The following is a 115,343-nucleotide window of genomic DNA, read 5'->3' as shown; positions in this document are numbered from 1 at the left end:
TTTTATTACCTCGCAAGAGTTTAAGAAAAAGATTTGCATGTCTGATATTGAAAAAAATAAAATAGGTAGCGGAAGCTATGGGACAGTTTATTTATTAAATGGTGAATATGTTATTAAGGTTCCAATTAACGAACAGGGGGTAAAAATCGACTTTACCTCTCCAGAGCATTGTAATTGTCATCCTGAGCGTGTTAGTAAGTATTTGAACATAGCCAATGACGATAAGAATTTTTCTCGGTCCGCCACCATGAATATTAATGGCAAAGATGTCATGGTTTTAGTTTCAAAATACATTCAGGGTCAGGAGTTCGATATTGAAGATGACGAGAACTATAATAGGGCTGAGGCGCTTCTTGAATCCAGAGGTGTTTATATGCATGATATGAACGTTTTTGGTAATATTCTGGTTAAAGAAGGGGGGCTTTTCTTTGTAGATGGTGATCAGATCGTGCCTTCAAAAGAATTCCGGCATCAGCGGAGAGTTTCTCTTGCAACAGCGCAACTGGAAGAACAAATTAAGGCCCGTCACATGGTAAAATTAAAGCAGGCCGAGACCGAAGGAAATGCTGAAGATATTGAATATTATAGTTCACTTATTACGGATATTAATGAATTAATCGGAGAGAAAACGCGCCAGGAAGACGTTTTAAACTAGCCTCGCCTGAGGAGGGACTCTTGTTGCTAACGTATAAAAAGATGAATTAAAGAATAGCATTTAGTTCAGTTCTTTTCTGCGAGTCGCCGTGAGCTCATTCACGACAATTTTACCGATCAACTATTGCGTATTGCTATTCATTGAAGGGCCGTCTGAGGAGCCCGGACAGAGTGAAGCAGACATGCTACACGTTGGTATGGCAACGCAACGCTGCCATACCTGGCGAAATGCCTCGCTATTGCGCAATAACATTGACTCGCCTTAATTTCCCCATCTGCCAGACAAGAAGAATTCGGCCTGCCGAATTTTCTCATGCTTTCACATAAGCGCTGCTTGCGTAGTGTGTGAATCTATTTATAGCAATACAAGAACATTCTCAAAACATAAAATTTACATGTTATCATCAAGTTAACATATATTGTTTTTTTCGATCATTTTTTATATATTGATCGTTTTTATTGATTGATTTGCGTTAAAAGCGCATTATCAGGGAGTTAAGAGCAAGTGGAGTGGTCATATGCGCTATTTTTTCATTGCAGAACCGATAAGGGGAATGGAAGGGGATTTACTGGGCGTTGAAATTATCACTCGTTTTGCATCGTCGCTCTCTCGTCCGCTGCACCCTGAGTTTGCTATTTCGTCATGGGACAATACGCAGAAGCGTTATTTTCTGCTCGATCTACTGCGGACTATCGCTGGCAAACGTCGCTGGTTTCTACGCCACGGCTTGTTTTGTACCATCAATATCGATCGGGATATGGCGAAGCTTGTCCTTCAGGACAAAGACATTCGCGCGTTACTACACGCCATGCTATTTATGGGGCTGCAGGTCGCAGAACATTTTTCATGTCAAGATAAGGCATCAGTCGATCCCTGGATTAACATGCTTCATAAGCAACCGAACCCATTATGGCTGGGCGACCTGGGCGCAGGGAACGCGACCGCGGCACCATTAGTTTGCGGGTGTTTTAGCGGCGTAAAACTTGATCGTAGTTTTTTCGCCTCACAAATCGAAAAAACGACGTTTCCACTGCTTGTCAAACATATCCGGAGTTATTGTGACAAAATTGTTGTGGACGGTCTGGAAAACTCACGCTATTTTCCGACGTTAAAAACGGCAGGCGTTTGGGCAATCCAGGGCACGTTGTTTCCTTCCGTTGCGTTAGAAGAGGTTGAAACACTACTGTTGGGCAGTCGCGTGAACACCCTCAGAGAGTCGATCTGAGGGTATTGGTTTGGGTTAGCGATCCTTTCGCCATGCGTCAGCAGTCAGCGCCTCGCCGAAATGGCCCGAAATTAAACGACGGGTAAGCTCATGTAGCGGAGAGGCGAGCACATCTGCGGTGCTGCCGCGTTCAACCACTTCGCCCTGATGCATCACTAATACCTGATCGCTAATATGTTTCATCATGCCGATATGCTGCGTGACATAGATATAGGAGATGCCCTGTTTTTCCTGCAATTCCAGCATCAGATTGATGAGCTGCGAACGCATGGACATATCAAGAGAAGCCAGCGCTTCGTCCGCAATAATGACCTTAGGACGTAAAATCAACGCGCGGGCCAGGCCCAGACGTTGTTTTTGCCCCGGCGCCAGCATATGCGGGTAATAGCTAACGTGATCGGGCAATAGCCCTACCATACGCATCGTCTCGACAATCTGTTTGCGCCGCTGTTCCGGCTCCAGATCGGTATTAAGGCGCAGTGGGAAGTCAAGAATTTGTGAGATGCGTTGACGTGGATTCAGTGAGGTTGAGGGGTCCTGAAAAATCATTCGAATACGTTGGCTTCGAAACGAATAGTCGCCGTAATGCAGGGGATGATCGTCAATAAAAAGCTCGCCATTGGTGGGTTCAACCATGCCGGCCAGCATTTTCGCCAGTGTGGATTTGCCGGAACCGTTTTCGCCGATAATGGCCAGTGTCTGGCGCTCGCGAAGCGTAAAACTCAGTGGTTTTACTGCTTCGACGGTCTGGCGACGAAACCATCCTGTCCGGTAGCGAAAGGTTTTACTCAGGTTGCGGACTTCAAGCAGAGTTTCCACCATCTCACTCTCTCTCCATATTCAGCGGAAAATGACAGGCATAGAGATGATTTTTCGCGCCGGTCAAGCGTGGCGTGATAATGCATTCTCGTTGCGCGTAAGGGCAGCGCGGCCCCAGACGACAACCTATCGGTAACTGCTCCAGTAGCGGGATCGCACCCGGCAGCGTATTCAGACGGCTTTTATGCGGCATCGCGCTGCCAAAATCCGGAATCGCGCGGATAAGCGCCTGCGTATAAGGATGGTGTGGCGTCGTCACCAAATCTTTACTTAGCGCCGTTTCTACTGTCTGGCCACAGTATAAGACGTTGATTTTGTCAGCCCACTGACTCAGCATTTGCAGGTCGTGGCTAATCAACAGAATGGTGGTATTACTGTTTTGATTCAGTCGGGTCAGCAGGCGAAAAATTTGCGCCTGTGTCGTCGGTTCCATTGAGTTGGTTGGTTCATCAGCGATCAGTAGTCGCGGCTGATTCGCCAGCGCGATAGCGATCATGACTTTCTGACACTCGCCATCGGTCAGTTCATAGGGAAAACTGCGCATCGCATCTTTATGATCTTTAATCCCCACCCGGTGCAGTAATTCAATTGCGCGCCGTTTACGCCAGCCTAAACGCTGCCACCAGCGGCCTTTATAGGTCCAGGCGGGAATATTTTGCATTAACTGGCGACCGACGCGTTCAGAAGGATCAAGGCACGACTGCGGCTCCTGGAAGATCATCGACACGTTATGCCCGACCAGCTTACGCCGTTCACGAGAGGAGAGGCGCAGCAGATCGATATCATCAAAACGCATACGGTCGGCAGTGACTCGCCAGTTGTCTTTCGCGACGCCGCAAATAGCTTTAGCAATCAAGCTCTTCCCGGAACCCGATTCACCTACCAGGCCGCGAATTTCGCCTTCGCTTAATGTCATACTGACGCGATCGACCGCTTTTACCCAACCTTCGCTGGTTTTAAATTCAATGGTGAGATTGCGAATATCCAGTAACGGCATTATTCCACCCCCGCAATAATCGCACGACGAATCCCATCTCCGAGCAGGTTCACCAGTAAAACACTGAGCGTTATCGCCGCACCGGGTAGCATAACGGTCCACGGCGCGACATAGATTAGCTCCAGCGCATCCCCCAACATGGCGCCCCATTCGGGAGAGGGAAGCTGCGCGCCGAGATCTAAAAATCCCAGCGCGGCGATGTCCAGAATCGCCATCGATAGTGCCCGGGTAATTTCGGTGACCAGACCGGCGGTAATATTCGGTAAAATGGCGAACCACAGAATATTCAGTGTTGTCGCGCCATCCAGACGGGCGGCAATGACGTACTCTTTTTCCAGTTCGTCATGCACCATGCTGTAGACGGAACGTACCATTCGCGGCAACAGGGCCAGCCAGACGGCAAACATCGCGTGTGACAGATGTGGGCCGGCAAATGCCACGACGATAATCGCCAGCAAGAGCGAAGGGATGGAAAGCAGCGTGTCCAGAATATGGTTCAGTACGGCAGAGCGTAAACCGTGCGTCGCGCCTGCTACTACGCCGAGGACTAATCCACATAGCGTAGCCGCCAGCGTTACGATAAACGCGCCGCCGACCGTGGGCGCCGCGCCGCTTAACAGGCGGCTCAGCACATCGCGCCCCAGATCGTCAGTCCCCAGAAAAAAGGAGACTTCGCCATAGCGTGACCAGGAGGGCGGCAGTAGCTGATAGCCCAGAAATTGCTGATCAATGCCATAGGGCGCGATCCAACCGCCAAAAATACACAGCAACGCCAGACCGGCACACCCATACAGGCCCACCATCGCAGGCGCGTCGCTATAAAATGTGCGCCAGGCAGTGCGCAGGGTGCCTGGCGGGCGCTTTTCGCTGTATACGCTATCGTAAGGCATATTTACTCGTTTTATTTTTGTTTACCATGCTTTATGTCTTTTTAAATTTTCAAGCAGTATCAATTTGTTATCGACCGTTGGTGTTTTAATTTTGTGTATGTTGCATTAATTTGAAGGTTATCAATTTACGCAAAATGTGTACGCTGATGTGTATATCCTCTCAGGGAGTGTACACATTGCTTACCGATACAAAATTAAGAAAGGCTCTTGGCAAAAAAAGAGACCAAATCAAGGTCATCTCAGACGCTCATGGTCTAAATGTCAGGCTCTCTACATCCGGCAGTATAACATTCTTTTACCGATACAGATGGAACGGGAAAGCGGCTTAACTGACGATTGGCGATTATCCAACCATATCACTATCTCATGGCAGGGAACGCCGGCAGCAGTTTAGATCATGGTTAACTGAGGGACTCGATCCTCGTCGCCAGGTGGTAATGGAGAAGAAGAAAACAGAAGCGTTAACCGTAAAAGAAGCATATGACGACTGGGAGTAGTATTACGGCATCCCTGAAAGCCTGGTAAAAATCAAGGTTAATCGCCGGGATTTTGACAATCATATCAACCCCGTACTCGGGAATATGATTGTAGATCAGACAACCAAGGCTCACTGGCTTAGTCTTTTTGATGGAATGGGGAGAAGGGGCGTTACCGGGCAAATGCCTGGATCAATGCAGCGTACATTCCGCTTCTGTTCTAATAGAGGAGTAATTAATGTAAACCCTATTGAGAACCTGAGGCACTCAGGCGTGGGGCTTACTGCAGCAGTTAAAGATCGCAAATTGAGCGATGAGGAAAGTAAGGCGGTTTGGAATGCGCTGTCAGAAATGAAAGACCGGCAGCAATTGATAATGAGGTTCCTTATCCTTACTGGTTGCAGGAGTACGGAAATCAGAACGGCGAAGTGGGAGTGGTTTGATTTTCAGGATAAAACATGGACCCATTCCGGCCAGTGATTATAAAACTGAAAAATCAGTCAGAAGGGCCTTACCTGACGCTGTAGTTAAGATGATGGAGTCTATAAAAGGAACAGCAGTGTCAAAGCATGTTGTTACGCTGTCACGCCATAAGGGGCCAGAGGATGATAGACCACCACTTCAACCAAATGTTGCTCTCTTTTCTGCCCAGATTATAGCCAAAGCTGGCATGAAAACATGGTCGCTCCATGACCTTCGAAGATTCGCAATAATAAATTCATCGAGAAAATTGAGGATGAACTTGATGGAGACCACTACACTATCTGTAAAAATGGATGCGTAGTGATTATAGCTGTAAAGGTATGTCAGCGCTGATTATGTTTGTCTACGAAGGTGAAAATATAAGGTTGACCATGATAAAGTTGGATCTGGTCTGGGTCTGCATCCATTGTATTATCATTGATAACTAACCCGGGAAAATCATGTGGTTTGTTCAGCTCTTTCACCATGTCAGACATAACAGGATACTCTGTGAAATCAGCGCTTGCCTCGTATCCATCGCTAATCACATCCAGCCTTTCGAAAAAAGCTACCTCATTATCTTCGTGCCGTGTTGCCGTTTGGCGAAGGGTATTAAGATCGCGCGTCCTAAGATGAGCTACACGATCCGGGGAAGCATACCCTGTGAACTCAGGGATTAACCATCCCAATTCTTGTGCTACACGACGTGCCAGAATTTCAGTGGGTCCTGGCTCAATATTACCATCTTCTAATGGATCGCCGGCTCCAGTAACATGATGAATGATCTCGTGAATCAGTCCTTCCTGCCATGACGGCATCTCGCACGAGTCACTGTCTGGCGCCACACTAAAACTGATATAGGCTTCCTCGTGTTCATCTTTTCTCGCCTCGCAAATAGGCAAAATTGGCTCTTGACCAACCTCGTATTCATACAATTCGCTATGCGTCAGTAAGTGAATAGAATCAACCCCGACGGGGGAATCTTCGTTGATCTCGTATTCGTTTCTGTATGTAATGCAGCCAAGTTGCACTTCCTTATTATGGATGCCATAGATGACGGCATCACGAAAGGTCTGTGATCGGCTTAAGGCATCAAGTACAGTGTTACCGATCATATCGGCCGTGTGCTGATCGATGAGCCTGCTACGACTGCTGTGGACAGCGTAAATGACACTTTGGTAGAGGTTGCTTAAATCTGCGGCGGAAAACGGTATTCGCTTACCTGTCTCCAAAACGTAATCCGCATAGGCATTCTTTGAAGGATGCGGAACAACGGCAGCAGAATATTCTTTCTGTGGAGCAAAGTTTAAACAAGGCGTAGGAGATGAAATTTTCATGCTAAGACTCTATATGGTTTTGTACATTTCAGGTTTGCCATCTTATTCGTAGTGTTGATATGGCGTAAAAAGAGCCATGGTTATTTCTACCATACCTTCGGTGTGAATATCACAACTCAGAAACTCGAGTCCGCTGCGACGGGTTTCCCAGCCTAAAATCTGATATGAAACAACATACTAGCTTTGGCAAAAAGTGCTATCCACTTCTTGAATATTCTTTCTAACAGAGATGCTGTATTTATATACAGTAATTAAATGTAGAGGGAATTATGAGAATTGAGCTTGTTATCAGCCGGACAAAACAGCTTGCGGAAGGTGCTGTTCCTGTACTTGAAAAAGAATTAATGACTTGTCTCCAGAATTTAACCATCCGTCGAGGCAGTCAGGATGGTCTGAGTATCGTCGGTGCTGCTGATGGCGATAAAAAACGTATACAGAGCATTCTGCAGGAAACGTGGGAAAGCGCTGACGACTGGTTTTATTAACATTGCGCTTAATACTGGCATGCATTTTTCAGAATACCGCAATTTGCGTATCCCTTTGATGCTGCTGCCGACAATTTTTAACCGCGTCCGTGTGTCGCTCAGGAGGGGGGATCGGCCCACACGGACACGTAGTTACCGTGGACGCAAACGGTAATGCGGAAACCACAGTGAAGAATATCGCGTTTAATTATATTGTGAGGCTGGCATGACTGAAAACATAAAGACATATTTTTCATCACAGACTGACTGTCCGTATTCCAGAACGGAATATATCGGTTGTGGGGAGTACAGGACATATTGCGTAAAATCAGCTAATGCAGACAGCAGTAACAAGTATTGGGATGGCTCACACACTAATACACTGCATGTCGGTTCGCATGATCATACTGTATACCTGAATACAGAATATTTATCCGGAATAAAAAATGACGCTTAAAATGAGTGATACCACACAGATAATTAAAATTTATAATCTGCGTTCAGATACAAACGAATTTATTGGCGCAGGTGATGCATATATCCCGCCGCGCACTGGATTACCGGCAAATTGTCCTTATAGCCCCTCCTGATATTCCCGCCAGTCATATTGCGGTATTTGACGCTGAAATCAAAACGTGGAGTCTACATGAGGACCACCGCGACGAAACGGTGGACACGCGAACCGGCAACCCGATTTATATTTCAGAACCCGGCCCGCCACCTGAAAACGTCACATCAGTTTCACCAGGCGGTGAATACCAGAAATGGGATGGTAAGGCGTGGGTAAAGGATGAAGCTGCGGAAACAGCGGCCAGACTTCGTGAAGTTGAAGGGACCAAAAGCCGTCTTTTGCAAATGGTATCTGAAAAAATCGCGCCATTGCAGGATGCAGTTGATCTTGGAATCGCAACAGATGATGAGAAAGCGCGGCTTGACGAATGGAAAAAATACAGGGTACTGGTAAACCGGGTGGATATCTCAAATCCTGACTGGCCGCAAAAGCCTAACAGTAATTTATAAATTGCACTTTTTTTGACAACTCAGACCACCTCGATATATTGTGGTGGTCTGAATAATCATTTTACTAGTTGATAAGGTTATCGCAACCATATACCATAAAGTATAGTTGCATCTAACATACTAATTCTCAGTTAACGTCCCCAGCATAGCTTATAAAAGTCAGGTGGTAACAATCCTCCACTTTCTAACAGTTTCTTACACCACTTAGGCATTTCGGGAAGATTAGGTTGCGGGAGATCATCCGATTTTGGAGGGGCTTTAGTCTCACTGGCAGCCATCGCAGATGTCGAAAAAGCCGTAGCCGACAATGCAAAGACCAGGATTAAAAATATATTCTTAACGTATTTCATAATATCACCTGTTAAGTAGCGAATCATTATCCTTATTGTTACCGCATCCTTTATTACAGATATTAAACGTTATTCATTACAATCTGGCGAGTAAATAAAAACCATTTAGAAAATATTTACTTTAAATAAAAATGATAAGCAATGCTATATTTTAATTTCTATATAAATTAATTCATATGAGAGTGAGTTCATGTGCTCTTCAAATCCTGACTGGCCGCAAAAACCTGACAATCATCTATGAATTGAATTATTTTGACAGCTCAGGCCGGTGCGATATGTTGGCGGTGGCCTGAATAATTACTTTGATAAGAAAAGGGTATACAGGGAACAGTTCAAAGTGGCAGTGATGTTTTATTACGGCAGGCTGAATGTGATTTTTCGCCAGTTATTTACAGTCCCCCTCACTGAAAAGGAAACTAAGGATGTAAAGGATAAATGCGTGTAGTACCGTCAGCAAAGAATGCCCCCCTGGTTCCTGTTGTAACAGTATAATCATCTGCAAAACTTACCGACAGAAGTTCATCGCCATTTTTGTCCATGATACAGAAACTCTTCCCTCCATACCGATGACACTGAATATTATCCGCATAGCCCGGGTGGGCTAATTCCTTAAGACGTTCAAACAGTTTCCTCACATCATCTGGCGTCGTTCCAGCAGATGGATGGCAGATCCGGTAAAGGCAATCCTGTACTTCAGCCTGATGAGTGGTAAAGAAAAACTCTTTAATCCTATCCCATAAGCTCATCTTAAGGGGAATATCCGAATTGAGTATATCAGTAATTTTTTGCTTGCTTATGCAAGCAGGAAAACAGCTTGAACCTACATAAAAAGGCATTATAACCTCACTCAACAAATGTGCCTGGACGACCACGATAGTCACTATAAACATGTTGTGAATGGGGTAAAAAGCTGAATCTTTAAAAGGTAGTAGAATAAGATGGCCACCATGATAGGGAAAACCTGCTGGGTGACTTCTTCAGCCAGGGCGTAGCGCAACTCAACCTTTTCGATGATAACGCGCCGCGCGCCGGTAGCGAGAAGCTGATGGAAGTGCTGGGCCATCCTGGAAGGGGACGCTGTACTTCGCCGGGCTGGGGATACCGCAACAGTGGGCTATGAAGCGAGAAATGCTTTCGCCTCGCACCCGCTATGAAGACCTACTTCAGGTTAAATGACAGGTTTAATTAAATCTGCTCCCTGATTTTTCACATTTTCTGCAGGCATCACGAAGTGTAACCCGGAGACGCTGATAGAGAAGGTAAATCTCCGGCAATCGTCATCGAAACATGGACTGCCGGAGAAAGTAGAAAACAATGTGTATATATTTGTGTGCTACAAAACAAATTTTCCACAAAAATGAAATCACAACATATTGATTTAATATTGTTTTTTATTATTTCTGTAGCTGCTATCGCAAGGCATACCATTCCTTATGTTTCAGAGGGTTAGCCATAGCACCCAAAATATCGGAAATCACATTGACCACAATAACCAGCGACCCAATGACCATCACGCCGGCGGAAATAGCGGCATAGTCCTGCTGACGAATGGCGTGAATTAACCATCTTCCCAGCCCAGGCCAGCTAAAGACCATTTCGGTAATCATCGCCAGCGTCAACATGGTTGAAAACTGCAGGCCAAGACGGGGAATGACCGGCGGCAGCGCATTATGCAACACGTGACGGCGTAAAATCGTAAAGCGCGACAAGCCGCGCGTGGCCGCCGCTTTAACGTAGTTCTGATCGTAGACCTCAATAGTGCTGATTCGCATCAGGCGGATCACTTCTGTGGTCGGCGCGACGGAAAGCGTGAGCACCGGTAAAATCATATGTCGTATGGCGCTCATTACCATTTCATCGCGCCACGGCGAATCTGAAATCCAGGCATCAATAATGGCGAAACCGGTAACCGGTTTAACTTCATAAAGCAGGTCAAATCGCCCGGATACCGGCAGCCACCCCAGCGTGAGCGAAAAGAACAGTGTGAGCAGAAGCGCCAGCCAGAAAACCGGAATTGAGAAGCCTAATAGCGCCAGCGCGCTGATAAAACGATCCGGCCATTTGCTACGCGTCACGCCAGCCAGCATCCCGACCGGAATGCCAACCATCAGCGCAAAGCCAAAGGCGAGAATGCACAGTTCCATCGTGGCGGGAAACACCTCTTTAAGCTGTTCGGAGATCAGTTGGCCGTTAATGCTGGACACGCCAAAGTCCCAGTGCAGCAGACCGTTGAACCAGAAAACCCAGGCATTCCATAATGATGCGCCCTGTAGCGGCGCGTGCGGCGTAAAATAGCTCAGGCTAAAGCCGATAAAGGTCAGGAAGAATAGCGTCACCAGCAAGAGCAATAACCGACGCAGGGTGAAGATAATCATGGTTTTTTCACCTCTTCGTGTTTTTCGCGGGAGACGCCGGCAAAAGACGCATTACCGAACGGGCTTAACACCAGTCCTTTAATATCGTAGCGGTAAGCCTGTAAGCGTAGTGATGACGCCAGCGGTAGTATCGGCAGCTCTTTCGCCAGGATATTCTGCGCTTCGTCATACGCTTCTATGCGCGAAGCCAACTGCTGCGACGACAGTGCCTTGCGCAGGACGCTGTCAAATTCAGGGTTACACCAGTGGGCGAAATTGGTTTGCGAATTGATGGCCGCACAGCTTAACAACGGTCTGAAAAAGCTATCCGGATCGTTGCTGTCCGTGGCCCAGCCGGATAAGGTCAGATCGTGATTCATATCCATCAGGCGCGCCTCCTGAAAACGACCTTCAACCGGCACGATGACCACTTTTACGCCAACCTGCGCCATATCCGCCTGAATAAGCTCCGCCGTTTTTAGCGGACTTGGGTTCCAGGCCTGAGAGCTGGTCGGCACCCAGAGATGCAGCGTAAGATTCTCAATGCCCAGCGCTTTTAGCTGTTCGCGCGATTTTTCCGGATTGTACTCCGTAATTTTGGCATCGTTATCGTAAGCCCATGAGGCTCGCGGTAAAATAGAGGCTGCTGTTTCTGCTGTGCCGTAATAAATCGACTGCATCAGGCGCTGGTTATTGATCGATAATGCCAGCGCATGGCGCACTGCAGGATTATTCAACGGCGGCTTATCGGTGTTAAAGGCCAGATAGGCGATATTCATCCCCGGGCGCAACGTCAGGCGCAAACGCGGATCGTCGCGTAAAATGGTCAGTTGGCTGGCGGCGGGCCAGGCCAGAACATCGCATTCGCCAGTCAGTAATTTCGATAAACGCCCGGTACCGCCGGAGCCTAAATCCACCACCACTTGCGGCATCAGCGGTTTGCCGCGCCAAAACCCGTCGTGGCGCTGTAGACGAATAAACTGCCCGGCACGGTATTCCGAAAGCTGGAAAGGCCCGGTGCCGACCGGTTGGCGATCAAGCAGTTCCTGACGATCTTTACGGCTAAGCTGCGCGGCGTACTCAGCGGACATGACGGAAGCGTAGTGCGTGGCCAGATGCCATAAAAAGGAAGCGTCTGGCTGCGCCAGGCGAAACTCAACGGTGTTATTGTCCAGCTTGCGCACGCTTTTTACATTGTCGGCGAACTGTAGGCTATCAAAGTAGGGGAAGCTACTGCCGTTGATGTTATGCCACGGATGCTGACGATCGAAAATCCGCTGAAAGGTAAAGACGACATCATCAGCATTGAGTTTTCGGGTCGGCGTAAACCAGGCGGTTTTTTGAAAGGAGACGTCGCGGCGCAGGTGAAAACGGTACGTTGCCCCGTTATCCAGCACTTCCCAGCTTTCTGCCAGCTCTGGTACTAAACGATACGTATAGGGATCGACATCCAACAGGCGGTCATATAACTGGGCGGCAAGGGTATCGACGATGAGGCCGCTGCTCGCTTTTTGCGGATTAAAGGTGTTGACCTGCCCGCTGACACAATACACAAAGCCGCTATCGCGAATATCTGCACTCGCAGTTTGTTCGGGCGCAGTCGCAGCCGTAGCCTGACTACTCAGTAGACCCGCGATCACGATCAGAGACGATAAAACCAGGCGCATAATAGTTAAGTTTTTGAAGTTCAATTTGCAAAGTGTATCGCACTTCGGCCCGCCACGTAAAAATGTCGGTGGATAACTGGCGTAAATGTCGTCAATTAGCAGGAGAAATAGCTAAAGCTGATGCTTTTTAAGCAAGGCGCGAAATTGGTGGTAGGTGAGTCCCAGTAAATCGGCGGCTCGTTTCTGGTTAAATTTCGCCTGCTGTAAGCTACGTTGCAGCAGCGCTTTTTCCTGTTGTAGTTGAAACTCACGCAACTTGAGCGGCAGGGCGGGCGTGGCGGATGCCGTTGGCTGGGCGGGCGCGGGCGGTTCGTCGGGATGGCGTTGAAAAGGATCGATAACAATTTCATCCAAAGGATGTTCACTGCTGCCGTGGCGATACACTGAACGTTCAACTACGTTTTTCAGCTCGCGGACATTACCCGGCCAGGCGTAATGCAACAACGTTTCTTTTGCCCGATCGGTAAAACCGGGAAATAAGGGCAGACGTAGCTCACGACACATCTGAATAGCAAAATGCTCGGCCATCAGCATGATATCGCTTTGGCGTTCGCGCAGCGGCGGCAGTTGTACAACATCAAAAGCCAGCCTGTCTAGCAGATCGGCACGAAATGTCCCTTCCTTCACCATGGCGGGTAAATCGGCATTGGTGGCGCATACTAATCGCACATTAACCTGTAACGGCTGGCTGCCGCCGACACGCTCTAGCTCGCCATATTCAATCACCCGCAGCAGCTTTTCCTGTACCAGCATCGGCGCTGTCGCCAGTTCATCCAGAAACAGCGTGCCGCCATCGGCGCGTTCAAAGCGACCGGGATGGCGTTTTTGCGCCCCGGTAAAAGCGCCCGCTTCATGGCCAAACAGTTCGGAGTCCAGCAGGTTTTCGTTAAGCGCCGCGCAATTAAGCGAGATAAGCGGTCCCTGCCAGCGTGAAGAGAGATAATGCAGGCGATTGGCGATAAGTTCCTTACCCGTACCGCGTTCGCCAATAATCAGAACTGGCTTATCCAGCGGCGCAAGCCGGGAAACTTGTTCCAGGACCTCAAGAAAACGGTTTGCCTCGCCGAGCAGGTTATCTTTAAATTCAACCATGATGAAAATCGCCACATGTTAGTGTTTCTCACCACTTTATCCTTTTTTGCTGACGAGGTAAAACAATACAATTTATTTATTATCAATAACATAAAAAGTTGGCACGCAAATTGTATTAATCACGTAGCAGGGCATCGCCCGTTATCAGAACATTATGTGAGGATTGAATTATGGGTATTTTTTCTCGTTTTGCCGACATCGTGAATGCCAATATCAACGCGTTGCTGGAAAAAGCGGAAGATCCGCAGAAGCTGGTGCGCCTGATGATTCAGGAGATGGAAGATACGCTGGTTGAGGTTCGCTCGAACTCCGCGCGTGCGTTAGCGGAAAAGAAACAGTTATCCCGTCGTATCGAACAGGCTACGGCTCAGCAGACCGAGTGGCAGGAAAAAGCGGAACTGGCTCTGCGCAAAGATAAAGACGATCTGGCGCGTGCCGCATTGATTGAAAAACAGAAGCTGACCGACTTAATTGCTACGCTTGAACAGGAAGTCACGCTGGTGGATGACACGCTGGCGCGCATGAAGAAAGAGATTGGCGAGCTGGAAAACAAACTCAGCGAAACACGCGCTCGCCAGCAGGCGCTGATGCTGCGTCATCAGGCGGCAAGTTCTTCCCGCGATGTCCGTCGTCAGCTTGACAGCGGCAAACTGGATGAAGCGATGGCGCGGTTTGAATCCTTTGAACGCCGTATCGATCAAATGGAAGCGGAAGCGGAAAGTCATCATTTTGGTAAGCAGCAATCGCTGGACCAACAGTTTGCCAACCTGAAAGCCGATGATGAAATCAGCGAGCAGTTGGCGCAGTTAAAAGCCAAAATGAAGCAAGATAATCAATAACGACAATGGCGGCGCCGGTACGCGCCGCCGCTCATCAGCTTTAGGTGTAAGGAGAACGCATGAGCGCGCTATTTCTGGCCATCCCGTTAACCATTTTTGTGTTGTTTGTGTTACCGATTTGGCTGTGGCTGCATTACAGCAACCGCGCCGGTCGGGGAGAACTGCCGCAAAGCGAGCAGCAACGCTTACTGCAACTGACAGACGACGCGCAATGTATGCGCGAGCGCATTCAGGCGCTGGAAGACATTCTTGATGCAGAGCATCCGAACTGGAGAGAGCGCTAATGGGTGGAATCAATCTGAATAAAAAACTATGGCGTATTCCGCAAAAGGGCATGGTGCGGGGCGTTTGCGCCGGGATCGCCGACTATCTTGATGTACCGGTAAAACTGGTGCGTATTCTGGTCGTGTTGTCGATTTTCTTTGGTCTGGCCTTTTTTACCGTAGTGGCCTATATCGTCCTTTCTTTTGTACTGGACCCTATGCCGGATAATCTGGCCGCAGGCGAATCGCCGCCGACCAGCGGCGAACTGCTGGATACCGTAGACAGAGAGCTTGCCGCAGGCGAAAAGCGCTTGCGAGAAATGGAACGCTACGTAACGTCAGATACGTTCACATTGCGTAGTCGTTTCCGTCAACTGTAAGGCATATATCGGGAGGGTGAAGATGAATACTCGCTGGCAACGCGCCGGGCAGAAGGTGAAGCCCGGCTTCAAAATAGCAGGTAAGCTGGTTCTGTTGACCGCGCTACGCTACGGGCCTGCCGGCGTGGCGGGATGGGCGGTAAAATCCGTTGCCCGTCGTCCGCTGAAAATGTTGCTGGCGTTTGCACTGGAGCCGTTATTGAATCGTGCGGCCGCTAAAATAGCAAAACGCTACAGGGGAAATCGTACCTGATTACCAGAATAGATATTAGCTGTAACAGTTAGATCACAAATCCCTCCTTAATTTGCGGCAGCTCACAAATATGATTTTTGGGCTGCCAAAAGTCTTTTATAGCGACTTTTCGTCGCATCATCCAGATTGACAGCTTATTTTTCGCGGAGTAGTCTTTTGTTTTGTGGGACCGCTACCATGAGAAATGAAAGTGAACCAAAAAATCGAGAAAAGCCTGTCAGAAGTCTATGGAAAAACATTTACGCCACGGCATTACGAGGTTCTGAATTCACGTATCGAAAAAGCACGGTTATTAATTTCAAAGCAGCGTAAAGCGCACTGGGATGAAAGGGACGTGGTGCTCATTACTTACGCCGATCAATTTCACAGCGACACATCCAAACCGTTGCCAACGCTTAATCAATTTCATCGACAATGGCTGGCGACCATTTTTTCTCATCTCCATTTATTACCTTTTTATCCGTGGTCTTCGGATGACGGTTTTTCAGTCGTAGATTATCATCAGGTCGCGCCTGAAACGGGCGAGTGGGAGGATATCAGGGCGCTTAGCCAGACCAGTCAACTTATGTTTGACTTTGTTTGCAATCATATGTCGGCCAAAAGTGAATGGTTTAACCATTATTTGCGACAAACACCAGGCTTTGAAAACTTTTTTATTGCCGTAGCACCATTAACCGATCTTAGCGCGGTAACCCGACCACGCGCCTTACCGCTGCTTACACCATTTACCCTGCAAGACAATTCTGTTCATCATCTATGGACTACCTTTAGCGATGACCAGATTGATCTCAATTATCGTTGCCCGGAAGTATTGCTGGCGATGGTCGACGTACTGCTGACTTATTTAGAGAAGGGCGCAGATTATATTCGTCTGGACGCGGTAGGGTTTATGTGGAAATCGCCCGGAACCTCCTGTATTCATCTTCCGCAAACGCATCTGCTGATTAAGCTATTTCGCGCCATTACTGAGGCCGTCGCGCCGGGCACGGTCATTATCACCGAGACCAATGTGCCGCATAAAGACAATATTGCGTACCTGGGGAACGGCGAGGATGAAGCGCATATGGTCTATCAATTTTCCCTGCCGCCGCTGGTGCTTCATGCTATCCACGGTCAGGATGTCCAGGCGCTGTGCTCATGGGCTCAATCCCTGACGCTACCTTCGGAAAATACCACCTGGTTCAATTTCCTGGCGTCTCATGACGGCATCGGGCTTAATCCATTGCGCGGTCTTCTGCCGGAAGATGAGATCCTGAAGCTGGTAGAGGACTTACAGCAAGAAGGCGCGCTAGTTAACTGGAAAAATAACCCGGATGGTAGCCGCAGCCCTTATGAAATAAACGTGACGTATATGGATGCGCTTAGCGATCGTGACAGTACTGACGATCAACGCCTCGCCAGGTTTATTCTGGCCCATGCTATTTTACTCTCTTTTCCAGGCGTGCCGGCAATATATATACAAAGTATTCTGGGTTCCCGTAATGATTATGACGGCGTGGAAAAACTGGGGTATAACCGGGCGATTAATAGAAAGAAATATCAGCGCGCGGAAATTGAAACCGAATTAAAGGATGAGACTACGTTAAGACACCGCGTCTATCATGCCTTATCCAGACTTATTGCCATTCGTCGTAACAATAAAGCGTTTCATCCGGAAAGCGAATTTTCCATTAAAAATTTATCACCTTGTGTTATGCAAATAGAGCGAGTGGCAAAAACAGGAGAGTCTGTTGTCGCTTTGTTTAATGTCAGCGATAACATAAATACTGTTAATAGTAAAAAGTTTTACGGTACTGATTTAATTAGCGAAACGAATCTCACTGGCGAGGTATTAACGCTACACCCCTGGCAGGTTCTGTGGATTAAAAAATAACAAGGAACATTTTATGCTCAAAACTAAAATTGTGCTGTTATCAGCACTGGTTTCCTGCGCCCTGATTTCAGGATGCAATGACGAGAAAAAATCGAATGTCTCTATTGAGTTTATGCACTCTTCGGTGGAGCAAGAGCGTCAGGCCGTTATTAGTGAACTTATTGCCCGCTTCGAAAAGGAAAACCCGGATATTACTGTAAAACAAGTTCCTGTTGAAGAAGATGCCTATAACACCAAAGTCATCACGCTGGCGCGAAGCGGCTCGCTGCCGGAGGTTATTGAGACCAGTCACGATTACGCCAAAGTGATGGATAAAGAGCAACTGATCGATCGTAACGCCGTGGCAAGTGTTATTCAGCATCTGGGGAAAAATACTTTCTATGACGGCGTGCTGCGCATTGTGCGCACTGAAGATGGTGCCGCATGGACCGGTGTTCCGGTCAGCGCCTGGATTGGCGGTATCTGGTATCGCAAAGATGTGCTGGCGAAAGCCGGGCTGGGAGAGCCGAAAAACTGGCAGCAGTTATTGAATGTTGCGCAGAAATTAAACGATCCCGCGCATAAGAAATACGGTATTGCGTTGCCGACGGCGGAAAGTGTATTGACAGAACAGTCCTTCTCGCAGTTCGCCTTATCCAACCAGGCCAACGTCTTTAACGCCGAAGGAAAGATTACTCTCGATACGCCGGAAATGTCCCAGGCGCTGGAGTATTACCGTTCCCTGGCGGACAACACTATGCCGGGCTCGAACGACATTATGGAAGTTAAAGATGCTTTTATGAATGGTACGGCGCCGATGGCGATTTACTCCACTTATATTCTCCCGGCGGTCATTAAAGAGGGCGATCCGCAGAATGTGGGCTTTGTTGTTCCCACTGAAAAAACGTCCGCGGTGTACGGCATGTTGACATCGCTAACGATTACCACGGGGCAGAAAAAAGAGGAGACGGAGGCAGCAGAAAAATTTGTCGCCTTTATGGAGCAGGCGGACAACATCGCCGATTGGGTGATGATGTCGCCGGGGGCGGCATTACCAGTGAATAAAGCCGTAGTAAATACGGCAACCTGGAAGGAAAACGCGGTGATCAAAGCGCTGGGCGACCTGCCTTACCAGTTGATTGCCGAGCTACCTAATATCCAGGTATTCGGCGCAGTAGGAGATAAGAACTTTACTCGTATGGGCGATGTCACCGGTTCGGGCGTGGTGAGCTCAATGGTGCATAACGTGACGGTGGGTAAGGCTAGTTTGTCTTCGACTATCAAGGAAAGCCAGCAAAAACTGGATGCCCTTGTTGAACAACGCTAACACGGACGTAGAAAGCTGTTATGAATAGGTTTTTTTCCGCTCGTTCCGATATGCCATTCGCGATGTTACTACTGGCGCCCAGTTTGTTGCTGCTGGGCGGGTTAGTCGCATGGCCGATGATATCGAATATCGAAATCAGTTTCTTGCGTTTGCCGCTAAATCCGCAGATTACGTCTACTTTTGTCGGGTTAAGCAACTATATCAGCATCCTTTCCGATCCTGGCTTCTGGCATTCGTTATGGATGACAGTCTGGTACACCGCGCTGGTGGTGGCAGGTAGTACGGCGCTGGGGCTGGGCGTGGCGATGTTCTTCAACCGAGAGTTCCGTCTGCGTAAAACGGCGCGCTCACTGGTGATTCTTTCCTACGTAACGCCGTCAATCTCGTTGGTTTTTGCCTGGAAATACATGTTCAACAACGGCTACGGCATCGTGAACTATCTTGGCGTAGATCTGCTGCACCTCTACGAGCGCGCGCCGCTGTGGTTTGACAATCCAGGCAGCAGCTTCGTATTAGTGGTGTTGTTCGCGATCTGGCGTTATTTCCCGTATGCCTTTATTTCATTTCTGGCGATTTTGCAGACCATTGATAAATCGCTCTATGAAGCCGCGGAAATGGATGGCGCGAATGCCTGGCAACGCTTTTGCATCGTCACGCTGCCCGCCATCATGCCGGTATTAGCGACCGTTGTAACCCTGCGCACCATCTGGATGTTCTATATGTTCGCCGATGTTTATCTGCTGACCACGAAGGTCGATATTCTCGGCGTATATCTTTACAAAACAGCATTTGCATTTAATGACTTAGGAAAAGCGGCTGCGATCTCCGTCGTACTCTTCATCATCATTTTTGCCGTCATCTTGCTGACCAGAAAACGGGTGAATCTCAATGGCAACAAATAAACGTAAAGCTGGGCAGATCGGTTTTTATTGCGGATTGATCGTTTTTCTTATCATCACGCTTTTTCCTTTTTTTGTGATGCTGATGACGTCGTTTAAGAACGCAAAAGAAGCCATTTCATTACATCCGACGCTTTTCCCGCAGCACTGGACGCTGGAACACTATGTCGACATTTTTAACCCGCTGATTTTTCCGTTCGTCGACTACTTCCGCAACAGTATGGTGGTCTCGGTCGTGTCGTCGGTTGTCGCGGTATTTTTAGGTACGCTCGGGGCGTATGCATTGTCCCGCTTACGCTTTAAAGGGCGGATGACCATCAACGCCAGCTTTTATACCGTGTATATGTTTTCCGGCATTTTGCTGGTGGTGCCGCTGTTCAAAATTATCACCGCGCTTGGCATCTACGATACCGAAATGGCGCTCATTATCACCATGGTCACTCAGACCTTACCCACAGCGGTGTTCATGTTGAAAAGCTACTTCGACACCATCCCGGATGAGATCGAAGAAGCGGCGATGATGGATGGGCTGAATCGCCTGCAAATTATCTTTCGCATCACCGTGCCGCTGGCAATGTCAGGGTTGGTATCGGTCTTTGTCTATTGCTTCATGGTGGCCTGGAACGACTATCTTTTTGCGTCAATTTTTCTCTCCAGCGCCAGCAACTTCACGTTGCCGGTGGGTCTGAACACGCTGTTCAGTACGCCTGACTATATCTGGGGCCGCATGATGGCGGCGTCGTTGGTGACAGCATTACCAGTGGTGGTGATGTACGCGCTTTCCGAACGTTTTATTAAGAGTGGTTTGACCGCTGGCGGCGTGAAGGGCTGAAGCGGCCATTTTAAACAAGGAGTTATAGATGAAAAAGTTAATCGCCACACAACCGCGCGTGGCGGCGTTGGTGGAGTATGAAGATCGTACCATTTTAGCGAATGAAGTAAAAATTCGCGTACTGTACGGAGCGCCGAAGCATGGAACCGAGGTGGTCGATTTCCGCGCCGCCAGCCCGTTTATTGATGAAGACTTCAACCCTGAGTGGCAGATGTTTATGCCGAGACCGGAAGGCGCGCCGCGCGGCATCGAATTCGGTAAGTTCCAGCTCGGTAACATGGTGGTAGGCGACATTATTGAATGCGGGAGCGATGTAACCGAGTACGCCGTTGGCGATCGGGTATGTGGTTATGGCCCGTTGTCTGAGACGGTCATTATTAACGCGGTGAATAACTACAAACTGCGCAAGATGCCGGAAGGCGGCTCGTGGAAAAACGCGGTCTGCTATGACCCGGCCCAGTTCGCCATGAGCGGAGTTAGGGATGCCAACGTACGCGTGGGCGATTTTGTCGTCATTGTCGGTTTAGGCGCTATTGGACAAATCGCGGTACAACTGGCGAAAAAAGCCGGCGCATCTGTGGTGATTGGTGTAGATCCTATTGCGCATCGCTGTGATATCGCACGCCGTCATGGCGCTGATTTCTGCCTCAACCCTGGCGGAACCGATGTCGGCATGGAGATCAAAAAACTGACCGCTAAGCAGGGCGCAGACGTGATCATCGAAACCAGCGGATATGCGGATGCGTTGCAATCAGCCCTTCGTGGTCTGGCCTACGGCGGCACCATCTCTTACGTGGCTTTCGCTAAACCGTTTGCGGCAGGGTTCAACCTGGGACGCGAAGCACATTTTAATAACGCCAAAATTGTTTTCGCTCGCGCCTGTAGCGAGCCGAATCCGGACTATCCGCGCTGGAATCGTAAGCGTATTGAAGAGACCTGCTGGGAACTGCTGATGAACGGTTATCTCGACTGCGAAGAAATCATTGACCCGGTCGTGACATTTGCCTCCAGCCCGGAAAGCTATATGGAGTATGTCGACAGGCATCCGGAAAAGAGCATCAAGATGGGCGTAACGTTTTAACTCAAGGGAATGTCGAAGATGAAAATTGGCACACAAAATCAGGCTTTCTTTCCGGAAAATATCCTGGAGAAATTTCGTTATATCAAACAGATGGGATTTGATGGTTTTGAGATAGACGGCAAATTGCTGGTCAATAATCTCGACGAAGTCAAAGCGGCCATTAAAGAAACAGGGCTGCCGGTGACAACGGCCTGTGGCGGCTACGATGGCTGGATTGGCGATTTCATTGAAGAGCGCCGCCTGAACGGCCTGAAGCAGATTGAGCGCATTCTGGAAGCGCTGGCGGATGTGGGCGGTCAGGGCATTATCGTTCCAGCCGCATGGGGAATGTTTACCTTCCGCCTGCCGCCAATGACCTCGCCACGCAGTCTGGAGGGCGACCGTAAAGCGGTAAGCGATTCGCTGCGTTACCTCGATAAAGTTGCTGAACGTACTGGCACTAACGTGTATCTGGAACCGCTCAACCGTTATCAGGATCATATGATTAACACCCTGGCCGACGCGCGCCGCTATATCGTCGAAAACGACCTGCAGCATGTGCAGATCATTGGCGATTTCTACCACATGAACATCGAAGAAGATGATATGGCGAAAGCGTTACATGATAACCGCGATCTGTTAGGGCATGTTCATATTGCGGATAACCATCGTTATCAGCCGGGCACCGGCACGTTGAATTTTAGCGTGCTGTTTGAACAACTGCGTCAGGACAATTATCAGGGTTATGTCGTGTATGAAGGGCGCGTCAGGGCGGAAAATCTGCCGGAAGCGTACCGTAAGTCATTGGCCTGGCTGCGCGCGTGCTAAGAGGATCTCCGTGAAAAGTGCAATGACAAGCTCTCCGCTGCGGGTCGCCATTATCGGCGCAGGCCAGGTAGCGGACAAAGTTCATGCTTCGTACTACTGCACCCGCGACGATCTGGAACTGGTGGCTGTCTGTGACAGCCGCCTGTCTCAGGCGCAAGCGCTGGCAGATAAATACGGTAGCGGTTCAGTCTGGGACGATCCGGAAAAAATGTTGCACGATGTTCAACCGGATATCGTCAGCATTTGTTCGCCAAATCGTTTTCATTATGAACACACCATGATGGCGTTAAAGGCGGGTTGTCATGTGATGTGTGAAAAGCCGCCGGCGATGACGCCGGAAGAAGCGCTGGAGATGTGCAATACGGCGCGGCGGGTGCAGAAAGTTTTGGCATATGATTTTCACCATCGCTTTGCGTTGGATACCCAACTGCTGCGTGAGCAGGTAATGTCCGGCACGCTCGGCGAGATTTATGTTACCAACGTCCGGGCATTGCGTCGCTGCGGCGTTCCAGGGTGGGGCGTATTTACTAACAAGGCATTGCAGGGCGGCGGGCCGTTGATCGACATCGGTATTCATATGCTGGATGCGGCGATGTATGTACTGGGGTTTCCGGCAGTAAAACGCGTTTGCGCGCACAGTTATCAGAAAATTGGTACGCGTAAACACTGCGGCCAATTTGGCGAGTGGGACCCCGCGACTTATACCGTTGAGGATTCACTGTTCGGCACGATTGAATTCCACAACGGGGGCATCTTACGTCTCGAAACCGCCTTTGCTCTGAATATTCCGGAGCAATCCGTGATGAATGTGAACTTTTGCGGCGATATAGCCGGGGCAACGCTCTTTCCGGCACAGATATATAACGACCTGAATGGCGAATTAAATGTCCTGTTCAGGCGAGATACTGCGGACGACAATCGCCATCTTCGCAGCATGGAAGCCTTCGTTAATCATGTGCAGGGCAGGCTCGTCATGATTGCGGATGCGGAACAGGGATTCGTCATTCAACAACTGGTGGCAGCGTTATATCACGCCGCTGAAACAGGAACGTGCGTGGAATTATGATAAAGCCTGCAATATTAACCGATCCGGGGTTTTGCCCGCATCGTCTGAATAAATATGCCACGCTCATGGCTTCAGGCAATGGGTATATAGGTGTTCGCGCCTGCCATGAAGAAGCGTATACGGTACAAACTCGCGGTATGTTTCTGGCGGGTCTCTATCATCGGGCTGGGAGCGGCGAGATAAATGAACTGGTCAATATCCCCGATGTGATTGGCGTCGACATCACATTGAATGGCGAAATTTTTTCGCTTTTGAGCGGAACGATCGAGCGCTGGCGTCGGGAAATCGACTTTGCCAGCGGTGAGTTGCGTCGATCCTTGATTTGGCGGGCGCCGAATGGGATGCGCTTTGCGATTGACAGCCGACGTTTCGTTTCCGCTGAGAAGTTATCGTTATTGGCGATGGAGATGACTATTACGCCATTGGACGCTGATGCCAGTATCGCCCTTTCCACCGGTATTGACGCCACGATGACTAATCATGGTCGTCAACATCTGGACGAGGCGCAGATCAGGGTTTTTGGCCAGCATTATCTGCAGGGGATCTACACCACTCAGGATGGACGCAACGATATTGCCATTTCCTCATACTGCTGCGTAAAAGGTGGCGTGCAGCGTTGTTTCACGGCAAAAGATCGCCGTCTGATGCAGCATAACAACGCGCAGGTAAAAGCCGGCGAGCGGCTTGTGCTGGAAAAACTGACGTGGGTTAACTGGAGCTCCGAAAGGCGAAATTCGCTCGAAAGCTGGGGGCGTCAGTCTCTACGGCTGCTGGAAAACTGTGTCGGGCAGGGCTATGACGCGTTGTTGGCAGAGACAACGGCGAACTGGCATTCATGGTGGCGATGTCACCGTGTGAAGGTTGTCAGTACAGCATGTGACGATCAACAGATGCTTGATCTCGCGCTTTATCATTTACGCATCATGACGCCGGAGCACGATGAGCGGAGCAGTATTGCTGCGAAGGGGCTTACCGGGGAAGGTTATAAAGGTCACGTTTTCTGGGATACCGAGGTGTTCCTGCTGCCATTCCATCTGCTTACCTCACCAGAAACCGCCAGGCGGCTGCTGCGCTACCGCTGGCATAATTTGCCTGGCGCACGCGAGAAGGCGAGGCGCAATGGCTGGCAGGGCGCTTTGTTCCCGTGGGAAAGCGCGCGCAGCGGAGAGGAAGAAACGCCGGAATTCGCGGCAATCAATATCCGTACCGGGTTACGGCAAAAAGTCGCCTCTGCGTTGGCGGAACATCACCTCGTCGCCGATATCGCCTGGGCGGTCATTCATTACTGGCACGCCACCCGCGATATCAACTTTATGTCCCGTGAGGGAATGGCGCTGTTAATGGAAACGGCTAAATTCTGGATGAGTCGCGCGATAGAGGTGAATGGTCGTCTGGAAATTCATAACGTTATTGGCCCCGATGAATATACCGAGCACGTCAATAACAATGCCTTTACCAATTATATGGCGCGCTACAATGTGGAACAGTCACTGGAGTTCGCCCGTTCACAGAAGTGCGCGGACGAGGCTTTTATTTACCGCGCCGAACATTTTTTACAACGTCTCTGGCTACCAGAGATTCAACCAGATGGCGTATTGCCACAGGATGATACGTTCCTCAGTAAGCCGGTTATCGATTTAGCGCAATATAAAGCGAAGGCGGGTAAACAAACCATTTTGCTGGATTACTCCCGCGCAGAAGTCAATGAGATGCAAATTCTTAAACAGGCGGATGTGGTGATGCTGGCTTATATGCTGCCGACGCTGTTTACGTCGCAGACATGTCTGGCAAATCTTCGTTTTTATGAGCCGCGTACTATCCATGACTCCTCTTTAAGTAAAGCGATTCATGGCATCGTGGCGGCCCGCTGTGGCGACCCCGTAATGGCGTATCAATTCTGGCGTGATGGGGCGCGTATCGATCTCGGCGATGACCCGCATAGCTGTGACGATGGCATTCATGCCGCCGCAACGGGGGCCATTTGGTTGGGGGCGATACAAGGGTTTGCTGGTCTTAGCGTCCGCCAGGGAGAATTGCATCTGGAGCCGACGTTGCCTGAAGTGTGGTCCGAATTATCCTTTCCGCTACAGTGGCAAGGCGTTGAACTCTTTATCACGATAAGCGCGGAAAGCATTCAGGTTAGCAGCACGCGCGCTGTCGAGATGTGGATCTGCGGCCAGCCGACGACGATTGACGGTGAGCAATGTTTCTCCCGACGCAACGTTATTTTACCTGTAATTGGGACCGCTACCATGGAGGGTGAATGAAACCTCAGGCCATCATTTTTGATTTAGACGGTGTCATTACTGATACCGCGCATCTTCATTTTATGGCGTGGAAACAGATTGCCGATGAAATGGGCATAGCTATTGATGAAGTCTTCAATGACAGTTTAAAGGGCATTAGCCGGATGGCGTCATTGCGGCGTATTTTACGGCATGGCGGAAGAGAGGGGACATTGAGTGAGAGTGAATGCCTGTACTGGGCATCGCGTAAAAACGCAATTTATGTCAATTCGTTACGCCAGTTGACGCCCCATTCCGTTTTGCCAGGGATTCGGGAATTACTCAATACTCTGGCCGGGTTGCAGATCCCGACAGCGCTCGCCTCGATATCGCTTAATGCGCCCGCTATTTTACAGGCGCTTGATATTGAAGACCTTTTTGATTTTTGCGCCGATGCGTCGCAAATTACACGTTCAAAACCAGATCCGGAGATTTTTATTACCGCCTGTAAAGGGTTAGGCGTCGTACCGGAAAAATGTATCGGTATTGAAGACGCACAAGCGGGGATAACGGCGATTAACGCGTGTGGAATGCGATCCGTAGGTATTGGCGAATCACTCACGGGAGCGGGATTGCTTCTCCCTTCGACGGAATATCTGACGTGGTCGTGTTTATCGGCTTTCTGGCTAAATGCATAAAGGAATCAACATGGCACAACTTTCACTGCAACATATTCAAAAAATATATGATAACCAGGTTCAAGTGGTTAAAGATTTTAACCTGGAAATTGCTGATAAAGAATTCATTGTCTTTGTCGGTCCGTCCGGCTGCGGTAAATCCACCACGCTGCGGATGATTGCCGGTCTGGAGGAAATTAGCGCAGGTGATTTACTGATTGACGGCCAGCGGATGAATGACGTCCCGGCGAAGGCGCGCAATATTGCGATGGTTTTTCAGAACTATGCGCTATATCCGCATATGAACGTCTACGACAACATGGCTTTTGGGTTGAAAATGCAGAAGATCGCGCCATCGATTATTGCTGAACGCGTCAATTGGGCGGCGCAGATTCTGGGGCTGCGGGATTATCTGAAACGTAAACCTGGCGCCTTATCCGGCGGTCAGCGCCAGCGGGTGGCGCTGGGCCGGGCGATAGTTCGGGAAGCAGGCGTATTTCTGATGGACGAACCGCTCTCTAACCTGGATGCTAAATTGCGCGTTCAGATGCGTGCGGAAATTAGCAAGCTGCACCAAAAACTAAATACTACCATGATTTATGTCACGCATGATCAAACCGAAGCCATGACGATGGCGACGCGTATTGTCATTATGAAAGACGGTATTGTTCAGCAAGTTGGCGCTCCAAAAGTCGTCTATAACCATCCGGCGAATATGTTTGTGGCCGGATTCATTGGTTCCCCAGCGATGAATTTTATTCGTGGCGCGATTGACGGTAATAAGTTTGTTACCGAAACGCTTAAATTAACCATTGCTGAAGAACAATTACAGATATTAAAAGCGAAGGAATATGAACATAAAGCCGTGGTGATGGGAATTCGTCCGGAAGATATTCATCCGCAAACCAGTAGCGATAATAACGCCACTGCGAAAATTAGCGTTGCGGAACTTACCGGAGCGGAATTTATGTTGTACACCATAGTTGGGGGGCACGAGTTGGTGGTCCGTGCCGGAGCAATGAATGACTATTATGCAGGAGATAATATCACCATCCATTTTGATATGGCGAAATGCCATTTCTTTGATGCAGAAACTGAAGTCGCCATTTAACGATAAAACATCTCTGGGGGAGTTCGCTTCTCCAACTTTAGTGTCATTTTATTTATATTTTAACAAGGGATAAAAATGAAAACCTTACTGTCCTCTACTGCGCTAGTTATGTGCGCAGGAATGGCTTGCGCACAAGCTGCCGAAAAAAATGACTGGCATTTTAATATTGGTGCCATGTACGAAATAGAAAACGTCGAAGGTCAGGCGGAAGATATGGATGGACTGGGTGAACCTTCCATCTATTTTAATGCAGCAAATGGACCATGGAAAATTTCGCTGGCGTATTACCAGGAAGGTCCGGTCGATTATAGTGCAGGTAAACGTGGTACCTGGTTTGATCGTCCGGAGCTGGAAATTCGCTATCAATTACTGGAAAGCGACGACGTTAATTTTGGCTTGACCGGTGGTTTTCGTAATTATGGCTATCACTATGTAGATGAGCCCGGGAAAGATACCGCGAATATGCAGCGCTGGAAAGTACAACCAGACTGGGATATTAAACTCAGCGACGACTTACGTTTTGGTGGTTGGCTCGCTATGTATCAGTTTGTCAATGAGTTATCGATAACGGGTTATTCCGACAGCCGTGTAGAGAGCGAAACAGGTTTTACGTACAAGATCAATGATATGTTCTCGATGGTAACTAACTATTATCTTGAGCGTGGTTTTAATATAGATAAGTCGCGTAATAACGGCGAATTCTCTACTCAGGAAATCCGCGCTTACTTGCCGATCTCCTTAGGCAATACGACATTGACGCCCTATACTCGTATTGGGCTTGATCGCTGGACTAACTGGGACTGGCAGGATGATCCTGAGCGTGAAGGCCATGACTTCAACCGACTGGGATTATTATATGCATATGACTTCCAGAACGGCCTGTCAATGACGCTGGAATATGCCTTTGAATGGGAGGACCATGACGAAGGTGAGAGCGATAAATTCCACTATGCCGGGATAGGTATTAACTACGCCTTTTAATTGAACTGGGGCAGATTGATGCCCCAGTCTTTAAGCCAACGATCCTGTTAACGAAATGCGTGTCTTGACGGTAATATTTGTGACTGTTTTTTTTCCGGCAATCAGATTAAATAGTAAGCGGCAGCTTTCTTCACCTAATGCCTGCGTTGGCACGTCAATCCCGCCCGGCGGTGGCGTCAACATGAAGGAAAGCATCTCATTACTGTAACCAACAATGGCCAGTTGCTGAGGAATAGCGATATTTTTTTCGGCGGCCACGCGATATAAGCTCATGAGTTTCAGACTGTCGGTAGCAAATACGGCATCCGGCAACGGTTGTTGACTTAATAATTCTCTGGCGGCTAACAGCGCGCTTTCATGCGTATAACCACCGTCAATAATCCATTTTTCATGCAGAACGAGGTTATGTGCGGTAATACTGGTTTTATAACCATTAACCCGATCGATAGAAACGTGGAAATCGAGCGGCGCATGGAGGCAGGCAATACGGTGATGACCGTTATTAATTAAGGCGTTTGTTAACGCAATGCTGTCGCGAAAATTATCCGTATCAACCGAATAAACATGATTATATTGACCCTCAACCTTACCAATAACAACAACCGGGACATCATACTTATCCAGTTGTGCAAAAAAGGTTTCGTCTGCGGGCGAGCTAAGCATAATGATGCCTTTAATCAATTTTTGTTTGATTTTACTTTCACACTTTTGCAGATCATCCTCAGTACTACGTGAAGTTTGTAATATCACGTCAAACCCTTCCTCTTCTGCTTTGGCGGTAATCGCATGTAACACTTCTGAGAAGAAAGGGTTCCCCGCCGTGGTTTTTGCTGAACGGGTGGAAATAACCATAATGGCGTCAAAACCGGACGTTGTCAGTGCCCGGGCAAGCTTATTTGGCTGATATTGTAATTCATCAATGGCGCGCAGGACTTTTTCGCGCGCTTCCGGTGAGATATTCGTCTGCTTATTGAGAACGCGCGACACCGTCGACTTTGAAACTCCCGCAACACGCGCGATATCATAAATAGTGGGGGACATATTCCTGAAAACTCCATCCAAGAGCGAATAGTGAACATCTTATGGAGTTCACTCGCGGATGACAACACAGGCGGTTGATAATCAACAACCTGCCCCCATTTCTATAAGCATACATTATAATTTTCTTCTCTTCAGGCTCAACAGGATGGCAATGAAGCGACTTAAAACTGAACTCAACGCGCTGGTCAACCGTGGGGTAGACAGGCATTTGCGTCTTGCCGTAACCGGGTTGAGCCGCAGCGGTAAAACGGCGTTTATCACGGCGATGGTTAACCAGTTGCTTAATGTTCACGCGGGGGCTCGCTTGCCATTGTTCAGCGCGGTACGCGAAGAACGTCTGCTTGGCGTAAAGCGCGTGCCTCAACGTGATTTTGGTATTCCCCGTTTTACCTACGACGAGGGGGTACTCCAGCTTTATGGCAATCCTCCCGCCTGGCCCACACCGACGCGCGGCGTCAGTGAGATTCGGCTGGCGTTGCGCTATCGCTCAAACGACTCTCTGCTGCGCCATTTTAAAGATACCTCAACATTGTATCTGGAGATCGTGGATTATCCTGGTGAATGGTTACTCGATCTGCCCATGCTGGCTCAGGATTATTTAAGCTGGTCCCGTCAGATGAACGGTTTGTTGCAAGGGCAACGGGCTGAGTGGGCCGCGAAATGGCGGCTGCTTTGCGAAGGACTCGATCCGCTGGCGCCCGCCGATGAAAACCGGCTGGCGGAGATTGCCGTCGCCTGGACGGACTATTTGCATCAGTGTAAATCGCAGGGATTGCATTTTATTCAACCTGGACGATTTGTTTTGCCGGGCGATATGGCGGGCGCGCCGGCGTTGCAGTTTTTCCCGTGGCCGGATGTGGACGCTTTCGGCGAGTCAAAACTGGCGCAGGCGGATAAACAAACCAACGCCGGAATGCTGCGCGAACGATTTAACTACTATTGTGAAAAAGTGGTCAAAGGATTCTACAAAAATCATTTTCTACGCTTTGATCGCCAGATTGTGCTGGTGGACTGTCTGCAACCGCTCAATAGCGGTCCGCAGGCGTTTAATGATATGCGTCTCGCCTTGACGCAGTTGATGCAAAGTTTTCACTATGGCCAGCGGACGCTGTTTCGCCGATTATTCTCACCGGTAATTGATAAATTGCTGTTTGCCGCGACGAAAGCCGACCATGTTACCCTTGATCAACATGCCAATATGGTAGCTTTACTCCAGCAGCTCATTCAGGACGCCTGGCAAAATGCCGCGTTTGAAGGCATTAGTATGGATTGCCTGGGGCTGGCTTCAGTGCAGGCAACCACCAGCGGCGTAATTGAGGTCAACGGTGAAAAAATCCCGGCTTTACGTGGAAACCGTTTGAGTGACGGCACGCCGTTAACGGTGTACCCCGGCGAAGTACCTTCCCGCTTGCCGGGTCAAGCATTTTGGGATAGTCAGGGTTTTCAGTTCGAAGCATTTCGCCCGCAGGTGATGGATGTTGATAAACCATTACCGCACATTCGTCTGGACGCTGCGCTGGAGTTTTTAATAGGAGATAAGCTGCGATGAGCGAACCGTTAAAACCGCGTATTGATTTTGCAGAACCGCTGAAGGAGGCACCTACGTCGGCCTTCAAAGCGCAGCAAACTTTCAGCGAAGCGGAGTCGCGTACATTTGCGCCTGCGGCTATCGATGAGCGCCCGGAAAATGAAGACGCGGCAGAAGCGGCGGTCGATGCCGCGCTGCGCCCCAAACGTAGCCTGTGGCGTAAAATGGTGATGGGAGGGCTGGCGCTGTTTGGCGCGAGCGTGGTAGGGCAAGGCGTACAGTGGACAATGAATGCCTGGCAAACCCAGGATTGGGTCGCTTTAGGCGGCTGTGCCGCAGGCGCGCTGATCATTGGCGCTGGCGTCGGATCGGTAGTCACAGAGTGGCGAAGATTATGGCGATTGCGCCAACGGGCGTATGAGCGGGATGAGGCGCGTGAACTGTTACATAGCCATAGCGTCGGGAAAGGTCGCGCGTTTTGCGAAAAACTGGCGCAGCAGGCGGGGATTGATCAATCACACCCGGCATTACAACGTTGGTATGCCGCTATTCACGAAACGCAAAACGACAGGGAAATCGTCGGTCTGTATGCGCATCTGGTGCAGCCGGTGCTAGACGCGCAGGCGCGGCGTGAGATTAGCCGTTTTGCTGCAGAGTCGACTCTGATGATCGCCGTCAGCCCGTTAGCGCTGGTGGATATGGCGTTTATTGCCTGGCGTAACTTACGTCTGATTAACCGCATCGCAACGCTGTATGGCATTGAACTTGGTTATTACAGCCGTCTTCGTCTGTTCCGCCTGGTGTTGCTGAATATCGCGTTTGCGGGAGCCAGTGAGCTGGTGCGTGAAGTCGGTATGGACTGGATGTCTCAGGATCTGGCGGCACGCCTTTCCACGCGCGCGGCGCAGGGGATTGGCGCAGGGCTGCTTACGGCTCGGTTGGGAATAAAAGCGATGGAGTTATGTCGGCCATTGCCGTGGATCGACAACGATAAACCACGCCTCGGCGATTTTCGCCGTCAGCTTATCGGTCAGCTAAAAGAGACGCTACAGAAGAGTAAGCCGTCGCCTGAAAAATAGTCCTTCACAGGGCGCTGACTGCCTGGCTTTACGCCGCAGCGCCCATTTCTCCGTCATGCTGTCAATATTTGTTGACAGAATCCTTCCTGCCAGCCGAATAGTGGCTTATCATCTATTCAATGGTTCATTATTCAGGTGAAGGTTCTCATGCGTCTGGAAGTCTTTTGTGAAGACCGACTTGGTCTGACCCGCGAATTACTCGATTTACTGGTGTTACGTAGCATTGATTTACGCGGAATCGAGATTGATCCCATTGGGCGAATTTATCTTAATTTTGCTGAGCTGGAATTCACCGACTTTAGCCGCCTGATGGCTGAAATCCGCCGTATTTCCGGCGTAACGGATGTCCGTACCGTTCCCTGGATGCCGTCCGAACGTGAACATCTGGCCCTGAGCGCGTTGCTTGAGGCGTTGCCAGAGCCGGTGCTCTCATTGGATATGAAAAGTAAAGTGGAGATGGCGAACCCGGCGAGTTGTCAGCTCTTTGCCCAGAGTCAGGAGCGAATGCGACATCATACCGCCGCGCAATTAATCAACGGCTTCAATTTTCAGCGTTGGCTGGAAGGTAACCCGCAAAGTTCCCATAACGAACATGTGGTGATCAACGGGCAAAACTTCTTGATGGAGATTACGCCGGTACATTTACAAAACGAAAATGACGAATACGTGTTGACCGGGGCGGTAGTGATGCTGCGATCCACGATTCGTATGGGGCGGCAGCTACAGAATTTGTCCGTGCAGGATCTGAGCGCGTTTAGTCAGATTATTGCTGTGAGCGCAAAGATGAAACACGTCGTTGAGCAGGCGCGCAAACTGGCGATGCTCAGCGCGCCGCTGCTGATTACCGGCGATACGGGAACCGGCAAAGATCTTTTCGCCCATGCCTGTCATCAGGCAAGCCCTCGTTCAGCAAAACCGTATCTGGCGCTGAACTGCGCTTCAATCCCGGAAGATGCCGTAGAAAGCGAACTATTCGGTCATGCGCCGGAAGGTAAAAAAGGCTTCTTTGAACAGGCGAATGGCGGTTCGGTGCTGTTGGATGAAATTGGCGAAATGTCGCCGCGTATGCAGGCGAAGCTGCTACGTTTTCTCAACGATGGTACGTTCCGTCGCGTCGGCGAAGATCACGAAATTCATGTTGATGTCCGCGTTATCTGCGCCACGCAGAAAAATCTGGTGGAGCTGGTGCAAAAAGGACTGTTTCGCGAAGATCTCTATTATCGACTTAACGTTCTGACGCTTAATTTGCCGCCGTTGCGCGATTGTCCGCAGGATATTATGCCGTTGACGGAACTGTTCGTGGCGCGTTTTGCCGACGAACAGGGCGTTCCGCGACCGAAACTGTCTGCCGATCTGAGTACGGTACTCACTCGTTACGGCTGGCCGGGCAACGTACGCCAGCTTAAAAACGCGATTTATCGGGCGCTGACGCAACTGGAAGGATATGAGCTACGGCCGCAGGATATTCTGCTGCCTGATTACGACGCCGCGACGGTGGCCGTCGGCGAGGATGCGATGGAAGGCTCGCTGGATGATATTACCAGTCGTTTTGAACGTTCTGTTCTGACCCAGCTTTATCGTAGCTATCCGAGTACGCGTAAGCTGGCGAAACGGTTGGGGGTATCGCACACAGCCATCGCCAATAAGCTGCGTGAGTATGGTTTGAGCCAGAAGAAAGGTGAAGAGTAGAGAAAAGAAAGCCTCCGAATGGAGGCCTTCTTGTGACAAAAGAGCACCGCCTGTAGCACTGACAAGCGTAGCGCCATCGGGCTATGCCTTCAGGACGTTCAGCGCGGCGACATAATCCGGCTCGTGGGTGATTTCATCTACCAGTTGGCTGAAAATAACACTGTCGTTTTCGTCAATCACGATAACCGCGCGCGCCGCCAGCCCTTTCAGCGGACCGTCAGTGATTTCGACGCCGTAATTTTTCAGAAACTCGGTATTACGCAGAGTGGAAAGCGTAATTACGTTGCTCAGACCTTCCGCGCCGCAAAAACGCGACTGTGCAAAAGGCAGGTCAGCAGAAACGCACAATACGACGGTATTCTCCACTTCTGTGGCCAGTTGGTTAAACTTACGGACTGATGCTGCGCATACGCCAGTATCGATGCTTGGAAAAATATTAAGCACTTTGCGTTTGCCCGCATACTGGCTGAGTGAGACGTCAGACAGATCTTTTGCGACAAGAGTGAAAGCCTGTGCTTTGCTACCAGCCTGCGGAATAACGTTGGCAACAGTGACCGGGTTACCCTGGAAATGTACAGTCTGTGACATAATTATGTTCCTGTTTACTTATAGTTAACGTCGAAAACCAGTTTAAGTCATTATTCGTTAACACGGCAAATACTATTTGTGGCAAGCCGCGTCCGGCGCTATCTGAGAGGAAGAGATGAGAGCTGTTAAGGTATACGAGGAAACCTGGCCGTTACATACGCCTTTCGTTATTGCGCGTGGTAGCCGAAGCGAAGCGCACGTTGTTGTTGTCGAACTCGAAGACGAGGGCGTAAAAGGTGTCGGGGAATGTACGCCTTATCCACGCTATGGCGAAAGCGATGCCTCGGTTATGGCGCAAATCATGAGTATTGTGCCTCAGTTGGAAAATGGGCTAACCCGCGAAGCATTGCAGAAACTGTTACCGGCAGGCGCAGCACGCAACGCGGTGGATAGCGCCTTATGGGATTTGCAGGCTCGCCAGCGGCAGCAAAGCCTTGCCGAGTTGCTCGGTGTGACGCTGGACCCTGTTTTTACTACCGCGCAAACGGTAGTGATAGGCACGCCGGAACAGATGGCGGCCAGTGCGGCGGCATTATGGGAAAAAGGGGCGACGCTGCTGAAAATTAAACTGGATGCGCGTCTGATTAGCGAGCGTATGGTGGCGATCCGCGCGGCGGCGCCGGAGGCGACGCTCATTGTGGACGCCAATGAATCGTGGCGTCCGGAGGGGCTGGCGGCGCGTTGTCAGTTACTGGCGGATCTGAACGTCGCGATGCTGGAACAACCGCTGCCCGCACAGGATGACGCCGCTCTGGAGAATTTTATTCATCCGTTGCCCATCTGTGCGGATGAAAGCTGCCATACCCGCAGTAGTCTGAAAGCCCTGACGGGGCGCTACGATATGATCAACATCAAGCTGGATAAAACCGGCGGCCTGACCGAGGCGCTGGCGCTGGCAACAGAAGCGCGGGAACAAGGATTCGGCCTGATGCTGGGCTGTATGCTCTGTACATCAAGGGCGATTAGCGCCACGCTGCCGCTTATGCCGCAGGTGAGTTTCGCCGATCTTGATGGCCCAACATGGCTGGCGGTCGACGTTGAGCCCGCGCTGCGCTTTACGACGGGTCAACTCTATCTTTAGGATGCCAGCGCAGCAGATTTGACATGGCCGGCAGGTATTTTTCGCTGGCTTCATCGGCGGAAATAGGAGGAAACTCGGCGGTAATACAGTGTAGGTTGAGGTCGGCGCACCAGCTGCCAAATGAACCAGGCGTTTCATAGCCTACGCTGGTCACCAGCGGTAACGCAAAAGCATGAGCCAGCCACTCGCCTAGCTCGCTGCGACGAGGATCTTCAATGCAGGATAACGGATCGTGAAAAGAGACGACCCAGGCGGGTTGAAGTCGATGAATTAACTGACAAAGCGCCTGGGTTTCCGGTTCTGAGCCGGGATGGTTGCCGGTTAACAGCACGACATCACGTTCTTCCGTGCTGCTATTCCAGCGGTAAACTGTTTCACCCGCTTTCCAGTTGGCGGCGGGAAAGTTACGGTTTAAATCAATGCCATTCGCATTTGCTCTTAACCCCAGTTGGCAGCCATCAGGGTTAACGGCAAGTACGACATGATGACGGCGAAGCGATGGATTTAAAGTTCGTAACGCACAGGAAAGCGTAACCACGGAGGACGTTTCATCCCCGTGGGTGCCAGCCAGTATCAGGCCGCTTTCGCGATCGGCGGCGGGCGCCGGAAACCAGATTAGCGGCGCGCCAAGTCCTGAATGTCCGTAATGTTCAGTGCCTGGCGGAAATGCGCCGCGCTCGGCACGGGGGCGGGTGATAGTCATACGCGTTTCCCGAAGCTGAAACTATTGGGGTAATCGTCGTAGTGTTGTGTAAAACTCGCCGATTATCAAATGGTTTCTATTTACTATCTCATAGGGCGCTATATCAACTTTCTGCCGGATACAGACTGGCCGTAGTAAACATCATTTATTATGGTTTGCTGAGTGAACTAACGTTATTGCATTTTTATATATGATTTCAGTGACATAAAAAATTAACAATAGTTATTATATATGAATGATAGATTTGTTCAGATGTCTGGTCTGATATAAACATATTTAAATCTTATTTTATAATTGACAAGTTTAATTCTACTTATAAAATGTTAAATGCCGAATTAAATATTAACTATAAGATAATTAATGTTTAAAAAAACTCCATTTAATAATAAGGATAAGCAATGAAAAAAAGTAGTTGGCTAATCATTATTACAACTCTGACGGGATGTTCATCTTCTCCTCCTTTGGTTAGTGGTAATGAGTTTTATAAAATTTTTCCAGCACCTGGCGGTAATGGCCCTGTCCCTCCTGACCCGCAGGAGCTAGGATTGGCAATACCTGGCCCGGGAGGCGTCAATAAACAAACAACTTCCTCTAACGCACCTCTTCCAGTACCAAAAGATAATCCTAGTGTATCTATCATGAGTATGAGCGGGGCCGTACTGACAGTATGGGGACGCCATAGAAACTCATGGTTATGGGGTTACACGCCCTGGGATTCAAACAGTTTTGGTGAATTACGTAACTGGAAAATAATACCGGGAAAGACTCCGGGAACAGTGCGCTTCGTCAATCAGGGAACCGGAACATGCATGACATGGGGAGTTGGAATAAGCGGTGACGGTGGATTTATACACACCACTTGCGATCCACGCTCTGCTGTGTTCGATTTTCACTTAATTCCGACACTCAATGGCAATGTCTTTATTAAGTCAGTAGATCTCAATCGTTGTATTCGGGCAAGATTTTTAGACAGAACAGCAAGCTCCCCATATGCTTTTGAAATATTACAGGCAGAATGTCCAAAACCTGGGGAGAAAAATATTGAGTTGCAGTGGTCTATTAGTGAACCTCTGCGGTCTGCTCTTGCAGCTATTTCTAAGCCAGAAATTAGGCCAGCCCCTCCGCCACCCCCACTTGTTGATGGTTTAACAATAAATGATTCAGATTCAAATAATATATCAGCTACTCAAATTCAGCCTGTAATTTATTAAAAATGAGGTTGCAAAATTGAAAAATATACTACTTTTCTTCGTCTGTCTTCTTACCTTTCCAGCGCACGCTGCATTAACTGATTATAAAGTTGCCACATGGAATTTACAGGGGTCTTCTACAAGAAGCGAAAATAAATGGAATGTGAATGTACGGCAACTTATTAGTGGGGCTGGAGCTGTTGATATTTTAATGGTTCAGGAGGCTGGACGTCCACCAGCAAGTGCGGTTGATACTGGAAGAATTATTAATTCACCCGGTATTCCGGTTCGTGAACTTACATGGAATTTAGGAAGTAACAGTCGTCCCCAACAAGTTTTTATCTATTTCTCACAGCTTGATGTTTTTGCTGGACGCGTTAATCTTGCTATCGTAAGCCATCGTCGTGCAGATGAGGTTATCGTTCTTCCCCCTCCTTCGACAGCATCGCGTCCTATAATGGGAATAAGAATAGGTTCAGATGCGTTTTTCACTATTCACGCCCTGGCAAATAGGGGAGTAGATGCTCCAGCGGTTGTAAATAGTGTTTTTGAGTTTTTCCGTAATAGCCCAAGGCCGGATATGCAGGCTACAAACTGGATGATTGCGGGCGATTTCAATCGTAATCCAGATAACCTCAGAATGGCGATCGAAACTCCTGTAAGAAATAATACTGTCGTATTAGCACCTTCAGATCCTACGCAGCGCAGCGGAGGGATACTGGACTATGCTGTTGTAGGCAATGCGATTGCATTTATTCCGCCAGTGCTGAGGGCCGGATTATTATTCGGGGAAAGAGCGACTCAGATATCATCAGATCATTACCCGGTTGGTATTTTCTTACCACCTCCTGGAGAACCAAGATGAAAAAAAATATAATAATGCTATTTTTCTTTACAAGTATCCTGACTGGTTGTGGCTCATCGGTTAATAATGAGAGATTAGTTTCTCTGAATCCTGGAGAAGACATATCGGGTGCTGAAAATGGATCGTTGTTTAGTATTCGTAATATACAAAGTGGCTTTATGATAACTAATATTCTTGATCAACAGGGGCGGGAACAAAGTGGCTGGGAACTGATACAACAGGAAACACCAATAGAAGTATTGGCAACTACCCCTGGGGGGTGGATTCAATTTCATGACCCAATTACCAGACAGTGCCTTAATGCTATAAACGGTGTCGCTTTAACCAAAGGGACATGTGATTTAAAAAATCGAGAATCGTTATTTGTGTTAATACCATCTACCACAGGTGCGGTGCAAATTCAGTCTGTGCATTCGAAAACGTGTATTATTGATCAGGATAATACCGATCATTTTCTATTCGGTCGTTGTGTCGCTGATATCCAGAATCCACAACAAGTAGTCCCTGAAAAAAATCTTTGGATGCTCAATCCACCAGTCACTGCATCCTCCATGGCTCCCATCAATATATAGTTTTTATAAGTGAAAACTACTTGTGTGATTCCCCTTCGAAAGTAATTGTTCAACAAGTAGAAGGGGAGTTGCAGACGATAAAACTCCCGCTACATCCATGACAGATGTCACCACATTATATAGACGATGAACAGCTTTAAGTAAGCAAGAAAAAAAGGGACTCCTTGCGAAGTCCCAGCATAACGTTAATTGCCTGAGTCATTATTATATTGCTGCGGACTCTCGCTTTCACACTTAAAGCCATTTTCTTTATGTCATATGCAGCAAGGTTTAGACGTTGACTTAGATCACATATTAGCGAGCTAACTACTATAAAATCTTACACACCGCGATAGAGTGATGTGTGGAAGAATGAATGCGTCTGGTCGTCACATGTAAAATATGCTTGAGTATCTTCGACACTGATAGAAGGTTCACCAAAGGCCAGAAAGACGAAGAGTTTGAAAACTTCTGCTAATCAAGACCCTATTTCGTTTTTTCAGCCTTGCGCGCTCTGCTATGCCAGGACTCCATGAGATGACGAGACGTGGAGTTTATGACGTTCTTACCATCTAGTTAAATAGAAAACAGTGACGGGGGAGCACTCAGTATTCGTCAGTCATTCGGTTGTGAAAGATAGCGGTCATGAGATGTTCTGTCCAACAGGAATGAGAGAAGTCAAAAAAATATAGCCCAGCGGTATAAAGATCTGCGGAGCTTTTTTGATGGTATAGTGATTAACCCGAAGTGGGGTCGCTGTGTAAACACTGGATGAGATAAATCCTTATATTTCACTGTATTAGTAAAAATACTTTCTTCTTTGAGGAACTTCTATGAGGCATTCTGTTTCAGTAACCTGTTGTGCGCTGTTGGTTAGCAGCTTTTCCCTGGCATATGCTGCGGATGTTCCCGACGGAATGGTACTGGCAGAGAAACAAGAACTGGTGCGTCATATCAAAGATGAGCCAGCCTCATTAGATCCAGCGAAAGCCGTTGGGCTGCCTGAAATTCAGGTGATCCGCGATCTGTTTGAAGGGCTGGTTAACCAGAACGAAAAGGGTGAGATTATCCCTGGCGTCGCCAGCCAATGGAAGAGCAATGATAATCGTATCTGGACGTTTACGTTGCGGGATAATGCGCAATGGGCTGATGGAACGCCAGTGACCGCCCAGGATTTTGTCTATAGCTGGCAACGCCTGGTTGATCCCAAAACGCTTTCCCCCTTCGCCTGGTTTGCCGCTCTGGCTGGTATCACCAATGCGCAAGCCATTATCGATGGTAAAGCCACGCCTGACCAGCTTGGCGTCAGTGCTGTAGACGCGCACACTCTGCGTATTCAGCTTGATAAACCGTTACCCTGGTTTGCCAGTCTGACCGCCAATTTTGCCTTTTATCCGGTCCAAAAAGCGAATGTCGAAAGCGGCAAAGACTGGACAAAGCCGGGGAAACTGATCGGCAATGGCGCGTATGTGCTTAAAGAGCGCGTGGTAAATGAAAAACTGGTGGTCGTACCTAATACGTATTACTGGGATAACGCGAAAACGGTACTGCAAAAAGTGACATTTTTACCCATTAACCAGGAATCGGCTGCGACCAAACGTTACCTTGCCGGCGATATTGATATCACGGAATCTTTCCCTAAAAATATGTACCAGAAATTATTGAAAGATATTCCCGGGCAAGTTTATACGCCGCCGCAATTAGGGACTTATTATTATGCGTTTAATACGCAGAAAGGGCCGACGGCGGATTCCCGTGTTCGTCTGGCGCTAAGTATGACCATCGATCGCCGTTTGATGGCGGAAAAAGTCTTAGGTACCGGTGAAAAACCGGCCTGGCATTTTACGCCGGATGTCACGGCAGGATTTACGCCAGACCTTTCGCCGTTTGAGCAAATGAGTCAGGAAGAACTTAACGCCCAGGCTAAAACATTACTTCGTGCAGCAGGCTACGGATCGCAGAAACCGCTTAAATTAACTCTGCTTTACAATACGTCAGAAAACCATCAGAAAATCGCTATTGCGGTGGCGTCAATGTGGAAGAAAAATCTGGGGGTGGACGTGAAATTGCAAAACCAGGAATGGAAAACGTATATCGACAGCCGGAATACCGGTAATTTTGATGTTATTCGCGCCTCCTGGGTTGGCGACTACAACGAACCGTCGACTTTCTTGTCCTTATTAACGTCCACACATACGGGGAATATTTCACGCTTTGCTAATCCGGCTTATGACAAAATCCTGATGCAGGCGACGATGGAAAATACTGCCGAAGCGCGTAACGCGGATTATAATGCAGCGGAGAAAATCCTGACGGAACAGGCGCCTATAGCGCCTATTTATCAGTATACCAATGGACGGTTAATTAAACCGTGGGTAAAGGGATACCCCATTACTAACCCGGAAGATGTGGCTTATAGCCGTACAATATATATCGTGAAACACTGATCGGTACCGGCTACCTGATGATGTAAGGTGACCACAGCTAAACCCAAAGCTGGCGCGGCTTACAGCGCCAGTTTCTCCTTCAGAACAGCAACAGGTTTGCCTGTCGTTGCACTTTCCCAGCTTCCAGAAGTAGGCTAGCCAACGACCTTGTCCTTCACTGCTGGTTAAGCGTTTTGATGCAATAAAAAATTTGTACAACTGTTATTAATGAACTTTTTGCATAAATATAATCGGATTTAATATACTCATTGTACCTGTATTTTGCTCCTGTAATGGCGTCTTTACGACGAAAGGGTGTTTTACCGTGGAATATTCAGAATTAAGTAACAACCTCAAAATGCCTATGGTTGGTTTTGGCGTTTTTAAGGTAACCGACAAAGAAGAATGTAAGCAGTCAGTGTTAAGTGCTATTCGCACCGGTTATCGCCTTATCGATACCGCCGCGGTATACGGCAATGAAGATGCCGTTGGTGACGCTGTTCGTGAAGCCATCGCGACAGGTCTGTGTACCCGTGAGGAGTTATTTATTACTTCTAAACTGTGGGTGCAAGATATGGCTAACTACGATATGGCCAAAGCAGGTATTGAAGCGTCGCTAAAAAAATCAGGGTTAGAATATTTTGATCTCTATTTACTGCATCAGGCAATGCGCGACTATTTCAGCGCGTGGCGTGCACTGGAAGATGCCTGGGAGGCGGGTAAACTGAGAGCCATTGGCGTATCCAATTTCTATGCTCATGTGTTAGCAAACTTCTGCGAAACCGTCAGAATTACGCCAATGGTAAACCAGGTCGAATTGCATCCATACTTTGCACAACCTGCCGCGCTGGAAACCATGAAGCACTATAACGTTCAGCCTGAAGCCTGGGCACCGTTAGGCGGCGGGAGACATACACCGTATGAAAATGAAATGCTCCGAAGGATTGCCGATGCTCATCAAAAGACCGTCGCCCAGGTTGTCCTGCGTTGGAACGTGCAACGTGGTGTCACGGTCATTCCTAAATCCACTCGACAGGAACGTATTGAAGAGAACTTTGCCATCTGGGATTTCTCTCTGACGGATAACGAAATGGCTCAAATCAACGCTCTTGATTTAGGCTATGTTGGCGAAGCGGTGAAGCATTTTAATCCTGAATTTGTTCGCGGTTGTCTTGGCGTTAAAATCCATGACTGATCGCGGCGCTTGCTGATGTTTTCTCGCATTAGCCATTCATAATACCGGTTACCGGGGAATAGACGGCAACCGTGTGATATTCGCCTGGTCGTCAGGCACCGAAGGCACCATCGATGGTGTGCATTGCGCCGGTGACGAAAGAGGCTTCCGGGCCGGCCAGCCATGCCACCATTCCTGCCACTTCTTCAGGTTTCCCGTGTCGTTTGATCGCCATGAAACTGTACATCAGCTCTTTCATTGGGCCATCTTCCGGATTAATGTCGGTATCGATGGGGCCAGGCTGCACAACGTTTATCGTAATTTCCCATTTACGTGGCGGCGTTGGCGGGGAAGTCTATAAAGACAGTCTGGCCTTTTCCGGCAACTATTATTTCCCTCTTACCGGCTGGAAAACGTCAGCAGCGCATGAATTCCATGATGAGCGTCCGGCGTATGGTTTTGATCTGCGAACAAAAGGCATGTTCCCCGATTTTCCCTGGTTCAGCGGCGAGTTGACATATGAACAGTATTACGGGGATAAAGTTGATCTGTTGGGTAACGGTACGTTAAGCCGGAATCCCCGCGCCGCAGATGCGGCTTTGGTCTGGAATCCTGTCCCTTTGCTTGAAGTCAGAGCAGGATATCGGGACGCCGGTAACGGCGGATCGCAGGCAGAGGGCGGTCTGAGAGTCAACTATTCCTTTGGTACGCCGTTACCTGAACAGCTTGATTACCGCAACGTTGGGGCGCCGTCAAACACGACAAATCGGCGTGCCTTTGTCGATCGCAATTACGATATCGTCATGGCGTATCGGGAGCAGGCCAGTAAAATCCGCATTACGGCAATGCCGGTGTCAGGCTTGTCCGGGACGCTGGTTACATTAATGGCGACGGTAGATAGCCGTTACCCGATCGAGAAGGTTGAGTGGTCGGGTGATGCGGAGCTTATCGCTGGACTTCAGCTTCAGGGGAGCCTGGGCAGCGACCTTATCCTCCCACAACTTTCGCTGACGGCAACTGATGAAGCCACCGGAAGCGTTACTGCGCCAGTCGTCGGAACAGAAATGCGAGCCAGAACGCTTTGTATAAACAATATGGACTGTACCGATGCGTTCAATTATCAGTGGGAAATCTCGGATGAAATGAAATCCTGGAAATCTGTACCGGGGGCGACAAAGGCCACCTGGCTTCTTCCTTATAGCCTTAACGGAGAATCGCTACAGAATAAATATATCCGCGTCAGAATTATTTCTGATTAGGAAAATGCTAAGGGTAATACCGCAACCTCTGATGCGAATTAATGTTTTAAAAAGGATCAACAGTGCGCATGTCGAAACATAATCTTATTATTTATAGCTTACTTCTGGCGGCTATGCCGATAAGCGTCTCGGCGGATTCGTCGACAACGTCCGCGGCAACCGTCGGGATGCTTTCTCCTCCTACGGCGCCGAGCGTTGGGCACAGACCTGGCTCGCCGCTGAGTGATTATGGGTTGGAATTGAATGGGTATTATGGGTATGTTGAATCATATATACCTATACCAGGCATGCTTTTAAAATCAAGAATGGTTGGGAGAGTCCGTGATCCTGATACTTAAAAATATCAAGCTAATGAAACGGCCACCACAGTATGTACGTATTATCGCGTTGAGAAAGATGATTCACAGCATGAGCTTCTACGTGAAAAACCATGTAAATATGCAATTGTTATCAGCGAAGATAATGTAGTTTCGAAGATAAGAATTGAGCATTATAACGAAACAGATATGGTCTCAGCACCAGGATATACGCCTGTGCCGATGGTTTCTGAACTCCATTCTATTGAAACAAAACGTATAGTTAAATTGAGTTCAGATTTATCTGTCATTAGTGCAGATAAATCTTTACTGATGCCAGGAGAGAGTGCTGTTGTGAAAATTATTGTTAAAGATATAAATAATAATCCCATAACTAATCTCAATCTCCAGTGTGGGCATATTCCAACAGGAAATTGGAATAGTCGGTGCGATATCAAAACCGGGGGTAATCCCGGAGAGTATATTCAGACGGTAACTTATAATGGAGGTTCAAATGGAGAGTTGAGATTAACATATAGATATTTTGGGGGAATTGATTAAAGATAAATTTACTATCTCCGGGATAATAAAAAAGTAGAGTGAAAATAGCAATGAATAGTGGGTTGGCTTTTATATCACTTATCTTATTATGGATGTTCGCCTGGGTCTTTAGCAGATTGCTAAATAATTATTATGGCTAAAATAATACAAACGTTAAAAGGAGAAATTTTTATGACACCAGCAACAACACAAGATTATATCTTATTGGGTCAGGAGCACTCTGTGACCTTTGGCAAAACGCAACTGACGCTCAAACCCGGTATACTGGCTGAAGGTGAACCATTACCCTGCACAAAGGGACTGGTGAGCCATGATTTATTGCCGGGTTACTGTATCCCGGGTATAAAAAAACTGATTATTGTCGTCCCATCACTGGATACGCCAGTTTGTGAATGGCAGGTAAAAGAGTATAGTGACCACCTTAAATCAGCGGGCAGTCACTCAAATCGGGCGGTGTATGTGTTGAGTATGGATACGCCATTTGCCCAGGCCCGTTTTATTCGCGATCATGATATTCATCCAGGCATAGTCTTTGTCTCTGACTACGCTTGCCGCCAGTTTTTGGATAATTCAGGACTGAAAATTAATGAGCTCAGTATTTTTGCCAGAGCGTTGATTGAGTGCGATGAAAATAATATGGTTACGCGTGTCATCGTACCGCGAGATATCACTCATATTCCTGCCTGCTAATAGTTTGTATGAACATAGCTCCTGCACGGTGAGCCGGATTATCGGCAGCTCCGGGGAGTAGACTTTTATATGCGCCTTCCTGTACTACGAAGGCGTAAACTCATACTATTGCATAACGCTATAAGGAACTGAAAATGACGCCAGCGGATGGGGCAGGTTAACGTTATGGCTCCCCTGAATTTCTGCAATAATCGTCTGGTAGCCGGAAAGCCACTTATGACTTTGAGATTTGGCTTGCTGGTGCTGTAAATTGTTTATCAAGAGCTCCATCGATTCGCGGGTCTGCCAGTAGTAATTGTTAATCACTCTTCCGCTGGCGGCATCGGTATAGCTTTCCATACCAATATAGCCATCAATAGACTGCGTATAGCGCTCAATCCAGCCATCCAGTTGATAAAACTCTTCGTCGTACTCTTTTTTTCGAAAATAAAACTCGTCAGAAACAGCGACATAGTATTTCTCCTGTTACGCATATCAATCAAACACCCATCAACGTGGATTCAAAACGTAAACCCGGCATCATTTTTTCAAGGCCGTCAGTCAGCATGTTTCCTGCCGCGTACAATTCATCAACTGGCATTTCCGGCAAGCTTTCAAGGATAAACCACATCGTTTTATCTGAAGCGCTTAGTCGGGTACGTACTCCCTGACGCCAGTTCCAGCGCCGACAGGTGACGCCTCTGTCATCGCGCCAGATAACTTCGCCCGGTTCTGGCGACTCGGTGACGGGTTGTCCTTCTTTCAGGGTATCAAATGTTTCACTACCGTCAGCGAAAACCAGTCGCGGCGATCCACAATAAGCCGCGCTATTTTCGCCGCCTACCGGCACGGCATAGCGCAGGCTCACAGCGTTATAAAGATCAACTACCGGGTCCAGCGCCGCCATTGTTCCATCCTTCAACACGCGTTTTCGTAGCGCTTCTGCCGAGCAGGGGGTGCGCTTTGGTTTTGCGCCGAATGCTTTAAACACCGCATTCCAGGCGTCTATATGCGCCTGTCCCCACGCAGGCTGGCCGTTAAGTACGGTCTGGCAGGCCTCTTTTAACGCGATTTCTCCAACCTGCGCATCGCGAACCGGAGCGGCAATAACATTAATACTTAATGCACGAAAGCCGGGAGCGATACGGGCCAGTTCCGGGCTGATTGACGGTAACATAGAAGACATCGCATAATCCTGTAATGACTATTTTATTCTATGATATCGACCAATGACCAAAAAAGTCAACTTATCGACTGCGGCAGGCGCCGACGTCAGCACAATAAACGAAGCTGTTTCCCAACGTATCAAACAATTTCGTAGCCAAAAAAAGATGTCGCTGGATGAGCTTGCGCGGCGTTCCTGCGTCAGTAAAGGAATGCTGGTGGAAATTGAAGGCTGTAAAGCCAATCCGAGCATTGCTCTGTTGTGTAAGATCGCGGCTGCAATGGGGGTGTCCGTGGCGGATTTTGTCAACGTCGCCAGCGAGCCGATAGTACATCTTATCGACCGGGATGCTATTCCGGTATTGTGGCGCGGCGAGAAAGGCGGCAGCGCGAAGCTGATGGCGGGAACCAGCGGGCCGGATATGCTGGAACTCTGGCAATGGATAATGCATCCTGGTGAACAGTTTGAATCGGCAGGACATCCGGCCGACACCTGTGAATTACTGTTTGTTAATCAGGGAACACTGACGTTAACGGTCGACGATAGACGCTTTATTATTCGGGAGGGCTGCTCCGCTGTAGCCAGAACCGATATGCCTCATGCCTACTTTAACGACACTAAGGAGGTGCTTGAATTTACCATGACAGTGAATGAAAAGAGCCGTTGATCACCGTGAGGAAGGCGCTAACAACCCGTCACCAGGGCAGGGAAGCCTCGGTGCCCGATAAGCGTTATCGGGCGCCGACTATCTTTTATTTTATCGCAGGCGCGGCCTCTGGGTCATCGATATATAGCGTCTGGCTTGGGAAGGCGAAGTCAGCGCCGTTTTCCTGGACAATCGCAATAATTTTCAGGTAAACATCCTGCTGTACGGCAAGCCATTCCTGCCATACTGTCGTTTTGGTAAAGCAATACACCATAATATTCAGCGAAGAGTCGGCGAATTCATTAAAATAGACCAACAGCGTCTGTTTCTGATCGATATCACTGTGCGCCTGCAGCATGTTTCTGATGGCATCCACGATGAGGCCAATTTTGTCGGCATCTTCGTAACGTAATCCAATAACTGTTTTAATTCGACGGTTGGTCATTCGTCCCGGGTTTTCAACACTAATGGATGAAAAGACGGAGTTCGGAACATACAGCGGGCGGTGGTCGAATGTGTTAATTCGGGTAATTCGCCAGCCGATTTCGGCGACTGTACCTTCGATATTTCTGTCAGGAGAGCGAATCCAGTCTCCGATACTGAAGGGGCGATCGAAATAGAGCATAATACCGGAGAAAAAATTGCTCAGGACATCTTTGCCCGCCATACCAACAGCGATACCGCCGATACCGCCAAAGGTCAGCAGACCGGACAGACTCATGCCAAAATGTTCGCCATACAGTAAGACAATCGCGACAATAATGGTAATTTTTATGACCCGCGCCAGGATACGGGTACTGGTGACATCTCTACCTTTATTGACCTGTGCTTTTTCAAACTGGTTAATAATCAGGAACAGTTTTATCGTCAGAATAAGCGCAATGAGCGAAGTGCAGATAAAATCAATGATCCCGGAAGAGATAAACCGCAAATTATAATCTTCAATAGCATTATTCAGGATGCTCCCAATGGTTCCAATTATAATCGCGTAAATAAAAAACTGCGCAGCATGGAACGTGAATCCTTTCTTCCACTGTACATTACGGCTCAGCCAAAATCTCACAACCAGTAACGCCATGCCGCAACTGAAAAGTATCGCCAGATTAAACGCGTTTTTGAGAAAAAATTCAGTGAACATTATTGTTTTCCGCTCCTTCCTACGATAACAGCTCAGAATGACCTGATTAACAGGTATTTTACCCAGGATAAACGCGCAGATCATCGATAAGTAAAAAGAAGAAGTAGTGCTATCAGCTTTAATTTCAGCGGCTTACTTTTTATGTAAATACAATGTCACGTTTTATGGGGCAGACATCGCGTGATTGTCATGGTATTGTTGCCATCAGGTAACAAAGTCATCTGTAAAGGACGATACTATGATCATGATGAAGCTGAAATCAGCGAAGGGGAAAAAATTTCTGTTATGCCTGCTGGTCGTGTTTATCGTTGCGGCCTCGGTGGTAACGCGCGCGACTATCGGCGGTGTGATTGAGCAATACCATATTCCGCTGTCCGAGTGGACAAGTTCCATGTATGCCATCCAGTCGGCAATGATTTTCGTTTACAGTCTGGTGTTCACTATTCTGCTGGCTATTCCTTTGGGGATCTATTTCCTCGGCGGAGATGAGTAACATTAATGAGGTATTGGCCGGATGGCAGCGCCATCCGGCAGGGCGGAAGAGGAATTAATCGTCCTCATCGTCAAGTTCAACCGGCGTCTGATACTCATCAGGCTTAATGACTAGCAGGTCGCAGCGCAGATGGTCAATGACCTGTTCTGCCGTGTTTCCCAGAAACGCGGCCGAGAGTCCGGTACGTCCAACAGTGCCAAGCACAACGATTCCCGCCTGGAGATGTTCGGCAAGATCCGGGATAACTTCTTCCGGCAAGCCTTTTTCCACATGTGTAACTTTCTCATCGATGCTGAATTTCTGGCGCAGCGCTTTCATCGCCAGTAAATGCTGGCCTCTGATGGCGTCGTTATACACGCTGGGATCAAATTCCGGCAGCTCAATGGCGATATTGATTGGCGTAACGGGGTAGGCGCCGACCAGGTGCACTTCGGTATGATTAACCTGCTCTGCCAACTGTAAGGTCTCTTTTACCAGCTTTTCGTTGAGAGCATTGTGATAGGGCTCTTCGCTTGCCAGGTTCACGGCGACCAGTGCTTTACCACCTTCTGGCCACGGCTGATCTTTGACCATCCACACGGGGCTTGGGCATTTGCGCAGTAAATGCCAGTCGGTAGGGGTGAAAATGACCGCTTCCAGTCGATCGTGCTGATGCGCCATTTTCAACACCAGATCGTGACTGCTGGCGATAACCTCCTGGATGATGGCCTCAAAGGGACGATTGTGCCAGACCACTTTAATTTCAATGGGGACACCGGCTTCAAGATAATATTTCGCCTGCTCACGTATCCAGGCTGTGCGTTGGCTTATTACACCCTGACGCATTGCGGTACGTTCGTCAGGAGAAAGCAGGGTGGTCATCTCATACGAGAAATCATAAATAGGCAGAAAAGCTTTAATTTTGCCGCCAATCCGTTGATGCAAATAAACTGCTCGCCGTAATGCGGGTTGATCGTCCTGGTTGGGATCGATGACCACCAGCATATTTTGATACATAGCCATACAGGGTCTCCTTACAACTGTCATCGCAGTTTGTAACTAAAGAGTAACTCAAATATGGTGAATGAAACAGAGGGAAGCGCTTCTGCCAGATCAATAAATCAGAAAAATTTAACGATATGGCAGAAGATGACATCAATGGTTTAGCTGATATTTAAGCGACGTTGCGTGTATGACCGGCCAGGGCCGCCAGCGCATCGCTGTTTTCAATAGTAATATACTTACCTTTCACCGCCAGCATACCGCTTTTCTGGAAACGGCCCAGCAGACGGCTAATGGTTTCGACCGTTAAGCCAAGGTAGTTGCCGATATCGCCACGGGTCATCGTCAGGCGGAATTCACGCGGTGAAAAACCACGCTGCGCAAAGCGACGGGACAGGTTGTAAATAAACGCGGCCAGACGTTCTTCGGCGTTTTTCTTCGACAATAACAGGATCATATCCTGATCGCCTTTAATTTCACCGCTCATCAGGCGCATCATTTGCTGACGCAGGTTAGGCATTTTTCCGGACAGGTCATCCAGCGTCTCAAAGGGGATTTCACATACCATAGAGGTTTCCAGCGCTTGCGCAAAGCTCGGATGATGACCGCTGCCAATGGCGTCAAAACCCACCAGGTCACCTGCTAAATGGAATCCAGTAATCTGTTCATCGCCTTGCTCGGTAATGGTGTAGCTTTTAATCGTTCCGGAGCGGATAGCATAGAGCGATTTCAGTTCATCACCTGCTTTAAACAGAGTTTGCCCTTTCTGAATGGGCTTTTTGCGCTCAATGATATTATCAAGCTGATCAAGCTCATGCTCGTTAAGTGTGAACGGGATGCAAAGCTGGCTGATACTGCAATCCTGGCAATGGATAGCACAACCGCCAGACTGAATGCGCCGTATAATTCGCTTTTCCGGGATCATAGGTCTGCATCATAGGTCTGCTCAAGCCGTAATTGATATTTGTCAATTTTAACATCTTTTTGGTGAGCGCGTAAGTCTGAGCTATCCCGGAGAAGGAATAATTCAAGTATAAGTTTAATGAATGTTTGTATCTATTTGAAAATACGTAACTTATTTGTGGTTGCTTTACATGAAAGTGTGATCGATAAGGCACTTTTTGCCTGTATATTCATAATAAAAGATAGCCTTCATGGCGTAATAGCCACTCTTTTCGCTCTACGCCGCCAGCGTATCCGGTCATAGTGCCGTTACGCCCGATGACGCGATGACATGGAACGACAATACTGATTGGGTTCGCGCCATTTGCAGCACCGACTGCGCGTGCGGCGCCCGGACGTCCCAGTTGCTCCGCCAGTTGACCATAGTGCATCACCTGCCCGCAGGGGATAGTGCGCAAAGCCTGCCATACTTCTCGTTGAAAAGGCGTGCCCCCCGTGGCGGTCTCCAGGGTATCAATTACGGCGAGATTGCCTGCAAAATAATCTGCAAGTTTATCGCTGAGCCCACCGGGGTTAGTCGCAGAAATGCGTTCATGGCCTTCGTGACGGTAGTGTATGTCAAGCAGTTGCTCCATACGATCGCGGTACTGTTCCCACTCAACGGCCCGCAGTCGAAACTGCTCATCGCAAACCACCCATAACGGACCTAATGGCGTGGCTATCTTCTCTTCAAGTAATCTTAGCATCCGTTCTCTCACATCGTCTTAGTCTAACGTAAGAGACAAGATATCATGCCGGGAATACCCGCAACCATACTCCTTAAAAGATAGTCAGGGATAACACATTTAGCGACAGTAATATCGTTGGCGGAGAAAAATGGAGCCTGGCGACATCGTCCAGGCCCGAGAGGAGATATCGTGCGCTTTCCTTAACTATAGACACGCTATTTTTCGGTTGGCGTGTAACATATTTATAACTAATTTTTAAAGCGTTCGCTATTACTATGAGTGATTGATTACAATAAATCTTATCTCAAACTCACGGAGTTAACTGGAGTTAAAATATGACTTTATTAGCGTTAAAATACACTGGGGCGAGGCGGTTTATTTCATTACATTGTCGCTGTTATTGGAAATAACTGTAAACCGTTGTCGGTATAACAGGGCGCGGTTATGATAGCGGCTGTCGCAAAACGCTGGAGGATGAATCATGAACCTTGACGATAAAGCGCTGTTTCTTGACGCCATGGAGGATGTCCAGCCGCTGAAACGCCATACTGATGTACACTGGCAGCCAACGCGTAATCTTAAAACGCCCCAGCGTATCGACACGCTTCAGCTTGATAATTTTCTGACGACGGGATTTCTGGATATTCTGCCGCTGAATGAACCGCTGGAATTTCGTCGGGAAGGATTGCAGCAAGGTGTCATCGACAAATTACGCAGTGGGAAATACCCTCAGCAGGCCAGCCTCAATTTGCTACGCCAGCCGGTCGAAACGTGCCGCAAACTGCTGTTTCGTTTTATCCTGGAGGCGCAGAAGGAAGGCTTACGTAATGTCCTGATCATTCATGGTAAAGGGCGAGAGGCGAAGTCGCATGCCAATATCATCCGAAGCTATGTGGCTCGCTGGTTGACAGAGTTTGAGGATGTACAGGCTTATTGTTCGGCGCTGCCGCACCATGGCGGCGGCGGGGCATGTTATGTTGCGCTACGTAAAACGGTGCAGGCTAAACAGGATAACTGGGAGCGTCATGCGAAGCGCAGTCGGTAAATCGTTGCCGCTGGCGGACAGGACCGCCAGCGCAGGTTCGCGCAAACCCGGTTTCATGCCTGATATAACGCCTCATCCAAACGCTTAAGATTCTGCAAGAGAACGGGTTATAACCAGACTGTCCGCGGTAATAGCACGGAAAACATTAATTCGCTTATTTAAGCATCTATTAAAACGTACTCTTATCCAGCTTAACTGTTAAGCGGAAAATGGTGATAACGGCATCACTTGTTATTGAGGATGGATGAATATCCTGGTATAGCGAAGGTGTGTGAATTTATCTGTCGCACTAAGCGAAATGGCGATGGTCTGGTGTTGAATATGGAGAATGTGAAAGAAACGAATGGCAATACATATCTGAAATGCTATAAAAATAAAACCTATCTCTTATCCTGGTTGTAGGCTATCAAAAATGTTAAGAAATGTTAGCATCAGGACATGTATTATTCTATTTATGGTATGTACGTTTCTATTGGTGGATGCTTTACAAATAACTTTTTTGAATGATCTTCGTATTTTAATTACGTTTAATATCATCTATCTTGCCTCAATATTACTGCTTTGGTGGTATATAACCTATTATCTGGTTGTACCTATTAATACCGTTAAGAAAAGTATTGAAGAGGTCACGGCAGGAAACTTGTCTATTCATATATCCGAATTTGGCAATAATTGCGCCGGGCGGCTGATTCCCGGTATTAATAGCCTGTCAGATAATATTTCCGCGCTGGTGAACGAAATCAGATCCTCTTCACAAACGGCAATGACGCTTTCTGAGCAACTGGCGGCGCGCAGTATGGCGCTATCCGTAAAGACGGAACAGCAGTCGGCCTCGTTAATTCAAACTGCCGCCAGTATGGATGAAATGGCGGCGAGCACCAAAAACAATGCGGATAATACCCGAATGGCGAGCATTCAGGCGGATTGTGCAACTCAATGCGCCCGTAAAGGCGGCGAATTAATGGTGCGGGTTGCAGAAAATATGCGTTCTATTACCGACTGTGCGTCGCAGATGACAGAGATTATTTCGTTGATTGACGGTATCGCATTTCAGACCAATATTCTGGCGCTTAACGCGGCGGTAGAGGCTGCGCGGGCGGGCGATCATGGAAAAGGTTTTTCCGTGGTGGCCGGGGAAGTGCGTAATCTGGCGCATCGTAGCGCCGAGGCGGCAAAAAGTATCAAAGCGCTTATCGACGTTACGCATGACAATGTTCGGCAGGGGGCTGCTATTGTGCAGGAAGCTGAAAAAAATATGGAGGAGATTGTCGGCGGCTCCGGGCAATTAAACTTGCTGATGAGTGAAATTTCCACCACCACACGGGAGCAGGAAAAAGGCATAAACCAGATAACTCTGGCGTTGAGTGATCTGGAAAGCGCAACCCATAGCAATGTTTTAATGGTTGAAGCGTTATCTGCTTCCTCGGATGTTTTGAAGGCGCAGGTGATCGAGTTACAGACTAAAACCAACAAATTTCGCTTGGGTCAGCCGGGTTACAGCGAACACGCGCTGTCGCGCCCTCATGCTTCGTCTCTCTCTACCATCACCAGTCGCGGTCAGTCCTGGTAATACATTTTTGGTAAGCGCCTGTTGCTAAGGTGCTTTTTTCGCACGTTCCCGTCATTCTTTTTGCGTAATGAGAAAATGAGAGATTGCTTAACCTTTCTCGAAAGCTAGACTAACGGCATGAGAGTCGTAACGTGGAGGCGCTGTGGAAGCCATTAAGGGATCGGATGTGAACGTGCCGGATGCCGTTTTCGCATGGCTATTGGATGGTCGTGGTGGAGTAAAACCGCTCGAAGATAATGATGTGATCGATAGCCAGCATCCCTGTTGGCTACATCTTAATTATACCCACCCGGACAGCGCCCGCTGGTTGGCTTCAACGCCTTTGCTCCCCAATAACGTGCGTGATGCGCTGGCAGGTGAAAGTTCGCGTCCGCGCGTAAGCCGTATGGGGGAAGGGACGCTCATTACGCTGCGTTGTATTAATGGCAGTACTGATGAACGCCCGGATCAATTGGTGGCAATGCGTTTATATATGGATGAGCGGCTCATTGTGTCTACCCGTCAGCGAAAGGTTCTGGCGCTGGACGATGTGGTCAGTGATTTGCAGGAAGGCGCCGGGCCAGCAGATTGCGGTGGCTGGTTAGTCGATGTGTGCGATGCGTTAACCGATCATGCCAGTGAATTTATTGAACAACTGCACGATAAAATTATCGACCTGGAAGATAACCTTCTTGACCAGCAGATCCCGCCGCGTGGCTTCCTGGCGTTATTACGTAAGCAATTGATTGTCATGCGGCGCTATATGGCGCCGCAGCGCGACGTTTACGCCCGGCTTGCGAGCGAACGTTTGCCGTGGATGAGCGACGATCACCGGCGCAGAATGCAGGATATCGCCGACAGGCTGGGAAGAGGGCTGGATGAAATTGACGCTTGTATCGCGCGTACTGGGATCATGGCGGATGAAATTGCCCAGGTGATGCAGGAGTCTCTGGCGCGCAGAACTTATACCATGTCGCTTATGGCGATGGTTTTTCTGCCCAGCACTTTCTTAACGGGGTTATTTGGCGTCAACCTGGGCGGTATTCCCGGCGGCGGGTGGCGGTTCGGCTTTTCGCTGTTTTGTATTCTGTTAGTTGTCCTGATCGGTGGTGTTACTTTATGGTTGCATCGCAGTAAATGGTTGTAACATCAGCGCTTTTCAGACCGTTCTGGATGAAAAAAGGCCGAGAAATTTGAGCGAAGTCAATAAACCATCTACCTATTCGGGGCAATATCTCTCTCGCAGGTGAATGCAACGTCAAGCGATGGGCGTTGCGCTCCATATTGTCTTACTTCCTTTTTTGAATTACTGCATAGCACAATTGATTCGTACGACGCCGGCTTAGATTAGTCGGCTTTTTTTTGCTTGCAGGATATCAGCGTCTACCCTTTAAGAGTCTGATTGACATTCCGGAGGGTAATATGAGCTATCTTTTGACCTTATTGTATCAGCACTCGTCCTTGTCGGACCCGATTCCCACCGATCCTGTTCCCATTCCCGAACCGCTTCCTCGTCCTCAACCAATGCCCGATCCGCCGCCCGACGAAGAACCGATTAAAATGTCGCATCAAACGCCCGGATCTGCGAGGATACGCGCCTGCTGACTATAAGTCGTTACCGCGAGAGTAAATTGTGACCGCTTTTTCAACCCTGAATGTTCTGCCCGCCGCCCAGCTCAATAACCTTAATGAGCTGGGCTATCTTGAGATGACGCCTGTTCAGGCTGCGGCATTACCGGCCATTCTGGCGGGTAATGATGTGCGTGTGCAGGCAAAGACCGGTAGCGGTAAAACGGCGACCTTTGGTCTTGGACTCTTGCATCGAATTGACGTCAGCCTGTTTCAGACGCAGGCGTTGGTGCTGTGCCCGACGCGGGAGCTTGCGGATCAGGTTGCCGGAGAGCTGCGTCGTCTGGCCCGTTTTCTGCCAAATACCAAAATTCTGACCTTATGCGGCGGACAACCTTTTAGCGTGCAGCGCGACTCTCTTCAGCACGCGCCGCATATCATTGTCGCGACACCGGGGCGCCTGCTGGATCATTTACAAAAAGGAACCGTATCGCTGGATGCCCTGCATATCCTGGTAATGGATGAAGCGGACCGAATGCTGGACATGGGATTCAGTGATGCCATTGATGAGGTGATCCGCTTTGCGCCCGCGGCGCGCCAGACGTTGTTGTTTTCGGCGACCTGGCCTGAGGCTATCGCGGCGATTAGCAGTCGTGTACAGCAACAGCCAATGTGTATTGAAATCGATACGGTAGATGCGCTACCGGCTATCGAACAACAATTCTTCGAAACGTCTACGCATGAAAAAATTTCGCTGCTGCAAACGTTGCTTAGCCAACATCAGCCAGCCTCCTGTGTGGTGTTTTGCAATACCAAAAAAGATTGTCAGGCCGTTTGTGATGCGCTTAATGCGGCAGGGCAAAGCGCATTGGCGCTACACGGCGATCTGGAACAACGCGACCGCGACCAGACGTTGGTACGTTTTTCGAATAGCAGCGCGCGCATTCTGGTTGCCACCGACGTTGCTGCGCGAGGGTTAGACATTAAATCGCTCGAACTGGTAGTTAACTATGAACTGGCCTGGGACCCCGAGGTTCATGTTCATCGTATTGGCCGTACGGCGCGCGCAGGAAGCAGCGGTCTGGCGATCAGTTTCTGCGCGCCGGAAGAGGCGCAGCGGGCGAATATTCTTTCAGAAATGTTGCAACTCAAGCTGAACTGGCTGAATGCGCCCGCCCAGCAGCCGTTGCTTCCTCTGGTCGCAGAGATGGCGACCCTATGTATTGACGGCGGTAAAAAAGCGAAAATGCGTCCGGGAGATATTTTGGGTGCGCTGACTGGCGATATTGGATTAGACGGGGCGGATATCGGCAAAATTAACGTTCATCCAATGCACGTTTACGTCGCCGTACGTCAAGCGGTAGCGCAAAAAGCCTGGAAGCAGTTGCAAAACGGGAAGATCAAAGGCAAGTCATGCCGGGTACGACTATTAAAATGATCGATAGCATGGCGTCTCAGCGGAGTGCTGAGACGCCTGCAAATTATTTCACTTCGATAACATCAAGCCGCAACGCGTCTAAGGAAGTGTCATCTTCTTCCGGCTGCCAGCCAGCGGGCTGCAATGGAATCTCTTCACGATCGAACGCTAAATCGCCGCCGTCGACTACCTCGGAACCGTGAGCGATGCCTTTGAAATCGAACAGATTAGTGTCACAAAGGTGAGACGGCACGACATTCTGCATGGCGCTAAACATCGTCTCGATCCGTCCAGGATAGCGTTTATCCCAGTCGCGCAGCATGTCGGCAATTACCTGGCGTTGCAGGTTGGGTTGCGAACCGCACAGATTACAAGGAATGATAGGGAAGGCTTTGGCCTCAGCAAAACGGACAATATCTTTCTCGCGGCAGTAAGCCAGCGGGCGGATCACGATATGTTTGCCGTCATCGCTCATCAGCTTCGGCGGCATCCCTTTCATTTTTCCGCCATAGAACATATTCAGAAACAGGGTTTGCAGAATATCGTCGCGATGGTGGCCCAGGGCGATTTTGGTCGCGCCCAGTTCAGTCGCGGTACGATACAGGATACCGCGACGCAAACGCGAGCACAGCGAGCAGGTGGTTTTTCCTTCCGGAATCTTCTCTTTAACAATACCGTAAGTGTTTTCTTCAACTATTTTATATTCTACGCCCAACTGCTCAAGATAGGCTGGCAGGATATGTTCCGGGAAGCCCGGTTGTTTTTGATCAAGGTTGACGGCGACCAGTGAAAAATTGATCGGGGCGCTTTGCTGCAAATTACGTAAAATTTCCAGCATTGTATAGCTATCTTTACCGCCAGAAAGGCAAACCATAATGCGATCGCCTTCTTCAATCATATTGAAATCGGCAATCGCTTCGCCAACGTTACGGCGCAGACGCTTTTGCAACTTGTTCAGGTTGTACTGTTCTTTCTTTGTAACTTGCTGATTATCTTGCATTATTTACTTTCTCAGGAACAAAAATGGGCATAATAAATGATGGCCGGCAGGCAAAGTATTTGCGTATGGTACGGATTACAGCGATGAATGCCAGCACGTTTTACAGCGGCGTTCCATCTGGTGCCCAGCCTGTTCACCGGGTAATGCGATTTCTGTAAGGCAAAATGGAGTTCGCCTGTTAAATAACGTTTCTCGACCAGTGGCGCAGAGAATATAATCATGAGAGATCGCATTCATCATTAAATGACATGACTCCGACGGGGTTTATCCGAAGTCTTCAGAAAGACGAAGATCTCTGATGTATCACTACACTGATTTTGGGCCAGGGTCAGTACCGCTTGATGAGTATGGTGATGTAAATGAATGTGTTAAAGTAGAGATAGTCATCTTTTCTTATAACTGGACTAATCTGATAGTTAATTTAATTGTGTGGACATTTTTCAATGGATAACTAAATTACTTTCATTGAATGTAATTTAATAGTTAACTATATAATCTATGGCTGTTTTCTCTTATATTTGTGATGTATATAACAAATCAGGCGGTTTATCTAATAGATAACTCAGTGGGTTGTATTTTTGTTGACTGTATGTTGGTTAAAGTACGCTTGCATAAACATAATGATATTTTTATTTAAAAACCAATCAACACTCTGTGTATTAACGTACTTCTAGTTAGATCTGATACCTGGCGTTTGTTCTTATTATATCATCCGCAATTTTTACAGGAGGGAATAATGCCCGTAACATTAGAACATGTATCTTCCAGAACGGTACAGCAGAAGTTAAATACAAAAGGTATCAGAACTTGGGACACCATACAGTACCTTTCAGCTTTGGATGGAGCGCATAAGGATACTGTTTTTCATGAACAAATATCTAATCTACCCGAAGAGTATATTCATCTGGATGAAATGGCCCGAGATGAAAAAGAATATAGCTTAAATATTTATGAGTTCTTCTTTGAGTCAACGTCTGAAATTATATGTGAAGATATTAAATCAACTTTAGATTTTTATTATTTGAATAGTCCAACATTTCGGCGGTTGGTTAATTATAGAGTCGATTATAGTATAAATAACGATATTGATACCAGTAAGTGTGAAGTAATAGTATCCCCAAATTATAGTTATGAAAATGCTGAAGGGAGTCGTGTGTATTTATCGTTGCCGTTTAATAAGAAAGGTTTTCCTATCGATCCTGAATCTAACGACTGTGATAATAATATATCATCAGAAAAAGTATTGTTAGATTTATTTTTGAAGCATATTTTATACGATGATTTGAAAGCGGATCATGATGTTACAAATATATATTCTAATGTTATTTATAAGGAAATTGATTCTACGGCTATGGCACATGCATCGTTGTGTTTTTCTCAGGCAGCGGTGAGCGATGGGCATGAGTTATTTAATATTGACAGCGTAACTACTCTACCTAAAAGTACTGAGCAAATCATATTTGAGGGAAAGGAAATACAAAAAGAAATTTTATCCTATTTTGAAAGGAGTAATAATTTTCAGCCAGTCACCGTTCATAAGATGGAGAGAAATATAAAAAATATCGCAGTAACGGGTTTATTACTATCATCCAGATTAACAATAGCAGACGGTAATGGGCTAAAAAATGATAATTCAGAAGACAAGAATAATTTTCCATCCAATAAAGAACAACTGAGATATGCAAGGGCTCTCCCGGAGGATCATTCCGCCCCAAATATGGAGCCTCATCCGTTAGGTAAGATGATAGATGAAATAGTCAAACATTCTTCATTTGCTGCAGGATTGCCACTTCTCGAAATGCTCAAAAAACTTGGAGATGAGCAGTTGATGAATGATTATAAAAGAGGCTATCATGAATTACTTGTATTTTCTCAAACAGGGCAGTGGACGCATGGTGGAAGAAGACTTGCTGCTGAATATATGTTCAAGGGCCTTATAATTCATTTGAATGAGATTGAAATACTTCTTAATAATGGAAGCAAGGTTTCTTTTGAGTATTTTGTAAAAGAACATATTGAACATCAATATAAAATATATGGGTTAATCGCTCGTGATATGCTGGTTCATCCTTTATATATTAGTTCCAGAATTTTAGCAACCAGACAAATTGCATCTGTCCTGGCAAATGAAAGCCATTATACGAAAGTACTAAATCAAAAATTTCCAGAGGTTTCGAGTTCAAACTTTGATACTTTCTATGGCAAGGAGGCTATTTTTACAGCATTAAATATTGTGAATTTTTACAGAAAAGAAAAAAGGATGTCCACATTTAACACTAAAAAGATGAAAGATCTTTTTAAGCGAGTTCAATTAGTAATACATCATTTATCCAGGAATGGTGGTGATAAAATATTGCTTAGCCCTGATGGCATAAAATATAATTTTAGCATCATGCGTAATATTATTCATTTGTGTACAAAGATAACTGGTCCAGTTAATGATAAAAAAATAAATGCCCTATCAAGAAAAATTGTGGTTAATAATGAATTTTCCAGACATATTAAGTCTTTGTTTCCCAGAGGGAACGGATTTTTAGAGCTTTTAATGAAGGCCGCTATCGATACACAACTAAATTGGGCGGAAAAATATTATAGAGCAGAGACACATGTCAAAGATCATATGCAAGACTGTGATCTATTAGGGTTAATGAATATAAATAAAATGTTGCGAGATACAGTTGTTGGGCTTATTCATGAGATTAGCGATATTGTACAATCGAGTTGGCTGACAGCAGAAGATCAACATGAAAAACAGGTTCAGTCTCTCGAAGCGTTCAAAAGGAAAGTCTCATCCATGGATGGCGGACAAGCTTTCGTGTATGGTTTTAATAAAGTCATTCAGGAGGGGCTATGGGGATTAATTGAATTGAGTTTTGATGTTGATGATACCGCTCATCATCGAACAGTTTCCTCACTAAGTCCAGCATCAAGATCAGGGCTTCATTTTTTAGGAACTATCTGGAATATTGTAATGAGTTTTGTCCCCGGTTTTAATGCGCTAGCTGGTACCAGCAGTATTCTCAATCGGGCTATTGTGGAAAACTCTGCTGATGTATGTGGATACATTCAGGATGTTATACGTATTGGTATGGAGGCTGCTCCTGTTGCAGAAGCGAAGTTTACAGAAAGGGCGTCGAATGCAAAATATACTGGTCTCCGCTTTGTTGAAAGTAAGATAGAGACTGGTGTAATAAAAGCGCCGATTCAAAAAGGTAGTAATTATAAAGTTATAGAGTCAATAGAAGATATTGATTTTATTTATCAAAAGAGCAATCGGAAAATTCTTGAGTTAAATCCAGAGGGAAGTGATGGACTCTATCGCGCTACAGGGTTTGATAAAGAAACGCATGGTTATTATAAACAGTCAGGAGAAGGCTTTTACAGAAAGCAAAAATCATTTCTACCGTCGTCCGCGGAAAATCCGAATACAATAAGATATAATGACAGAGAAATAGTTTTGACTAAAGACCCTGCATCAGAAATTTATCAGGGAACCTTTTCTGATACCGGGAAAAATGCGGGTATTACCTTTTACAGAAGTTCTGACGGTAAATTTTATCAGGTATCAGGACTGAAAGGGGGAGGGCCTATACGACATGTTGATAAACCTTATTCGGAGTTGAGAGAAGGAGATATTGGTTATGATGAGGATCTTCTGGATATTTCCGATGATTCACCACTACTGGAGGACATGCTGCCTTCCCTGTCAGAAGAATTATATCCTACATCAGAAGAAAATGTGCAAAGTGTCTATAAAAAACTCCAGAGTGGGGATACTGCAGCAGGTGAGATTGAAGTTGTATTATGCAGGGGGACAACTGGCCCGCAGGCTGAAAATATTGTTAAGTTTAAAACAGCAGGAGGTGTGGAGGGGCCCGATCCAAATATATTGCCTGTCTCTGTAGAAACCGCCAGGGAGCAGGTTCGGAGTGGAAGAGTGGTACCTGAATTTACAACAGATCTTAGTGTTGCAGATAGATTTAGCAGGGAGCATCATCTTATTATCGTTAAGACAAAAGTGAAATATCTTACGCGAGGCAGTACAAGTGAAAGCGGTTGGGTTATGCCACATACTGCACCAGTGGAACCTGTTGGTATCATTGACCGGACGTATGGTCATGCAGAAAATATCGGACAGGCAAACGCTTCTAAGTAAGCAGAGCCTCAGAACCAGGATGGACATCATAAATGGTGACCGGAAGGGCAGACAGCACTTCCGGGTATATGTCTGTTGAAAAACAGCTTGTACAGAATGGCTACAGGTCAGGATGATGTATTTCTATCCCTCTTCCGGTGAAGGTGGTTCCTCCTTAACCTGCGCGGAGCGTAGTGCTTCACCTGACTCAAAATGCCGGTAGTCTGGTCCGTAATCAAACCACAGTTCTTCCCCGGCGCTGATGTCGCGTGTGGTGACGTAAAAGTGAATATTCTTCCCGACAAGCACCGCGCTGACGTTCTGTCTTGCTTCTGTCTCCGCTGTCCGGTGGGTAAATGCCGGACTGTTAATCAGGCTGAGGATATTTCCTTCCGGCCAGGCGGACACCAGGCGCTCCTGGCTTCGCGTGGCAAAATAATAATTACCGGCTTCCTTCCCATATTCTTTTTCGTATTCACACCGTACCTTTTCACTGTCCAGCAGGCGGCCGGAGTAGGGGCCCAGTACGGTAAACGCCGCCAGATCGATTCGCGCGTAGACTGTGCGCCCCCTGTAACCGTCGCTGTCATCAAGGGGAATAGCGACGGACATCATGGCATTCATTCGCGCATCATGCTTTCCTTCATTTTGCAGAAACCAGCGAATATCCTGATTAATTCTGGCTTTGGTCTGCCGGGATAACAGGTTAAAAAGAGGCCCCCACCGTGTAACCTGTAAGGTTTCAATCCTGCCTTCCGCCTGGGTCATCACCGATATCGCCGGGTCACGCCAGTGCCGCAGAATGGGTAATTTATTGTTTATCTGGTGTGTTCGCCAGGTAACGTCATCTTCCTCTTCCTTGATCTGTTTTGCCGGCGGGGCTGAGATATCCTCTTTGGTCGAGGGAAGCGACCGTTTTTCCCCGCTGTGCTCCGGGGGCGCAGTCATGCTGACGGCTATCTCATCGCCTGTGGTTGTTGCTGCGGATGTTGATGCCTGTGGGCTGTCACTCGTGACGGTTGAGGGCGGCGACGGACGTGATGTGCCTCTGGATGGCATCTCACTGTCTGTCGGTGCCAGATACTTTCTTGCGCTTATATAAGATATCCCCCGGGCCTGCGCCCATGTGGCCCATCCACCTGATGTCCGGCGTTCCTCCGGTGACATGTTCAACCATGCCAGAAGTTGCGCCTCTGTAATGGGGGAGCCCCTCTCCCTGGGAGGTTGTAGCCGTACCACCACCTGGGGCTTCAGTCCTGTCTTTGTCAGATAGGCACTCGCACTATTAATGTCTATGCCCTGTGCCTGCGCCCACGTCATCCACCCGCCTGCCTCGCGTTTCGCCTCCAGTGGCAGGTCCTGCCACGCTCGAATCTGCTGATTTGTAATAGGGGTACCTCTTTCCCCGGGCGGTTTCAGGCGCTCTGTACCAAAGGGGGTCAGCCCGCGGTTGGTCAGAAAGATTCCTGCACTTCCGATGGTTATCCCCTGTGCCTGTGCCCACCTTATCCAGCCGCCTGTCTCGCGTTTCGCCTCCAGTGGCAGGTCCTTCCACGCTCGAATCTGCTGATTTGTAATAGGGGTACCTCTTTCCCCGGGCGGTTGTAGTCGTATTGCCCCCCGGGGCGTCAGTCCAGTGTTTGTCAGGCAGGCACTGGCACTGTCGATGTTTATCCCCTGTGCCTGTGCCCACCTTATCCAGCCGCCTGCCTCGCGTTTCGCTTCCTGTGGCAGGTCCTGCCACGCTCGAATCTGCATATTTATAATAGGGGTACCTCTCTCCCCGGGCGGTTGTAGCCGTATTGCCCCCTTGGGCGTCAGTCCAGTGTTTGTCAGGCAGACACCGGCACTACCGATGTTTATCCCCTGTGACTGTGCCCACCTTATCCAGCCGCCTGCCTCGCGTTTCGCTTCCTGTGGCAGATCCCGCCACACCTGAATCTGTGCGTTAGTAATGGAAGAACCTCTCTCCCCGGGCGGCTGTAGTCGTATTGCCCCCTTTGGCCTTAGTCCAGTGTTTGTCAGGCAGGCACCGGCACTGCCGATGTTTATCCCCTGTGACTGCGCCCATACTTTCCAGCCGCCTGCCTCGCGTTTCGCTTCCTGTGGCAGGTCCCGCCATGTCTGAATTTGCAGATTTGTAATAGGGGAACCTTTTGGGCGTGCTTCGACGCTCCCTCCTGTCCCTGTTACGGTAGCTGCCTGGTTGTCATCACTGACTGAGGACCGTGGGCTGTCAACAGCCTCTTTCTGGTGTTGTGTCGAATGCCATTCCTGGTCGCTCAGGTGAAGTGTGACGGAGGGAAAGTCGCTATTTTTACCGGAGGCAATCATGCAGATGGTTTCACCGGTACCGAGTATTCGCTCTGCGGTGAAGTTAGCCTGCCGTCCCGGAGATGCCAGCGCCTTCAGTCTTAAAAAGTGCTTCAGCCTCTCCGGTGGGGACATTCCTTTATCCGGCTGATAAAAAGCGCGAAAGCACTGTGCAGCTTCATCCTGAGCAGACAGGGCGAACCAGTCCCTGATACTGCTCCACATCCCGCTGAAATCGGGGACTGATGTGCTGCCAGGTGTTGGTGAACGAAAATGAATGACTGCTCCAATCCCCCGCATAGGACCTCCTGCTGATGCTTAGCTGGTTTTAGTGTTCTACCATTGTTTATTATTATTTTCTTTTAAATTATGACCATCAGGACTACTTCGATACGGCCCGGTCGGGCTCAACAAAAAAGGAGTGTCTGGTCACTATTTGATATTTTTCGACCGCTAATTTGCAGAGCATAGATGAAGCAAGTTGAAGACTTTTCCCGGTGGCAAATATGGGGCAAAATAGCGAACAAGAGGGAAAAAATGGTCACCAGGATTACTTAAAATATCATCATCGCCTAAAAATACCGAAACGAAGAAGAAATGTATGACTAAAGAAGCTGTAATCTTTCTTTTTATCGCCATCGTGGTAGAAGTTATCGCTACGATCTCATTAAAATTATCGGATAGTTTTACACGTCTTGTACCGAGCCTCGTTACCATTATCGGATATTGTATTGCGTTTTGGTGTCTCACCATCCCAATGCGAACCATCCCTGCTGGTATCATTTATGCCATCTGGTCTGGGGTAGGGATTGTACTTATTGGATTGATGGGATGGTTATTTCTGGGCCAAAAACTGGATATGCCGGCAATCGTTGGTATGTTGCTTATCATCTGCGGCGTAATTGTGATCAATCTGTTTTCAAAAAGCGTAAGTCACTAGGCGATGATGATGGTTGATTTGAGCCCGCACTCTATTATGCGGGCTCGGACTTTTAGCGTACAACCAGTACGGAGCACTCCGCATGACGCACAACGGCTGCGGCGTTGGAGCCCAGCAAATAGGTGGTAATATCCGGGCGATGCGAGGCGATAATCACCATATCGGCCGGTAATTTTTTCGCCATTTCCAGAATTTTATCTTTAGGAGAGCCTTCAGCAACGTGAGCCTGTACGCGGTCAGCGGGAAGGTTAAATTTCTTGATAATCGCTTCCAGTTGAGATTTGGCTTCGGCTTTCAGATCGTCCATTGCGGGGAGCTCCGCGGAATAAGCGAGCCCTAGTGAAGCGTAATAAGGCAAAGACGGGATTACAGTCAAAAAGTGCACCTTAGCGTCGTCAATCTTTGCTTCTGCTTCGACATGCGCAATTACGCGTTGAGTTAATTCTGAATCTGAAATATCGATGGGTACAAGAATCGTTCTGTTCATAAAACCTCCTGTTTAAGTATCCTCTGAAATTCTACTCCCTAATGGCACTTTATGTACAATGACATACGTCACATTTTAGGTGCTGCTCCACGGTGGTCTGAGGGGGCTATCAACAAGGGATGATGGCGTAATATAAAGAGTATTCCCTGTAAATAATCAGCGGGTTGACGCTAAGACTCTATTTCCGCCTTGCCGGGAAAGACCTAAAAAGAGATGTTACCGTTTAATTCAATAATTAATGAAATAATTCGTAGTGAAATAAATATAATTGATACGAATGCTTTCAGGTATATTATATGAAATAAAAATTATACAATATCATTCGGTTACGATATTCTACGTCTGTTATATGCCTTTATTGTCACATATTCATTTTGTCGTTGGGCCATTGCGTTAACCTTTGCTTTCCAGCGTATAAATTGACAAGCCCGAACGGATGTTCGGGCTTTTTTTGTGTCCAGGTTAATCCTTAGAATATTTTTTAATCTGCGCCGGGTTTTTCCGCTTTTCCTGCAAGCAATGCAAGAAAGTCATAGCGTTTTTGCAGATCCATCGCGGCATCTTGCCATAATTGTTCAGCCACTTCAGGCTGTTGCGCATTCAGGCGACGGAAACGCTGTTCATTCAGCAACGTTTCCGCCAGTGCATCTGACGGTGGTCGGGAATCCAGTGCCAGCGGCGGCTTGCCTTCATCCGCACGGCGGGGATCGAAGCGGTATAACGGCCAGAAACCGGTAGCCGTTAACTGGCGCATCTGATCGTGGCTCAGCGCCAGATCGTAGCCATGCTCCTCACAGGGGCTGTAGGCAATGATCAGCGACGGGCCTGGCCAGGCTTCAGCCTCCTGGATGGCTTTCACCGTCTGGTTTAATTGCGCGCCCAGCGAAATTTGTGCGACATAAACATGACCATACATCATCATGCTGACGCCAAGATCTTTACGGGCTTTACGCTTGCCATGTTCGCCAAACTTAGTGACGGCGCCAAGCGGCGTCGCCTTCGACGCCTGGCCACCAGTATTGGAATAACACTGCGTATCCAGAACCAGGATATTGACGTTTTCCGTCAGGCTTAACACATGATCCAAACCGCCAAAGCCGATGTCGTATGCCCAACCATCGCCGCCAATCAGCCAGATTGATTTTTCCACCAGCGCATCAGCATCCTTTAACAGTTCATCTGCGCCTGCAACCGATTTCAGATGTTGGCGCAATGCGGCGACCTGTTCACGCCGAATATCAGGCGTCGCTTCCGTATGCAGCGCCTCGTTTAATTCCGCGGGAATGCGATCGGCGAATTGCGCCAGTAAACGCATAACGCGCGCCCGATGCTGATCCACGCTCAGACGGAAACCAAGACCAAATTCCGCGTTATCTTCAAATAACGAGTTCGCCCACGCCGGGCCGCGTCCGTTGGCATCGGTGGTATAAGGCGTGGAGGGTAAGTTACCGCCGTAAATAGAGGAACATCCCGTGGCGTTAGCGATTAACATTCTGTCGCCATATAACTGAGTCAGCAGTTTAATATACGGCGTTTCACCGCAACCGGAACAGGCGCCGGAATATTCAAACAGCGGCGTAATGAGCTGCGACGTGCGGATATCAATCCGTTCCAGTTTGCTGCGATCGATTTCTGGTAAGTCGAGGAAGAAGTCATAATTCACTTTTTCTTCTTCCACATGCTCAAGGCGCGACATCATGTTAATCGCCTTGATCTGTGGATTTTGCCGATCTTTAGCCGGGCAGACCTCTACGCATAAATTACAGCCAGTACAGTCTTCTGGCGCGACCTGCAGCACATATTTCTGGCCGCGCATATCGCGGGACTTCACGTCCAGCGAATGCAGGCTGGCCGGCGCGTTCTCCATCGCCTGAGGGGAAACGACTTTCGCACGAATCGCCGAGTGAGGGCAGGCGGCGACGCAGTGATTACATTGTGTACACAGTTCCTCTTTCCAGACAGGAATCTCTTCGGCGATATTGCGTTTTTCCCAGCGGGTGGTGCCCATCGGCCATGTTCCGTCCGGCGGCAGGGCGGAAACAGGCAGTGCGTCGCCAAGACCCGCCAACATGGCGGCGGTAACGGTTTTTACGAAATCCGGCGCGGCGTCGGAGACGACCGGCGGGCGATGTGCGCTGTGGGAATTGACCGCCTGCAACGGCACTTCCGCCAGCGACGCTTGTGCCAGAGCCAACGCCTGCCAGTTACGCTCAACCAGATCCTGACCTTTGCTGCTATAGCTTTTGGCAATCGCGCCCTGCAACTCAACCAGAGCGTTATTGCCAGGAAGAATATGCGTCAGGTGGAAGAAAGCCATCTGCATGACGGTATTGATGCGTGCGCCAAGTCCGCATTCGCGGGCGATTTTCGCCGCGTTAACCACGTAAAAACGCGCCTTTTTCTGATTCAACACCGCCTGAACTTCTTGCGGCAGACGCGACCAGACCTCGTCGGCGCTGTACGGCGTGTTAAGCAGGAAGATACCGCCTGGCTTCAGACGCTCCGCCATCTGGTATTTATCGATAAATTGTAATTGATGGCAGCCGACAAAATCCGCTTGGGCAATTAAGTAAGCGGAACGAATTGGTTTTTCGCTGACGCGCAGGTGCGATACCGTGAGCCCGCCAGCTTTTTTAGAGTCATAAACGAAATAACCTTGCGCATACCACGGCGTAGAATTACCGATAATTTTAATATTATTTTTCGTAGCCGATACGCTGCCGTCGCTTCCCAGACCGTAAAATAACGCTTCCAGTTTAGCGCTACCGGGCAGGGTATTTTCCGGTAATGGCAGCGAGAGGTTAGTGACGTCGTCATAAATACCCACCGTAAACCGTGGCTTAGGTTTCGCGCGGCTGAGTTCATTAAAGACCGCCAGTACGCACGCCGGACCGAACTCTTTGGACGATAGCCCATAACGTCCGCCAATGGTGCGCGGTAACGTTTCGCGCTCGCCGTTATTAAATGCCTCCGCCAACGCGGTCATCACGTCCAGATAAAGTGGCTCGGCCTGCGCGCCAGGTTCTTTGGTGCGATCCAGCACGGCGATAGCGCGAACGGTTTCCGGCAATGCCTGTAACAAATGTTTGGCTGAGAAGGGGCGGAACAGACGGACTTTCAGGACGCCGACCTTTTCTCCGCGGACAAGTAACGCATCCACGACCTCTTCGCAGGTGCCGAGGGCGGACCCCATCACAATGATGACGCGTTCAGCCAGGGGATGGCCATAATATTCAAATGGCTGGTACTGGCGGCCCGTAGCATCGCCAAATGCCTTCATCGCCTGTTCTACGTGATCATAAACGGCGTTGTACCACGGATTGGTCGCTTCACGAGACTGGAAGTACGTGTCCGGATTCGCTGATGTTCCTCGAATCACCGGATGTTCCGGATTCAGAGCACGGGCGCGGTGGGCGTCAATCTCCGCCTGCGGCATCAGGTTCAGAATAGTTTCATCCGTTAGCGGTATAATTTTGTTGATTTCATGCGATGTACGGAAACCATCAAAGAAATGAATAAACGGAACGCGGCTTTTCAGCGTAGCCCTGTGTGCGATCAGCGCAAAGTCCTGCGCTTCCTGAACACTGGCGGCGCATAACATCGCGCAGCCTGTCTGGCGAACCGCCATCACATCAGAATGGTCGCCAAAAATAGAGAGCGCGTGTGTGGCGACGGTGCGCGCGGCAACGTGCAGTACAAACGGCGTGAGCTGCCCGGCCAGTTTATACAGCGTTGGAATCATCAGCAGCAGTCCCTGCGATGATGTAAATGACGTAGAGAGCGAACCGGTTTGTAACGCGCCGTGAACGGCGGCGATCGCGCCGCCTTCCGACTGCATCTCTACCACACGCGGCGTATCGCCCCAGACATTTTTAAGCCCATTACCGGCCCAGGCATCTGCTTGTTCAGCCATTGTCGAACTGGGCGTAATCGGGTAAATGGCGATAACTTCGCTGGTACGGAACGCCACCGACGCTACCGCGCCATTACCGTCAATTGTTTGCATATGACACCCTTACATTGCGCAAAAAAGAGGGACACGCCTAATCGTGAGCGCATCCTGTAGTTATCCTTTTATTTTAGCAAAGCCCTTCAAGCCCCATTTTCGCTTTTGTGTCCCTGGCGGGAGGAGAATGGCGGTTTCTTGCCGAAAAGGCGCAAAAAAATTGCCAATAAATGTTAATGAAGCGCATAAATGCGTGCTTTGCCTCTCGACGCGTCAGTTTCTGCTGCCTATTATTTAGGGCGGTGTCGTTGGGATAAATAAACAGAGGGGAGAGAAATGCACGCAGCGTTTTGGGTGGGATGTGCCGCGTTATTATTATCGGCTTGCAGTAGCGAACCTGTTCAGCAGGCAACTGCGGCACATGTTTCGCCAGGGATGAAAGCGGCGATGTCCAGCGCCGGAGAGGCGAATTGCGCTATGATTGGCGGCTCGCTTTCAGCGGCCCGGCAGCTTGATGGTTCAGTGATTGGTATGTGCGCGCTTCCCAACGGCAAACGTTGTAGCGAGCAGTCGCTTGCCGCTGGAAGCTGTGGGAGTTATTAAGCGCGGCGTTTCGCCTGGCGCGTATAACTTTTCACTTAATGGCCTAATGCGCTAAATCCGCCAGTTTATACATTAGCGTTGTTTCTGCCGTCGCCAGCGTTAATTGGTTTGCGGTTAAATCGACCTGCGCGCCTTTGCTGAAGACCTCGCTGATGGTGCCGTCCAGCGCATTAAGCTGCGGATCGGCGCACATCATTCGGGTCATCGCTAAATTTTTCACTTTTAATTCGCCGTCCGACAATTTTCCTTCGCCGGTGAATTGATTGCACATTTTGCCGGATACCGTCATGTCCTCGCCAAAGCTGAGCTCCGGGCCGGTGACCGTTTTACCGTTTACGCTTTCCAGAACAAATCGGTGGTGCTCCAGTTGCTCGCGTTTGACGGACACTTTTCCACTGCTCACACACCCCGTCATTATGATGCTCAGGGCGACCAGCGTGACGATTTTCTTCATTGATACTCTCTGTAATCTGATAGTTAACACTGACTATAGTAATGATATGACCGGATAGATCTTCAGGGGTTATCCGAAAATGCTCCCCTGAGCGTAGGGGAGCGACAGGATTAGAACAGCGCGTTCGGGCAGGCTTCGCCCTTCTCAAGCTGGCTTAAGTTTTGTAACGTGGTTTCAGAGATGCTGATCAGCGCTTCTGCGGTCAGGAATGCCTGGTGCCCCGTAAACAGTACGTTATGGCAGGCCGACAGACGGCGGAAAACATCATCCTGGATAACATCGTTTGACTTATCTTCAAAGAACAGGTCGCGTTCGTTTTCATACACATCCATCCCCAGCGAGCCGATTTTCTGATTCTTCAGAGCTTCGATAGCCGCCTGGGAATCAATCAGCGCGCCACGACTGGTATTAATGACCATAACGCCATTTTTCATTTGATCGAATGCCGCATGGTTCAGCAAATGGTAGTTTTCCGGCGTGAGCGGGCAGTGCAGGGAAATAACGTCCGATTCGGCAAACAACGTTTGCAGATCCACATACTCTACGCCGAGGTCAAGCGCGGCGGCGCTGGGGTAGGGATCAAACGCCAGTAGACGCATTCCGAAGCCTTTCAGGATACGCAGCGCGGCGACGCCGATTTTACCGGTACCAATGACGCCAGCGGTTTTACCGTGCATGGTAAATCCGGTGAGTCCCTCAAGGGAAAAGTTAGCGTCGCGGGTGCGTTGATAAGCGCGGTGAATACGACGGTTCAATGTCATCATCATGCCAACCGCATGTTCGGCGACGGCTTCCGGAGAATAAGCCGGCACGCGCACCACCTGCAAACCGAGCTCTTTAGCGGCATCCAGGTCGACATTATTAAATCCGGCGCAACGCAGCGCGATGTATTTCACGCCGTGTTTTTTCAGCTCTTCCAGTACCGGGCGGCTCCCGTCGTCATTAACAAAGATACAAACCGCTTCGCATCCATTGGCGGTTTTCGCCGTTTTCTCCGTCAGCAGAAAATCAAAAAACTCCAGTTCAAAACCGAATGCTTCGTTCACCTGTTGTAGGTATTTCTTGTCATACTGTTTGGTACTATAGACGGCAAGTTTCATATGACCTTCTCCAGTGATGTTAGAATCACACAAATACGATTAAAATTATTTTACAAAAAATCAAAAATAATTGATAGCAATACATATAATGAATAATTTTAGGCTATCCTTCTCCAGGATACCTCAAATAGCAGGAGGGTGGCCCTGCAACGCGCATAACGCATCACTCGTTTTCAACATGAACTATTAGGCTATGTACGGGCAATCATGCCAAAATAAAGAGATAGCCGACTTAATTCTTCGTTAAATCAGGAAATTATTGGCCCATGAAGGGTAAATATAAAGCCGCCCTTGCGCTACTGTTACTGCTGATTCTTGTGCCGCTAACGCTGCTGATGACCCTGGGGCTGTGGGTTCCCACCCTGGCGGGAATTTGGCTACCCGTCGGCACTCGTATCGCCCTGGAAGAAAGTCCGCGCCTGACGCGTCATGGGGTAGTGATTCCCGATCTTCGCTATCTGGTCAATGATTGTCCGTTAGCCCATGTTACCCAGGCGGAACTGACGCATCCCAGCCGTTGGTTGCTGAACATCAAAAGCCTTGAACTGGATGCCGCGTGCCTGGCGAAACTACCAGCCTCGGAAGCATCTCCCGCCGCGCCGCGTACGCTGGCGCAGTGGCAGTCAATGCTGCCCAATACCTGGATTAACATTGATAATGTCATTCTCGCACCCTGGCCGGAATGGCAGGGCAAGCTGGCGATCGCCATGACGCCGGTCATTCAGCAGATACGTTATCAGGGCGAAAAAGTAAAATTTCAAGGGCAGCTACGCGGTCAGGCGTTGACGGTGAGCGAACTGGAGATCGCCGCACTGGCGAACCAACCTCCCGTTAGCCTGGCGGGTGAGTTTACGTTGCCGCTGGTACCGGATGGCCTGCCGGTCAGCGGTCATGCGGCGATGACGTTGCGTTTGCCGCAGAAACCGTCGCTGGTGGATGCGGAACTGGAGTGGCGTGATAACGCCGGACAGCTTATCGTGATGGCGCGAGGCAATCCTGACCCGATTCTCGATCTCCCCTGGGCGTTGACGCGTCAGCGGCTTACCATCAGCGATGGCCGCTGGAACTGGCCATACCAGGGATTCCCCCTGAGCGGGCGTCTGGCTTTTAATATCGATAACTGGCAGGCAGGGCCGGATAATGCGCGGATCAGCGGTCGCCTGAATATTCTGACCCAGGGCGATGCCGGTAAAGCGAACGCTGTACTGACCATCGGGCCGGGGAAACTCAGCATGGATAGCAGTGCGATGCCTTTACAGCTTATCGGCGAGGCTAAACAGAAGGATTTAATCTTTTATGCCGTGTTGCCAGCCATGCTCCGCGGCAGTCTGGCGGACCCGCAGCTCACCTTTGCGCCAGGCGCATTGCTGCGCTCGCGCGGACGGGTGATTGACGCGTTAGATATTGATGAAATTCGTTGGCCGCTGGCGGGCGTCAAGGTGACGCAGCACGGCGTTGATGGCCGGTTACAGGCTATTTTACGAGCGCACGAAAATGAAATGGGCGATTTCGTTCTTCATCTTGATGGCCAGGCGAATGATTTTCTCCCCGATGCTGGTCGCTGGCGGTGGCGCTATTGGGGGCAAGGAAGCTTTACGCCAATGCGCGCCCGTTGGGATATCGCCGGACAGGGGGAATGGCGTGATAACACCATCAGGCTGACCAGCCTGTCTACCGGCTTTGATCAGTTGCAATATGGCGCGATGACCGTCACATCGCCAAGACTGGCGCTGGATAAACCCATTGTCTGGGTTCGCGATGCCGCAACGCCGTCGCTACAGGGCGCGCTGTCACTGGAGGCGGGGAAAACCGTATTTACCAGCGGGAGCGTGCTGCCGCCTTCTACCGTTAATTTTAGCATCGAAGGTCGCGAGCCGACCCTGTTCCAGTTTAAAGGAGACCTTCGGGCGGGGGCGATAGGGCCGGTACGGCTGAATGGGCGTTGGGATGGTGAACGCCTTCGCGGACAGGCCTGGTGGCCGAAGCAGTCGCTTATCGTTTTTCAACCGTTGCTCCCACCGGACTGGAAAATGACGCTGCGCGAAGGCTCACTGTATGCGCAGGTCGCTTTTTCCGCCGCACAGGGGCAGGGGTTTGAAGCGGGTGGACACGGGGTGTTAAAAGGCGGCAGCGCCTGGATGCCGGATAATAAAATCAACGGCGTCGATTTCATTCTGCCATTTCGCTTTCACAAGGGCGCCTGGCAATTGGGGACGCGTGGCCCCGTCTCGCTGCGTATTGCCGAGATAGTTAACCAGGTTACGGCGAAAAATATCACCGCCGATTTACAGGGCGGTTATCCCTGGAGCGAGTCGAATCCATTACTGCTAAGCGATGTCAGCGTAGATGTGCTGGGTGGTAAAATCATTATGAAACAGTTGCGGATGCCGCAGCACGATCCGGCGCTTTTACGGGTACAAAATATCTCATCCAGCGAATTGATTAGCGCCATAAATCCAAAGCAATTCGCCATGTCTGGTCCGATCAGCGGCGCGCTGCCGCTGTGGCTGAACAATGAAAAATGGATAATCAAAGATGGCTGGCTTACCAATCCTGGGCCAATGACGTTGCGTATCGATAAAGATACCGCAGATGCGGTGGTGAAGGATAATGTTACGGCAGGCTCGGCTATTAACTGGCTACGTTATATGGAGATTACGCATTCGTGGACGAAAATTAACGTGGATAACCTGGGCGTATTAACGATGCAGGCGGCCATTACCGGCAAAAGCTGGGTAGATGGTAAAACCGCGATCGTTAACTTGAACTATACCCATGAAGAAAATGTGTTTACGCTGTGGCGCAGTTTGCGTTTTGGCGACAATTTACAGGCATGGCTTGAACAAAATACAGCGTTGCCGCAACCGCCTTGCCGGAAAGACAAGGACTGTGAGGATAAATAATGAAAATGAGCATTGCCATGCTGTCAGCGCTTGCGTCATTTATAGTGGTGGGCTGCACGCCACGTATTGAAGTCGCCGCGCCTGAGCAGCCGATTACCATCAATATGAATGTAAAGATCGAGCATGAAATACATATCAAAGTCGATAAAGATGTTGAAGAACTCCTGAAATCACGCAGCGATCTATTCTGAGGCCATAATGAAAAAGTATTTAATGCTATGGGGGCTGATGTTGAGTTTGCTCACACCTTCTGTGTGGGCCTTAACCCTGGAGGAGGCGCGCACGCAGGGCCGGGTAGGGGAAACGCTGAATGGTTATCTGGTGGCCTTAAAGAATGATGCCGAAACCCAGAAACTGGTGCTTGAGATTAATCACGCCCGTCGCGCCAGTTATCAGCAGTTAGCGGATAGCAATCATCTTCCCGTGGACGAGGTGGCGAAGATGGCCGGGCAAAAACTGGTTGAGCGCGCCAGGCCGGGAGAATATGTACAGGGAATTAATGGTAAATGGATGCGTAAGTAACCGCTGTCTGACACCTTTTTCACCGCATAATGCATTTTTATATTGATAATCTCTGAACTTAGTCGTTTGCGCCGGAATTAGGATAGCCGTGCGGCGTCATCTCTGATGGAGTGTCTCGCATTCATATCCCGAAAAAAGCAATTTATGGACAATCTCAGTTGAGCTTCAAAACAGACATACGGAGGGCGTACTTAAATTAGCTAAACCAGAAACGCTCTTTCTATACTGTTGTCGGGTATCACTATTCGCGGGAGTAACCGGGTATGACATCTGAAAACTTATCTGCTGCCTGCCACTGTGGCAGCGTCGTGTTTACCGTTCAGCTTAGCGATGGCTTTCATACTGCCAGGCGTTGTAACTGTTCGTTTTGCCGGATGCGCGGGGCGGTGACGGTTTCTGCGCCGCTATCGGGCATTAAGGTGGTAAAGGGGCAGGATAAGCTTACCGAATATCGATTCAATACGGGCAAGGCGGTGCATTTTTTCTGTTCGGTATGCGGAATATATACTTTTCATCAGCGCCGATCCAATCCCGATCAATATGGGGTCAATGTGGCATGTATTGAAAATGTGTCGCCTTTTGATTTCGCCTGTGTTGACGTCAATGATGGGGTAACACATCCCAGCGATGGCGACAGTAAGGGCGTGATAGGATATTTGCGCTACGAACCGAAGACGTCACCTCCCGTCGAAACGGGAGGTGAAAATGTTTAGGCGGCCACCACGCTGTCAATCGCGGCTTTCGCATCGGACTGGGCTTTAGCCGCCACTTCCGGCCCGTAGGCGATGCCTTCGGCAAAGACAAAATTCACGTCGGTGATACCGATAAAACCAAGGAACACTTTCAGGTAAGGCGCAATCAAATCCGTCGGGGTGTCTTTATGGATACCGCCGCGGCTGGAGAGAACCACCGCGCGTTTGCCGGTTACCAGACCTTCCGGGCCTTTTTCAGTATAGCGGAAGGTGATACCGGCGCGGGCAATCAGATCAAAGTAGTTTTTAAGCTGCGTCGGGATATTGAAATTGTACATCGGTGCCGCAATAACGATGACGTCGTGGGCTTTCAGTTCAGCAATGAGTTCATCGGACAGTGCCAGGGCGTCCTGTTGACGTGGCGTTAAAGGCGCATCGCCCGGACGCATCGCGCCCACCAGCTCGCCATCCAGCACCGGAACAGGATTGGCCGCCAGATCGCGGACAGTAATTTCATCTGCGACGTGTTTTTCGCGCCATTGTTCAATAAAATAGTCAGTCAACTGACCTGACTGAGAGTACCCTGCCAGAATACTGGATTTAAGAACTAATACCTTGCTCATGGGTGTTTCCTTTTATGTGTTTGAAGGGGCGCGCCCCGTTGCTTGTTGACACTTTATTCACAAATATGTCGCAGGGATAGCGCAATATATCGAACCCTTTGTTCGAAATTATTGAACAACGCACAACAAGCCCCAATGTGGTACTCTATACCTATCATTTAAAACGATTTTAAACAGGCAGAATGCTGCCCAAGATCCTTATGACAGAACAATCTACGTTGACGCTTCAGGCGTTACAGCAGCGGCTGGATTCACTGATGCTGCGCGACCGACAGCGCTTTGCGCGCCGCCTGCATGGCGTGAAGAAAGTGAAAAATCCTGATGCGCAACAGGCCATTTACCAGGCGATGGCGAAAGAAATTGAACAGGCTGCGGCGCAAGTCGTCCTGCGCGAAGCGGCCCGGCCCTCAATTACTTATCCGCAAAATCTGCCTGTCAGCCAGAAGAAACAGGACATTCTGGAAGCTGTCCGCGACCATCAGGTGGTGATCGTCGCAGGGGAAACCGGTTCCGGTAAAACCACCCAGTTGCCGAAAATTTGTATGGAACTGGGGCGCGGAATTAAAGGACTTATTGGTCATACTCAGCCGCGCCGCCTGGCGGCGCGCACCGTCGCTAACCGTATTGCCGAAGAGCTGCAAACGGAGCCGGGCGGCTGTATCGGCTATAAAGTGCGTTTCAGCGATCATGTGAGTAGCAATACCATGGTCAAACTGATGACGGACGGTATCCTGCTGGCGGAAATCCAGCAGGACAGGCTATTGATGCAGTATGACACCATCATTATTGATGAAGCGCACGAACGTAGTCTGAATATTGACTTCTTGCTCGGCTATCTGAAAGAGCTTCTGCCGCGTCGTCCCGATCTGAAAGTGATTATTACCTCTGCGACCATCGACCCGGAACGCTTCTCGCGCCACTTTAATAACGCGCCGATTATCGAAGTCTCTGGCCGAACATATCCCGTAGAAGTCCGTTATCGCCCCATCGTTGAAGAAGCCGACGACACTGAACGCGATCAGTTACAGGCGATTTTCGACGCCGTTGATGAACTGGGGCGTGAAAGTCCCGGCGATATCCTGATTTTTATGAGTGGAGAACGGGAAATTCGCGATACCGCCGACGCCCTGAACAAGCTGAACTTACGGCATACCGAAGTGTTACCGCTGTACGCACGCTTGTCGAACAGCGAACAGAACCGCGTTTTCCAGTCGCACAGCGGACGCCGTATCGTGCTGGCGACTAACGTGGCGGAAACCTCGCTGACGGTGCCGGGTATCAAATACGTGATCGATCCTGGCACTGCGCGTATCAGCCGCTACAGCTACCGCACTAAAGTGCAGCGCCTGCCGATTGAACCGATCTCACAGGCTTCCGCCAACCAGCGTAAAGGGCGGTGTGGGCGCGTATCGGAAGGGATCTGCATTCGTTTGTATTCGGAAGATGACTTTCTGTCACGTCCGGAATTTACCGACCCGGAGATTCTGCGTACTAACCTGGCGTCAGTCATTTTGCAGATGACCGCCCTGGGGCTGGGTGATATTGCCGCCTTCCCGTTTGTCGAAGCGCCGGATAAGCGCAATATTCAGGATGGCGTGCGTTTGTTGGAAGAGTTGGGGGCGATTACCGCCGACGAACAGCAGACGGTGTATAAACTGACGCCGCTGGGCCGACAATTATCCCAGTTGCCGGTCGACCCGCGACTGGCGCGTATGGTTCTGGAAGCGCAAAAACATGGCTGTGTGCGCGAAGCGATGATCATCACTTCCGCGCTCTCTATTCAGGACCCGCGCGAACGTCCTGCGGACAAGCAGCAGGTTTCCGATGAGAAACACCGGCGCTTCCATGATAAAGAGTCCGATTTCCTGGCGTTTGTCAATCTGTGGAATTACCTCGGCGAGCAACAAAAGGCACTGTCGTCGAATCAATTCCGCCGTCTGTGTCGCACCGACTATCTAAACTATTTACGCGTGCGTGAGTGGCAGGATATCTATACCCAACTGCGTCAGGTGGTAAAAGAACTGGGGATTCCGGTAAACAGCCAACCAGCAGAGTATCGGGAAATTCACGTCGCGTTGTTAACGGGGCTGTTGTCGCATATCGGGATGAAAGATGCCGATAAGCAAGAGTACACCGGCGCGCGTAACGCCCGATTTTCTATTTTCCCCGGCTCCGGTTTATTCAAAAAACCGCCGAAATGGACGATGGTCGCAGAACTGGTGGAGACCAGCCGTTTGTGGGGGCGCATCGCTGCCCGCATTGAGCCAGAATGGGTAGAGCCGGTAGCCCAGCACCTGATTAAGCGCTCATATAGCGAACCGCACTGGGAGCGGGCGCAAGGCGCGGTAATGGCGACGGAAAAGGTCACTGTCTACGGTCTGCCGATTGTCGCCGCGCGCAAAGTGAATTACAGCCAGATTGACCCAGCGTTGTGTCGCGAGTTGTTTATCCGCCATGCGCTGGTGGAGGGGGACTGGCAAACCCGCCATGCCTTCTTCCGTGAAAATCTAAAACTGCGTGCGGAAGTCGAGGAACTTGAGCACAAATCGCGCCGCCGCGATATCCTGGTGGATGACGATACCCTGTTTGATTTTTATGACCAGCGTATTAGCCATGACGTTATTTCCGCCCGCCACTTTGATAGTTGGTGGAAAAAAATCAGCCGCGAGACGCCGGACCTGCTCAACTTTGAAAAAAGTATGCTGATTAAAGAAGGCGCGGAAAAAATCAGCAAACTGGATTACCCGAACTTCTGGCATCAGGGCAATCTCAAGCTGCGTTTGAGCTATCAGTTTGAACCGGGCGCGGATGCTGACGGCGTGACCGTCCATATTCCGTTGCCGCTACTTAACCAGGTTGACGAGAGCGGTTTTGAATGGCAGATCCCAGGATTACGCCGTGAATTAGTTATCGCGTTGATTAAATCGCTGCCAAAACCGGTACGTCGTAACTTTGTTCCGGCGCCAAACTATGCTGAAGCGTTTTTAGGTCGCGTAACGCCGCTGGAGCTACCGCTGCTGGATGCGCTGGAGCGAGAACTGCGCCGGATGACTGGCGTCACGGTCGACCGGGAAGACTGGCATTGGGATCAGGTGCCCGACCATCTGAAAATCACGTTTCGCGTCGTGAATGACAAAAACAAGAAACTGCAGGAAGGGCGTTCGCTCGCCGAACTTAAAAATGCGCTGAAAGGTAAAGTGCAGGAGACGCTCTCAGCGGTGGCGGATGACGGCATCGAGCAGAGCGGGCTGCATATCTGGAGTTTCGGCGTGCTGCCGGAAAGCTACGAACAGAAACGCGGTAATTATAAAGTGAAGGCGTGGCCGGCGTTAGTGGATGAGCGTGACAGTGTCGCTATCAAATTGTTCGATAATCCGCTGGAACAACAACAGGCGATGTGGGGCGGTTTACGCCGTCTGCTGTTGCTTAATATTCCCTCACCGATTAAGTACCTGCATGAGAAATTGCCGAATAAAGCCAAACTGGGGCTGTACTTTAACCCGTACGGCAAAGTACTGGAGTTGATTGATGACTGTATCGCCTGTGGGGTAGATAAACTGATAGATGCCAACGGCGGGCCGGTGTGGAGCGAAGCAGGTTTCACTGCACTACATGAAAAGGTGCGTGCCGAGCTGAATGATACTGTGGTGGATATCGCGAAGCAGGTTGAGCAGATCCTGACGACCGTATTCAATATCAATAAGCGTCTGAAAGGGCGAGTGGATATGAGCATGGCGTTGGGACTTTCCGATATCAAGGCGCAGATGAGCGGTCTGGTATACCGTGGTTTTGTGACTGGCAACGGCTTTACACGTCTCGGCGATACGCTGCGTTATCTGCAGGCAATTGAAAAGCGACTGGAGAAACTGGCGATCGATCCGCACCGCGATCGGGCGCAAATGCTGAAAGTCGAAAGCGTCCAGCAGGCGTGGCAACAATGGATAAACAAACTGCCTCCAGCGCGTCGCGAGGATGATGATGTCAAACAAATCCGTTGGATGATTGAAGAGCTGCGCGTCAGTTACTTCGCCCAACAGCTCGGTACGCCTTATCCTATTTCCGATAAGCGTATTTTACAGGCCATGGATCAAATTACGGCCTAAAAAGCCAGGCGACGACGTCTTTCAAAGAGATCCGGTACGAGTTCGCTAGCCTGTCAGGAACAAAAAGGAGGAATAATGAATACAAAGCCATTTCCGGTACTCTCCGGGGCAACATTGCTGGCGGTGAATACCGTCGGACAGTGGCTGGCGCAAAATGATTTTTCCGGCGAACAACCTTATTCGTCAGATTGCGTCGTCCTGGCGGGCAATGCGGTGATCCCCACTATCGACGCGGCTTGTCGCATCGCCAAAGCGCAGGGTGTTCCTTTACTGATTAGCGGCGGCATTGGTCATTCAACGCCGTTTTTGTACGCCGCGATCGCCCGGCATCCGCGCTACCACACTATTTGTACAACCGGACGCGCCGAAGCCGCTATCCTCGCTGATATTGCGAACCAGTTCTGGCATATTCCGGCTGAGAGAATTTGGCTGGAAGATCAGTCGACTAATTGCGGCGAAAATGCGCGTTTCTCCTGCGCATTGCTCCGTCAGGCGAAAGAAAACATTAACACGGCTATCGTTGTGCAAGACCCCACCATGCAGCGGCGCACTATTGCGACCTTCCGGCGCGTGACAAACGACGACACCGATGCGCCGCGCTGGCTGAGTTTTCCTGGTTTTGTTCCGGTACTGCGCCATTTTAATGGCGGTACAGGATTTACCGATGCTGAAGAGGGCGTCTGGACGGTAGAGCGTTATCTGTCTCTGATTGCGGGCGAATTGCCACGTTTGCGCGACGATGAAACGGGATATGGACCGCGCGGTAAAGATTTTATTATTCACGTAGATATCCCACGCGATGTTGAAACCGCGTGGCAGGTATTGCAGGCAGATACTACACTGCGCAGTGCGTTAGATCAGCGAGCGTTGTGCTAAAAATCGCCCGTTTGTGAGGGGGAACAGGCAAGTGCGACACCACCACCTCATAAATTTGATGAATTATTTATAAAAGCTGGTTATGTTGTCGCTTTACGGTTTTCATTCAGGACGCGTTATGGGCAATAAGTATTCCGGCCTGCAAATTGGCATTCACTGGTTAGTCTTTTTTCTGGTTATTGTGGCTTATGCCGCGATGGAGCTACGCGGTTTTGCGCCGCGTAGTTACCGACCCTGGTTTAATATGACGCACGTTTCATGTGGTATCACTATTTTGCTTTTAATGGTGGCGCGCTTGTTTATTCGGCTGAAATATCCCACGCCGCCCATTATTCCCCGTCCAACACCGATGATGACCGGAATGGCGCATTTGGGGCATCTGGTGATTTACCTGCTATTTATAGCGCTGCCTGTTATTGGTCTGGTGATGATGTATAACCGCGGCAATCCCTGGGTCGCATTTGGTATTGTCATGCCCCATGCCGCCGAAGCTAACTTCGAACGTGTGGATATGCTGAAATCCTGGCACGTCACGCTGGCGAATCTGGGCTATTTTGTTATTGGACTTCATGCCGTTGCTGCTCTGATACATCACTATTTCTGGAAAGACAATACGTTGTTACGGATGATGCCGCGTAAGCGTTCCTGAACCTTCCCTTTTATGGCGTTTGTCGCCGGGTCTGGTATTTCGATTAATTGCCGCTTTAGGCGAGCAGGGCATGTATCAGTGGGGATGGCGTATTCAGTACAGAAAACGCCTGCGTCTAACCGAGACCCGTGACGCAGGCGAAGGAGAACGGGTCTACATCGGAAGCGGGTATTATACTTATTTGTATGACAAATAAAATAAACAATTACTATCCCGTGATCCAATGTTTAATCAATGGGTTAAACCCACAAGATCGCGCTGTCCGACCGGGCGGGAGTGCCTACTCTTACGATGAACGTGGCGTGGTGGCGGAAAATAGCGCGACGGCGCCATGTTGCTCCAATGTCACCTTAGCGAAATGTTCGACCAACACGCTGCGTAACGTATCGGCTGAGTCATTGGTATTACTGAATATTCCTTTCTTGTTATAAACAGCCATCAATTTCTTGCCAAAAGCATTGTGAGGAACCTCTTTGCCCAGAATCGTGGCACCAAAAAGCGTGCCGCCGGGTTTAAGCGCCATACCGGCATTTTTAATTGCTTTCGCTTTTGTTGTCATCTCACCGGGTAAGCAGTGCAGAAGATAGTACATAGAAACAGAATCGAAGCGTCCGTGCCAGTCCGCCGGGAACGTGTCGAAAACATCATGTTGTAGCGTGGCGCGGATTTTCGTATTACCCACCCGGCTGGCGGCTATTTTCAGGCTATCCGGATTTAAATCCATCAGCGAAATGGCATGAGTCGCAGGCGCATGTTTCAGGTAATAACCTGTGCCTACGCCAATATCCAGGTGAGTCTCGCCCATGTGATGCAGGAAGAAAGGAAGTAGTCGCGTATCAGTAGGACACTTCCAGGCATATTTGTTTGAGATATTTAGTACCCACCAGTCATATAAGCTAAGCGTGAAGGGGTTATAGACTTTTGCGCCTGATTGTTGTGTATGCTTCATTGTTCTCTCACTAAATAATTTCGCGGTGGGATTAAAGCAACGAAGTAATCGTTAGGCAAGCATTAATCAGATGGGTGAGTAATTTAATACTCAGCATGAAATCGAGATCGTGAATTAAGCTGTTATCTGATTTTAAAGAAGGTCGAGGATAATGATTGCTGATGAGGGATATCGATGAGTCATATTATTATAAACCGATAATTAATAATCGCTATCATTCACATATTAATCCTTGCGACAGCGACAATCCAATTAAATACAGGAGGAAAGTATTTATTCGCACATATAAAACGATTATTGCACATGTGTTGATATTTTAAACGTTATGATAAGATAGACATACCTATCCTGAGTTAATAAGGCAGTTAAATATTTCCTACCCGGAGGAGATATGATTGAGGTTTTTGACGCGTTTGCCTGGAGTTTACTGTTTGGCGGCCTGGCAGTGACTGTACTGTATATCACCGCACTGGATAGAAAACAATAATCATCGAATTTAACGCGCTTGTTGACCCGGTATTACAAATAATTGTACCTGAAATCTACCACTTCTGAAGCTTGCGATATTTTTCCATTCTGGCGGCAAGGGGTAATCCCGGCAGAAGTTGCCGCCGCTTATCAACCAGACACGATGGTGACGTTTTGAAAGCGTTGTTAGATTATCAATATATGTTTGATCGGCTTGCGCATAGAACAGAGAGCCAAATCCATAGGCGTTTGGTCTGCCTGATGTTCCATCTGCGTTAGGCGGTGTATAAAGAAACGTACGATAATCTCGTCTGTTATAATACACATAGCTTAAATAATCGAACATTTTACTGACTATCACGGCATCATTAGGTTGGTAGCGGGTGTTGATATAGTTTACCAGTGGCTTAAACTCATCTTTACGCGTAGGATTATTATGATATAAACCATAACCGAATAATAAAGTAAATACGAGAAAACAGAATCCACAAAACGCTTTTTTTACGCGGGTGAGCAATGCCGCGAGCAGGGGAGGAATGCTTAGCGATGAGAAGAAGAAATAACGATCGATAAATAATGGCATCCACCAGGAAATGAGAAATACCAGCGTCACAGGGATGACCAAATTACAAAATAATATCAGCCGATATCTTTCATTTTCTCCGTTGCATAAAGATATTCGCCCCACAGTACCGATAAAACTTCCCGCCGCCAGCCACAGAATGATCGCCGGAAAATCCTGTCCGTTGTTTCCGGTAAAAAAATGCCAGTACATAGCAGGCAGATCACGCCATGTTATGGGTGCAATCCAACCGATATCATTACCGGCTCTCAACTGCGCCATATGAGTCAATAAATTAAACAATACGGGCAACCAGGGGAGATAAACTACAGCAATCGCCAGGTTAGCAAACCACCAGCCAGGAAGTTTAAGGTAGCAGGTCGTTTTATGGCTCTGGCAGGATAATATTGTTACTGCGATCCAGTGGGCAATAAGTACAAATATGGTGAAATAATGGGTATAAAAGCTGAATGTCATGAGCAAAGCATACGCTACAAGATAGCGATTATTTACGGGTGTTTTTACCCACATCATCAATGCTAACGCGGCAGCGAGCGTTAGCATTCCTAATAACGCGTACATGCGCGTTTCCTGACTGTAATGTACTGCCATCGGCATCAAGGCCACGAACCATCCCGCCAATAACGCTGTACGTTCATTCGCCAGCCAGCGTGTAAGTGCGATAACCAACGCAACTGTCAGAATCCCAAAAAGTAGACTGAGAGAGCGTACCGCTGTAATGCTGTCACCCAATAATATCATCCAGTCATGTAGTAACAGATAATAAAGCGGAGGATGCACGTCAAAAGCGGCATGGAAGAGCAGGCTATCTACATTATGGCGACTAATAAGCACGCTGGACGCTTCGTCACACCAAAGGTAGCGGTCAGTTAAAAACAACAACCGTATAATGACGGAGAACATGACAATGAGACGAACATGATATTTATACTTTATTTTTCTTAACCCATTACCGGGCTGCCATATTGATAGTTGTGGTAGCGCCATGAATATCCTCAATGGAGTAAGACTCAGACCAGGATAGATACCTAACGCAATAATGTAGGGTAAAACCTTAACCAACAATAAATAAAAATAACTTTGCTAATAGTCAGAGATGAATTAATCAGAATAACACTGTTCAACTCAGTAATCCTGAGCGTAATGGCGAAGCAATCTACGTTCCAAAAATCGGGTTAAACTGACAATAAAGGTAACGCCTGTAAGATACACTACGGCAGCAAAAAGGTAAGCATGGAAGAATTTAAAGTTAGTTGCAGCAACTTCCTGAATTCGCGCGAAAAATTCTGTATATTGGATAAGAAAAACGATGGTGCTGTCTTTAAGATTATTAATCACCTGATTAGTTAAGGCTGGAATGGAAGACAGCAGTACCTGAGGCAGTATAATCCACAAAAAGACCTGCCGTTTGTTAAAACCCTGAACGATTGCCGCCTCAATTTCATATTTATTCAATGCGTTATAGGCAGTTGTCATATACGCGGCATTATATGCGCCGACATTTAGGGTAAACCCTGTTACTGCTACGGTAAAAGAGGACAGGTGAATGCCAAATTGAGGTAAACCATAATAGATAACAAACAAAATAAGAATGAGTGGCGTACCGATAAAGAAATCCATGTACATCAGAGTTATGGCTTTTACCGCTGGTCGATGGCTAAGGCTCAGAAAAAAAATGATAATTCCCCACAAAAATCCAGTGATGGAAACGATCAGAGCAAGTTTACAGGTTTCTTTAATACCGTCCACAACAAGTGGAAGCTGTTCAGCCAGGTCATTAAAGAAGAGAGACCAGCCAGCGATCATAGTTGTGCCTCGCTAAAAAAACAGTGAATATCCGGATCTGTTTCTCGTGAGGCAAGATCGGAAAAAGCGCCTTCAGCCCGAATTTTACCATGATTAAGAAACGTTACGTCATTGCTTAATAACCTGGCGAGACGAATATCATGGGTGACGCATAATATCGTGACGCCATTGTCATGAAGTTGTTTGATCAACATCCCGACCTCACGAGTCATGAGCGGATCAAGTGCAGACGTCGGCTCATCGAAAATAATGAGTTCGGGGTCGGTGACCATTGTGCGGACCAGGGCCACACGCTGTTGTTGTCCGCCTGATAACTGCGAAGGATATTTCGCGCTATGTGAGGCCATGTCAAGTTTTTGTAGCTCATGTAAGGCTTTCTCCCGGGCTAGCTGTCCGGGCATATCAAACACTTTGCATAGGGCAAGGGTAATATTATCTATGACATTAAGATGACGATATAAAGCGTAGTTCTGGAAGACACAACCGACTTTTTTTCTGAACTCAAGAATATTAAATTCTTTGTCATAAACATTCCTTCCGTGAAAGTAAATATTACCATAATCAGGGTTTTCCAGTCGAACCAGACAGCGTAAAAGCGTGGTTTTTCCACATCCGGATGGCCCCATAATAACTTTCATTTCTCCAGGTTCAATTTTCAGGCTAACCGTATCAAGAACCTTTTTTCCTGAGTACTCTTTGCTTATTTTTTTTAGTTCTATTAAAGCCATGTATATCACCTCTATTTTTTTTGCTTCAACTAATGCGATACTTTTTCGCAAAGAATCCAGCCAGAAGAACAAAAATTTTATAAATAATGAAATATAAGAGCGCAGCAAGAGTATATATCTGTAACCCGTTCAGAGTGATGGCTGTCAAAGACATTGCCTGCTTCGTTATCTCAGAAATACCCACGGTATAAGCAAAGGGCGTCGCTTTTAATACAGAAGAAAATTCATTGATAATGCCAGGTACGGAAAAGCGCAGCATCTGTGGTAGTTCAATGTTTATTATAATCTGTAACCGACTCAATCCGGCTACTTTCGCTGCCGTAATTTCAAATGGCTCAACTAATTTAAGGGCCCCTCTAAACACCTCTGCAAGGTAACTCCCGCTGATTAAGCCGACGCTGAGATTCATAGCCAACAGGGGCGAAACATATATACCAATCGATGGCAATCCAAAATAAACAAGAAAAACAGCAATAAGTATAGGAATTCCCCGAACAGTAAACACCAGTATGTCGAGTATCTTCTGTAATGGGAGGGGGGATAGTCGCCGTAATACGGCGACTGTAAGCCCGGTAAAAAACGCTGAGAAAAAACATGTGAATGTTACAAGCAGCGTATTACCAATTCCTTCCAGTAAGAAATAAAAGGTAGTCAATATGTTACTTGATGACATAGCTTACTATTTCATCCATTTGTCGACAATGCCAGATATTTTTTGTGGCCCCTGTTCTTTAAGCCATAAGTTAAAATCATCGCGTACTGGAGAACCTTTCTTAAAGGCAATGCCAAGTTGATCAACATTCTTGAAAACATAACGACTTTCTATCGGCATCTTTTGCTTGTTTTTGAGGGTAAAATAAACCGGCTCCTCTATGAATGCCAGATCAAGATTACCATTTTTTAAATCAGCCACCGTCTCATTATATGTTGGATACAATTTTACTTTACTTAACGAGTAGTATCCTTTGGGCTCCAGATCGTTTTTGATAATGTCGGAGTAAGCCATTCCGCGAGGGTATCCAATAGAATACTTATTTAATTCATGCAAGTTATTGAGGGTTATTTTATGATTGGCCATACTGACCAGATAAAAAGAGTTGATGTAATAAGGATCAGAAAAATCAATAACTTTCTTTCGTTTATCAGTGATTGAAATTCCCGAAAATGCTACATCTGCCTGACCACTTGCTACTGCGCCAAGCATTCCATCCCAGGCATATTCGGTGATGTTTAGCTTACAATGCCGTGACTGACAGTAAGACGAAAAAAGCTCCAGATCTATCCCCTGTAATTTGCCATCAGCGTTTTTAAATAACATGGGGGGAGAAGCCGGTGATACTGCGACGTTGAGTGTTTTCCCTTCAACGACGCTATCAGCAAAAGCTGAAGATGACATTATTCCCAACACTATCATTGATAAGATGAATTTTTTGTATAACATGCTATCTATTCTCCTGTAGTAAGGTAATACGTATTATAAATTAAGTATTAGGGAGCGAGCCTGACATTTGTAGGCGTAAAGTACACAACGTTATGTATTTCATTGCTTATGACTAAACTGATGATAACTAATTTAATCAGGAGGAATGATGGTAATAATCAAAGAGGAAGAGGTAAATATACTATGATATATCAATTGGATATGAACACAGAAAATCTGTGATAAAGATACCATCGACATTAGCACACTGGACATAGTTTATGCTCCATTTACGTATACATATTTACATGATAAGCCGATAAGTACTTTAGTGACGGTATCTTTAATGTCTCTAATTATCATCTTATCACTCTATCCTCGGCCAATATAAAGACTTATCTTTGCCTGTCAAATACATTTTTTGAGCTGGATTGATTTGCCCGCTATCTATATCTGTAAGAGTATAAATTATTTATCATATCAGCAAGCGAAACCAAAGTAAGATACCAGTCTATGTTGTTATGATTATCAAAACGTTAATTTGTTTTAATCGATAATAATTTTCATTCAGAAACTTCTGAATATATACTGTTGTGGGTATAAAATTCTTAAATTAACATTGTATATCTTATGTAAACATACATGCGATTAATAAATCCAGAGTTGAAACTCCCTCCAGGATATAAATGGCAATATAGATGCTTTTTCATTAAGTTATCTTGCCAACGGTTAAGACAGTAACATTTTTGCTGGTTTCAACCATTTTAATCGCCTTCACAATCCATTAATCGTCTTATTATTATCATGGTAATTAAAATGAACCCTCAATGACTCATGGTCTGAGTGAAAAGAAAATTCTACATAGCATATGTATTGCGTATAATGGGTTTCGATACCCCTAATAATTGCCATGACCAATGATATGTATCTCAACCGCTTTTGTTATTTACTCCTGATCTCCGCCGTGGTCGGAAGCATTTTTACATCGCATCCCATCGTGATGTGGTTTCTGCTCGCCAACGTGATGACGCTGATGATCTACGGTATGGACAAAATGGCGGCACGTAAGGCCTGGCGCAGAGTGCCGGAATCCACTTTGCTGGTTTTTGGAGTTATCGGTGGGTGGCCTGGTGCTATTGTTGGCCAACAACTTTTCCGTCATAAAACGCAAAAGCAGCCATTCAAAACATATTTCATCGTCAGTGTGATAGTGAGTATTTCAGTTATAGCGGCGATTTATCAACTCTATCCATTTTTGTCTTACTGAACACAGGCTATTATGTGACCAATCGCCAGCAAAGATAACATCCTATTCTCGTGCTACTGGTGTTATGACATTGAACAACGTTTCACGCATGGCATACAGTAGCAGATGAAATATTTATTTTATTCGTTAGAATAATGATTAACTATAAAACTTTCTAGCATTATGGCAAAACAATGATGAACCTCCTGGGTTGGATGGACATAGTCATTAAAAACGTATTGCGGACATATATCTAGTCGGGGATCTTTAGTTCCAGGAATATGCACATAGCCATGGTGAGTAAAAGGATTTTCCGTATCATAACCAATACCATTAGCCACATCGGTTATCTGCTTAAATGCATCGGTGGTCTCAAAATAACATATCTTATGCTGTGGATATTTTTCTTTTAATTCTTCAACATAATTTTTTAGCAGGGCATTGTGAGCGATACTATCATCCTTAAGTTTTCTTTTGTCATCAGAATGTTTGCCATAAGGTGTCGCAGACAAATTTGGAATTCCCATAACCAGAACATTATTAACTCCGCCGGAAATTACTTTTTCAATATCATCAATTTGTTGCTCAACAATCTCTGCTACATTATCTTTGTGTAGTGTCATATAGTCGTTGGGGCCCAATAGAAATATGACCAGGTCCTGGTGGGAAGGGGAGTAAGATGCAACTTGCCTGTCCGTATTTGATACAAAGTCGCCTATGCAATTAAAGCATGAATAGCTTGCCGATGTACTTCCTCCTTCGGCAAAATTAATCATCTCCTTACTTAAAAATAGAGGGGATGATAAAAACTCAGGCCAGGTAAATCCATTAGTGAACCTTCCTCCATAGTATTGACCATAGGAAGGTAAGATATGATGTGTTTTTTTAAACATACGCCCCATCGAGTCAGATAAACTGTCCCCAAAAATCACAAATCTGGTAATATCGCCCAAAGAAATATTTTTTTCCTTCGGGTATAATTTATTGATTTCTTTGGCAAGACCAAAGGCTTCCGGATGACATTCAACCTCAATAGATAAAAGAATCATACCGTTATCATCCTTAATAATCAATTCATCGGCATGCTCCTGTGATTCTATAATAAACTGTTCCTTACATCCCTGAGAGGCTAATTCACGGAGCTTGATGTATGCTCCGCGAACCTGTACCGCTGTTAAATTAAGCTCCTGATAGTGGTAAAGTTGAAAGATACATTCGAGTGCCTCTGCATGGTATGTGGAGAAGAAATATGCTTTTATTTTTTCCCACAAATTCATTTCCGGAAGGCGTGAACTCTCTTTTATAGCGCCAAATTTTTCAGCGCTGATAGAAGATTTGAAATAACCCTGTCCAACACTGAATGGCATTGTGTCCTCCTTATTCTATACTAAGATTAGATAAAATACTTTAGCAAAAACATTAGTTAGCAAATATGAGTAAAAAAAGTAATCAGGTGAATACTGTATATTGAATTGCTGAGAGCTCTATGTAGCCATAAATTTTACAAGATCTTAGCTCGACGCTTATTGCTTTCTTACTAATTGAGTTGGTCTGGCAGATGGTTACAGTTAATAAAGAAAAATATATTCAGTGCGTATTATTTTTTATGAAAGTAAATATATCATCAACAACCTGATGTTAATGTCAGGTGCATATTATCTGATTGCTATCATTATTGAGTGTGAGCCTGGTTAAGGAAAATATTTAAAAAAGTATGCATTTTTGATTTTAGTGCCCTGGCGTGAGCACGAGCTGGCTTGATACTCAGGAATGGCGAGCCGTTTATAGGCTTAGCATTCGCCTGTTATTGCTAACTTGTTGTTTTTAGGTGATTTTTAAACTCTATTTTTATAGTCAATATTTTAAAGTGGGTTAACTATAATGAGTGATGATTCGATCATTAAAAACTCTTCGATGCTTTTGGCCTATTTAGGTGGTTTGGGATGGGGAAGCGCCTATTTTTATGGGTGGGGAGTCTCCGCATACTATGGTTTCCCATGGTGGTATGTAGGCGTTGGTCCCGACAACATTGCTCGAAGTTTATTCCACGCTATTAGCCTGATGGCTATATTTATAGTGGCATGGGGGATTGGTATTTTATTGTTTTTTGTAGTAAAGCGAAAAGCACACATTAATGATCTTAGCTTTCTACGTCTTTTTTTAGCTGCGGTTTTGTTCTTTATTCCAATTGTTATTGAGTTCTCTATCTTAAGAAAGTCATTTTTGTGGGAGCTTTTTTTTATCGTTTTACTGGTGGCCCTATGTTTATCGGTGGGTATGCGGTTTTACAGTAAACTGCTACCAGTAATTTGTTTTACTCAACTAAGTTGGGTGCGAAGACATTGTTTTACCATAATTATGGTGGGGTTTATTATATACTTTTGGATGTTTTCTTTTTTTGTTGGGATTTATAAGCCGCAATTAAAGAAAGAATACGAAATGATATTATATGATGGCGGCTGGTACTACGTATTGGCCAGATATCATGATAGTTTTGTTTTGTCGAAGTCGTTTACTAAAAATAATAACAGATTTATTATCTTTAGGCCAGAAGATGGGCTCTCTTATGAAATTGCGTTGGTAAAAGTTAGACTTTAATAAACGGATTGTCCGGGGGAGGGCATGAGCTGATTCCAGGGCTTCCTACAGAAGAGATTAGGGGAAGCACTGTGATCGAACGGCTGCTGCCGCCCGTGAGATCAATCTTTACGGATCTCAGCTCTATGCCTGACGCAGAACAGCAGCGTCAGACAACGCCCCCTGAGCGCGAAAGGCTGTTGTTATGACAAGGCGTGTGCGGAAAGCGTCTTCCACTCACTGAACATGACGGGTATCAGGTACTAACTTGCTGATTTTGATCATCATCTCATACTGTCCTGGTAGCTATGGGGCATCGATGGGGCAAAACCGGACAGCTTCTGATTTAACGTTGCGATCTGGTCAGAACTGCTGTCAGCCATCCACGCCCCGTACACGGCGCGTTTGCATGACCCATCTGGCTGGCAATAAAGCTCGGGTTTTCTGCGAAAAAAATGTATAACGCGCACACCGGGATATCGTGAAGTAAAAGTGACCGATAGTGGTAGAGTTACATTTTTTCGACTGTTTGATCTGAAAGTAATCTGAGTCCAATCTTGTATGTATTCTGTTAGCACAAGCCACCAGAGTGGATTTATGCTTAATAACGTATTTTAAAAATATATCCTTAACGTCTTTCATAATATCACCTGTTAAATAGTGACCACGTCATCCTTACTGTTGCGGTATCCTTTATTACAGGTAATAACCGTCATTCATTGCCGACTGGTGCGTAAATAAAAAAATGTGTTGTCAAATCGAATTTCCCTTTCAAATCCTGATCGTATTCCCTTCTGGAAAACAGAGCTGATTTCACCCGGCATTAACTGTGTACGCCAGCCGGGCATCACATCATTAAAAAGAAACTTTGGCGTTTATTTTCTGCGGCCTGAAAAAGTTCCTCGCGTGCTGGATTGCGCTGAAGGTGAACTGATTTTTAAGATATTTGTCAATAAGTTATAACATATTGATTTTTATATTATCTTTTATTTTACAATTACATAAAAAAATTGATAGTATACCCCCCTATAGTATACGGAGGGCGTATGCCGCATTCACCTGAAGATAAAAAACGTATTCTTACCCGTGTTCGTCGTATTCGCGGGCAGGTCGAAGCGCTGGAGCGGGCGCTTGAGTCCGGCGAGCCTTGTCTGGCGATTTTGCAACAGATTGCCGCCGTGCGCGGCGCGTCTAATGGCCTGATGAGTGAAATGGTTGAAATCCACCTGAAAGATGAGCTGGTCAGCGGGGAAACCACGCCAGATCAGCGCGCTGTTCGGATGGCGGAAATCGGCCATCTCCTTCGCGCTTATCTAAAATAACAATTTCCCTCACCGTAACAGGAAGAGACATATGAAATCACGTGCAGCAGTTGCTTTTGGTCCCGGTCAGCCACTAAAAATTGTCGAGATTGACGTTGCGCCGCCGAAAAAAGGTGAAGTTCTGGTCAAAATCACCCATACAGGCGTTTGCCATACCGATGCATTTACCCTTTCTGGCGATGATCCGGAAGGCGTATTCCCGGCAGTCCTGGGTCACGAAGGCGGCGGCGTGGTAGTCGGGGTCGGCGAGGGGGTAACCAGTCTGAAACCTGGCGACCATGTTATTCCACTGTATACGGCGGAATGCGGCGAGTGTAAGTTCTGTAAATCCGGTAAAACCAACCTTTGCCAGGCCGTACGCGCCACTCAGGGAAAAGGACTAATGCCGGATGGCACCACCCGTTTTTCTTATAACGGCGAACCGGTTTATCACTATATGGGAACCAGTACGTTCAGCGAATATACCGTTTGCGCGGAAATTTCTCTGGCGAAAGTGAACCCGCAGGCGCCGCTGGATAAAGTGTGTCTGCTGGGCTGCGGCGTGACGACCGGTATTGGCGCCGTACATAACACCGCTAAAGTGAAAGCCGGCGATACCGTTGCCGTTTTTGGTTTAGGCGGTATTGGGCTGGCGGTCATTCAGGGCGCGGTTCAGGCTAAAGCAGGGCGTATTTTAGCTGTTGATACGAATCCGGACAAATTTACGCTGGCGGGCGAAATGGGGGCGACAGACTTTATTAACCCGAATGATCATGATAAACCGATCCAGGACGTTATTGTTGAACTTACTGATGGCGGCGTGGACTTTAGTTTTGAATGTATCGGCAACGTTAACGTGATGCGAGCAGCGCTGGAATGTTGTCATAAAGGCTGGGGGGAAAGCATTATTATTGGCGTAGCGGGCGCAGGACAGGAAATTAAAACCCGTCCCTTCCAGCTAGTGACAGGTCGCGTCTGGCGTGGCTCCGCCTTTGGCGGCGTGAAAGGGCGCACGCAGCTGCCAGGGATGGTAGAAGATGCGATGAACGGTAAAATCCGTTTAGATCCTTTTATTACTCACCGTCTGCCGCTGGAGCAGATTAACAATGCCTTTGAACTGATGCATCAGGGCAAATCTATCCGTACCGTTATCCACTTTGGTGATAACTGATTCATCCGCCAGCGGAAAATCCGCTGGCGCTTATCTGAATTTTCTGGAATGAATGTTGTGAAAATGTGACGAAGGCGATGCTTTTCGCGATAAGCAAACGTCATGAAGTGCCGATGACTATCTAACGGGCGTGTTTTTACGCATTAAACCTACAAGAGAGTCAACGGTCATGGGCAACACATTCTCGATGCAAGCCTCGCATAAACTGGGCTTCCTGCATCACATTCGGCTGGTTCCGCTGTTTTCCTCCATTCTCGGTGGCATCCTTCTTCTTTTTGCTTTGAGTGCCGGGCTGGCTGGCTATTTTCTGTTACAGGCCGATCGCGATCAGCGTGATGTAACGGACGAGATTCAGGTACGGATGGGATTATCCAACAGCGCTAACCACTTACGTACCGCACGTATCAATATGATCCACGCTGGCGCGGCGAGCCGGATTGCCGAAATGGATGAAATGAAAGCCAATATTGCCGCCGCGGAAACTCGGATCGCGCAGTCTCAGGACGGTTTTAACGCTTATATGTCCAGAGCGGTGAAAACACCAGCCGATGAAGCGTTGGATAATGAGTTAAACACCCGCTACAACGCCTATATCAACGGTCTACAACCGATGCTGAAATTTGCCAAAAATGGCATGTTCGAAGCGATCATTAATCATGAAAACGAGCAGGCAAAACAACTGGATGCGGCATATAACCATGTCCTGTTGAAAGCTATTGAACTGCGCACCGAGCGGGCGAGGCTGCTTAGCGAGCAGGCTTACCAACGTAGCCGGCTTGGTATGATGTTTATGATTGGCGCGTTTACGTTGGCGCTGGTATTGACGTTAATGACCTTTAGGGTGCTGCGTCGTACGGTAATACGGCCGTTACAGCAGGCCGCGTCACGTATCGAACGCATTGCGGCGGGCGATCTGACCATGGCCGACGAGCCCGCAGGACGCAGTGAAATTGGTCGCCTGAGTTGTCATCTTCAGCAGATGCAGCATGCGTTGCAGCAAACGGTAGGGACGGTGCGTCAGGGGGCGGAGGAAATTTATCGCGGCACCAGCGAAATTACCGCCGGTAACACGGATTTATCTTCTCGCACTGAACAGCAGGCTGCCGCCATTGAACAGACCGCGGCCAGTATGGAACAGTTTACGGCAACCGTTAAACAGAATGCGGATAATGCGCATCACGCCAGCAAACTGGCGGAAGACGCCTCCGGTAAAGCCAGTCGTGGAGGCCAGATGGTTTCCGGGGTCGTGCAAACGATGGGAAATATCTCCACCAGCTCGAAAAAAATCTCGGAAATTACCGCCGTCATTAACAGTATCGCCTTCCAGACTAACATTCTGGCGCTGAACGCGGCGGTCGAGGCCGCGCGTGCCGGAGAACAAGGACGCGGGTTTGCGGTGGTCGCCAGTGAAGTTCGTACCCTCGCCAGTCGCAGCGCGCAGGCGGCAAAAGAGATTGAAGGCTTGATCGGCGAATCGGTTAGTCTGATTGAACTAGGTTCTGAAGAGGTTGTCGCTGCGGGGAGCACCATGAATGAGATTGTGGATGCCGTAAAACGCGTCACTGATATCATGCTTGATATCGCTGCAGCTTCTGATGAACAAAGTCGCGGCATTGTCCAGGTCAGTCAGGCGATTTCTGAGATGGACAAGGTCACGCAGCAAAACGCGTCGCTGGTAGAAGAGGCGTCAGCGGCGGCGGCTTCGCTTGAAGAACAGGCCGCCCGCTTGACGCAAGCCGTTGATGCGTTTCGTTTACAGGATACTGGCGCGACAATGCGTTCATCCTTCCTTTAATAAGCGTCGCGCCATCGGGCTATTTTAGCCGCGGGCGCGTTTATTATCCGGCGGCCGCCATCACAGCGGCATCGATTTACGGATCGCCGCAATCAGCGTTTGCGCCCCGGTTGAAAGCGGGATATCAACTCGTGTAAGAATACCTATGGGCTCGCCTGCGCTCTGGGTCGGCACGGGTAATGAGACCAGCGTCGCCTGGCGAAGATCTTCTTTAACCGCGCCAGAGGGGACGAACCAGACGTAATCGTAATCTACGGTCAGTTGTCGTGATAACGATGCGGATAGCGTTTCGATACACCCTGCAGGCATTTTACATCCCTGGCTTTGCAACAGGGCTTCCGCATTCTGGCGCGGCACCGTGCCTTTTGGCGAGACGACTACCGGCCATTCCATAACCCGGCTGAGCGTGATCGTCTCCTGTAACAGGGGATGGCCGGGGCGTACCACTAATTTAAGCGATTCTAAAAACAGCAGTTCGTAATTTAAGCCGCTCATTAATTCCGGGTCTGACATGCGGCCAATACCCAGATCGATCTCGCCTGACTTGAGACCAGCAAGCAACATCGTATTGTTCATGGTGGCGACCTGTAACGAGGTCGATTTTTGCTGTTGATGGAACCGCCCAATTACCGCCGGGAGAATACCCAGCGCAGCGGTGGGGAGCGCGCCAATACGCACCACATCGGCGCTGGCATCCTCTTTGCGATTCAGCGCCTGCCCGGCAGTATTCAACGCATCTAATACTTTTACCGCATGGGTTAAAAATTGTTCGCCAGGAACCGTTAATTGCGCGCCCAGTCGCCCGCGTTCAAACAGACGGGTTCCGGTGAGTTGCTCCAGTTCGTTCAGCGTCTTAGAAAGGGCTGGCTGGCTCAGGTTAAGGGTTTCAGCCGCGCGCCCCAGAGTTCCCTGTTGCGCAACGGCGACAAACGTATGAAGGTGGCGCAACCGAATGCGCTGACTAAACAGACCATTTTTTTCCATAAGCGATGTTAAAAACAGAGCCATGCGGGTGACAAGTAAAGTTGTTTGTTTTTGATAACTTGATAGCAAAATATTATTAACATTTTACCATTTAAAGTTACAACTGTTTTATTTTGCTGATGATTCAACTGCCGTTAAGCGTGCTAAGCCGCGCTCTGATCGGGGATACGCCAGCGTGTGTCAATCCGTTCCACACAATGAATTCAGGCGGGATCACAGTTTGTAAATTCTTCTCCCCGGAATGGATGAGGTTTTCTACACTCCAGGTAACATTCACTGGAGGCATGACATTATGGCGAACACCATCACGGCAGATGAGATTCGGGAACACTTTTCGCAGGCAATGTCGGCAATGTACCAGCAGGAAGTTCCGCAGTACGGTACGTTACTGGAACTTGTCGCTGACGTGAATCTGGCGGTGCTGGAAAATAATCCCAAATTGCATGAGCAGTTGGCTAATGCCGATGAACTGGCGCGGTTGAACGTGGAACGACATGGCGCTATTCGTGTTGGCACCGCAGAAGAACTTTCTACCTTGCGTCGGATATTCGCTATCATGGGGATGTACCCGGTGAGCTATTACGATCTCTCTCAGGCGGGCGTACCGGTGCACTCCACGGCATTTCGTCCCATTGACGACGCTTCGCTTTCGCGTAATCCCTTCCGCGTGTTCACTTCGCTATTACGCCTGGAACTCATTGAAGATGCGGCATTACGCCAGCGGGCGGCGGAAATCTTATCGCAGCGGGATATTTTTACGTCGCGCTGCCGACAATTGCTGGATGAGTACGACGAGCAGGGCGGTTTCAGTACTGCCCAGGCCGAAGAATTCGTCCGTGAAACGCTGGAGACTTTTCGCTGGCATCGTCAGGCTACTGTTGATGAAGAAACGTACCGCGCCCTGCATCGTGAACATCGGTTAATTGCCGACGTGGTCTGTTTTCCAGGATGTCACATTAACCATCTGACGCCACGTACTCTGGATATCGACCGGGTACAGGCAATGATGCCGGAGTGCGGCATTACGCCTAAAATTCTTATCGAAGGTCCGCCTCGCCGCGAAGTGCCCATTCTGTTGCGGCAAACCAGTTTCAAAGCCCTGGAAGAGCAGGTGCTCTTCGTTGGTGAAAAACAGGGTACACACACGGCGCGCTTCGGCGAAATTGAGCAACGCGGCGTCGCTCTGACGCCAAAAGGTCGTCGGTTATATGACGAATTGTTGCAAAAGGCAGAAACGGGTAAGGATAACTTCACGCATCAACTCCATTTACAGGAGGTCTTTAACGCCTTTCCGGATAGCGAATTTCTGCTCCGTCAGCAGGGGCTTGCCTGGTTCCGCTATCGCTTAACGCCTTCCGGTGAGGCGCATCGTCAGGCGATTCATCCTGGTGACGATCCGCAGCCGCATATCGAGCGTGGTTGGGTGATCGCGCAGCCGATTACCTATGAAGATTTTCTCCCGGTCAGCGCTGCCGGCATTTTCCAGTCGAATCTGGGAAATGAAACGCAGGCCAGAAGCCACGGTAATGCCAGCCAGGATGCCTTTGAACAGGCGCTGGGATGTTCGGTACTGGATGAGTTTTCGTTATATCAGGAAGCGGAAGAACGCAGTAAACGCCGTTGCGGTCTGCTTTAAAAACGGTAAGCTTCACAGGCTGTGAGGATGCTGTAAAAAGGAAGGCGTTATGTTGAATCCCTCCATCCCGTTGGTGCAAACGCGTCACGGTAAAATCGTGGGCGTCGTACAGGAAGAAATCCATATCTGGCGCGGTATACCCTATGCCGCGCCGCCAATAGGGGAGCTACGCTGGCGTGCGCCGCAGCCTGTTACGTCCTGGCAGGATGTGCGCCAGGCGGATTGTTTCTCCTGCGCCAGTTGGCAGGACATTACCTGGTGTCGCGAACTTGGCGGCGGCGATCCGGGAAATTTTTCTGAAGATTGTCTCTATCTGAATGTCTGGGCTCCCGCCGTACGTCATAAACTGTTGCCGGTCATGGTCTGGCTACACGGCGGCGGTTACACCATTGGCGCGGGTAGTCTGCCGCCCTATGACGGTCATGCGCTGGCGAAGCGCGGCGCGATCGTGGTGACGGTCAATTATCGGCTTGGCCATCTGGGCTTTTTCGCGCATCCGGCGCTGGAAGGCGAAGAGGCGGAGTGTATTCATAATTTCGCTTTACTCGATCAAATCGCCGCGCTGCGTTGGGTGCAGGACAATATTGCCGCGTTTGGCGGCGATACGCAGAATGTGACGCTATTTGGCGAGTCCGCTGGCGCCCGCAGCGTGCTGTCGTTGATGGCTTCGCCGTTGGCTAAGGGGCTTTTTCATAAAGCGATTATTCAGAGTGGTTATACGCTGCCGGATACGCCCCGCGAGGTGGCGCTTAAAAAGGGTGTTGCGCTGGCGGAACATGTTGGCTTAGCCAATGCCACAGCTGAACAGCTACGCGCTTTACCAGCAGAGACGTTTTGGCCGCTGGACGCGCCCTTTAAAATTGCTCCGACGCCGATTTCCGGCGACGTCGTATTGCCGCAGCCGATGCTGGAAACCTTCTTTGCGGCTAAACAGCATCCGATACCGGTGATGATCGGCTCGAACAGCGATGAAGCCAGCGTATTGGCGGTTTTTGGCGTTGATATTGCCGGTCAAATTCAAAAAATGCGCCGTGAGCGGCGTGTTGGACTGGGGTTAATCCGGCTGCTTTATCCTGGTGTGAAAGGCGACGAAGCGCTAGGGCGGCAGGTCTGTCGGGATATGGTATTTACCACGTTGGGTTATGTCGTCATGCAAGCGCAGCAGCGGATCGGCGAACCGTGCTGGCGTTACTGGTTTGATTATGTCGCCGAAGCGGAGCATAACACCTATGCTAATGGCGCCTGTCATGGCAATGAAATACCGTATGTGTTCGATACGTTAACGCGGGCTGAGCCCACATGCCATTATGTGAATGAGAATGACCTGGCCTTTGCCTCGCAGGTGGCGGATTACTGGGTGAATTTCGCTCGTCATGCCAGCCGCACGCGTGATGTGCTGCACGGCCCGGTTCGCTGGCCCGCCAGCATTCGGGGGCGAGATCGTTTGTTGCGGATTGGACTGAACAAGCTTGCCGGTTTTAAAGTGGAAAACCGCTTTATGCGTGCGCGTCTGGCGCTGTTTAAGCGTGTCATGAAACATCATGTTAGTCTGGAGTAAACTTTTCATAACCTGAAGAATGCCGCGTGAGGTTTACATCCGATTCGGTCGGTTCTTATCGACATAAAATATTTACGCTTTTGCGCAGTTTCCAGGCGACCAACAATTGGATTATTAATGAATTTTGTCTAGAGTGAGCGGTCAGAAACGGGCACGCTCTTGCTGCTGAAAAAAACCAGCGCGGGACCATTCACAAGACCAGAAGGACTCATTTTCAGGTATGAATCGTAGACGATTTATTAAAGGTTCAATGGCAATGGCCGCCGTGTGCGGTTCCAGCGGTATTGCTTCACTCTTTTCTCAGGCGGCGTTTGCCGCGGAATCCGATATTGCGGATGGTAAAACTGTCCGTTTTGATTTTGCTGGTCTGCAAACAATGGCCCAGGCGTTAGCGAAGAAACCCTGGCATGGTGCGCCGAGACCGTTGCCGGATACGCTCGCCAATCTGACGCCGCAGGCCTATAACAGTATCCAGTATGACGCGGCGCATTCGCTCTGGAACAATGTTGCCAATCGGCAGCTCGATATTCAGTTTTTCCACGTAGGGATGGGGTTTCGTCGTCGCGTGCGCATGTTTTCCGTTGATACGACAACTCATCTTGCTCGTGAGATTCATTTTCGCCCGGAACTGTTTAAATACAATGATGCCGGCGTTGACACAACGCAACTGGAAGGGCAGAGCGATCTCGGTTTCGCCGGTTTCCGTGTCTTTAAAGCGCCGGAACTGGCGCGGCGCGATATTGTCTCCTTTCTGGGCGCCAGTTATTTCCGGGCGGTAGATGATACTTATCAGTATGGCCTGTCGGCTCGCGGGCTGGCGATAGATACCTATACTGACGGTCAGGAAGAGTTCCCCGACTTCACCGCATTCTGGTTTGACACCGCGAAGCCGGGTGATACCACGTTTACTGTTTACGCTCTGCTGGATAGTGCCAGTGTGACGGGCGCGTATAAGTTTGTCATCCATTGTGAAAAGTCGCAGGTGATCATGGACGTAGAAAACCATCTCTACGTCCGTAAAGACATTAAGCAACTCGGCATTGCGCCGATGACCAGTATGTTTAGTTGCGGGAATAATGAACGCCGGGTATGCGACACCATTCATCCGCAAATTCACGATTCCGATCGGCTGGCGATGTGGCGGGGTAACGGCGAGTGGATTTGCCGCCCACTGAATAATCCGCAGAAATTGCAGTTCAATGCATATATGGACGACAACCCGAAAGGGTTCGGCTTGCTGCAACTCGATCGCGATTTCTCGCATTATCAGGATGTCATGGGCTGGTACAACAAACGTCCGAGCCTGTGGGTGGAGCCGCGCAGTAAGTGGGGGAAAGGCGCGGTTAGCCTGATGGAGATCCCAACTACTGGCGAAACTCTGGATAATGTGGTCTGTTTCTGGCAGCCGGAAAAAGCGATCAAAGCCGGGGATACGCTGGCGTTCAATTATCGTTTGTACTGGAGCGCGCAGCCGCCGGTGCAATCGCCGCTTGCGCGGGTTATGGCGACCCGTACAGGGATGGGCGGTTTTCCCGAAGGCTGGGCGCCGGGCGAACATTACCCGGATAAATGGGCGCGCCGTTTTGCTATTGATTTTGTCGGCGGCGATCTGAAAGCGGCCGCGCCAAAAGGCATTGAGCCGGTGATTACGCTCTCCAGCGGTGAGGCGAAGCAGATTGAGATCCTCTACGTTGAGCCTTTCGACGGTTATCGTATCCAGTTTGACTGGTATCCGACCTCGGATTCTACGGCACCGGTGGATATGCGTATGTTCCTGCGTTGCCAGGGGGAGGCTATCAGCGAAACCTGGCTGTATCAGTACTTCCCACCCGCGCCGGATAAGCGTCGTTATGTCGACGATCGTATCATGCGTTAGTCAGTTTACCTTCTGTACCGCCACAAAGGCGGTACAGGTCCCGGAAATTGCCCTGACATAAACTCACTCGTGATCCGCTATTTTGTGACACGGCCTTTCTATCGTTCCATTTTTGCAACAGTCCTTCCTGTTTATCCCTCTCGATCCTGCGGACAGGGAACATTAAGATAGCTTCACCTTATTTAAGATATAAAGTGAATATAATGAAAAAGAGTCTTCTTGGTGCTGTCCTGTCTCTGGGTTTATTAAGTACTGCTCATGCAGATGTATATAAATTTGATAATACGCATACCAATGCGGTATTTAATATCGATCATTTTCAGACCTCAACCAATCACGGCGGATTTTATGCCATTAGCGGCGAACTGAAATATCAGCCGGAAAAGCAAGTCGCAGAGATGCGCGTGACGATTCCTGTGAGCGCCTTAAATACCGGGGTGGATGCGTTTGATAAACATATCCGCAGTAGCGATATTCTGGATGCGGAAAAATATCCAGTAATGGTATTTGAATCGACAAAATGGCATTTTGCAGATAATAAACCGGTTTCTATTGACGGTTTGTTAACAATGAAGGGGGTAACTAAGCCCGTCACCTTAACCACCACGAATTTTGGCTGTTATATGAGCCCGATATTCAAGGCGCAGGTTTGCGGTGGTGATTTTGTCACGCAAATAGATCGCACCCAGTGGGGTGTAGATTATCTGGTCGATATGGGGATGACGAAAGTTGTCGATATAAAAATCCAGGCAGAAGCGGTTAAGCAATAAAGGGGATTATGATGAAAACTCATCACCTCATTCGGGTAGTGGCCTCGCTGGCAATGTTGGCAACATCAGGCCTGGCTTATGCTGAAGAGTACAAAGCCAGCACGGACGAAAAAGCAATAAAAATGACGAACGTCGCCTCGCTGGAAGCGCGCGTTCAGGCCAGAATGGGGAAAGGGGCATTTGGTTATATTCGCGGTGGAGCCGAAGATGAGAATAACCTTCGCAGCAACACCGAAAGCTTTGACAAAAAATATATTATGCCGCGCGTATTACAGGGCATTGAGTTAAAAGAGATCGATTTATCAACGCAGCTACTGGGTATTCCGCTTAAAACGCCTATAATCCAGGCACCGATGGCGGCGCAGGGCCTGGCCCACGCCTCCGGAGAGTTGGCGACGGCGAAAGGCATGGCGCAGGTCGGTTCGATTTTCTCGTTGAGCACCTATGGTAACAAGACCATCGAAGAGGTGGCTAACGTTTCCGGGAAAAACCCGTTCTTCTTCCAGCTTTATATGAGTAAGAATAATCAATTTAACGAATTTATTCTTGCACAAGCGGTAAAACATGGCGCTAAAGCGATTATTCTGACCGTAGATTCGCCTGTCGGTGGTTATCGGGAAGAAGATATTAAAAATAACTTCCAGTTCCCGCTGGGTTTTGCAAACCTGGAAATGTTCGCCAGAAAAAATGACGATGGTTCAAAAACCGGCAAAGGGGCAGGGATAAGTGAAATTTACGCGCAGGCTAAACAAGCCTTTACGCCGGAGGATATTGCCTATGTACATCGTGTTTCCGGTCTGCCGGTTATTGTAAAAGGCATTCAGTCGCCGGAGGATGCTGAAATTGCTATCCAGGCCGGGGCCGCAGGAATATGGGTTTCTAATCATGGTGGGCGTCAATTAGACAGCGGGCCATCCTCATTCGATATGCTTCCTGCGATTGCAAAAGTCGTCAACAAGCGAGTGCCTGTTATTTTTGACAGCGGAGTACGCCGTGGTTCGCACGTATTCAAGGCGTTAGCCAGCGGGGCGGATATTGTGGCGGTTGGCCGGCCTGTATTATACGGTCTTAATCTTGGCGGCGCTCAGGGTGTGGCATCGGTGATTGAACAGCTAAACAAAGAGCTGACAATTAACATGATGTTGGGTGGTGCCAGGAATATTGAACAAGTGAAAACGACACGCTTGTTAACTGAAAAAGAGCTGCCCCAGTAATATAAAGGTCGGGTACTATACCCGACCTTTTCCTGTGTGATTTTCCTCAACAACGCTTCCGGTAGAAAATGACGCGCTCTGTTTCCTCAAATCCTAACGCCTGGTGAACTTTCTGGGAAATTGTATTTTCCGGCGTGGTATCAGAGGCCATTTCCCGACACCCTTTATTCGTTCCCCATCGTTGCACCGCTGCAATCAATTGTTTCGCTACGCCGCGTTGACGGAATGAGGGGAGAACAAAGATACCTTCAAGGAAAGCCACGGGCGAACTGTCACAGCCATTGACATAATCGTGGCGGATTGAGGCATCCGCAAAGCCAATCGCCACCCCGTCTGCCATCGCAATAAATGACGCCAGATGATCGGCTTGCAGGATTTCTTCGCCATCCGCCAGATGGGCGTCATCCGGGTGACCAGGCCAGAGCTGTTTTCGCAATCCGCGCCAGTGCTCCAGATGGGTTTTGTTCATTTGCCTGATGTCCATTAACGCGCTCCTGATGAGAGGTCTGACATGATGAGACGGCATCCCGCTTGCTGATAACGTCGGGCGATAGCAGACGGGAGCGCACTGTCGCTAAGAATGGTGGTAATACAGGACAGCGTCGCAACCGCATGGGGTTCCACAGTGTCAAACTTTGAGTGATCGGCCATCAATATGACCTCGCGTGAGCGCTGAATAATGCGCGTTTTTACGCCCACTTCAAACATGGTAGCGTTGGTGATGCCCGTTTCTAACGACAGCGCATCGCAGGAGATAAAAGCGCGTTCAACGGCAAAGGCGTTAATCATCTCCAGCGCCAGACTCTCGCCAACCGAAAAGTAACCGGGGCGAATCAGCCCGCCAATAATGTAGCTCTCTACGTGTGGGAAGCCACCTAGCTCATTAGCGATTTTGATGTCATTGCAAATGACTTTTACTTTGGCGTCGACCAGACATTTTGCCAGTTCCAGACAGGTGGAGCCGGAGTCGAGAAAAAAGCAGTCTCCATCCTTGATGAACGTGCGGGCGAGGGCGGCGATTTCGCGTTTCGCCTCGCTTTGTAACGTTCGCTTAACGTCGAAAACATATTCTTTATCTTCCGTACTGTCGTCGAAGTCAATACAACCATGGCCGCGAACCATACCGGGATAACGGCTGGCAATATAGTGAAAATCCCGGCGCACGGTTGCCTCAGCATAGCCAAAAAGCTCAATAGCTTGCTGTGTTGAGAGGTGCCGGTGTTGCCAAAGATAATGCAACATCTGTTTGATACGGTCGGGGCGCTGTTGGCTCATCAACATATGACTCCTTTATAGCGCGGTGAATTGTGACAACGTCACGTTATGATTCGCCGTCGTGAACAACGCCCGGCCAATCACCAGATGCTGTGCACCTGCGGCGGCAAGTAGCCGTGCGGCGCGAAGCGTAATTCCGCCGTCCGCCCAGCATTCCGCAGCAGGGAAATGCTCTCTGCTCTGGCTAACTTTTTCACACATCGTGGCGATAAATTGTTGCCCGCGCCCGTCGGGTTCGCTGGTCATGATCATCAGCGCATCCAGTTGCAATGCCAGATAACGATAGGGCAATAGCGGCGTTGCCGGGTTAAGCGCCAGTCCTGCTTTCGCCCCGATAGCGCGAATATCCGCCAGAATCTCCGAGGGGTTTTGCACGCTTTCGGCATGAATGAAAATCCAGCCGGGGCGGATAGCTGCAAGCCAGGGTAGCCAGCGTTGCGGTGATGAGACCATCAGGTGAAATGAGAGCGGATGGCGAGTGTATTGTGCGACTGCCTGAATGGTTTTCATACCGAAGGTAATATTGTTGATGAAACTGGTATCTTCGATATCCAGATGCAGCGAGCCGAGGGGCGCATCGTGTAAAGCGGTCAACGCCTCGGCATAGCGCAGCGGATCGGCGGAGGCCAGCGAAGGGTGCAGGATCATCGGAACCTCCATCAGCGCAATGCGGTTAATTGCGCGAAAAGCGCTGCATCATTTGGCGCATCTTGCAGCAACGCGACACTTCCCGGCGAGTCGAGCCACTGGCTGATGCGTTGAATGGTGCGAATATGTGCTTCAGCGTCCGTGGCGCTGGCGCAAAGCAACAGCCAGATGGGATCGCAATCCGCATTGCCGAAAGCGACCGGCGTTGATAGCGTAGTGACGCTCATTTGATTATGGTTGGCGCCTTGTTCCGGTCTGGCATGGGGCAGCGCAATCCCCGGCGCGATAAGATAATATGGCCCCCATTTAAGGGTGTTCTCAATAATACCGTCCAGGTAGCAGGGGGCCGCCGCGCCGAAGGTAATCAGCGGACGAACGGCGATATCCAGCGCGTGTCGCCAGTCGTTGGCATGGCGTTGCGCCTGAACCCACTTAACATCATTAATCATCGATCGTTGACTCCTTGCCGGTTCGGGTTACTCTGAAACCGATCTCCGGCGTGTCTTTTGGCGAAGGCGACGGAGATCGGCAGAAGGGTTATCGCTCTCTGCAGGGGATAAGCGTTTTGCTTATCCCCATTTTATTGTCGGATATGGCGTACTTTCTCCATAAACTTCGCCACGCGCGCCTGGTCGACAAAGTTGGCGAAGACGCCGTCTTTTTTAAACGTGGTTGCCGTTACGCATCCGTCGGCAATGCTGAGCTGCTCCTCGACGTTTTCCAGACAAACTCCGGTATTCGCCAGCACTACCGTGGCAGGGACGGTCTCTTTTACCCGCTTCAGTATGGCGCTATCGGTACGTGCGCCTGCCGTCAGGCCAGAGACGCACAGGGCATCGGGGTTATTATTAAATACGGTCGATTTCGCAATTGAGCAGACATCCCGGTTTCCCAGATACACCGCCGCTTCCGGAACGATGTTAAACAGCGTTTTCACGTGGCCTGCGCCGATGCGATGCTGATGGCGAATGGTTTCGCCGACATTAGTATCCCAGACGCCAAAATCGCTGGCGTAAGCGCCGGTGAAAATTTCACGAATAAATTTTGCGTTGGTCGCCATCGCCAAATCAAAAGAGGCCACAGGGTCCCACAACACGTTTACCCCAAACGGTACGCGAATTTCACTCATTAACTGACCGATAATTCTTGCCATAGCGGCAGTCGTTTCCGGTCTGACTTTCGTTAAATAAGGCAAACTAAATTCGTTGGAGAACATCACCGCATCCACACCGCCGTTTTGTAGCGCCATTAAATCGTCATGGGCGCGGTCAATCACCCAGTTCATGCCTTTCTCTGTATCGAACCCGGGATCGCCCGGTAGTGCCCGTAAATGGCACATGGCGATAACGGCTTTTTCCGTTCCTATTACCTCTTTTAGCCAACTCATTCTGGGTTGCTCCTTATTCCGGTAGTTCACGTTTACGTAAGATAAGTACGATGCTGGCGACGATGCCGACCACAATAACCACGCCAATAATGCCCAGCGACATCAGTTCAGATATTGACCAGCCAAACATATTCCCTACCGACAGCGCGGTAATTTGCGCGTTTTCAGCGGCGAAACTAAAGCCGCCTTTGAGCGCCATATCGGTAAAGTACGGCGCGAACTGGGTGGCGATCAGCAAAACGGTAATCATGACAATGATGCCGCTGAGCAAAGTACGAATCAGATCGCCGCGATGAATAACCGTGGCCATGCAGATAAAAAACGGCGCGACCGGTAAATCAGCCAGCGGCAGGACTTTATTGCCCGGCAGAATGCTTGCCAGAATTAACATGATGGGAATTAACAGCAGTCCGACCGCGATAGTGGTCGGGTGGCCTAACGTCACTGCGGTATCCAGACCGATAAAGACTTCGCGCCCTTTAAAGTGTTTCTGGAAGAATTTACGCGCGCCGTCGGAGATAGGCATTAATCCCTCAACGATAAGGCGGATCATGCGCGGAAACAGCACCATAATCGCCGCCACGGTAATCATTAAGGTTGCGCACCCTTTAAAGCCTTCACCTGCGGCAAGTCCGAAGATCAGCCCGAGAACAACGCCAATGATCACCGGGTCGCCGACCATCCCATACCGTTTTTGGATCTCCTGAGCGTCAATATTGCGTCCTTTCATAAGCGGGATTTTTTCGTATATCGCATCCAGCAATACGAATAACGGCACGGAGCTGGAGCCATACCCCTGCGGGATTGAGATCCCTTCCAGACCGACAATGTTCTGTACCCGTTTCGCCGTCCAGTCGGCCATTTTCAACGACAAGGCGGCATGGCAAATCGCGCCCAGTACGCCATAAATCAGACTGCCGGTCATCAACTGGACGACCGTTCCGGTAATGGCGTAGTGCCAGTAGTTATAAATATCAACGTTCATGGTTTTGGTCAGGCGAGTCACCAGCATACCGACGTTGAGCAGAAAGATAACGGGAATGATCATCGCGCCGATGGCCGTCGCATAGCCGACGCCGGATGCGGGTCCGGCGCCGACGTCAAAGACATGCAGCGTCAGGCCAAAACGCTCAATCATCACTTTTATCGGCGGACTGAGACTGTCGATCGCCATGACAATCACCAGCCCCATACCGACAAAACCGATGCCGACCGTCACCCCAGCTTTCACCGCCTGCAGCCAGGGAATACGAAAGATTAAGCCGATGATAATCATAATGATGGGCACAAATACGGTGCCGCCGAGAGACAGGATGTAATCAAACATAATGCCCCCTTTATTGTGTTAACAGCGCCTTGATTTCTTGTTTTAATGCGTCGTCGTTGATGCCTGTCAGCAGGGCGGCGCCATTGAGCGTCGGGATGCCATAGTCACTGTGCGTACGCATGGACGTTACGATGAGATCCATACCGTTACAGTTCAACGGGATCTCATTCAGACAACATTGCGCCGTGGTTGCCGCAATGCCTTGCTCCGCGAGAAAGTCCTGCAGTTTTTGTGCAATCATGGTTGATGTCGACATGCCGGTACCACATGCCACAAGGATCTTTTTCATCATGGTCGTGCCTCTTGTGTAGCGCCTGTTTCAGGCTCAATGGGAAACTGTTCTGGCGACATTTTGGCCAGCGCAGTCAGTAAATGAATACAATCAGCCAGGTCGCGCAGGCTGGCGACTTCGGCTGGCGAGTGGGTATAGCGGCAGGGAATAGAAAGGCTGGCGCAGGGAATGCCGTCCAGTTCAACCTGTATGAAGCCTGTTTCGGTGATGACGCCTGGCGCGACTTCTCGCTGTACGGGAATATTATTTTCGTGCGCGGTGGTCTCCAGCATCCGCAGCAAACGCGGTGGCGTAATCAGTCCCGCCAGCGTACCGCGTCCGTGATAGTTCAGACAGGTGATGCCGACGCCGTGGTTGACCCGCACATCCGAGTAATCCTGCAGGTCAGGCGTGTCGCAGGATGGGGTGATATCAATACCAATCGCCAGGTCGGGGCGCACGCGTCGTAAAACGGGAACAATACCGCGAATATTGAACTCTTCCTGCACCGACGCGACCAGGAATACCGCGATATCGAGCGGTGTGGAGGCGAGGGCCTCGGCGACGCCCAGTAGCGCCGTACACCCCAGCCTGTCGTCCAGCGCCTTACTGCATACCAGATCGTTGCCCAGACAGTGCGGCGGGTTGTAAAGGGTTACTGGCGTCCCCACCTGAATACCCATTCGTTCGGCATCCGCTTTATCTTTCGCGCCGATATCAATCCAGAGTTTATCGAGCGCGGGAGGCTGGGTGCGCTCGTCACCCTTCGCGAAGTGATACGCTTTAATACCGATACAGCCCATGATATCGCCTGAACGTCCGGCAAGCGTCACGACCGAACCGGGCATGGTAATTTGCGCCGGGCCGCCCACGCGTTCAAAACGTAAAAAACCGGAGGGTTCGATCTTGCGTACCATAAAACCCACTTCATCCATATGCGCAAAAATCATCAGGCGAAGAGCGTCAGATTTGTCGCTGCCATAACGGGCGACAACATTGCCCAGGCGATCCCGCCAGACGTCTTTGGCCTGCTGTTCAAACGCATGCTGCATAACGTTTGCAATACTGCTTTCATGTCCTGAAATCCCGTTTAGCCGCAGTAAAGAAAAAAGCGTTTCCTGCACAGAAAAGGTCATTGGCGTCTCCGTGGTGATAAAACAATCAGTCGTTGAGCGTTTTATAGGCGGGGAATGGTTGGATAAGTGTGAAATGTGTCACGCGGAAACGCGCTAAATATGAGCAATAAAAAATAATGTGATGGCGATACAATAAAAGCGCTCATATCACCTGCGGGTTATCGGTAAACCAGGCTATTTATGTGATCACGACCAACAACGAAGAAGGGCAACGCGATGGTGGAAATTATTCCTGTTAGCACGACGCTGGAACTGCGAGCGGCAGATGAAAGTCATGTTCCGGCGCTGCACCAACTGGTACTCAAAAATAAAGCGTGGCTACAACAGTCGCTCGACTGGCCGCAATATGTCACGTCGCAGGATGAAACGCGTAAGCATGTGCAGGGTAATATACTGTTGCACCAGCGTGGTTACGCCAAAATGTATCTGATTTTCTGCCAGAATGAGATGGCGGGCGTACTCTCATTTAATGTCATCGAGCCGATAAACAAAGCCGCGTATATTGGTTACTGGCTGGATGAGTCCCTCCAGGGACAAGGGGTAATGTCGCAATCATTACAGGCGCTGATGGCACATTATGTCCGACGCGGCGATATTCGGCGCTTTGTCATTAAATGCCGGGTTGATAATCAGGCCAGTAATGCGGTCGCACGGCGCAACCATTTTACGCTGGAAGGCTGTATGAAACAGGCGGAGTATCTTAACGGCGACTATCACGACGTTAATATATATGCCCGCATTATTGATACGGTTTAAAGGGAACCGACTAAGGGGGTACGAGTAATACGATCCTCGCCATTGATCACTTTTGGGCCGCGCAGGTGAATAGTATTGCCGTCAAACGCTATCACCGCCGCCCGTCCGCTAATCTCTACCTGGTGCTCAATCAGGATTTCGCCCTGTATACAGGCGTGGCCTTCAATCAGCACGCGGTCGTCCAGTAAAATCGGGCCTCCGCGTACCTCAGCATGTCCGCCTACCAGCACATGATGTTTTAACACACAGTTGCCTTCGATTAACGCATGTTCCGCTACTTGCGAGCTGTAGCGAAGGGTAGGGATCGCATCTTCCTCTGTGCCGGCGATAACCCGCGCATGGCCATAGACTTTGGCGCAGTCACAGATCCAGACATTATTGTCTTTGTTGCCTTCAATGGACGCGAAATCAAAGACCTCCGCCCGGTGTTCAATAAAAGCGTGTGTGATAGTGGCGTCGCCATAAAGCTGTACCTGATGAACAATCCGCGAATGGCGCAGGGTGGCGCGATCGTAAATTTGTAAAATCTGCGCATGTTCACGCGTTAGTCCCTGAACGGCGAGAATTTCTGACTGGTTTAACACGCGGGCATCGCCATAAATCGCACACTCTCCGCGCACGGTAGATGACTGAATTGTGACGTTGTCACTTATTCGCGCGCCATCGCTGATATCAGCGCGATCAATCCAGACATTATCGCCTATTCGCACGTTATTGTAGAGCGTGCACGGCTGCGTGATACGCGCGTTACCCGTAATTTCCGTGCCAGCAAAGACCATCGCGTTTTGATCATAAATCCAGCAATCCCCCTGTTGTGACAGCACACTATCGTCATCAACCCAGCCACCGGAGGTTCCGGCTTTAACATCGTTAAAATCCGTTACGGCAATAAGTTGTCGTAATAAGACGCTTTTCTTCTCACCGTCTACCTGATAAGTAAAAGCACGGGGTTCTTCACTCAGTCGATATTTGGTCATAGGGAAATTCCGTGTGAACGATTAAGATAACCGTAGCAAAGGTACTGGCGAAACAACCAGAAATTCCATAAAATGCATTTCAAATATACTTTATAAATTAAACAAAATGCGTAATCACAAGCAGAGCGATCGCGTGCTCAATCTGCCTGCGGGCTATTTTGGGATCGTCCTTGGCACTATCGGTATGGGATTCGCCTGGCGTTACGCCAGCCAGATATGGGCAATAAGCCACTGGCCCGGCGACATCATGGTTATCCTGGCGATGATTATTTGGGGGCTCTTGACCCTGGCGTTCCTTAGCCGTCTGGCGCGCTTTCCCCATAGCGTGATGGCTGAAGTGCGACATCCGGTAATGAGCAGTTTTGTCAGCCTGTTTCCTGCGACCACAATGCTGGTCGCGATCGGCTTCGTTCCCTGGTATCGACCATTGGCCGTTGCGCTATTCAGCGTGGGGGCAGTCATACAACTGGCGTACGCCGCCTGGCAGACGGCGGGACTTTGGCGTGGAGCGCATCCGGAAGAAGCGACGACCCCAGGGCTTTATCTGCCAACGGTAGCGAATAATTTCATCAGCGCTATGGCCTGTGGGTCACTCGGCTACAATGATGCCGGACTGGTGTTTTTAGGCGCAGGCGTCTTTTCGTGGTTAAGTCTGGAACCGGTTATTTTGCAGCGACTGCGTAGCTGCGGCGAGTTACCGGCGGTGCTGCGTACTTCACTGGGTATCCAACTGGCGCCCGCGCTGGTTGCCTGTAGCGCCTGGCTGAGCGTCAATGGCGGTGAGGGCGACACGTTGGCGAAAATGCTATTCGGCTACGGTCTGTTACAGCTTTTATTTATGCTGCGATTAATGCCCTGGTATTTATCTCAACCGTTTAATGCTTCCTTCTGGAGTTTTTCGTTCGGCGTTTCTGCGCTGGCGACCACGGGGTTACATCTTGGTCACGGTAGTGAATCAGGGCTTTTCCATATTCTGGCCGTCCCGCTGTTTATTTTCACTAACGCTATTATCGCCTTACTGCTGGTCCGTACATTTCTATTGCTGGTGCAGGGGAAGTTGCTTATTCGCACTGAGCGCGCTGCACTGTTGAAAACGGAGGAAAAAAATGACCATTCGTGACGAAAATTACTTTACTGAGAAATACGGTTTAACCCGCACGCATTCGGATGTGCTGGCGGCGGCAAAGGTTATCGCACCGGGTCGAACGCTGGATTTGGGATGTGGTAATGGCCGCAATAGTCTGTATTTGGCCGCGAACGGTTATGACGTTACCGCGTGGGATAAAAATCCGGCCAGTATGGCTAATCTTGAGCGTATTAAAGCGGCAGAAGGGCTGGATAATCTGCAAACCGAAATCGTCGATCTGAATACATTGACCTTTGACGGCGAGTACGATTTTATTCTCTCGACAGTGGTTATGATGTTTCTTGAGACGCAAACCATTCCCGGTTTAATCGCCAATATGCAACGCTGCACAAAACCTGGCGGATATAATTTGATCGTCGCGGCAATGGATACGCCGGATTTCCCCTGTACGGTGGGATTCCCGTTCGCTTTTAAAGCAGGCGAATTACGCCGCTATTACGCAGGATGGGACATGCTGAAATACAACGAAGATGTCGGCGAGCTTCACCGCACGGACGAAAACGGCAACCGTATCAAACTGCGCTTTGCTACGATGCTGGCGAGAAAAACGGCCTGAGCGATGCAAGTTCTGTAAGTCTCGCTGCGTTCGGCATTTTTTTGTCGGGCGCCGCGTTCAAATTGTGCTGTCGTTACCATTTTTAGTGCATCCAGAATGATTTCGTTTTGCTATTATTTCCTTTGCATCATTGCGAAGACTAAAGGGATCGTTTCATGCGTACTCATACTTTATTTAAAGTTGCAGTGCTTACTGGCTTGCTGGCGTTATCCGGCTGTGCGTCCAAAGTCACACAGCCGGATAAGTATTCTGGATTCTTAAAAAATTATTCGGACCTGCAGGAAACTACCTCCGCCACGGGAAAACCGGTGTTGCGCTGGGTAGATCCACATTTCAATGACTCTAACTATGACAGTATTGTTTACAATCCAATAACGTATTATCCCGTCCCCAAACCAACGACCCAGGTCGGGCAGCAAGTTCTTGATAAACTGCTGGCTTATACGAACACTAAAGTAAAATCAGCAATTGAACAGCGTAAACCGCTGGTCACGACGCCAGGGCCGCGCAGTTTGATTTTCCGCGGGGCGATTACGGGCGTGGATACCAGCAAAGAAGGGTTACAATTCTATGAGGTGATCCCCGTGGCGCTGATTGTGGCGGGTACGCAAATGGCGACAGGCCACCGGACAATGGATACCCATCTCTATTTTGAGGGTGAGCTGATAGATGCCGCTACCAACAAGCCGGTCGTCAAGGTAGTGCGCCAGGGCGAAGGTAAAGACTTGAGTAACTCCAGCACGCCAATGGCGTTTGAGACGTTGAAACAGGTCGTGGATGATATGGCGACGGATACCTCTATGTTTGACATTAACAAAAAATAATTCTGCGGCGCCATCGCAAGATGGCGCAAACCCCGTCAGGTTAACGATCGCCATCAGCCAGACAACGATGGGCGGCGCGTTTTCGTTAACACTGCGTAGCCTATCCCGCCAGCGATCAACCCCCAGAATGCCGATCCGATGCCCATCAGCGTTAGTCCGCTTGCGGTGACGAGAAATGCGATAACTGCCGCGTCACGCTCGCTTTCGTGAGTAAGCGCCTGGTACAGGCTACCGCTAATTGTACTTAACAGTGCCAGACCAGCAAGCATTTGCACCCAGCTAACCGGCAGGGCGACCATCAGATCGGTTATCGAACTGCCAAACCACCCGGCAAGTAGATAAAAAATTCCTGCGGCGGCGGCCGCTAACCAGCGACGCGTTGGATCGGGGTGCGCGTCCGGGCTTTGACAAATGGCGGCGGTAATGGCGGCAATACAGATAGAATAAACGCCAAATGGCGAAAGCAGCAGCGCCAGCAACCCGGTAAAAATCATTAACGGAGAGACAGGAAGCTGATAGCCAGACGCCTTCATTGTGGCGACGCCGGGGGCGTTTTGCGATGCCATCGTCACCAGGAAGAGTGGTACCGCGACGCTCAGGCTTTGAGCGAATGAAAAGTGGGGGGGAATGAAGACGGGCCACACAGTTGCGAAATGGATACCGCTCATCGCCATCTTACCCTGCATGAGCGCCACCGTTATTCCCGTTACCATGGCGGCAATAACGGCATAGCGTGGCGCGAATACCTTAAGGAGTAGCCACGCCAATAACATACCGCCGCACATTACAAACTCTCCGTTGAGCGTCCCGAACGCCTGCAGGCCGAAGCGTAGCAGTATTCCCGCCAGCATTGCGGCGGCAAGAGAATGGGGGATT

General features: G+C 48.9%; 100 protein-coding genes and 14 pseudogenes (2 of these 114 only partly in view). 67 read left to right on the top strand and 47 right to left on the bottom strand.

Going from position 1 to position 115,343, the window contains the following annotated elements; all coding sequences use genetic code 11:
* Nucleotides 1-719, top strand: a pseudogene (locus F4V72_RS06510) (Secreted effector kinase SteC) (it extends 651 nt beyond the left edge of the window).
* Between the two features lie 453 nt (nt 720-1,172).
* Nucleotides 1,173-1,880 (top strand): EAL domain-containing protein, encoded by a 708-nt coding sequence (locus F4V72_RS06505; protein WP_053529018.1) that lies wholly within the window; start codon nt 1,173-1,175, stop codon nt 1,878-1,880.
* Nucleotides 1,881-1,895: 15 nt separating this feature from the next.
* Here F4V72_RS06505 and sapF read toward each other — a convergent pair whose 3' ends face one another.
* The 3 genes from sapF to sapC are packed head-to-tail and all read right to left on the bottom strand — an operon-like array spanning nt 1,896 to nt 4,586.
* A complete protein-coding gene (gene sapF, locus F4V72_RS06500; protein ID WP_023246668.1) occupies nt 1,896-2,702 on the bottom strand; it encodes a peptide ABC transporter ATP-binding protein SapF in 807 nt (268 codons plus the stop codon).
* A gap of 1 nt (nt 2,703) precedes the next feature.
* Nucleotides 2,704-3,696, bottom strand: coding sequence for a peptide ABC transporter ATP-binding protein SapD (gene sapD / locus F4V72_RS06495; RefSeq protein ID WP_023246667.1), 993 nt, complete (start codon nt 3,694-3,696; stop codon nt 2,704-2,706).
* Nucleotides 3,696-4,586: a peptide ABC transporter permease SapC gene (gene sapC / locus F4V72_RS06490; protein ID WP_053511132.1), complete on the bottom strand. Its 891-nt coding sequence runs from the start codon at nt 4,584-4,586 to the stop codon at nt 3,696-3,698. Before sapC ends, sapD begins: the two co-directional genes overlap by 1 nt.
* A gap of 146 nt (nt 4,587-4,732) precedes the next feature.
* On the opposite strand from sapC, the pseudogene F4V72_RS24365 reads away from it, so the two are divergent.
* Nucleotides 4,733-5,765: pseudogene (locus F4V72_RS24365) on the top strand (tyrosine-type recombinase/integrase); the annotation flags it as partial.
* A gap of 103 nt (nt 5,766-5,868) precedes the next feature.
* On the opposite strand, the gene F4V72_RS06480 reads toward F4V72_RS24365, so the two are convergent.
* The gene (locus F4V72_RS06480; protein WP_053511134.1) at nt 5,869-6,861 is read right to left on the bottom strand and encodes a M85 family metallopeptidase; all 993 of its coding nucleotides are present in this window, start codon (nt 6,859-6,861) and stop codon (nt 5,869-5,871) included.
* Nucleotides 6,862-7,130: 269 nt separating this feature from the next.
* Between F4V72_RS06480 and F4V72_RS06475 the strand changes: the two genes are divergently transcribed.
* The 3 genes and pseudogenes from F4V72_RS06475 (at nt 7,131) to F4V72_RS06460 (ending at nt 8,345) form a co-directional block, all read left to right on the top strand.
* Nucleotides 7,131-7,346 carry a DinI-like family protein gene (locus F4V72_RS06475; RefSeq protein ID WP_053511136.1) on the top strand — a complete coding sequence of 72 codons (216 nt, stop codon included), beginning with the start codon at nt 7,131-7,133 and terminating at the stop codon, nt 7,344-7,346.
* 110 nt (nt 7,347-7,456) lie between these two features.
* Nucleotides 7,457-7,555 (top strand): annotated as a pseudogene (locus tag F4V72_RS24745) (hypothetical protein); the annotation flags it as partial.
* 216 nt (nt 7,556-7,771) lie between these two features.
* A pseudogene (locus F4V72_RS06460) lies at nt 7,772-8,345 on the top strand (tail fiber assembly protein).
* A 131-nt stretch (nt 8,346-8,476) separates the two neighbouring features.
* Here the strand turns inward: F4V72_RS06460 and F4V72_RS24740 are convergent.
* Together F4V72_RS24740 and F4V72_RS06450 are read right to left on the bottom strand one after the other, a co-directional pair.
* Nucleotides 8,477-8,695, bottom strand: a complete 219-nt coding sequence (locus F4V72_RS24740) for a PagK family vesicle-borne virulence factor (RefSeq protein WP_053511138.1) — start codon at nt 8,693-8,695, stop codon at nt 8,477-8,479.
* A 416-nt stretch (nt 8,696-9,111) separates the two neighbouring features.
* Complete coding sequence (locus F4V72_RS06450) at nt 9,112-9,546, bottom strand: hypothetical protein (protein ID WP_170245746.1); 435 nt, start codon at nt 9,544-9,546, stop codon at nt 9,112-9,114.
* A gap of 110 nt (nt 9,547-9,656) precedes the next feature.
* Here F4V72_RS06450 and F4V72_RS24070 point away from each other — a divergent pair.
* Nucleotides 9,657-9,871, top strand: a pseudogene (locus F4V72_RS24070) (DUF4113 domain-containing protein); the annotation flags it as partial.
* A 233-nt stretch (nt 9,872-10,104) separates the two neighbouring features.
* On the opposite strand, the gene sapB reads toward F4V72_RS24070, so the two are convergent.
* From sapB to pspF, 3 genes are all read right to left on the bottom strand, one after another.
* On the bottom strand, nt 10,105-11,070 hold the full coding sequence (gene sapB / locus F4V72_RS06440; protein WP_023246479.1) for a peptide ABC transporter permease SapB: 966 nt from the start codon (nt 11,068-11,070) through the stop codon (nt 10,105-10,107).
* Nucleotides 11,067-12,716 carry a peptide ABC transporter substrate-binding protein SapA gene (gene sapA / locus F4V72_RS06435; RefSeq protein WP_023246478.1) on the bottom strand — a complete coding sequence of 550 codons (1,650 nt, stop codon included), beginning with the start codon at nt 12,714-12,716 and terminating at the stop codon, nt 11,067-11,069. The genes sapB and sapA overlap by 4 nt, the downstream gene beginning before the upstream one ends.
* A gap of 111 nt (nt 12,717-12,827) precedes the next feature.
* Nucleotides 12,828-13,808, bottom strand: coding sequence for a phage shock protein operon transcriptional activator (gene pspF / locus F4V72_RS06430; protein ID WP_023246477.1), 981 nt, complete (start codon nt 13,806-13,808; stop codon nt 12,828-12,830).
* Nucleotides 13,809-13,978: 170 nt separating this feature from the next.
* Here pspF and pspA point away from each other — a divergent pair, with 170 nt between their 5' ends.
* From pspA to F4V72_RS06355, 15 genes are all read left to right on the top strand, one after another.
* Complete coding sequence (gene pspA / locus F4V72_RS06425; RefSeq protein ID WP_000510999.1) at nt 13,979-14,647, top strand: phage shock protein PspA; 669 nt, start codon at nt 13,979-13,981, stop codon at nt 14,645-14,647.
* A 59-nt stretch (nt 14,648-14,706) separates the two neighbouring features.
* On the top strand, nt 14,707-14,931 hold the full coding sequence (pspB, locus tag F4V72_RS06420) for an envelope stress response membrane protein PspB (RefSeq protein ID WP_136058297.1): 225 nt from the start codon (nt 14,707-14,709) through the stop codon (nt 14,929-14,931).
* Nucleotides 14,931-15,290, top strand: coding sequence for an envelope stress response membrane protein PspC (gene pspC, locus F4V72_RS06415; protein WP_053511146.1), 360 nt, complete (start codon nt 14,931-14,933; stop codon nt 15,288-15,290). The genes pspB and pspC overlap by 1 nt, the downstream gene beginning before the upstream one ends.
* A 22-nt stretch (nt 15,291-15,312) precedes the next feature.
* Complete coding sequence (gene pspD, locus F4V72_RS06410) at nt 15,313-15,543, top strand: phage shock protein PspD (protein WP_001097606.1); 231 nt, start codon at nt 15,313-15,315, stop codon at nt 15,541-15,543.
* Between the two features lie 190 nt (nt 15,544-15,733).
* Complete coding sequence (locus F4V72_RS06405) at nt 15,734-17,416, top strand: sugar phosphorylase (RefSeq protein ID WP_170245745.1); 1,683 nt, start codon at nt 15,734-15,736, stop codon at nt 17,414-17,416.
* A gap of 13 nt (nt 17,417-17,429) precedes the next feature.
* On the top strand, nt 17,430-18,722 hold the full coding sequence (locus F4V72_RS06400; protein ID WP_023246472.1) for an ABC transporter substrate-binding protein: 1,293 nt from the start codon (nt 17,430-17,432) through the stop codon (nt 18,720-18,722).
* Between the two features lie 20 nt (nt 18,723-18,742).
* On the top strand, nt 18,743-19,624 hold the full coding sequence (locus F4V72_RS06395; RefSeq protein WP_114048837.1) for a carbohydrate ABC transporter permease: 882 nt from the start codon (nt 18,743-18,745) through the stop codon (nt 19,622-19,624).
* Nucleotides 19,611-20,453: a carbohydrate ABC transporter permease gene (locus F4V72_RS06390; protein ID WP_053511150.1), complete on the top strand. Its 843-nt coding sequence runs from the start codon at nt 19,611-19,613 to the stop codon at nt 20,451-20,453. The genes F4V72_RS06395 and F4V72_RS06390 overlap by 14 nt, the downstream gene beginning before the upstream one ends.
* A 28-nt stretch (nt 20,454-20,481) precedes the next feature.
* A complete protein-coding gene (locus tag F4V72_RS06385; RefSeq protein WP_053511152.1) occupies nt 20,482-21,534 on the top strand; it encodes a zinc-dependent alcohol dehydrogenase in 1,053 nt (350 codons plus the stop codon).
* 18 nt (nt 21,535-21,552) lie between these two features.
* Entirely contained in the window at nt 21,553-22,341 is a 789-nt protein-coding gene (locus F4V72_RS06380) for a sugar phosphate isomerase/epimerase family protein (RefSeq protein ID WP_136058295.1), read from the top strand.
* A gap of 10 nt (nt 22,342-22,351) precedes the next feature.
* Nucleotides 22,352-23,407 carry a Gfo/Idh/MocA family protein gene (locus F4V72_RS06375; RefSeq protein WP_023246467.1) on the top strand — a complete coding sequence of 352 codons (1,056 nt, stop codon included), beginning with the start codon at nt 22,352-22,354 and terminating at the stop codon, nt 23,405-23,407.
* The gene (locus tag F4V72_RS06370; RefSeq protein WP_136058294.1) at nt 23,404-25,674 is read left to right on the top strand and encodes a glycoside hydrolase family 65 protein; all 2,271 of its coding nucleotides are present in this window, start codon (nt 23,404-23,406) and stop codon (nt 25,672-25,674) included. The genes F4V72_RS06375 and F4V72_RS06370 overlap by 4 nt, the downstream gene beginning before the upstream one ends.
* On the top strand, nt 25,671-26,330 hold the full coding sequence (pgmB, locus tag F4V72_RS06365; RefSeq protein WP_023246465.1) for a beta-phosphoglucomutase: 660 nt from the start codon (nt 25,671-25,673) through the stop codon (nt 26,328-26,330). Before F4V72_RS06370 ends, pgmB begins: the two co-directional genes overlap by 4 nt.
* A gap of 10 nt (nt 26,331-26,340) precedes the next feature.
* The gene (locus F4V72_RS06360; RefSeq protein WP_053511157.1) at nt 26,341-27,420 is read left to right on the top strand and encodes an ABC transporter ATP-binding protein; all 1,080 of its coding nucleotides are present in this window, start codon (nt 26,341-26,343) and stop codon (nt 27,418-27,420) included.
* 75 nt (nt 27,421-27,495) lie between these two features.
* Nucleotides 27,496-28,401, top strand: coding sequence for an OmpG family monomeric porin (locus tag F4V72_RS06355; RefSeq protein ID WP_070803887.1), 906 nt, complete (start codon nt 27,496-27,498; stop codon nt 28,399-28,401).
* Between the two features lie 30 nt (nt 28,402-28,431).
* Here the strand turns inward: F4V72_RS06355 and F4V72_RS06350 are convergent, their stop codons facing one another.
* Nucleotides 28,432-29,442 (bottom strand): LacI family DNA-binding transcriptional regulator, encoded by a 1,011-nt coding sequence (locus F4V72_RS06350; RefSeq protein WP_053511158.1) that lies wholly within the window; start codon nt 29,440-29,442, stop codon nt 28,432-28,434.
* Nucleotides 29,443-29,593: 151 nt separating this feature from the next.
* Between F4V72_RS06350 and F4V72_RS06345 the strand changes: the two genes are divergently transcribed.
* From F4V72_RS06345 to tyrR, 3 genes are all read left to right on the top strand, one after another.
* A complete protein-coding gene (locus F4V72_RS06345) occupies nt 29,594-30,991 on the top strand; it encodes a YcjX family protein (RefSeq protein ID WP_023246460.1) in 1,398 nt (465 codons plus the stop codon).
* On the top strand, nt 30,988-32,049 hold the full coding sequence (locus tag F4V72_RS06340) for a YcjF family protein (RefSeq protein ID WP_023246459.1): 1,062 nt from the start codon (nt 30,988-30,990) through the stop codon (nt 32,047-32,049). The genes F4V72_RS06345 and F4V72_RS06340 overlap by 4 nt, the downstream gene beginning before the upstream one ends.
* A 147-nt stretch (nt 32,050-32,196) precedes the next feature.
* The gene (gene tyrR / locus F4V72_RS06335; RefSeq protein ID WP_053529025.1) at nt 32,197-33,738 is read left to right on the top strand and encodes a transcriptional regulator TyrR; all 1,542 of its coding nucleotides are present in this window, start codon (nt 32,197-32,199) and stop codon (nt 33,736-33,738) included.
* A gap of 81 nt (nt 33,739-33,819) precedes the next feature.
* Here the strand turns inward: tyrR and tpx are convergent, their stop codons facing one another.
* Nucleotides 33,820-34,326, bottom strand: coding sequence for a thiol peroxidase (gene tpx / locus F4V72_RS06330; protein ID WP_023246457.1), 507 nt, complete (start codon nt 34,324-34,326; stop codon nt 33,820-33,822).
* 115 nt (nt 34,327-34,441) lie between these two features.
* On the opposite strand from tpx, the gene ycjG reads away from it, so the two are divergent.
* Complete coding sequence (gene ycjG, locus F4V72_RS06325; RefSeq protein ID WP_023246456.1) at nt 34,442-35,407, top strand: L-Ala-D/L-Glu epimerase; 966 nt, start codon at nt 34,442-34,444, stop codon at nt 35,405-35,407.
* Here the strand turns inward: ycjG and mpaA are convergent.
* A complete protein-coding gene (gene mpaA, locus F4V72_RS06320; protein WP_023246455.1) occupies nt 35,382-36,110 on the bottom strand; it encodes a murein tripeptide amidase MpaA in 729 nt (242 codons plus the stop codon). The genes ycjG and mpaA overlap by 26 nt on opposite strands.
* Nucleotides 36,111-36,508: 398 nt before the next feature.
* Here mpaA and F4V72_RS06315 point away from each other — a divergent pair, with 398 nt between their 5' ends.
* The 5 genes from F4V72_RS06315 to F4V72_RS06295 all read left to right on the top strand — a co-directional run bounded on the left by F4V72_RS06315 (nt 36,509) and on the right by F4V72_RS06295 (nt 42,337).
* Entirely contained in the window at nt 36,509-37,321 is an 813-nt protein-coding gene (locus F4V72_RS06315) for a toxin (protein WP_136058292.1), read from the top strand.
* Between the two features lie 16 nt (nt 37,322-37,337).
* Nucleotides 37,338-38,165 (top strand): cytolethal distending toxin subunit B family protein, encoded by an 828-nt coding sequence (locus F4V72_RS06310; protein ID WP_024149535.1) that lies wholly within the window; start codon nt 37,338-37,340, stop codon nt 38,163-38,165.
* A complete protein-coding gene (locus F4V72_RS06305) occupies nt 38,162-38,737 on the top strand; it encodes a hypothetical protein (protein ID WP_023246452.1) in 576 nt (191 codons plus the stop codon). Before F4V72_RS06310 ends, F4V72_RS06305 begins: the two co-directional genes overlap by 4 nt.
* Before the next feature lie 812 nt (nt 38,738-39,549).
* Nucleotides 39,550-41,163, top strand: coding sequence for a peptide ABC transporter substrate-binding protein (locus F4V72_RS06300; RefSeq protein WP_053529026.1), 1,614 nt, complete (start codon nt 39,550-39,552; stop codon nt 41,161-41,163).
* Nucleotides 41,164-41,467: 304 nt separating this feature from the next.
* Nucleotides 41,468-42,337: an aldo/keto reductase gene (locus F4V72_RS06295; RefSeq protein ID WP_053511171.1), complete on the top strand. Its 870-nt coding sequence runs from the start codon at nt 41,468-41,470 to the stop codon at nt 42,335-42,337.
* Nucleotides 42,338-42,428: 91 nt separating this feature from the next.
* Here the strand turns inward: F4V72_RS06295 and F4V72_RS06290 are convergent.
* Nucleotides 42,429-42,638, bottom strand: a pseudogene (locus tag F4V72_RS06290) (SDR family oxidoreductase); the annotation flags it as partial.
* On the opposite strand from F4V72_RS06290, the pseudogene F4V72_RS06285 reads away from it, so the two are divergent.
* The 3 genes and pseudogenes from F4V72_RS06285 to F4V72_RS06275 form a co-directional block, all read left to right on the top strand.
* Nucleotides 42,616-43,575, top strand: a pseudogene (locus F4V72_RS06285) (inverse autotransporter beta domain-containing protein); the annotation flags it as partial. The pseudogenes F4V72_RS06290 and F4V72_RS06285 overlap by 23 nt on opposite strands.
* Nucleotides 43,576-43,643: 68 nt before the next feature.
* A pseudogene (locus F4V72_RS06280) lies at nt 43,644-44,469 on the top strand (ZirS family two-partner secretion-like system exoprotein).
* 95 nt (nt 44,470-44,564) lie between these two features.
* Nucleotides 44,565-45,122 carry a thiol peroxidase gene (locus tag F4V72_RS06275; RefSeq protein WP_136058291.1) on the top strand — a complete coding sequence of 186 codons (558 nt, stop codon included), beginning with the start codon at nt 44,565-44,567 and terminating at the stop codon, nt 45,120-45,122.
* 105 nt (nt 45,123-45,227) lie between these two features.
* On the opposite strand, the pseudogene F4V72_RS06270 reads toward F4V72_RS06275, so the two are convergent.
* Nucleotides 45,228-45,574, bottom strand: a pseudogene (locus F4V72_RS06270) (antibiotic biosynthesis monooxygenase family protein).
* Nucleotides 45,575-45,600: 26 nt separating this feature from the next.
* The gene (locus F4V72_RS06265) at nt 45,601-46,287 is read right to left on the bottom strand and encodes a B3/B4 domain-containing protein (RefSeq protein ID WP_070801272.1); all 687 of its coding nucleotides are present in this window, start codon (nt 46,285-46,287) and stop codon (nt 45,601-45,603) included.
* A 43-nt stretch (nt 46,288-46,330) separates the two neighbouring features.
* Between F4V72_RS06265 and F4V72_RS06260 the strand changes: the two genes are divergently transcribed.
* Entirely contained in the window at nt 46,331-46,933 is a 603-nt protein-coding gene (locus F4V72_RS06260; protein WP_023246443.1) for a helix-turn-helix domain-containing protein, read from the top strand.
* 85 nt (nt 46,934-47,018) lie between these two features.
* Here the strand turns inward: F4V72_RS06260 and F4V72_RS06255 are convergent, their stop codons facing one another.
* Nucleotides 47,019-48,050: a mechanosensitive ion channel family protein gene (locus F4V72_RS06255; RefSeq protein WP_053511180.1), complete on the bottom strand. Its 1,032-nt coding sequence runs from the start codon at nt 48,048-48,050 to the stop codon at nt 47,019-47,021.
* 238 nt (nt 48,051-48,288) lie between these two features.
* Here F4V72_RS06255 and F4V72_RS06250 point away from each other — a divergent pair, with 238 nt between their 5' ends.
* Entirely contained in the window at nt 48,289-48,543 is a 255-nt protein-coding gene (locus F4V72_RS06250; RefSeq protein ID WP_023246441.1) for a DUF2534 family protein, read from the top strand.
* A 54-nt stretch (nt 48,544-48,597) separates the two neighbouring features.
* Here the strand turns inward: F4V72_RS06250 and uspE are convergent, their stop codons facing one another.
* From uspE to ogt, 3 genes are all read right to left on the bottom strand, one after another.
* Nucleotides 48,598-49,545: a universal stress protein UspE gene (uspE, locus tag F4V72_RS06245; RefSeq protein ID WP_001262140.1), complete on the bottom strand. Its 948-nt coding sequence runs from the start codon at nt 49,543-49,545 to the stop codon at nt 48,598-48,600.
* 151 nt (nt 49,546-49,696) lie between these two features.
* Nucleotides 49,697-50,449: a fumarate/nitrate reduction transcriptional regulator Fnr gene (fnr, locus tag F4V72_RS06240; protein ID WP_000611914.1), complete on the bottom strand. Its 753-nt coding sequence runs from the start codon at nt 50,447-50,449 to the stop codon at nt 49,697-49,699.
* Between the two features lie 208 nt (nt 50,450-50,657).
* On the bottom strand, nt 50,658-51,173 hold the full coding sequence (gene ogt / locus F4V72_RS06235) for a methylated-DNA--[protein]-cysteine S-methyltransferase (RefSeq protein WP_023246440.1): 516 nt from the start codon (nt 51,171-51,173) through the stop codon (nt 50,658-50,660).
* Nucleotides 51,174-51,636: 463 nt separating this feature from the next.
* Between ogt and smrA the strand changes: the two genes are divergently transcribed.
* The 5 genes from smrA to dbpA all read left to right on the top strand — a co-directional run bounded on the left by smrA (nt 51,637) and on the right by dbpA (nt 56,756).
* Nucleotides 51,637-52,200 (top strand): DNA endonuclease SmrA, encoded by a 564-nt coding sequence (smrA, locus tag F4V72_RS06230; RefSeq protein ID WP_023246439.1) that lies wholly within the window; start codon nt 51,637-51,639, stop codon nt 52,198-52,200.
* A gap of 412 nt (nt 52,201-52,612) precedes the next feature.
* Nucleotides 52,613-53,770, top strand: coding sequence for a methyl-accepting chemotaxis protein (locus F4V72_RS06225; protein WP_023246437.1), 1,158 nt, complete (start codon nt 52,613-52,615; stop codon nt 53,768-53,770).
* Between the two features lie 142 nt (nt 53,771-53,912).
* Complete coding sequence (gene zntB, locus F4V72_RS06220) at nt 53,913-54,896, top strand: zinc transporter ZntB (protein WP_023246436.1); 984 nt, start codon at nt 53,913-53,915, stop codon at nt 54,894-54,896.
* A gap of 275 nt (nt 54,897-55,171) precedes the next feature.
* Nucleotides 55,172-55,354 (top strand): hypothetical protein, encoded by a 183-nt coding sequence (locus F4V72_RS24735; protein WP_071891303.1) that lies wholly within the window; start codon nt 55,172-55,174, stop codon nt 55,352-55,354.
* A 28-nt stretch (nt 55,355-55,382) separates the two neighbouring features.
* Nucleotides 55,383-56,756 carry an ATP-dependent RNA helicase DbpA gene (dbpA, locus tag F4V72_RS06210; protein ID WP_053529034.1) on the top strand — a complete coding sequence of 458 codons (1,374 nt, stop codon included), beginning with the start codon at nt 55,383-55,385 and terminating at the stop codon, nt 56,754-56,756.
* Nucleotides 56,757-56,799: 43 nt separating this feature from the next.
* Here dbpA and ttcA read toward each other — a convergent pair whose 3' ends face one another.
* Together ttcA and F4V72_RS24360 are read right to left on the bottom strand one after the other, a co-directional pair.
* Nucleotides 56,800-57,735: a tRNA 2-thiocytidine(32) synthetase TtcA gene (gene ttcA, locus F4V72_RS06205; protein WP_023246434.1), complete on the bottom strand. Its 936-nt coding sequence runs from the start codon at nt 57,733-57,735 to the stop codon at nt 56,800-56,802.
* Between the two features lie 59 nt (nt 57,736-57,794).
* Nucleotides 57,795-57,890: pseudogene (locus F4V72_RS24360) on the bottom strand (hypothetical protein); the annotation flags it as partial.
* Between the two features lie 36 nt (nt 57,891-57,926).
* On the opposite strand from F4V72_RS24360, the pseudogene F4V72_RS06195 reads away from it, so the two are divergent.
* A pseudogene (locus F4V72_RS06195) lies at nt 57,927-58,034 on the top strand (integrase core domain-containing protein); the annotation flags it as partial.
* 437 nt (nt 58,035-58,471) lie between these two features.
* Nucleotides 58,472-61,891 (top strand): DUF4765 family protein, encoded by a 3,420-nt coding sequence (locus tag F4V72_RS06190; RefSeq protein ID WP_121768375.1) that lies wholly within the window; start codon nt 58,472-58,474, stop codon nt 61,889-61,891.
* Between the two features lie 123 nt (nt 61,892-62,014).
* Here F4V72_RS06190 and F4V72_RS06185 read toward each other — a convergent pair whose 3' ends face one another.
* On the bottom strand, nt 62,015-64,483 hold the full coding sequence (locus tag F4V72_RS06185) for an SET domain-containing protein-lysine N-methyltransferase (protein WP_150342435.1): 2,469 nt from the start codon (nt 64,481-64,483) through the stop codon (nt 62,015-62,017).
* 301 nt (nt 64,484-64,784) lie between these two features.
* Between F4V72_RS06185 and F4V72_RS06180 the strand changes: the two genes are divergently transcribed.
* On the top strand, nt 64,785-65,123 hold the full coding sequence (locus F4V72_RS06180; RefSeq protein WP_023249463.1) for an SMR family transporter: 339 nt from the start codon (nt 64,785-64,787) through the stop codon (nt 65,121-65,123).
* A 52-nt stretch (nt 65,124-65,175) separates the two neighbouring features.
* Here the strand turns inward: F4V72_RS06180 and uspF are convergent, their stop codons facing one another.
* The 3 genes and pseudogenes from uspF to F4V72_RS06165 all read right to left on the bottom strand — a co-directional run bounded on the left by uspF (nt 65,176) and on the right by F4V72_RS06165 (nt 69,977).
* The gene (uspF, locus tag F4V72_RS06175; protein ID WP_001082292.1) at nt 65,176-65,610 is read right to left on the bottom strand and encodes a universal stress protein UspF; all 435 of its coding nucleotides are present in this window, start codon (nt 65,608-65,610) and stop codon (nt 65,176-65,178) included.
* Nucleotides 65,611-66,091: 481 nt separating this feature from the next.
* Complete coding sequence (nifJ, locus tag F4V72_RS06170) at nt 66,092-69,616, bottom strand: pyruvate:ferredoxin (flavodoxin) oxidoreductase (protein WP_053529037.1); 3,525 nt, start codon at nt 69,614-69,616, stop codon at nt 66,092-66,094.
* Between the two features lie 60 nt (nt 69,617-69,676).
* Nucleotides 69,677-69,977, bottom strand: a pseudogene (locus F4V72_RS06165) (reverse transcriptase).
* Between F4V72_RS06165 and F4V72_RS06160 the strand changes: the two are divergent.
* Nucleotides 69,893-70,159, top strand: coding sequence for a putative hemolysin (locus F4V72_RS06160; RefSeq protein ID WP_023249461.1), 267 nt, complete (start codon nt 69,893-69,895; stop codon nt 70,157-70,159). The pseudogene F4V72_RS06165 and the gene F4V72_RS06160 overlap by 85 nt on opposite strands.
* A 43-nt stretch (nt 70,160-70,202) precedes the next feature.
* Here the strand turns inward: F4V72_RS06160 and hslJ are convergent, their stop codons facing one another.
* Nucleotides 70,203-70,613, bottom strand: coding sequence for a heat shock protein HslJ (gene hslJ / locus F4V72_RS06155; protein WP_023249460.1), 411 nt, complete (start codon nt 70,611-70,613; stop codon nt 70,203-70,205).
* 110 nt (nt 70,614-70,723) lie between these two features.
* Nucleotides 70,724-71,713, bottom strand: a complete 990-nt coding sequence (ldhA, locus tag F4V72_RS06150; protein WP_023176388.1) for a D-lactate dehydrogenase — start codon at nt 71,711-71,713, stop codon at nt 70,724-70,726.
* Nucleotides 71,714-71,979: 266 nt separating this feature from the next.
* Here ldhA and F4V72_RS06145 point away from each other — a divergent pair, with 266 nt between their 5' ends.
* The 4 genes from F4V72_RS06145 (at nt 71,980) to F4V72_RS06130 (ending at nt 75,851) form a co-directional block, all read left to right on the top strand.
* A complete protein-coding gene (locus F4V72_RS06145) occupies nt 71,980-74,616 on the top strand; it encodes a YdbH family protein (protein ID WP_136058290.1) in 2,637 nt (878 codons plus the stop codon).
* A complete protein-coding gene (locus F4V72_RS06140) occupies nt 74,616-74,807 on the top strand; it encodes a YnbE family lipoprotein (RefSeq protein WP_000784063.1) in 192 nt (63 codons plus the stop codon). The genes F4V72_RS06145 and F4V72_RS06140 overlap by 1 nt, the downstream gene beginning before the upstream one ends.
* 7 nt (nt 74,808-74,814) lie before the next feature.
* Nucleotides 74,815-75,138 (top strand): YdbL family protein, encoded by a 324-nt coding sequence (locus F4V72_RS06135; RefSeq protein ID WP_079796369.1) that lies wholly within the window; start codon nt 74,815-74,817, stop codon nt 75,136-75,138.
* A gap of 263 nt (nt 75,139-75,401) precedes the next feature.
* A complete protein-coding gene (locus tag F4V72_RS06130) occupies nt 75,402-75,851 on the top strand; it encodes a GFA family protein (RefSeq protein WP_053509769.1) in 450 nt (149 codons plus the stop codon).
* Here the strand turns inward: F4V72_RS06130 and azoR are convergent.
* Nucleotides 75,848-76,453 carry an FMN-dependent NADH-azoreductase gene (gene azoR / locus F4V72_RS06125; RefSeq protein WP_023184234.1) on the bottom strand — a complete coding sequence of 202 codons (606 nt, stop codon included), beginning with the start codon at nt 76,451-76,453 and terminating at the stop codon, nt 75,848-75,850. The two genes, F4V72_RS06130 and azoR, sit on opposite strands and share 4 nt — an antisense overlap.
* Before the next feature lie 200 nt (nt 76,454-76,653).
* On the opposite strand from azoR, the gene hrpA reads away from it, so the two are divergent.
* The 3 genes from hrpA (at nt 76,654) to cybB (ending at nt 82,081) form a co-directional block, all read left to right on the top strand.
* Nucleotides 76,654-80,556: an ATP-dependent RNA helicase HrpA gene (hrpA, locus tag F4V72_RS06120; RefSeq protein ID WP_070801335.1), complete on the top strand. Its 3,903-nt coding sequence runs from the start codon at nt 76,654-76,656 to the stop codon at nt 80,554-80,556.
* 75 nt (nt 80,557-80,631) lie between these two features.
* Nucleotides 80,632-81,432: a YdcF family protein gene (locus F4V72_RS06115; protein ID WP_023249455.1), complete on the top strand. Its 801-nt coding sequence runs from the start codon at nt 80,632-80,634 to the stop codon at nt 81,430-81,432.
* A gap of 118 nt (nt 81,433-81,550) precedes the next feature.
* Nucleotides 81,551-82,081, top strand: a complete 531-nt coding sequence (gene cybB / locus F4V72_RS06110; RefSeq protein WP_023249454.1) for a cytochrome b561 — start codon at nt 81,551-81,553, stop codon at nt 82,079-82,081.
* Nucleotides 82,082-82,367: 286 nt separating this feature from the next.
* Here the strand turns inward: cybB and F4V72_RS06105 are convergent, their stop codons facing one another.
* The 6 genes from F4V72_RS06105 to F4V72_RS06080 all read right to left on the bottom strand — a co-directional run bounded on the left by F4V72_RS06105 (nt 82,368) and on the right by F4V72_RS06080 (nt 88,056).
* Nucleotides 82,368-83,030 carry a class I SAM-dependent methyltransferase gene (locus F4V72_RS06105; protein WP_053509767.1) on the bottom strand — a complete coding sequence of 221 codons (663 nt, stop codon included), beginning with the start codon at nt 83,028-83,030 and terminating at the stop codon, nt 82,368-82,370.
* A 496-nt stretch (nt 83,031-83,526) separates the two neighbouring features.
* Entirely contained in the window at nt 83,527-85,068 is a 1,542-nt protein-coding gene (locus F4V72_RS06100; RefSeq protein ID WP_079796370.1) for a glycosyltransferase family 39 protein, read from the bottom strand.
* A 138-nt stretch (nt 85,069-85,206) separates the two neighbouring features.
* The gene (locus F4V72_RS06095; protein WP_150342434.1) at nt 85,207-85,887 is read right to left on the bottom strand and encodes an amino acid ABC transporter permease; all 681 of its coding nucleotides are present in this window, start codon (nt 85,885-85,887) and stop codon (nt 85,207-85,209) included.
* Nucleotides 85,884-86,615, bottom strand: a complete 732-nt coding sequence (locus F4V72_RS06090) for an amino acid ABC transporter ATP-binding protein (protein WP_023249449.1) — start codon at nt 86,613-86,615, stop codon at nt 85,884-85,886. The genes F4V72_RS06095 and F4V72_RS06090 overlap by 4 nt, the downstream gene beginning before the upstream one ends.
* Before the next feature lie 25 nt (nt 86,616-86,640).
* On the bottom strand, nt 86,641-87,288 hold the full coding sequence (locus F4V72_RS06085; RefSeq protein ID WP_023249448.1) for an amino acid ABC transporter permease: 648 nt from the start codon (nt 87,286-87,288) through the stop codon (nt 86,641-86,643).
* Nucleotides 87,289-87,294: 6 nt separating this feature from the next.
* Nucleotides 87,295-88,056, bottom strand: coding sequence for a transporter substrate-binding domain-containing protein (locus F4V72_RS06080; RefSeq protein ID WP_053509763.1), 762 nt, complete (start codon nt 88,054-88,056; stop codon nt 87,295-87,297).
* 901 nt (nt 88,057-88,957) lie between these two features.
* Here F4V72_RS06080 and F4V72_RS06075 point away from each other — a divergent pair.
* The gene (locus tag F4V72_RS06075) at nt 88,958-89,302 is read left to right on the top strand and encodes a DUF1294 domain-containing protein (protein WP_053529097.1); all 345 of its coding nucleotides are present in this window, start codon (nt 88,958-88,960) and stop codon (nt 89,300-89,302) included.
* Between the two features lie 119 nt (nt 89,303-89,421).
* Here F4V72_RS06075 and F4V72_RS06070 read toward each other — a convergent pair whose 3' ends face one another.
* Complete coding sequence (locus F4V72_RS06070; RefSeq protein ID WP_023249445.1) at nt 89,422-90,648, bottom strand: type III secretion system effector; 1,227 nt, start codon at nt 90,646-90,648, stop codon at nt 89,422-89,424.
* 514 nt (nt 90,649-91,162) lie between these two features.
* On the opposite strand from F4V72_RS06070, the gene F4V72_RS06065 reads away from it, so the two are divergent.
* Nucleotides 91,163-91,879, top strand: a complete 717-nt coding sequence (locus F4V72_RS06065; protein WP_023249443.1) for a hypothetical protein — start codon at nt 91,163-91,165, stop codon at nt 91,877-91,879.
* A 263-nt stretch (nt 91,880-92,142) separates the two neighbouring features.
* Here the strand turns inward: F4V72_RS06065 and F4V72_RS24355 are convergent.
* Nucleotides 92,143-92,300, bottom strand: a pseudogene (locus F4V72_RS24355) (integrase); the annotation flags it as partial.
* Here F4V72_RS24355 and F4V72_RS24350 point away from each other — a divergent pair.
* The 4 genes and pseudogenes from F4V72_RS24350 to F4V72_RS06040 form a co-directional block, all read left to right on the top strand.
* A pseudogene (locus F4V72_RS24350) lies at nt 92,300-92,407 on the top strand (transcriptional regulator); the annotation flags it as partial. The pseudogenes F4V72_RS24355 and F4V72_RS24350 sit on opposite strands and share 1 nt — an antisense overlap.
* 497 nt (nt 92,408-92,904) lie before the next feature.
* The gene (locus F4V72_RS06050; RefSeq protein ID WP_001120770.1) at nt 92,905-93,180 is read left to right on the top strand and encodes a metal/formaldehyde-sensitive transcriptional repressor; all 276 of its coding nucleotides are present in this window, start codon (nt 92,905-92,907) and stop codon (nt 93,178-93,180) included.
* Nucleotides 93,181-93,211: 31 nt separating this feature from the next.
* Nucleotides 93,212-94,330 (top strand): S-(hydroxymethyl)glutathione dehydrogenase/class III alcohol dehydrogenase, encoded by a 1,119-nt coding sequence (locus F4V72_RS06045; RefSeq protein ID WP_023249442.1) that lies wholly within the window; start codon nt 93,212-93,214, stop codon nt 94,328-94,330.
* A 169-nt stretch (nt 94,331-94,499) separates the two neighbouring features.
* Nucleotides 94,500-96,125: a methyl-accepting chemotaxis protein gene (locus F4V72_RS06040; protein ID WP_136058289.1), complete on the top strand. Its 1,626-nt coding sequence runs from the start codon at nt 94,500-94,502 to the stop codon at nt 96,123-96,125.
* A 60-nt stretch (nt 96,126-96,185) separates the two neighbouring features.
* Here the strand turns inward: F4V72_RS06040 and F4V72_RS06035 are convergent, their stop codons facing one another.
* Nucleotides 96,186-97,109 (bottom strand): LysR substrate-binding domain-containing protein, encoded by a 924-nt coding sequence (locus F4V72_RS06035; protein ID WP_023249440.1) that lies wholly within the window; start codon nt 97,107-97,109, stop codon nt 96,186-96,188.
* 292 nt (nt 97,110-97,401) lie between these two features.
* Here F4V72_RS06035 and hglS point away from each other — a divergent pair, with 292 nt between their 5' ends.
* The 5 genes from hglS to F4V72_RS06010 all read left to right on the top strand — a co-directional run bounded on the left by hglS (nt 97,402) and on the right by F4V72_RS06010 (nt 104,163).
* Nucleotides 97,402-98,745, top strand: a complete 1,344-nt coding sequence (hglS, locus tag F4V72_RS06030; protein WP_053509750.1) for a 2-oxoadipate dioxygenase/decarboxylase HglS — start codon at nt 97,402-97,404, stop codon at nt 98,743-98,745.
* A 49-nt stretch (nt 98,746-98,794) separates the two neighbouring features.
* Nucleotides 98,795-100,303, top strand: coding sequence for a carboxylesterase/lipase family protein (locus tag F4V72_RS06025; protein WP_063390476.1), 1,509 nt, complete (start codon nt 98,795-98,797; stop codon nt 100,301-100,303).
* Between the two features lie 220 nt (nt 100,304-100,523).
* Entirely contained in the window at nt 100,524-102,179 is a 1,656-nt protein-coding gene (locus F4V72_RS06020) for a glucan biosynthesis protein D (protein WP_136058288.1), read from the top strand.
* Between the two features lie 194 nt (nt 102,180-102,373).
* Nucleotides 102,374-102,949, top strand: coding sequence for a YceI family protein (locus F4V72_RS06015; protein WP_136058287.1), 576 nt, complete (start codon nt 102,374-102,376; stop codon nt 102,947-102,949).
* Between the two features lie 11 nt (nt 102,950-102,960).
* Nucleotides 102,961-104,163: a lactate oxidase gene (locus F4V72_RS06010; protein WP_079813597.1), complete on the top strand. Its 1,203-nt coding sequence runs from the start codon at nt 102,961-102,963 to the stop codon at nt 104,161-104,163.
* A 46-nt stretch (nt 104,164-104,209) separates the two neighbouring features.
* Here the strand turns inward: F4V72_RS06010 and aac(6') are convergent, their stop codons facing one another.
* From aac(6') to F4V72_RS05970, 8 genes are all read right to left on the bottom strand, one after another.
* A complete protein-coding gene (aac(6'), locus tag F4V72_RS06005; protein WP_000354851.1) occupies nt 104,210-104,647 on the bottom strand; it encodes a cryptic aminoglycoside N-acetyltransferase AAC(6')-Iy/Iaa in 438 nt (145 codons plus the stop codon).
* Complete coding sequence (locus tag F4V72_RS06000) at nt 104,647-105,438, bottom strand: DeoR/GlpR family DNA-binding transcription regulator (RefSeq protein ID WP_063390961.1); 792 nt, start codon at nt 105,436-105,438, stop codon at nt 104,647-104,649. The genes aac(6') and F4V72_RS06000 overlap by 1 nt, the downstream gene beginning before the upstream one ends.
* 15 nt (nt 105,439-105,453) lie before the next feature.
* Nucleotides 105,454-106,086 (bottom strand): ribulose-phosphate 3 epimerase family protein, encoded by a 633-nt coding sequence (locus F4V72_RS05995; protein ID WP_053529048.1) that lies wholly within the window; start codon nt 106,084-106,086, stop codon nt 105,454-105,456.
* Nucleotides 106,087-106,097: 11 nt separating this feature from the next.
* Complete coding sequence (sgcA, locus tag F4V72_RS05990) at nt 106,098-106,535, bottom strand: SgcA family PTS sugar transporter subunit IIA (protein ID WP_000606451.1); 438 nt, start codon at nt 106,533-106,535, stop codon at nt 106,098-106,100.
* A gap of 131 nt (nt 106,536-106,666) precedes the next feature.
* On the bottom strand, nt 106,667-107,473 hold the full coding sequence (gene sgcQ / locus F4V72_RS05985; RefSeq protein ID WP_136058286.1) for a BtpA family protein SgcQ: 807 nt from the start codon (nt 107,471-107,473) through the stop codon (nt 106,667-106,669).
* A gap of 13 nt (nt 107,474-107,486) precedes the next feature.
* Nucleotides 107,487-108,800, bottom strand: coding sequence for a PTS sugar transporter subunit IIC SgcC (gene sgcC / locus F4V72_RS05980; protein ID WP_053509738.1), 1,314 nt, complete (start codon nt 108,798-108,800; stop codon nt 107,487-107,489).
* A 10-nt stretch (nt 108,801-108,810) separates the two neighbouring features.
* Nucleotides 108,811-109,092 carry a PTS sugar transporter subunit IIB SgcB gene (gene sgcB, locus F4V72_RS05975; protein WP_000976132.1) on the bottom strand — a complete coding sequence of 94 codons (282 nt, stop codon included), beginning with the start codon at nt 109,090-109,092 and terminating at the stop codon, nt 108,811-108,813.
* Nucleotides 109,089-110,207 carry a M42 family metallopeptidase gene (locus tag F4V72_RS05970; protein ID WP_070801254.1) on the bottom strand — a complete coding sequence of 373 codons (1,119 nt, stop codon included), beginning with the start codon at nt 110,205-110,207 and terminating at the stop codon, nt 109,089-109,091. The genes sgcB and F4V72_RS05970 overlap by 4 nt, the downstream gene beginning before the upstream one ends.
* Nucleotides 110,208-110,423: 216 nt before the next feature.
* On the opposite strand from F4V72_RS05970, the gene rimL reads away from it, so the two are divergent.
* Complete coding sequence (gene rimL / locus F4V72_RS05965) at nt 110,424-110,963, top strand: 50S ribosomal protein L7/L12-serine acetyltransferase (protein ID WP_079817610.1); 540 nt, start codon at nt 110,424-110,426, stop codon at nt 110,961-110,963.
* Here rimL and ydcK read toward each other — a convergent pair.
* Nucleotides 110,960-111,940 (bottom strand): YdcK family protein, encoded by a 981-nt coding sequence (gene ydcK / locus F4V72_RS05960; RefSeq protein ID WP_114048825.1) that lies wholly within the window; start codon nt 111,938-111,940, stop codon nt 110,960-110,962. The two genes, rimL and ydcK, sit on opposite strands and share 4 nt — an antisense overlap.
* A 106-nt stretch (nt 111,941-112,046) precedes the next feature.
* Here ydcK and tehA point away from each other — a divergent pair, with 106 nt between their 5' ends.
* From tehA to F4V72_RS05945, 3 genes are all read left to right on the top strand, one after another.
* Complete coding sequence (tehA, locus tag F4V72_RS05955; protein WP_114048824.1) at nt 112,047-113,060, top strand: dicarboxylate transporter/tellurite-resistance protein TehA; 1,014 nt, start codon at nt 112,047-112,049, stop codon at nt 113,058-113,060.
* Nucleotides 113,047-113,643: a tellurite resistance methyltransferase TehB gene (gene tehB, locus F4V72_RS05950; RefSeq protein ID WP_136058285.1), complete on the top strand. Its 597-nt coding sequence runs from the start codon at nt 113,047-113,049 to the stop codon at nt 113,641-113,643. The genes tehA and tehB overlap by 14 nt, the downstream gene beginning before the upstream one ends.
* A gap of 155 nt (nt 113,644-113,798) precedes the next feature.
* Complete coding sequence (locus tag F4V72_RS05945) at nt 113,799-114,467, top strand: DUF3313 domain-containing protein (RefSeq protein WP_023249429.1); 669 nt, start codon at nt 113,799-113,801, stop codon at nt 114,465-114,467.
* A 53-nt stretch (nt 114,468-114,520) separates the two neighbouring features.
* Here F4V72_RS05945 and F4V72_RS05940 read toward each other — a convergent pair whose 3' ends face one another.
* Nucleotides 114,521-115,343, bottom strand: the 3' portion of a protein-coding gene (locus tag F4V72_RS05940) for a benzoate/H(+) symporter BenE family transporter (RefSeq protein WP_053529055.1). The gene runs 356 nt beyond the window's last position; only the last 823 of its 1,179 coding nucleotides appear in the window; its start codon lies beyond the right edge, outside the window; it ends in the stop codon at nt 114,521-114,523.

This window comes from Salmonella enterica subsp. diarizonae (assembly GCF_008692785.1).
In the GTDB taxonomy this organism is placed as follows: Bacteria; Pseudomonadota; Gammaproteobacteria; order Enterobacterales; family Enterobacteriaceae; genus Salmonella; species Salmonella diarizonae.
Note: the sequence above shows the minus strand (reverse complement) of the source record. Positions and strands in the feature narration are given on the sequence as shown.

What these genes read in the sequence shown, in the direction of transcription:
- F4V72_RS06505 (WP_053529018.1), top strand. Translation starts at nt 1,173, where the DNA reads ATGCGCTATTTTTTCATTGCAGAACCGATAAGGGGAATGGAAGGGGAT.
- sapF (WP_023246668.1), bottom strand. Translation starts at nt 2,702, where the DNA reads ATGGTGGAAACTCTGCTTGAAGTCCGCAACCTGAGTAAAACCTTTCGC.
- sapD (WP_023246667.1), bottom strand. Translation starts at nt 3,696, where the DNA reads ATGCCGTTACTGGATATTCGCAATCTCACCATTGAATTTAAAACCAGC.
- sapC (WP_053511132.1), bottom strand. Translation starts at nt 4,586, where the DNA reads ATGCCTTACGATAGCGTATACAGCGAAAAGCGCCCGCCAGGCACCCTG.
- F4V72_RS06480 (WP_053511134.1), bottom strand. Translation starts at nt 6,861, where the DNA reads ATGAAAATTTCATCTCCTACGCCTTGTTTAAACTTTGCTCCACAGAAA.
- F4V72_RS06475 (WP_053511136.1), top strand. Translation starts at nt 7,131, where the DNA reads ATGAGAATTGAGCTTGTTATCAGCCGGACAAAACAGCTTGCGGAAGGT.
- F4V72_RS24740 (WP_053511138.1), bottom strand. Translation starts at nt 8,695, where the DNA reads ATGAAATACGTTAAGAATATATTTTTAATCCTGGTCTTTGCATTGTCG.
- sapB (WP_023246479.1), bottom strand. Translation starts at nt 11,070, where the DNA reads ATGATTATCTTCACCCTGCGTCGGTTATTGCTCTTGCTGGTGACGCTA.
- sapA (WP_023246478.1), bottom strand. Translation starts at nt 12,716, where the DNA reads ATGCGCCTGGTTTTATCGTCTCTGATCGTGATCGCGGGTCTACTGAGT.
- pspF (WP_023246477.1), bottom strand. Translation starts at nt 13,808, where the DNA reads ATGGTTGAATTTAAAGATAACCTGCTCGGCGAGGCAAACCGTTTTCTT.
- pspA (WP_000510999.1), top strand. Translation starts at nt 13,979, where the DNA reads ATGGGTATTTTTTCTCGTTTTGCCGACATCGTGAATGCCAATATCAAC.
- pspB (WP_136058297.1), top strand. Translation starts at nt 14,707, where the DNA reads ATGAGCGCGCTATTTCTGGCCATCCCGTTAACCATTTTTGTGTTGTTT.
- pspC (WP_053511146.1), top strand. Translation starts at nt 14,931, where the DNA reads ATGGGTGGAATCAATCTGAATAAAAAACTATGGCGTATTCCGCAAAAG.
- pspD (WP_001097606.1), top strand. Translation starts at nt 15,313, where the DNA reads ATGAATACTCGCTGGCAACGCGCCGGGCAGAAGGTGAAGCCCGGCTTC.
- F4V72_RS06400 (WP_023246472.1), top strand. Translation starts at nt 17,430, where the DNA reads ATGCTCAAAACTAAAATTGTGCTGTTATCAGCACTGGTTTCCTGCGCC.
- F4V72_RS06395 (WP_114048837.1), top strand. Translation starts at nt 18,743, where the DNA reads ATGAATAGGTTTTTTTCCGCTCGTTCCGATATGCCATTCGCGATGTTA.
- F4V72_RS06390 (WP_053511150.1), top strand. Translation starts at nt 19,611, where the DNA reads ATGGCAACAAATAAACGTAAAGCTGGGCAGATCGGTTTTTATTGCGGA.
- F4V72_RS06385 (WP_053511152.1), top strand. Translation starts at nt 20,482, where the DNA reads ATGAAAAAGTTAATCGCCACACAACCGCGCGTGGCGGCGTTGGTGGAG.
- F4V72_RS06380 (WP_136058295.1), top strand. Translation starts at nt 21,553, where the DNA reads ATGAAAATTGGCACACAAAATCAGGCTTTCTTTCCGGAAAATATCCTG.
- F4V72_RS06370 (WP_136058294.1), top strand. Translation starts at nt 23,404, where the DNA reads ATGATAAAGCCTGCAATATTAACCGATCCGGGGTTTTGCCCGCATCGT.
- pgmB (WP_023246465.1), top strand. Translation starts at nt 25,671, where the DNA reads ATGAAACCTCAGGCCATCATTTTTGATTTAGACGGTGTCATTACTGAT.
- F4V72_RS06360 (WP_053511157.1), top strand. Translation starts at nt 26,341, where the DNA reads ATGGCACAACTTTCACTGCAACATATTCAAAAAATATATGATAACCAG.
- F4V72_RS06355 (WP_070803887.1), top strand. Translation starts at nt 27,496, where the DNA reads ATGAAAACCTTACTGTCCTCTACTGCGCTAGTTATGTGCGCAGGAATG.
- F4V72_RS06350 (WP_053511158.1), bottom strand. Translation starts at nt 29,442, where the DNA reads ATGTCCCCCACTATTTATGATATCGCGCGTGTTGCGGGAGTTTCAAAG.
- F4V72_RS06345 (WP_023246460.1), top strand. Translation starts at nt 29,594, where the DNA reads ATGAAGCGACTTAAAACTGAACTCAACGCGCTGGTCAACCGTGGGGTA.
- F4V72_RS06340 (WP_023246459.1), top strand. Translation starts at nt 30,988, where the DNA reads ATGAGCGAACCGTTAAAACCGCGTATTGATTTTGCAGAACCGCTGAAG.
- tyrR (WP_053529025.1), top strand. Translation starts at nt 32,197, where the DNA reads ATGCGTCTGGAAGTCTTTTGTGAAGACCGACTTGGTCTGACCCGCGAA.
- tpx (WP_023246457.1), bottom strand. Translation starts at nt 34,326, where the DNA reads ATGTCACAGACTGTACATTTCCAGGGTAACCCGGTCACTGTTGCCAAC.
- ycjG (WP_023246456.1), top strand. Translation starts at nt 34,442, where the DNA reads ATGAGAGCTGTTAAGGTATACGAGGAAACCTGGCCGTTACATACGCCT.
- mpaA (WP_023246455.1), bottom strand. Translation starts at nt 36,110, where the DNA reads ATGACTATCACCCGCCCCCGTGCCGAGCGCGGCGCATTTCCGCCAGGC.
- F4V72_RS06315 (WP_136058292.1), top strand. Translation starts at nt 36,509, where the DNA reads ATGAAAAAAAGTAGTTGGCTAATCATTATTACAACTCTGACGGGATGT.
- F4V72_RS06305 (WP_023246452.1), top strand. Translation starts at nt 38,162, where the DNA reads ATGAAAAAAAATATAATAATGCTATTTTTCTTTACAAGTATCCTGACT.
- F4V72_RS06300 (WP_053529026.1), top strand. Translation starts at nt 39,550, where the DNA reads ATGAGGCATTCTGTTTCAGTAACCTGTTGTGCGCTGTTGGTTAGCAGC.
- F4V72_RS06275 (WP_136058291.1), top strand. Translation starts at nt 44,565, where the DNA reads ATGGCTAAAATAATACAAACGTTAAAAGGAGAAATTTTTATGACACCA.
- F4V72_RS06265 (WP_070801272.1), bottom strand. Translation starts at nt 46,287, where the DNA reads ATGTCTTCTATGTTACCGTCAATCAGCCCGGAACTGGCCCGTATCGCT.
- F4V72_RS06260 (WP_023246443.1), top strand. Translation starts at nt 46,331, where the DNA reads ATGACCAAAAAAGTCAACTTATCGACTGCGGCAGGCGCCGACGTCAGC.
- F4V72_RS06255 (WP_053511180.1), bottom strand. Translation starts at nt 48,050, where the DNA reads ATGTTCACTGAATTTTTTCTCAAAAACGCGTTTAATCTGGCGATACTT.
- F4V72_RS06250 (WP_023246441.1), top strand. Translation starts at nt 48,289, where the DNA reads ATGATCATGATGAAGCTGAAATCAGCGAAGGGGAAAAAATTTCTGTTA.
- uspE (WP_001262140.1), bottom strand. Translation starts at nt 49,545, where the DNA reads ATGGCTATGTATCAAAATATGCTGGTGGTCATCGATCCCAACCAGGAC.
- fnr (WP_000611914.1), bottom strand. Translation starts at nt 50,449, where the DNA reads ATGATCCCGGAAAAGCGAATTATACGGCGCATTCAGTCTGGCGGTTGT.
- ogt (WP_023246440.1), bottom strand. Translation starts at nt 51,173, where the DNA reads ATGCTAAGATTACTTGAAGAGAAGATAGCCACGCCATTAGGTCCGTTA.
- smrA (WP_023246439.1), top strand. Translation starts at nt 51,637, where the DNA reads ATGAACCTTGACGATAAAGCGCTGTTTCTTGACGCCATGGAGGATGTC.
- F4V72_RS06225 (WP_023246437.1), top strand. Translation starts at nt 52,613, where the DNA reads ATGTTAAGAAATGTTAGCATCAGGACATGTATTATTCTATTTATGGTA.
- F4V72_RS24735 (WP_071891303.1), top strand. Translation starts at nt 55,172, where the DNA reads ATGAGCTATCTTTTGACCTTATTGTATCAGCACTCGTCCTTGTCGGAC.
- ttcA (WP_023246434.1), bottom strand. Translation starts at nt 57,735, where the DNA reads ATGCAAGATAATCAGCAAGTTACAAAGAAAGAACAGTACAACCTGAAC.
- F4V72_RS06190 (WP_121768375.1), top strand. Translation starts at nt 58,472, where the DNA reads ATGCCCGTAACATTAGAACATGTATCTTCCAGAACGGTACAGCAGAAG.
- F4V72_RS06185 (WP_150342435.1), bottom strand. Translation starts at nt 64,483, where the DNA reads ATGCGGGGGATTGGAGCAGTCATTCATTTTCGTTCACCAACACCTGGC.
- F4V72_RS06180 (WP_023249463.1), top strand. Translation starts at nt 64,785, where the DNA reads ATGACTAAAGAAGCTGTAATCTTTCTTTTTATCGCCATCGTGGTAGAA.
- uspF (WP_001082292.1), bottom strand. Translation starts at nt 65,610, where the DNA reads ATGAACAGAACGATTCTTGTACCCATCGATATTTCAGATTCAGAATTA.
- nifJ (WP_053529037.1), bottom strand. Translation starts at nt 69,616, where the DNA reads ATGCAAACAATTGACGGTAATGGCGCGGTAGCGTCGGTGGCGTTCCGT.
- F4V72_RS06160 (WP_023249461.1), top strand. Translation starts at nt 69,893, where the DNA reads ATGCACGCAGCGTTTTGGGTGGGATGTGCCGCGTTATTATTATCGGCT.
- hslJ (WP_023249460.1), bottom strand. Translation starts at nt 70,613, where the DNA reads ATGAAGAAAATCGTCACGCTGGTCGCCCTGAGCATCATAATGACGGGG.
- ldhA (WP_023176388.1), bottom strand. Translation starts at nt 71,713, where the DNA reads ATGAAACTTGCCGTCTATAGTACCAAACAGTATGACAAGAAATACCTA.
- F4V72_RS06145 (WP_136058290.1), top strand. Translation starts at nt 71,980, where the DNA reads ATGAAGGGTAAATATAAAGCCGCCCTTGCGCTACTGTTACTGCTGATT.
- F4V72_RS06140 (WP_000784063.1), top strand. Translation starts at nt 74,616, where the DNA reads ATGAAAATGAGCATTGCCATGCTGTCAGCGCTTGCGTCATTTATAGTG.
- F4V72_RS06135 (WP_079796369.1), top strand. Translation starts at nt 74,815, where the DNA reads ATGAAAAAGTATTTAATGCTATGGGGGCTGATGTTGAGTTTGCTCACA.
- F4V72_RS06130 (WP_053509769.1), top strand. Translation starts at nt 75,402, where the DNA reads ATGACATCTGAAAACTTATCTGCTGCCTGCCACTGTGGCAGCGTCGTG.
- azoR (WP_023184234.1), bottom strand. Translation starts at nt 76,453, where the DNA reads ATGAGCAAGGTATTAGTTCTTAAATCCAGTATTCTGGCAGGGTACTCT.
- hrpA (WP_070801335.1), top strand. Translation starts at nt 76,654, where the DNA reads ATGACAGAACAATCTACGTTGACGCTTCAGGCGTTACAGCAGCGGCTG.
- F4V72_RS06115 (WP_023249455.1), top strand. Translation starts at nt 80,632, where the DNA reads ATGAATACAAAGCCATTTCCGGTACTCTCCGGGGCAACATTGCTGGCG.
- cybB (WP_023249454.1), top strand. Translation starts at nt 81,551, where the DNA reads ATGGGCAATAAGTATTCCGGCCTGCAAATTGGCATTCACTGGTTAGTC.
- F4V72_RS06105 (WP_053509767.1), bottom strand. Translation starts at nt 83,030, where the DNA reads ATGAAGCATACACAACAATCAGGCGCAAAAGTCTATAACCCCTTCACG.
- F4V72_RS06100 (WP_079796370.1), bottom strand. Translation starts at nt 85,068, where the DNA reads ATGGCGCTACCACAACTATCAATATGGCAGCCCGGTAATGGGTTAAGA.
- F4V72_RS06095 (WP_150342434.1), bottom strand. Translation starts at nt 85,887, where the DNA reads ATGATCGCTGGCTGGTCTCTCTTCTTTAATGACCTGGCTGAACAGCTT.
- F4V72_RS06090 (WP_023249449.1), bottom strand. Translation starts at nt 86,615, where the DNA reads ATGGCTTTAATAGAACTAAAAAAAATAAGCAAAGAGTACTCAGGAAAA.
- F4V72_RS06085 (WP_023249448.1), bottom strand. Translation starts at nt 87,288, where the DNA reads ATGTCATCAAGTAACATATTGACTACCTTTTATTTCTTACTGGAAGGA.
- F4V72_RS06080 (WP_053509763.1), bottom strand. Translation starts at nt 88,056, where the DNA reads ATGTTATACAAAAAATTCATCTTATCAATGATAGTGTTGGGAATAATG.
- F4V72_RS06075 (WP_053529097.1), top strand. Translation starts at nt 88,958, where the DNA reads ATGTATCTCAACCGCTTTTGTTATTTACTCCTGATCTCCGCCGTGGTC.
- F4V72_RS06070 (WP_023249445.1), bottom strand. Translation starts at nt 90,648, where the DNA reads ATGCCATTCAGTGTTGGACAGGGTTATTTCAAATCTTCTATCAGCGCT.
- F4V72_RS06065 (WP_023249443.1), top strand. Translation starts at nt 91,163, where the DNA reads ATGAGTGATGATTCGATCATTAAAAACTCTTCGATGCTTTTGGCCTAT.
- F4V72_RS06050 (WP_001120770.1), top strand. Translation starts at nt 92,905, where the DNA reads ATGCCGCATTCACCTGAAGATAAAAAACGTATTCTTACCCGTGTTCGT.
- F4V72_RS06045 (WP_023249442.1), top strand. Translation starts at nt 93,212, where the DNA reads ATGAAATCACGTGCAGCAGTTGCTTTTGGTCCCGGTCAGCCACTAAAA.
- F4V72_RS06040 (WP_136058289.1), top strand. Translation starts at nt 94,500, where the DNA reads ATGGGCAACACATTCTCGATGCAAGCCTCGCATAAACTGGGCTTCCTG.
- F4V72_RS06035 (WP_023249440.1), bottom strand. Translation starts at nt 97,109, where the DNA reads ATGGAAAAAAATGGTCTGTTTAGTCAGCGCATTCGGTTGCGCCACCTT.
- hglS (WP_053509750.1), top strand. Translation starts at nt 97,402, where the DNA reads ATGGCGAACACCATCACGGCAGATGAGATTCGGGAACACTTTTCGCAG.
- F4V72_RS06025 (WP_063390476.1), top strand. Translation starts at nt 98,795, where the DNA reads ATGTTGAATCCCTCCATCCCGTTGGTGCAAACGCGTCACGGTAAAATC.
- F4V72_RS06020 (WP_136058288.1), top strand. Translation starts at nt 100,524, where the DNA reads ATGAATCGTAGACGATTTATTAAAGGTTCAATGGCAATGGCCGCCGTG.
- F4V72_RS06010 (WP_079813597.1), top strand. Translation starts at nt 102,961, where the DNA reads ATGAAAACTCATCACCTCATTCGGGTAGTGGCCTCGCTGGCAATGTTG.
- F4V72_RS06000 (WP_063390961.1), bottom strand. Translation starts at nt 105,438, where the DNA reads ATGAGCCAACAGCGCCCCGACCGTATCAAACAGATGTTGCATTATCTT.
- F4V72_RS05995 (WP_053529048.1), bottom strand. Translation starts at nt 106,086, where the DNA reads ATGATCCTGCACCCTTCGCTGGCCTCCGCCGATCCGCTGCGCTATGCC.
- sgcA (WP_000606451.1), bottom strand. Translation starts at nt 106,535, where the DNA reads ATGATTAATGATGTTAAGTGGGTTCAGGCGCAACGCCATGCCAACGAC.
- sgcQ (WP_136058286.1), bottom strand. Translation starts at nt 107,473, where the DNA reads ATGAGTTGGCTAAAAGAGGTAATAGGAACGGAAAAAGCCGTTATCGCC.
- sgcC (WP_053509738.1), bottom strand. Translation starts at nt 108,800, where the DNA reads ATGTTTGATTACATCCTGTCTCTCGGCGGCACCGTATTTGTGCCCATC.
- sgcB (WP_000976132.1), bottom strand. Translation starts at nt 109,092, where the DNA reads ATGATGAAAAAGATCCTTGTGGCATGTGGTACCGGCATGTCGACATCA.
- F4V72_RS05970 (WP_070801254.1), bottom strand. Translation starts at nt 110,207, where the DNA reads ATGACCTTTTCTGTGCAGGAAACGCTTTTTTCTTTACTGCGGCTAAAC.
- rimL (WP_079817610.1), top strand. Translation starts at nt 110,424, where the DNA reads ATGGTGGAAATTATTCCTGTTAGCACGACGCTGGAACTGCGAGCGGCA.
- ydcK (WP_114048825.1), bottom strand. Translation starts at nt 111,940, where the DNA reads ATGACCAAATATCGACTGAGTGAAGAACCCCGTGCTTTTACTTATCAG.
- tehA (WP_114048824.1), top strand. Translation starts at nt 112,047, where the DNA reads ATGCGTAATCACAAGCAGAGCGATCGCGTGCTCAATCTGCCTGCGGGC.
- tehB (WP_136058285.1), top strand. Translation starts at nt 113,047, where the DNA reads ATGACCATTCGTGACGAAAATTACTTTACTGAGAAATACGGTTTAACC.
- F4V72_RS05945 (WP_023249429.1), top strand. Translation starts at nt 113,799, where the DNA reads ATGCGTACTCATACTTTATTTAAAGTTGCAGTGCTTACTGGCTTGCTG.